This window comes from Sphingobium sp. TomTYG75, assembly GCF_054771635.1.
The window spans coordinates 230,686-346,028 of sequence record NZ_BSRE01000002.1; the positions used below are offsets into that span (position 1 = coordinate 230,686).

Annotated in this window: 102 protein-coding genes, 1 pseudogene and 1 riboswitch (2 of these 104 only partly in view); of the genes and pseudogenes, 55 read left to right on the plus strand and 48 right to left on the minus strand. The window is 62.5% G+C overall.

Annotation, left to right across the window (positions count from 1 at the left end):
- Both ACYU81_RS14785 and ACYU81_RS14790 read left to right on the plus strand, forming a co-directional pair.
- Positions 1-564, plus strand: the 3' portion of a protein-coding gene (locus ACYU81_RS14785; protein ID WP_460988384.1) for a LysR family transcriptional regulator. 330 nt of this gene lie to the left of the window's left edge; 564 of the gene's 894 nt are visible here — the last part of the coding sequence; its start codon lies off the left edge, out of view; it ends in the stop codon at positions 562-564.
- Between the two features lie 100 nt (positions 565-664).
- Complete coding sequence (locus ACYU81_RS14790; protein WP_460988385.1) at positions 665-2,029, plus strand: amidohydrolase; 1,365 nt, start codon at positions 665-667, stop codon at positions 2,027-2,029.
- A gap of 121 nt (positions 2,030-2,150) precedes the next feature.
- Here ACYU81_RS14790 and ACYU81_RS14795 read toward each other — a convergent pair whose 3' ends face one another.
- Both ACYU81_RS14795 and ACYU81_RS14800 read right to left on the minus strand, forming a co-directional pair.
- Positions 2,151-4,091, minus strand: coding sequence for a TonB-dependent receptor (locus ACYU81_RS14795; protein WP_460989111.1), 1,941 nt, complete (start codon positions 4,089-4,091; stop codon positions 2,151-2,153).
- Between the two features lie 63 nt (positions 4,092-4,154).
- Positions 4,155-4,616: pseudogene (locus ACYU81_RS14800) on the minus strand (TonB-dependent receptor plug domain-containing protein); the annotation flags it as partial.
- A gap of 489 nt (positions 4,617-5,105) precedes the next feature.
- Between ACYU81_RS14800 and ACYU81_RS14805 the strand changes: the two are divergent.
- The 5 genes from ACYU81_RS14805 to ACYU81_RS14825 all read left to right on the plus strand — a co-directional run bounded on the left by ACYU81_RS14805 (position 5,106) and on the right by ACYU81_RS14825 (position 13,170).
- On the plus strand, positions 5,106-5,795 hold the full coding sequence (locus ACYU81_RS14805) for a TetR/AcrR family transcriptional regulator (protein ID WP_460988386.1): 690 nt from the start codon (positions 5,106-5,108) through the stop codon (positions 5,793-5,795).
- A 328-nt stretch (positions 5,796-6,123) separates the two neighbouring features.
- Positions 6,124-9,666, plus strand: coding sequence for a carboxylic acid reductase (car, locus tag ACYU81_RS14810; RefSeq protein WP_460988387.1), 3,543 nt, complete (start codon positions 6,124-6,126; stop codon positions 9,664-9,666).
- 17 nt (positions 9,667-9,683) lie between these two features.
- Complete coding sequence (locus ACYU81_RS14815; protein ID WP_460988388.1) at positions 9,684-10,742, plus strand: NAD(P)-dependent alcohol dehydrogenase; 1,059 nt, start codon at positions 9,684-9,686, stop codon at positions 10,740-10,742.
- An 88-nt stretch (positions 10,743-10,830) separates the two neighbouring features.
- A complete protein-coding gene (locus tag ACYU81_RS14820; protein WP_449469110.1) occupies positions 10,831-12,048 on the plus strand; it encodes an MFS transporter in 1,218 nt (405 codons plus the stop codon).
- A gap of 132 nt (positions 12,049-12,180) precedes the next feature.
- Positions 12,181-13,170: an NAD(P)H-dependent flavin oxidoreductase gene (locus ACYU81_RS14825; RefSeq protein ID WP_460988389.1), complete on the plus strand. Its 990-nt coding sequence runs from the start codon at positions 12,181-12,183 to the stop codon at positions 13,168-13,170.
- A 76-nt stretch (positions 13,171-13,246) separates the two neighbouring features.
- Here the strand turns inward: ACYU81_RS14825 and ACYU81_RS14830 are convergent, their stop codons facing one another.
- From ACYU81_RS14830 to ACYU81_RS14840, 3 genes are read right to left on the minus strand one after another with little or no spacing between them, the layout of a single operon-like run.
- On the minus strand, positions 13,247-13,765 hold the full coding sequence (locus ACYU81_RS14830) for a VOC family protein (protein WP_460988391.1): 519 nt from the start codon (positions 13,763-13,765) through the stop codon (positions 13,247-13,249).
- Positions 13,743-14,810, minus strand: a complete 1,068-nt coding sequence (locus ACYU81_RS14835) for a hypothetical protein (RefSeq protein ID WP_460988392.1) — start codon at positions 14,808-14,810, stop codon at positions 13,743-13,745. The genes ACYU81_RS14830 and ACYU81_RS14835 overlap by 23 nt, the downstream gene beginning before the upstream one ends.
- A 56-nt stretch (positions 14,811-14,866) precedes the next feature.
- Positions 14,867-16,849, minus strand: coding sequence for a flavin-containing monooxygenase (locus tag ACYU81_RS14840; RefSeq protein WP_460988393.1), 1,983 nt, complete (start codon positions 16,847-16,849; stop codon positions 14,867-14,869).
- A 121-nt stretch (positions 16,850-16,970) separates the two neighbouring features.
- On the opposite strand from ACYU81_RS14840, the gene ACYU81_RS14845 reads away from it, so the two are divergent.
- From ACYU81_RS14845 to ACYU81_RS14855, 3 genes are all read left to right on the plus strand, one after another.
- Positions 16,971-17,609, plus strand: coding sequence for a TetR/AcrR family transcriptional regulator (locus ACYU81_RS14845; RefSeq protein WP_460988394.1), 639 nt, complete (start codon positions 16,971-16,973; stop codon positions 17,607-17,609).
- An 84-nt stretch (positions 17,610-17,693) separates the two neighbouring features.
- Positions 17,694-18,716, plus strand: a complete 1,023-nt coding sequence (locus ACYU81_RS14850) for a methyltransferase (RefSeq protein WP_460988396.1) — start codon at positions 17,694-17,696, stop codon at positions 18,714-18,716.
- A gap of 5 nt (positions 18,717-18,721) precedes the next feature.
- Positions 18,722-19,939: a dicarboxylate/amino acid:cation symporter gene (locus ACYU81_RS14855; protein ID WP_460989112.1), complete on the plus strand. Its 1,218-nt coding sequence runs from the start codon at positions 18,722-18,724 to the stop codon at positions 19,937-19,939.
- Between the two features lie 3 nt (positions 19,940-19,942).
- Here the strand turns inward: ACYU81_RS14855 and ACYU81_RS14860 are convergent, their stop codons facing one another.
- The 8 genes from ACYU81_RS14860 to ACYU81_RS14895 form a co-directional block, all read right to left on the minus strand.
- The gene (locus tag ACYU81_RS14860) at positions 19,943-20,413 is read right to left on the minus strand and encodes an Lrp/AsnC family transcriptional regulator (RefSeq protein ID WP_196227476.1); all 471 of its coding nucleotides are present in this window, start codon (positions 20,411-20,413) and stop codon (positions 19,943-19,945) included.
- A gap of 245 nt (positions 20,414-20,658) precedes the next feature.
- On the minus strand, positions 20,659-21,477 hold the full coding sequence (locus ACYU81_RS14865) for a sugar phosphate isomerase/epimerase family protein (protein WP_460988397.1): 819 nt from the start codon (positions 21,475-21,477) through the stop codon (positions 20,659-20,661).
- Between the two features lie 55 nt (positions 21,478-21,532).
- A complete protein-coding gene (gene dmpG / locus ACYU81_RS14870; RefSeq protein ID WP_460988398.1) occupies positions 21,533-22,591 on the minus strand; it encodes a 4-hydroxy-2-oxovalerate aldolase in 1,059 nt (352 codons plus the stop codon).
- Positions 22,588-23,535: an acetaldehyde dehydrogenase (acetylating) gene (locus ACYU81_RS14875; RefSeq protein ID WP_449468766.1), complete on the minus strand. Its 948-nt coding sequence runs from the start codon at positions 23,533-23,535 to the stop codon at positions 22,588-22,590. Before ACYU81_RS14875 ends, dmpG begins: the two co-directional genes overlap by 4 nt.
- Before the next feature lie 49 nt (positions 23,536-23,584).
- A complete protein-coding gene (locus ACYU81_RS14880) occupies positions 23,585-24,289 on the minus strand; it encodes a fumarylacetoacetate hydrolase family protein (protein ID WP_460989113.1) in 705 nt (234 codons plus the stop codon).
- Positions 24,290-24,363: 74 nt separating this feature from the next.
- On the minus strand, positions 24,364-24,879 hold the full coding sequence (locus tag ACYU81_RS14885) for a flavin reductase family protein (protein ID WP_449468763.1): 516 nt from the start codon (positions 24,877-24,879) through the stop codon (positions 24,364-24,366).
- Positions 24,872-25,708 carry an alpha/beta fold hydrolase gene (locus ACYU81_RS14890; protein WP_460988400.1) on the minus strand — a complete coding sequence of 279 codons (837 nt, stop codon included), beginning with the start codon at positions 25,706-25,708 and terminating at the stop codon, positions 24,872-24,874. The genes ACYU81_RS14885 and ACYU81_RS14890 overlap by 8 nt, the downstream gene beginning before the upstream one ends.
- Before the next feature lie 60 nt (positions 25,709-25,768).
- Positions 25,769-26,989, minus strand: a complete 1,221-nt coding sequence (locus tag ACYU81_RS14895) for an acyl-CoA dehydrogenase family protein (RefSeq protein WP_460988401.1) — start codon at positions 26,987-26,989, stop codon at positions 25,769-25,771.
- A gap of 288 nt (positions 26,990-27,277) precedes the next feature.
- Between ACYU81_RS14895 and ACYU81_RS14900 the strand changes: the two genes are divergently transcribed.
- Genes ACYU81_RS14900 through ACYU81_RS14985 form a run of 18 tightly spaced genes read left to right on the plus strand, consistent with a single transcriptional unit; the run spans position 27,278 to position 43,276 of the window.
- Complete coding sequence (locus ACYU81_RS14900; RefSeq protein WP_460988402.1) at positions 27,278-28,204, plus strand: VOC family protein; 927 nt, start codon at positions 27,278-27,280, stop codon at positions 28,202-28,204.
- 9 nt (positions 28,205-28,213) lie between these two features.
- On the plus strand, positions 28,214-29,113 hold the full coding sequence (locus ACYU81_RS14905) for a CoA transferase subunit A (protein ID WP_460988403.1): 900 nt from the start codon (positions 28,214-28,216) through the stop codon (positions 29,111-29,113).
- 11 nt (positions 29,114-29,124) lie between these two features.
- On the plus strand, positions 29,125-29,922 hold the full coding sequence (locus ACYU81_RS14910; RefSeq protein ID WP_460988404.1) for a CoA-transferase subunit beta: 798 nt from the start codon (positions 29,125-29,127) through the stop codon (positions 29,920-29,922).
- A gap of 2 nt (positions 29,923-29,924) precedes the next feature.
- Positions 29,925-30,827, plus strand: coding sequence for an enoyl-CoA hydratase (locus ACYU81_RS14915; RefSeq protein WP_449468751.1), 903 nt, complete (start codon positions 29,925-29,927; stop codon positions 30,825-30,827).
- Positions 30,824-31,915: an NAD(P)H-dependent flavin oxidoreductase gene (locus ACYU81_RS14920; RefSeq protein WP_460988405.1), complete on the plus strand. Its 1,092-nt coding sequence runs from the start codon at positions 30,824-30,826 to the stop codon at positions 31,913-31,915. The genes ACYU81_RS14915 and ACYU81_RS14920 overlap by 4 nt, the downstream gene beginning before the upstream one ends.
- 16 nt (positions 31,916-31,931) lie before the next feature.
- Complete coding sequence (locus tag ACYU81_RS14925) at positions 31,932-32,681, plus strand: enoyl-CoA hydratase family protein (protein WP_460988406.1); 750 nt, start codon at positions 31,932-31,934, stop codon at positions 32,679-32,681.
- Positions 32,681-33,835, plus strand: coding sequence for an acyl-CoA dehydrogenase (locus ACYU81_RS14930; protein ID WP_460988407.1), 1,155 nt, complete (start codon positions 32,681-32,683; stop codon positions 33,833-33,835). Before ACYU81_RS14925 ends, ACYU81_RS14930 begins: the two co-directional genes overlap by 1 nt.
- Positions 33,836-33,846: 11 nt before the next feature.
- Positions 33,847-34,896: an acyl-CoA dehydrogenase family protein gene (locus tag ACYU81_RS14935; protein WP_460988408.1), complete on the plus strand. Its 1,050-nt coding sequence runs from the start codon at positions 33,847-33,849 to the stop codon at positions 34,894-34,896.
- Entirely contained in the window at positions 34,889-36,040 is a 1,152-nt protein-coding gene (locus ACYU81_RS14940) for an acetyl-CoA C-acetyltransferase (RefSeq protein WP_460988409.1), read from the plus strand. Before ACYU81_RS14935 ends, ACYU81_RS14940 begins: the two co-directional genes overlap by 8 nt.
- 14 nt (positions 36,041-36,054) lie before the next feature.
- Positions 36,055-36,705 (plus strand): LbetaH domain-containing protein, encoded by a 651-nt coding sequence (locus ACYU81_RS14945; protein ID WP_460988410.1) that lies wholly within the window; start codon positions 36,055-36,057, stop codon positions 36,703-36,705.
- The gene (locus tag ACYU81_RS14950) at positions 36,702-37,148 is read left to right on the plus strand and encodes a nuclear transport factor 2 family protein (RefSeq protein ID WP_460988411.1); all 447 of its coding nucleotides are present in this window, start codon (positions 36,702-36,704) and stop codon (positions 37,146-37,148) included. Before ACYU81_RS14945 ends, ACYU81_RS14950 begins: the two co-directional genes overlap by 4 nt.
- Positions 37,149-37,161: 13 nt before the next feature.
- Positions 37,162-38,067 (plus strand): SDR family oxidoreductase, encoded by a 906-nt coding sequence (locus tag ACYU81_RS14955; protein WP_460988412.1) that lies wholly within the window; start codon positions 37,162-37,164, stop codon positions 38,065-38,067.
- A complete protein-coding gene (locus tag ACYU81_RS14960; protein WP_460988413.1) occupies positions 38,067-39,143 on the plus strand; it encodes an acyl-CoA dehydrogenase family protein in 1,077 nt (358 codons plus the stop codon). Before ACYU81_RS14955 ends, ACYU81_RS14960 begins: the two co-directional genes overlap by 1 nt.
- The gene (locus ACYU81_RS14965; protein ID WP_460988414.1) at positions 39,140-39,931 is read left to right on the plus strand and encodes an SDR family oxidoreductase; all 792 of its coding nucleotides are present in this window, start codon (positions 39,140-39,142) and stop codon (positions 39,929-39,931) included. Before ACYU81_RS14960 ends, ACYU81_RS14965 begins: the two co-directional genes overlap by 4 nt.
- A 1-nt stretch (position 39,932) precedes the next feature.
- Positions 39,933-40,394: a MaoC family dehydratase gene (locus ACYU81_RS14970; protein ID WP_460988415.1), complete on the plus strand. Its 462-nt coding sequence runs from the start codon at positions 39,933-39,935 to the stop codon at positions 40,392-40,394.
- A 5-nt stretch (positions 40,395-40,399) separates the two neighbouring features.
- Positions 40,400-40,840, plus strand: a complete 441-nt coding sequence (locus ACYU81_RS14975; protein ID WP_460988416.1) for a nuclear transport factor 2 family protein — start codon at positions 40,400-40,402, stop codon at positions 40,838-40,840.
- A gap of 57 nt (positions 40,841-40,897) precedes the next feature.
- The gene (locus ACYU81_RS14980) at positions 40,898-42,100 is read left to right on the plus strand and encodes an acetyl-CoA C-acyltransferase (protein ID WP_460988417.1); all 1,203 of its coding nucleotides are present in this window, start codon (positions 40,898-40,900) and stop codon (positions 42,098-42,100) included.
- 3 nt (positions 42,101-42,103) lie between these two features.
- Positions 42,104-43,276, plus strand: a complete 1,173-nt coding sequence (locus ACYU81_RS14985) for an acyl-CoA dehydrogenase family protein (RefSeq protein ID WP_460988418.1) — start codon at positions 42,104-42,106, stop codon at positions 43,274-43,276.
- A 42-nt stretch (positions 43,277-43,318) separates the two neighbouring features.
- Here ACYU81_RS14985 and ACYU81_RS14990 read toward each other — a convergent pair whose 3' ends face one another.
- From ACYU81_RS14990 to cofH, 4 genes are all read right to left on the minus strand, one after another.
- The gene (locus tag ACYU81_RS14990) at positions 43,319-44,560 is read right to left on the minus strand and encodes a CaiB/BaiF CoA transferase family protein (protein WP_460988419.1); all 1,242 of its coding nucleotides are present in this window, start codon (positions 44,558-44,560) and stop codon (positions 43,319-43,321) included.
- A 153-nt stretch (positions 44,561-44,713) separates the two neighbouring features.
- Complete coding sequence (locus ACYU81_RS14995) at positions 44,714-45,826, minus strand: helix-turn-helix transcriptional regulator (RefSeq protein WP_460988420.1); 1,113 nt, start codon at positions 45,824-45,826, stop codon at positions 44,714-44,716.
- A gap of 51 nt (positions 45,827-45,877) precedes the next feature.
- The gene (locus ACYU81_RS15000) at positions 45,878-46,750 is read right to left on the minus strand and encodes an HpcH/HpaI aldolase/citrate lyase family protein (protein WP_460988421.1); all 873 of its coding nucleotides are present in this window, start codon (positions 46,748-46,750) and stop codon (positions 45,878-45,880) included.
- Positions 46,750-49,059 carry a 5-amino-6-(D-ribitylamino)uracil--L-tyrosine 4-hydroxyphenyl transferase CofH gene (cofH, locus tag ACYU81_RS15005; protein ID WP_460988422.1) on the minus strand — a complete coding sequence of 770 codons (2,310 nt, stop codon included), beginning with the start codon at positions 49,057-49,059 and terminating at the stop codon, positions 46,750-46,752. Before cofH ends, ACYU81_RS15000 begins: the two co-directional genes overlap by 1 nt.
- Positions 49,060-49,302: 243 nt before the next feature.
- Here cofH and lptB point away from each other — a divergent pair, with 243 nt between their 5' ends.
- A complete protein-coding gene (lptB, locus tag ACYU81_RS15010; protein WP_460988423.1) occupies positions 49,303-50,088 on the plus strand; it encodes an LPS export ABC transporter ATP-binding protein in 786 nt (261 codons plus the stop codon).
- A gap of 51 nt (positions 50,089-50,139) precedes the next feature.
- A complete protein-coding gene (rpoN, locus tag ACYU81_RS15015) occupies positions 50,140-51,648 on the plus strand; it encodes an RNA polymerase factor sigma-54 (protein ID WP_460988424.1) in 1,509 nt (502 codons plus the stop codon).
- Positions 51,649-51,878: 230 nt separating this feature from the next.
- Here the strand turns inward: rpoN and ACYU81_RS15020 are convergent, their stop codons facing one another.
- Entirely contained in the window at positions 51,879-52,277 is a 399-nt protein-coding gene (locus ACYU81_RS15020) for a DUF1489 family protein (protein WP_196227427.1), read from the minus strand.
- Between the two features lie 40 nt (positions 52,278-52,317).
- A complete protein-coding gene (gene mgtE, locus ACYU81_RS15025) occupies positions 52,318-53,751 on the minus strand; it encodes a magnesium transporter (RefSeq protein ID WP_449469815.1) in 1,434 nt (477 codons plus the stop codon).
- A 157-nt stretch (positions 53,752-53,908) separates the two neighbouring features.
- On the opposite strand from mgtE, the gene ACYU81_RS15030 reads away from it, so the two are divergent.
- A complete protein-coding gene (locus tag ACYU81_RS15030) occupies positions 53,909-54,361 on the plus strand; it encodes a peptidylprolyl isomerase (protein ID WP_449469813.1) in 453 nt (150 codons plus the stop codon).
- Positions 54,362-54,406: 45 nt separating this feature from the next.
- On the opposite strand, the gene ACYU81_RS15035 is transcribed toward ACYU81_RS15030, so the two are convergent.
- The 3 genes from ACYU81_RS15035 to ppc form a co-directional block, all read right to left on the minus strand.
- Positions 54,407-55,063, minus strand: a complete 657-nt coding sequence (locus tag ACYU81_RS15035) for a hypothetical protein (RefSeq protein WP_460988425.1) — start codon at positions 55,061-55,063, stop codon at positions 54,407-54,409.
- A complete protein-coding gene (locus ACYU81_RS15040; RefSeq protein WP_449469811.1) occupies positions 55,063-55,641 on the minus strand; it encodes a hypothetical protein in 579 nt (192 codons plus the stop codon). The genes ACYU81_RS15035 and ACYU81_RS15040 overlap by 1 nt, the downstream gene beginning before the upstream one ends.
- Positions 55,642-55,890: 249 nt before the next feature.
- Complete coding sequence (ppc, locus tag ACYU81_RS15045; RefSeq protein WP_460988426.1) at positions 55,891-58,587, minus strand: phosphoenolpyruvate carboxylase; 2,697 nt, start codon at positions 58,585-58,587, stop codon at positions 55,891-55,893.
- A 225-nt stretch (positions 58,588-58,812) separates the two neighbouring features.
- Here ppc and ACYU81_RS15050 point away from each other — a divergent pair, with 225 nt between their 5' ends.
- Together ACYU81_RS15050 and ACYU81_RS15055 are read left to right on the plus strand one after the other, a co-directional pair.
- Positions 58,813-60,267: a helicase HerA domain-containing protein gene (locus ACYU81_RS15050; RefSeq protein ID WP_460989114.1), complete on the plus strand. Its 1,455-nt coding sequence runs from the start codon at positions 58,813-58,815 to the stop codon at positions 60,265-60,267.
- Entirely contained in the window at positions 60,264-60,725 is a 462-nt protein-coding gene (locus ACYU81_RS15055) for a low molecular weight protein-tyrosine-phosphatase (protein ID WP_460988427.1), read from the plus strand. Before ACYU81_RS15050 ends, ACYU81_RS15055 begins: the two co-directional genes overlap by 4 nt.
- 197 nt (positions 60,726-60,922) lie before the next feature.
- On the opposite strand, the gene ACYU81_RS15060 is transcribed toward ACYU81_RS15055, so the two are convergent.
- Positions 60,923-63,016 (minus strand): malate synthase G, encoded by a 2,094-nt coding sequence (locus tag ACYU81_RS15060; RefSeq protein WP_460988428.1) that lies wholly within the window; start codon positions 63,014-63,016, stop codon positions 60,923-60,925.
- Positions 63,017-63,124: 108 nt separating this feature from the next.
- Here ACYU81_RS15060 and ACYU81_RS15065 point away from each other — a divergent pair, with 108 nt between their 5' ends.
- From ACYU81_RS15065 to ACYU81_RS15080, 4 genes are all read left to right on the plus strand, one after another.
- Positions 63,125-64,018: a LysR family transcriptional regulator gene (locus tag ACYU81_RS15065; protein WP_460988429.1), complete on the plus strand. Its 894-nt coding sequence runs from the start codon at positions 63,125-63,127 to the stop codon at positions 64,016-64,018.
- Positions 64,019-64,202: 184 nt separating this feature from the next.
- A complete protein-coding gene (locus ACYU81_RS15070) occupies positions 64,203-64,382 on the plus strand; it encodes a hypothetical protein (protein ID WP_449469801.1) in 180 nt (59 codons plus the stop codon).
- A gap of 337 nt (positions 64,383-64,719) precedes the next feature.
- Positions 64,720-64,966, plus strand: a riboswitch (cobalamin riboswitch).
- 180 nt (positions 64,967-65,146) lie between these two features.
- Entirely contained in the window at positions 65,147-67,165 is a 2,019-nt protein-coding gene (locus tag ACYU81_RS15075; RefSeq protein ID WP_460988430.1) for a TonB-dependent receptor, read from the plus strand.
- A 230-nt stretch (positions 67,166-67,395) separates the two neighbouring features.
- The gene (locus ACYU81_RS15080) at positions 67,396-67,638 is read left to right on the plus strand and encodes a hypothetical protein (RefSeq protein ID WP_460988431.1); all 243 of its coding nucleotides are present in this window, start codon (positions 67,396-67,398) and stop codon (positions 67,636-67,638) included.
- 38 nt (positions 67,639-67,676) lie between these two features.
- Here the strand turns inward: ACYU81_RS15080 and ACYU81_RS15085 are convergent, their stop codons facing one another.
- The gene (locus ACYU81_RS15085; RefSeq protein WP_460988432.1) at positions 67,677-68,129 is read right to left on the minus strand and encodes a MaoC family dehydratase; all 453 of its coding nucleotides are present in this window, start codon (positions 68,127-68,129) and stop codon (positions 67,677-67,679) included.
- Between the two features lie 317 nt (positions 68,130-68,446).
- Between ACYU81_RS15085 and ACYU81_RS15090 the strand changes: the two genes are divergently transcribed.
- From ACYU81_RS15090 to ACYU81_RS15100, 3 genes are all read left to right on the plus strand, one after another.
- Positions 68,447-69,196: a helix-turn-helix domain-containing protein gene (locus ACYU81_RS15090; RefSeq protein WP_449469795.1), complete on the plus strand. Its 750-nt coding sequence runs from the start codon at positions 68,447-68,449 to the stop codon at positions 69,194-69,196.
- Between the two features lie 294 nt (positions 69,197-69,490).
- Positions 69,491-71,959: a TonB-dependent receptor gene (locus ACYU81_RS15095; protein ID WP_460988433.1), complete on the plus strand. Its 2,469-nt coding sequence runs from the start codon at positions 69,491-69,493 to the stop codon at positions 71,957-71,959.
- A 26-nt stretch (positions 71,960-71,985) separates the two neighbouring features.
- Positions 71,986-72,876, plus strand: coding sequence for a hypothetical protein (locus tag ACYU81_RS15100; protein ID WP_460988434.1), 891 nt, complete (start codon positions 71,986-71,988; stop codon positions 72,874-72,876).
- Between the two features lie 43 nt (positions 72,877-72,919).
- Here the strand turns inward: ACYU81_RS15100 and ACYU81_RS15105 are convergent, their stop codons facing one another.
- From ACYU81_RS15105 to bktB, 4 genes are all read right to left on the minus strand, one after another.
- Complete coding sequence (locus ACYU81_RS15105) at positions 72,920-73,450, minus strand: VOC family protein (protein WP_460988435.1); 531 nt, start codon at positions 73,448-73,450, stop codon at positions 72,920-72,922.
- Between the two features lie 55 nt (positions 73,451-73,505).
- Positions 73,506-75,257, minus strand: coding sequence for an N-acyl-D-amino-acid deacylase family protein (locus tag ACYU81_RS15110; protein ID WP_460988436.1), 1,752 nt, complete (start codon positions 75,255-75,257; stop codon positions 73,506-73,508).
- Between the two features lie 272 nt (positions 75,258-75,529).
- The gene (locus tag ACYU81_RS15115) at positions 75,530-75,841 is read right to left on the minus strand and encodes a hypothetical protein (RefSeq protein ID WP_460988437.1); all 312 of its coding nucleotides are present in this window, start codon (positions 75,839-75,841) and stop codon (positions 75,530-75,532) included.
- A 199-nt stretch (positions 75,842-76,040) separates the two neighbouring features.
- The gene (gene bktB, locus ACYU81_RS15120) at positions 76,041-77,222 is read right to left on the minus strand and encodes a beta-ketothiolase BktB (RefSeq protein ID WP_460988438.1); all 1,182 of its coding nucleotides are present in this window, start codon (positions 77,220-77,222) and stop codon (positions 76,041-76,043) included.
- A gap of 199 nt (positions 77,223-77,421) precedes the next feature.
- Between bktB and ACYU81_RS15125 the strand changes: the two genes are divergently transcribed.
- Positions 77,422-78,102 carry a TetR/AcrR family transcriptional regulator gene (locus tag ACYU81_RS15125; RefSeq protein ID WP_460988439.1) on the plus strand — a complete coding sequence of 227 codons (681 nt, stop codon included), beginning with the start codon at positions 77,422-77,424 and terminating at the stop codon, positions 78,100-78,102.
- A 116-nt stretch (positions 78,103-78,218) separates the two neighbouring features.
- On the plus strand, positions 78,219-78,926 hold the full coding sequence (locus tag ACYU81_RS15130; protein ID WP_460988440.1) for a TetR/AcrR family transcriptional regulator: 708 nt from the start codon (positions 78,219-78,221) through the stop codon (positions 78,924-78,926).
- Positions 78,927-78,976: 50 nt separating this feature from the next.
- Here ACYU81_RS15130 and ACYU81_RS15135 read toward each other — a convergent pair whose 3' ends face one another.
- The gene (locus ACYU81_RS15135; RefSeq protein WP_460988441.1) at positions 78,977-80,227 is read right to left on the minus strand and encodes a TetR/AcrR family transcriptional regulator; all 1,251 of its coding nucleotides are present in this window, start codon (positions 80,225-80,227) and stop codon (positions 78,977-78,979) included.
- 122 nt (positions 80,228-80,349) lie between these two features.
- On the opposite strand from ACYU81_RS15135, the gene ACYU81_RS15140 reads away from it, so the two are divergent.
- From ACYU81_RS15140 to ACYU81_RS15155, 4 genes are read left to right on the plus strand one after another with little or no spacing between them, the layout of a single operon-like run.
- On the plus strand, positions 80,350-81,210 hold the full coding sequence (locus ACYU81_RS15140) for a TauD/TfdA dioxygenase family protein (RefSeq protein ID WP_460988442.1): 861 nt from the start codon (positions 80,350-80,352) through the stop codon (positions 81,208-81,210).
- A 14-nt stretch (positions 81,211-81,224) separates the two neighbouring features.
- The gene (locus ACYU81_RS15145) at positions 81,225-82,079 is read left to right on the plus strand and encodes a hypothetical protein (protein ID WP_460988443.1); all 855 of its coding nucleotides are present in this window, start codon (positions 81,225-81,227) and stop codon (positions 82,077-82,079) included.
- Positions 82,076-83,830, plus strand: coding sequence for an N-acyl-D-amino-acid deacylase family protein (locus ACYU81_RS15150; RefSeq protein ID WP_460988444.1), 1,755 nt, complete (start codon positions 82,076-82,078; stop codon positions 83,828-83,830). The genes ACYU81_RS15145 and ACYU81_RS15150 overlap by 4 nt, the downstream gene beginning before the upstream one ends.
- Positions 83,831-83,861: 31 nt before the next feature.
- A complete protein-coding gene (locus ACYU81_RS15155) occupies positions 83,862-85,247 on the plus strand; it encodes an FAD-binding oxidoreductase (protein WP_460988445.1) in 1,386 nt (461 codons plus the stop codon).
- A gap of 29 nt (positions 85,248-85,276) precedes the next feature.
- Here the strand turns inward: ACYU81_RS15155 and ACYU81_RS15160 are convergent, their stop codons facing one another.
- Positions 85,277-86,599, minus strand: coding sequence for an MFS transporter (locus tag ACYU81_RS15160; RefSeq protein ID WP_460988446.1), 1,323 nt, complete (start codon positions 86,597-86,599; stop codon positions 85,277-85,279).
- Positions 86,600-86,813: 214 nt separating this feature from the next.
- On the opposite strand from ACYU81_RS15160, the gene ACYU81_RS15165 reads away from it, so the two are divergent.
- Positions 86,814-87,095 carry a hypothetical protein gene (locus ACYU81_RS15165; RefSeq protein ID WP_460988447.1) on the plus strand — a complete coding sequence of 94 codons (282 nt, stop codon included), beginning with the start codon at positions 86,814-86,816 and terminating at the stop codon, positions 87,093-87,095.
- A gap of 80 nt (positions 87,096-87,175) precedes the next feature.
- On the opposite strand, the gene ACYU81_RS15170 is transcribed toward ACYU81_RS15165, so the two are convergent.
- Genes ACYU81_RS15170 through ACYU81_RS15205 form a run of 8 tightly spaced genes read right to left on the minus strand, consistent with a single transcriptional unit; the run spans position 87,176 to position 94,589 of the window.
- Positions 87,176-87,970, minus strand: a complete 795-nt coding sequence (locus ACYU81_RS15170; protein ID WP_460988448.1) for an SDR family NAD(P)-dependent oxidoreductase — start codon at positions 87,968-87,970, stop codon at positions 87,176-87,178.
- 11 nt (positions 87,971-87,981) lie between these two features.
- Positions 87,982-89,217, minus strand: a complete 1,236-nt coding sequence (locus tag ACYU81_RS15175) for a serine hydrolase domain-containing protein (RefSeq protein ID WP_460988449.1) — start codon at positions 89,215-89,217, stop codon at positions 87,982-87,984.
- A 40-nt stretch (positions 89,218-89,257) separates the two neighbouring features.
- Positions 89,258-90,019 (minus strand): 3-hydroxyacyl-CoA dehydrogenase, encoded by a 762-nt coding sequence (locus ACYU81_RS15180; protein ID WP_460988450.1) that lies wholly within the window; start codon positions 90,017-90,019, stop codon positions 89,258-89,260.
- 17 nt (positions 90,020-90,036) lie between these two features.
- Complete coding sequence (locus tag ACYU81_RS15185; protein WP_460988452.1) at positions 90,037-90,456, minus strand: nuclear transport factor 2 family protein; 420 nt, start codon at positions 90,454-90,456, stop codon at positions 90,037-90,039.
- 19 nt (positions 90,457-90,475) lie between these two features.
- The gene (locus tag ACYU81_RS15190) at positions 90,476-91,360 is read right to left on the minus strand and encodes a crotonase/enoyl-CoA hydratase family protein (protein WP_460988453.1); all 885 of its coding nucleotides are present in this window, start codon (positions 91,358-91,360) and stop codon (positions 90,476-90,478) included.
- 2 nt (positions 91,361-91,362) lie between these two features.
- The gene (locus ACYU81_RS15195; RefSeq protein ID WP_460988454.1) at positions 91,363-92,337 is read right to left on the minus strand and encodes an NAD(P)H-dependent flavin oxidoreductase; all 975 of its coding nucleotides are present in this window, start codon (positions 92,335-92,337) and stop codon (positions 91,363-91,365) included.
- An 18-nt stretch (positions 92,338-92,355) separates the two neighbouring features.
- Complete coding sequence (locus ACYU81_RS15200; RefSeq protein ID WP_460988455.1) at positions 92,356-93,414, minus strand: phosphotransferase; 1,059 nt, start codon at positions 93,412-93,414, stop codon at positions 92,356-92,358.
- Positions 93,411-94,589 (minus strand): acyl-CoA dehydrogenase family protein, encoded by a 1,179-nt coding sequence (locus tag ACYU81_RS15205; protein WP_460988456.1) that lies wholly within the window; start codon positions 94,587-94,589, stop codon positions 93,411-93,413. The genes ACYU81_RS15200 and ACYU81_RS15205 overlap by 4 nt, the downstream gene beginning before the upstream one ends.
- A 136-nt stretch (positions 94,590-94,725) precedes the next feature.
- Here ACYU81_RS15205 and ACYU81_RS15210 point away from each other — a divergent pair, with 136 nt between their 5' ends.
- The 5 genes from ACYU81_RS15210 to ACYU81_RS15230 all read left to right on the plus strand — a co-directional run bounded on the left by ACYU81_RS15210 (position 94,726) and on the right by ACYU81_RS15230 (position 100,153).
- Entirely contained in the window at positions 94,726-96,321 is a 1,596-nt protein-coding gene (locus ACYU81_RS15210) for a class I adenylate-forming enzyme family protein (RefSeq protein WP_460988457.1), read from the plus strand.
- Between the two features lie 135 nt (positions 96,322-96,456).
- Positions 96,457-97,503 (plus strand): hypothetical protein, encoded by a 1,047-nt coding sequence (locus ACYU81_RS15215; protein ID WP_460988459.1) that lies wholly within the window; start codon positions 96,457-96,459, stop codon positions 97,501-97,503.
- A complete protein-coding gene (locus ACYU81_RS15220) occupies positions 97,503-98,246 on the plus strand; it encodes a glucose 1-dehydrogenase (protein ID WP_460988460.1) in 744 nt (247 codons plus the stop codon). The genes ACYU81_RS15215 and ACYU81_RS15220 overlap by 1 nt, the downstream gene beginning before the upstream one ends.
- Before the next feature lie 84 nt (positions 98,247-98,330).
- Positions 98,331-99,236: an NAD-dependent epimerase/dehydratase family protein gene (locus tag ACYU81_RS15225; RefSeq protein WP_460988461.1), complete on the plus strand. Its 906-nt coding sequence runs from the start codon at positions 98,331-98,333 to the stop codon at positions 99,234-99,236.
- A gap of 122 nt (positions 99,237-99,358) precedes the next feature.
- Positions 99,359-100,153, plus strand: coding sequence for a hypothetical protein (locus ACYU81_RS15230; protein ID WP_460988462.1), 795 nt, complete (start codon positions 99,359-99,361; stop codon positions 100,151-100,153).
- A gap of 177 nt (positions 100,154-100,330) precedes the next feature.
- Here ACYU81_RS15230 and ACYU81_RS15235 read toward each other — a convergent pair whose 3' ends face one another.
- Positions 100,331-101,170, minus strand: coding sequence for a helix-turn-helix domain-containing protein (locus ACYU81_RS15235; RefSeq protein ID WP_460988463.1), 840 nt, complete (start codon positions 101,168-101,170; stop codon positions 100,331-100,333).
- Positions 101,171-101,359: 189 nt separating this feature from the next.
- On the opposite strand from ACYU81_RS15235, the gene ACYU81_RS15240 reads away from it, so the two are divergent.
- Positions 101,360-102,265 (plus strand): alpha/beta fold hydrolase, encoded by a 906-nt coding sequence (locus ACYU81_RS15240; RefSeq protein WP_460988464.1) that lies wholly within the window; start codon positions 101,360-101,362, stop codon positions 102,263-102,265.
- Between the two features lie 4 nt (positions 102,266-102,269).
- Here ACYU81_RS15240 and ACYU81_RS15245 read toward each other — a convergent pair whose 3' ends face one another.
- The 9 genes from ACYU81_RS15245 to ACYU81_RS15285 form a co-directional block, all read right to left on the minus strand.
- The gene (locus ACYU81_RS15245; RefSeq protein WP_449469747.1) at positions 102,270-103,076 is read right to left on the minus strand and encodes an SDR family NAD(P)-dependent oxidoreductase; all 807 of its coding nucleotides are present in this window, start codon (positions 103,074-103,076) and stop codon (positions 102,270-102,272) included.
- Positions 103,077-103,107: 31 nt separating this feature from the next.
- Positions 103,108-104,589 carry a class I adenylate-forming enzyme family protein gene (locus tag ACYU81_RS15250; protein ID WP_460988465.1) on the minus strand — a complete coding sequence of 494 codons (1,482 nt, stop codon included), beginning with the start codon at positions 104,587-104,589 and terminating at the stop codon, positions 103,108-103,110.
- 12 nt (positions 104,590-104,601) lie between these two features.
- Positions 104,602-105,792 carry an amidohydrolase family protein gene (locus ACYU81_RS15255; RefSeq protein ID WP_460988466.1) on the minus strand — a complete coding sequence of 397 codons (1,191 nt, stop codon included), beginning with the start codon at positions 105,790-105,792 and terminating at the stop codon, positions 104,602-104,604.
- Between the two features lie 88 nt (positions 105,793-105,880).
- Complete coding sequence (locus ACYU81_RS15260; protein WP_460988467.1) at positions 105,881-106,756, minus strand: alpha/beta hydrolase; 876 nt, start codon at positions 106,754-106,756, stop codon at positions 105,881-105,883.
- Complete coding sequence (locus ACYU81_RS15265) at positions 106,753-107,844, minus strand: Zn-dependent alcohol dehydrogenase (RefSeq protein WP_460988468.1); 1,092 nt, start codon at positions 107,842-107,844, stop codon at positions 106,753-106,755. Before ACYU81_RS15265 ends, ACYU81_RS15260 begins: the two co-directional genes overlap by 4 nt.
- Before the next feature lie 2 nt (positions 107,845-107,846).
- Positions 107,847-108,743, minus strand: coding sequence for an IclR family transcriptional regulator (locus ACYU81_RS15270; protein WP_460988469.1), 897 nt, complete (start codon positions 108,741-108,743; stop codon positions 107,847-107,849).
- 10 nt (positions 108,744-108,753) lie between these two features.
- Positions 108,754-110,640 carry a flavin-containing monooxygenase gene (locus ACYU81_RS15275; protein ID WP_460988470.1) on the minus strand — a complete coding sequence of 629 codons (1,887 nt, stop codon included), beginning with the start codon at positions 110,638-110,640 and terminating at the stop codon, positions 108,754-108,756.
- A gap of 135 nt (positions 110,641-110,775) precedes the next feature.
- The gene (locus tag ACYU81_RS15280; protein ID WP_460988471.1) at positions 110,776-111,567 is read right to left on the minus strand and encodes an enoyl-CoA hydratase-related protein; all 792 of its coding nucleotides are present in this window, start codon (positions 111,565-111,567) and stop codon (positions 110,776-110,778) included.
- A complete protein-coding gene (locus tag ACYU81_RS15285; RefSeq protein ID WP_460988472.1) occupies positions 111,564-112,379 on the minus strand; it encodes an enoyl-CoA hydratase in 816 nt (271 codons plus the stop codon). The genes ACYU81_RS15280 and ACYU81_RS15285 overlap by 4 nt, the downstream gene beginning before the upstream one ends.
- A 154-nt stretch (positions 112,380-112,533) precedes the next feature.
- Here ACYU81_RS15285 and ACYU81_RS15290 point away from each other — a divergent pair, with 154 nt between their 5' ends.
- Together ACYU81_RS15290 and ACYU81_RS15295 are read left to right on the plus strand one after the other, a co-directional pair.
- Complete coding sequence (locus ACYU81_RS15290; protein ID WP_460988473.1) at positions 112,534-114,621, plus strand: acyl-CoA dehydrogenase family protein; 2,088 nt, start codon at positions 112,534-112,536, stop codon at positions 114,619-114,621.
- 122 nt (positions 114,622-114,743) lie between these two features.
- Positions 114,744-115,343 carry the beginning of a spinster family MFS transporter gene (locus ACYU81_RS15295; protein ID WP_460988474.1) on the plus strand. 783 nt of this gene lie beyond the right edge of the window, so 600 of the gene's 1,383 nt are visible here — the first part of the coding sequence; it begins with the start codon at positions 114,744-114,746; its stop codon lies beyond the right edge, outside the window.

The window sequence follows — 115,343 nt, forward strand, 5'->3', positions numbered from 1 at the left end:
GCTAGCTTTCGCGAGCGCCAACCGTCTGTGGAACTGACTTTGCTAGAATTGAGACCTGCACATATTTTTGATGCGGTGCGCAGCGGAACACTCGATCTCGGCATCGTCCACCATTATGGCAGTTTGGATCTCGCGGGTCTGCAATACGCTGCGTTGAGAAGCTATCCGACGATGCTGGCGGTTGGAGGACAAGGCCCTATACTGCCCGAGACAATCGACCAGCTGATGGCGCTTGAATGGATCACCGGCGACTTGGCCGACTATCATCACGGATATATCCCCGTCCTCGCCGACCGGCTGGGCTGTAATGTTCCAAAGCGGATTTCCCGTTGCACGTCTATTGCAGTTTACTTCAAGCTTGCAGAGCAACAGGCGCTCATCAGTCATTGGGCCGATATCAAGAATGCGCATCTTGATCACAGGTTCGAGAGTGGCGCGCTGACTAAGGTTGATCTCGGCATTGACCTGCCTGAAATGCATATTGCGCTTATTCAAAGGGACGAAGAGCTGCTGACACCCAGCGGCGCGCTGTTGGCTAAGGCCATCCGCGCGTCCCTGCAATAGCGCTATCACTCCAGGTTATAGGGATGAACAGACGATAAGGGCGCGGTTCGGCGGGCACGGCTATGTTGCTCTGCATCCATAATCAGAACCGGAGGAAGCTATGAAGCGCATCGCCGCTCTCACCACCTTGACACTGCTGCTCTCGTCGGCGGGAGCCCTTGCGGAGACGACCGCCATCCCCAGGGTCCCAGACCCCAACGGCGGTGGAGACAACAAAGCAGTGATTGACCGGATGCTGGAAGGCGCAATGCCCCGGTTGGAAGCGCTTTATCGCGATATCCACCAGCATCCTGAACTTGGCTTCCAAGAGCGCAGAACGGCGAAGTTGCTAGCCAAGAAAATGCGCGCGCTCGGCTTCGACGTGACAGAGAATGTAGGCAAGACAGGCGTAGTCGCCATTTACCGGAATGGACCCGGGCCGGTGACACTGGTGCGAACTGAAATGGACGCATTGCCAATGGAGGAAAAGACGGGACTTACTTTCTCCAGCCGCGCAAAGGCTGAGCTTGATGGCAAGCAGAGCTTCGTAGCGCACAGCTGCGGCCACGATGTACACATGGCGTGGTGGGTCGGCACAGCGCAGGCGCTGGTTTCGATAAAGCATCGATGGCGCGGCACATTGCTCTTCATCGCCCAGCCCGCCGAAGAACCATTGGGTGGCGCCAAGGCAATGTTGGATGACGGCCTCTTCTCCCGCTTCCCCAAGCCGGATTATGCGCTAGCGGCGCATGTTGGCGGCGGCTTGCCGCTTGGCGCAGTCGTGATGAAGGATGGAGTCATCCTATCTGCGTCCGACGCGTTGGAAATCACCTTCAACGGTCGTGGCGCGCACGGATCGGCGCCCAGTTCGTCCATCGACCCGATCGTCATGGGCGCGCATTTCGTCAGCGACGTACAGACAATTATCAGCCGACAGAAGGAAGCGGCGACGTTTGGCGTCCTCACGGTCGGCGCTTTTCACGCAGGCAGCGTCGGCAACATCATCCCGGACACAGCGACGCTCCGACTTAGCCTGCGCTCCTTCACGCCGGAGGTGCGCGCCCTCCTGCTTAGCGGCGTGGATAGGACCGCGCGTGCGGTGTCGCTCATGGCAGGCGCACCGGCACCAACGATCACCCAGCTGAACGGAACGGCATCAACGCTCAATGATGCCAGCCTCATGGGCAAGATCGCACCCATTTTGAAGGCTGCATTCGGCTCTGGCGTGATCTCGATCCCCGCCAGTGCCCCTGGCTTTTCCGGTAGCGAGGATTTTTCCGAATTCGCTGCAAGGGGCATCCCCTCCGCCTATCTCATGGTCGGAGGCGACCGGCCCGAAACACTTGCCGATTATAAGGCGCGCGGGATGGCGCCGCCCACCAACCATTCGCCACTCTATGCACCGGCAGCATCGGCAGCGATCCGCAATGGCGCAACGGCGCTAATCCTATCGGTGCTGGCCCTGAACGCGGATACAAATCGCTGAACCGCTCCGCTGGCGGTTTCTGCTCGCATGGTTTCTGACCGGTATCTGCGGATCAAATGGAGAAACGAATGTTCGGCTCGAAGCGCCATCGGCCCCATTGGCCGATGGCGCTTCGCCTTACTCAACTACCGAAATGATATCGGACCGATACGCCGTACATTCGGGGCTCCCCATATATGTAGGAGTTGAAGCCATTCTGATAGGATACGCCCTGGCTACTGATGATATACTTTACGTTGGTAAGGTTGGTTGCGAACGCGCCGAGGTCAAAGTTCGATCCTGCGACATTCTGCCACTGCAAGTTCATGCTGAGCAAGCCATAACCATCTCCCGGGCCGCACTGGACTGACCCAGCATAGGTGCCCGAATTCAGGCGGGGGCAGTTTCCGCCGATATAGGCGAACGGTTCGTCGACCGGCGCCTTGGAAGGCGACGTGTATTGGGCGTCGATATAGGAATAAGTAGCGGAAATGCTGACCTTCCCGATGGACTCATCCAGCGGCAGATCCACCCTACCGGTAATGCTGAACTGGTTCTTCGGCGTGAACTGGAAAGGTATACCAGTCAGGACGCACTGCCCCGTCGCGCCATTGAACGGAACGCCCACGCCGCAGTCGAAGCCGGGCGGCAGGCCGAAGGCGGGAATGCCGTCAGGAAACAGCGATGGCGTTGCATATTTGTCATATTTCGCAGCGATGTGCGAATAGGTCCCGGATAGCGTGAGCCAGCTTGCGGGCCGCAACTCGCCTTCGAACTCCACACCCTGGATATGCGCTTTCCCAGCATTGCTGGTCTGCGCGCCAAAGACCTGTTGCCCATTATAGAAATAGGCGGTTCCGCCTGTCCTCTGCAGATCCTTATAATCCGTGTAGTAATAATTGATATTCGTGCGGATCGGAATGCTGCCGATGTGCCAATCGGCTTTTATGCCTGCTTCATAAGCCGTTACGAATTCGGGCTGGAACGAACGTAGTTCAGGCGCGGGCGTTGCAGTGCCGACGCCGCCTGTCTTGTATCCACGACTGACCTTTGCGTACAACAACACATTCTTGTCGACATTGTAGTCGAAGCCCGCCGTCCAGTTTGGCGCCTTGAATTTGGCGCTCGATGACGTAACCGGAGCGTCAGGGAGGCCGAAGTTTGAGAAGGCCGTCAGCTTGTCCCATGTATAGCGATAGCCGACTGTCAACCGTAGTCCATCAAGACTGTCAGAGAAACTGCCGAACGATAACGTTCCCTGCGCATAAAGCGCTTTGCTGTCTGAACTTTGACCTCTTCTTGTCGGATTAGACGCGCTGACAAGCTGCGGGCCTGTCGGCTTAACATTCTGGTAGTAAGCGCCTACCGTGAAGTTGAGCGCGTCTTCACCCAAATTGCCTTGAATCTGAGGTTCGATCGAATATTGGCGTGCGTCAGTGTAATAGTTATATTTCGAAAATCCACCGGGACTAATCTCATCCCCCCCGATCAAAGTTCCGCCTTGTGCGGATGGCGGCCTGTGATCGTCGGGATAGCCGTCACCATCAAAAGGCGCGCTGTTCTTCAGATGCTGATAATTGGCGATGTTGCGGAAGGTCAAAGCATCCGTGAGTTCTGCCGAAAAGATATCTGTCACGGAGAAATAGCGCGTGCGTTCGCTAAAGAGCAGTGGGCTAAGGGCTACCGAACGGATTCCGCGATCAATCTGTTGCTGCAGATATGTGCTGAACGGCAGCCCCGTTTGAGGATCGACACCGGCGGGAACGGCGTTGAGCACCGTCCCGGTGCCATGTTCCTGAACGCGAGCGAAGGTCGCAAGAAGATAATTCTCAATCCCGTCCGCCGGGCGCCAAGTCAGTCCTGCGCGGAATGAATAACGGTTGCGATTGTCCAAGTCTGTGTCAGTGGTTATCTCGTGCGTAAAGCCGTCCCGCTTTTGATAAATGCCGGCGACACGCAGCAAGAGTTTGTCTTCAACAATTGGCACGTTGAGAGCACCGCGCAATTCGATCGAATCGTAATTGCCATATTGGATCTGGCCATAGCCTTCGAGCCGATCGGTTGGACGCTGCGGCTCGAACAAGACGGCGCCGCCTGTCGTGTTGCGGCCGAACAGCGTGCCTTGCGGCCCGCGCAGTACCTGCAGGCTGGCGAGGTCATAATAATTGAGGCCGCCACCATTCTGCGCATTATTACGCTGATCGGCGATGATCGGAACCTCGGCCGAATAAAGCACCACGCCTGGGGCTGCATTGAAAGTCGCGCCTTGGCCACGGATGGTCACGTTCTCGCTATTGCGCTGCTGGCCAGAGCCGCCGACAACGAGCGACGGTACTTGTCCGAGCAAGTCCTGCGTGTTTGAAATATTTCGCTGCGTGAGCGAGCCAGCATCAAAGGCAGTGGCAGAGATCGGGACATTTTGAAGCCGTTCGGCCCGCCTGCGTGCCGTCACGATGATTTCCGACAGACCGGAGGCCGCAGGACCGCTTGCCGCTGCCGTGGGCTCACCCGGTCCCGTCGACGTCTGAGCAAAGGCCGTTCCAGCGCAGCCTGCGAGAGCTACACTCCCCATCAAGGTGCGAACGAGAAATAGATGTCGCGCAATCATGAAATCTCCCCTTTTTGCCTGGTCATACTTTTCGAATATTTTTCTATCATCGACTGGACATGATAGTTATAAAGATAATCGTATATCCATCGATGTAAAAATTCATGCCATTAACCAGAATGGTTATGACTTGAATAACGTCAGAATTATCAATCACGAATCGATTTACGAACTTATCAGCTCTTATCTTAAACTTAGTAAGATCACTCCGACTCGGAGATCTGATCATCAGCGGATGGAGTCTTTCCTTTCTAACTCTCCGTGATATCTGCGCCTTTCCTATACCTCCCCGCTGAGCAACGTGTGCCCGCGCCAAATACTTGGTGGATGACAAGATTTTGTCAATGGGGAAAATCAGATGTCCCGGACGATCGTCAGGGAGAAGTGCGATTTGCGCGTCTCACCGCGAGCCCACTGGGTCTCCCTGATCTTTTACCCCATTTCCGTTTCGTCGGTTGATCGCCGCCCAGCCAGAGATATAAGCGGCCCATGAACGATGACCGTATTGGAACCAAGCGCCGGAAACCTGGCGTCTATTCGCGCGGAGCCGAAACGGTGAACGCCATCCTTAAGGCGGCGCTGCATGTATTGGTCGAGGAAGGCGCCAGCGCCTTTACGCTCCAACGCATCGCTACCGAATGCGGTTTGAAGGTCGGTCACGTCAATCATCACTTTCCGCGCAAGGAGCTGTTGGTCGAGGTCCTGCTCGACGAAATTCTTGTTGCGGGGGAAGCCCAGGTCAACGGGGCGATGGAACAGCCCAGTCTTTCCGCGGAGGACGGGCTAGCGCGGTTGATCGCCCATATTCTTGATGACGTCAGCACGAAGCAGACCGCGCATCTGTTTACCGAGCTTTGGGCCATGGCCAACCATAACAAATTGGTGGCGGATAGGCTGGGAGCACTGCATCGCCATGTCCATCGGATGATCACCTCTTTCGTGGAGCGGTTGAACCCCGCGTTGAGCCATGAGGATGCGGCAGTGGTAGCCATATTCATATATGGCGCGACGGATGGAATGACGATGTTTTCGGGCTTTGGGCGGCCATGGGCATCCGACATGCCCGGCGTCAAGAATATCGCAGTCAAGGGCTTGGTAGAGCTAGCAAAAACGATCACTCCGCGAGACATATCGAAACTCCCCAAGACAGGCGCTAAATCCCCGGCCAAGCAGGGCTGACGCGCAGGGCGCCAAACGGAAATGGGATGATCAGAAACACGGCCTTTTCAGGCCTGCCTCTGCGTGCGCGTGAGAAATGCGCACTGCTCAAAAAACGGTCATTGACAAAACTTGGTGATTGCCAAATATTCAGACCATGCTTCTGACGACGGAATTGCCCGGCGGCAGGAGTCGTAGTTTCACGACGCAAGGCGAAAGTCGGCACCGCAGCCAAACTGCGCACCGGCTGCAATTTCGATCGTCCTCATCGTTGGATGGATGAACTGAAGAAAGATGTTCCGGGCAATAGAATGATATTGTTCTGAATAAGATAATTTCGAGAGGTGATATGGGTATTCAGGACAAGCTGGATCGCTCGCAATACACGGTGTCGATGGATGATTATGCCGAAGGCATTGCAACACGGCTGAAGTTATTGATCGAAACCGATCCGCAAGTCGCGGCAGCGATACCGGACCCTGCAATCAACACTGCAAAGCGTCGCAGCGGTCTCGGTTTCGCCCAGATCGTGGCAATTTGCATGGAGGGCTATGCTGACCGACCTGCGTTGGCCGAGCGCGCGGTGGAACTGAAGGTCGATCCCGCGACCGGGCGCACCACGCGGGAAATCCAGAAGCATTTCGAAACGACAAGCTACGCCACGTTATGGGACCGGGCGCGTCGACTTGCCGCCTTCTGGCACAATAATCCTGATGAGTCGCTGGGAGCCGATGAGTTTCTCTGCCTTCTTGCCTTTGGCAGCGTGGACTTTGCGACGGTCGATCTTGCCGCGATCCACAATGGGGCAGTGGCGGTTCCCCTTCAGGCCAATGGCGCGTTCCAGCAATCGCTGTCCATCTTCAACGAGGTGGCGCCCAGTTGGCTGGCGGTCAGCCTGGAATATATCGAAACGGCCGCCGAACTGGTCATCCAGGGCCATCGTCCGCGCGGTGTGCTGCTGTTCGATTATCATCCGGAGGTTGATGACGAGCGCGAGCGGTTCGAGGCCGCCCGGGCAAAGCTCGCCGATGCGGGTCTGTCGCATTTGCTGGTCACGCTGGAAACGGCTCTGGCGGAGGGCAGCGCGATGCCGCCCGCGCCACTGTTCGATAAGGCGGACGGAGAGCGGCTCTCCACCATCTACTACACATCGGGAAGCACCGGCCTGCCCAAGGGCGCGATGCTGCCTGAGCGGATGATCAAGCAGCTGTGGCTCGTCGATTCGCCCATGCCGATGATCAACCTCATCTACATGCCGATGAACCACACGTCAGGGCGGAGCATCGTCTTCTCGCTCCTGGGGCTGGGCGGCATTGGCTATTTCACGGGCAAGAAGGACCTGTCCGAACTGTTCGACGACATGCGCATCTGTCGACCGAGCTACATGATGCTGGTCCCGCGCGTGTGCGAAATGATTTACCAGCAATATCAGGTCGCGCTCGACCGGCGCTCCGTACCCGGCGCGGACCTGGACACGGTCAAGGCCGAGTTGCTGCGCGAAACCCGCGATATTCTCCTCGGCGGGCGGCTGCTCGTCGCTTCATTCGCCTCGGCCCCGCTCGCCCCTGAACTATCGCAGTTCATGGAAGAATGTCTGGGCTACAAGCTCGGCAATAATTATGGCGCCACCGAAGTCGCCGCAGTGCTGACCGACAACCGGGTCGTTCGTCCGCCAGTGATCGACTATAAGCTGGATGACGTGCCTGAGCTTGGCTATTTCAAGACCGATAAGCCTTATCCGCGCGGTGAGTTGCGGATCAAGACGTCGAGCATCATGCTTGGTTATTACAAGCGACCTGATGTGACCGCCGAAGTTTTCGACGAAGACGGATATTACAAGACCGGCGACATCATGCAGGAAATTGCCCCTGACCATCTGGTCTACATCGATCGCCGCAACAATGTTCTGAAGCTCGCGCAGGGCGAGTTCGTCGCCATTGCCCGGTTGGAGGCGATCTTCACCAACGGCGATCCGCTCATTCGGCAAGTCTATCTATACGGCAGCAGCGAGCGCGCATTTCTGGTGGGCGTCTTTGTGCCCAATGAAGCGACGCTCCAGCAGATGGGGATTGCCGATGACCCGGCTGCGATCAAGGACGCGTTGCGCGAAGCGATCCAGAACATCGCACGCGCCGAACAGTTGCAACCTTATGAAGTGCCGCGCGACTTCATCGTCGAGCATGAGCCCTTCAGCGCAGAGAATGGCCTGCTGGCGGGCATCGGCAAATATCAGCGGCCCAAGTTCAAGGAACGCTATACCGGCGCGCTTGAAGCCGTTTACGACAGGATCGCGGCAAGCCAGCAGGATGAGCTTGAGGCGCTGCGCCGTGAAGGCAAGGAGCTTCCCGTGCTCGAAGCCGTCGCCCGCGCCGTCAAGGCGACGCTCGGATTGGAGGATGTCGATCTTTCCAAGCGGATGAGCTTCTCCGATCTGGGTGGAGACTCGCTCTCGGCCGTGTCCTGCTCGCTGCTGCTTGAAGATATTTACGGCATCGATGTGCCGGTATCGGTCATCAACAGCCCTGCCGGAAGCATGCAGGACCTCGCCCAGTTCATCGAACGGGGTCGGAGTGGCGAGGCGAAGGGAACGACCTTTGCTTCGGTGCACGGCGCCGGTGCGAAGGAGATCCGCGCGAGCGACCTGACGCTGGATCGCTTCATCGATGGCAGTGTCCTCGACGCGGCGCGCAACGCCTCGCCTCCTTCGACGGAAGTGCGGACGGTTTTCCTCACCGGAGCGAACGGCTTTTTGGGGCGGTTCCTAAGCCTGGAATGGCTGGAGCGCATGGCCGACGTAGGCGGCAAGCTGATCTGCGTCGCGCGTGGTCGCGACGCAGCAGCGGCACGGCAGCGCATCGCGCAGGTCTTCAGCAGCGACCCGCAACTTAAGAGCCGCTTCGAGGCACTCGCCGACGCGCATCTGGAGGTTCTGGCAGGCGATCTTGGCGAACCGCAGCTTGGCCTTGCCGATGCCGATTGGAAGCGGTTGGCCCAGGATGTGGATCTGATCGTCCATCCAGGCGCACTGGTGAACCACGTCCTGCCCTATCATCAGCTGTTCGGCCCCAATGTCGCAGGCACGGCGGAGGTCATCCGCTTGGGCATCACGCATAGGCTAAAGCCCATCAACAATGTCTCGACCGTGGCGGCGGCCCATACGCCGGACGGCGTGATGATCGACGAAGACGCCGACGTACGCACGACTTCCTCCGTCCGGCCGCTGTCGAGCGAGGGCTATGCCGATGGCTATGCCAACAGCAAATGGGCGGCTGAGGTTCTGTTGCGGGATGCGCATGATCGCTTCGGCCTGCCGGTTGCGACCTTCCGCTCAGACATGATCCTGGCGCACAGCCGTTATGAAGGGCAACTCAACGTCCCCGACATGTTCACCCGCTTGCTGCTCAGCATCGTGGTTACGGGGCTGGCGCCGCGGTCTTTCTACAGCGGCACGGCCAAGCCACATTATCCCGGGCTGCCGGTGGACTTCACGGCAGAGGCCATCGCCGTCCTGGGGGCCAAGGCGACGAGCGGCTATCGCACCTACCATGTCATCAATTCCCATGATGACGGCATTTCGCTGGACAGCTTCGTCGATTGGATAGACGCCGCCGGATATCCGGTCCAACGGATCGAGGATTACGCCGACTGGCTCGAACGTTTCGGCACCGCCATGCGTGCGCTGCCCGAGGATCGGCGGCAACATTCGTCGCTGCCGCTGCTGCACCAGCTACAATATCAGATGCCGGGAGAATTCGGGACCAGCGTTCCTTCCGCCCGCTTCCGCGCGGATGTGATCCGGCATGAAGTGGGCGCTGCCAAGGATGTCCCGCATCTGTCGCGCGAACTGATCGGCAAATATCTGGCTGACCTCTCCGGTCTCGGCCTCATCTAAGGACAATAGACACAGTCATGACCAAATTGACCAAAGGCTATGCCGCGCTGGCCTCCGATACCGATCTGGAGCCCTTCTCCTTCGCCCGCCGGGATCTTCGTGCCGACGACGTGGCGATCGATATCCTCTATTGCGGCGTGTGCCATTCTGACCTGCATCACGTCCGCAATCACGGAGGGTATGTCACCTATCCGACTGTTCCTGGCCACGAGATCGTTGGCCGGGTGGCGGCTGTCGGGAGCAGCGTCAGCAAATTCCAGCCCGGCGACATGGTTGGGGTGGGCTGCTATGTGGACTCCTGCCAGAAGTGCAAGCCATGCAACGCGGGCGAAGAACCCTATTGCGTGGAATATGCCACGCCCACCTATGGGTTCGCGGATCGGCATGACGGCATGCCATCGCAAGGCGGCTATTCCGAAAATATCGTCGTGTCGGAAAAATTCACGGTACGCATCCCCGACGGCCTGGACCCGAAGGCGGCCGCGCCACTGCTGTGCGCAGGCATCACCACTTATTCGCCGTTGCGTCACTGGAAGGTCGGCGCGGAGCACAAGGTGGCGGTGGTCGGCCTTGGCGGCTTGGGTCATATGGGGCTGAAGTTCGCCAAGGCGATGGGCGCCGAAGTGACGCTCTTCACCCGCAGCCCGGGCAAGGAGGAAGAAGCGCGCCGCCTAGGCGCGGACCATGTCGTGCTGTCAACTGACGAGGCGCAGATGGCGGCGGCGGCCAACAGCTTTGACTTCATCCTCGACACTGTTCCCAACGCGCATGACGTGAATCCCTATGTCGCGACACTTGCGTGGAACGGGACACTCATCCTGCTGGGACTGCTCGGCCCGATCGATCCGCCGTTGCACAATGTGTCGCTGATGATGGGCCGCAAGTCGGTCGCCAGCTCCAATGTCGGCGGGATCGCCGAGACGCAGGAGATGCTCGATTTCTGCGCAGAGCATGGCATCGCGAGCGACATCGAACTGATCAACATTCAGGACATCAATGCCGCCTATGAGCGCATGGAAAAGGGCGACGTGCGTTACCGATTCGTCATCGATAACGCATCGTTACGGGAAAAATGAGGCAGCTATTGTGAGCAAAGGTAGCCGCTCGTCACAGTTGACGTGACGGCTACGCTCGCCTTCTCCACTTTTTTGGGATCGCCATAATATGAGCAGCCTTGCGCAACGGCGCGCCGCCGCTGACCCGAACAGGCGGACAGCGCGCATGATGCTCGTCCGGGCATTTCTCGCGCAGAACACAGCCACAGGGTGCGCGTTTGGCGGCTTTGCGGTCAGCATATTGGCGATTCAGGCCCGTTTCGACACGACGCGGAGCATGGCGGCGATGGTCCTTGCCCTCACGGTGCTGGCGATGAGCGGGCTGGGTCTGATCGTCGCGGGAATGATTTCCCGGATCGGCCTGCGCAACACCATGATGACCGGTGCTGTGCTTTCGATAACGGGCTATCTTCTGCTTGCCTTGGTGCAATCGATTGAGGCTACACTTATCGTATGCACGCTCGCGATCGGCCCTGGCGCTTCTCTGCTCGGAGGCTTGCCGCCTAGTATATTGGCCGGGAATTGGCATCCACAGGCGCGAGGAAGGGCGGTCGGGATTGCGTATATTCCGCTATTCGTCACTGTCATTCCCCTGCTCGGCCTTGCAGTCATACAAAGATTTGGTCTGCCGGCATTCTTCGTGACCCTAGCGGTACTGCACATTTTGCTCCTGCCCGTACTGCTGGGCATTTCGGAGCCACCGCAGAGCGATTGCCCCGAAAGCGCCACAGTGGCTGCGGGCTCACGACCTTCCATCCTCTCGCATCCGCTGTTCTGGGGGGTGTTGATCGGCGAGGGTGTCCTTCAGGCGAGTACCATCACCGGGTCTGCCCATATCGTTGCCATCGCAACCGAATATGGGGTCGCGGCCCGCTGGGGAGCGCTGCTCCTGTCTATCAAGGGCTTTGCAAGCATATTCGGGTCCATCCTGGCAGGACTGGCTTGTGATAAATTTGGCCCCGCCCGCACATTGAGTGCTGCCGGTGCAGGATTGACCGTCAGTTGGATCCTAATTTCAGCAAGTGGCTGGTTTCCAGCATTGGCGCTGGCGATGATAATCATGGGCATATCGGGAGCGGCCATTTTCCCGCTGGTTGCGGTTCTCGTCGCCCAGATATTCGGGGTAGCGGCATTTCCGCGTACTATAGGATTTCTGGGCGCATTCACCCTGCCCTTCACATTCGGCGCTCCGGCCGCAGGATGGCTTCGCGATACGACGAACAACTATCATGTGGCTATGTTGCTGCTCATGGCTCTATCTTTCGGCGCGGCTATCAACTTTGCTTGGATGAGCCGGACACAGGGCGGTAGAGCCTTGGCGTCGTGAAGATTCTCATCCTTGCTCTTACCTTCGAAAATTAAGCAGAAGCGCTGGGCTGTCTGCCGCATACAAGTGCTGGCGGTTGGGACGCAGGATAAAGGCGAGGCGGAAGCGGCCTGATCAAAGGGGAATGGTGGAATGAAGACCCGGATTACCGAGCTTACTGGCACGCGCTATCCCATCATCCAGGGTGGCATGCAGTGGGTGGGCCGCGCCGAGTTGGCTTCGGCGGTGTCCAATGCCGGTGGCCTCGGCATACTGACGGCGCTGACCCAGCCGACGCCCGAGGCGCTGGCCGCCGAGATCGAGCGGTGCCGCACGATGACGGACAAGCCGTTCGGCGTGAACCTGACCATATTGCCGACCGCGCAGCCGGTTCCCTACGAAGCCTATGCCGAAGTCATTGCTGGATCAGGCGTTGGCGTGGTCGAGACCGCCGGGCGCAGTCCCGCCGAGTTCATCGCTCGGTTCAAGCAGGCGGGCGTCAAGATCGTCCACAAATGCACTGCCGTCCGCCATGCGCTGTCGGCCCAGCGTGCAGGCGTCGATGCCGTGTCGATCGACGGGTTCGAAGCGGCGGGTCATCCGGGCGAGGATGATATTCCGGGCATGGTGCTGATCCCCGCTGCGGCGCGGGCGCTGGACATCCCGATCCTGGCGGCGGGCGGCATGGCGACCGGGCGCAGCATGGCGGCGGCTCTGGCCCTGGGCGCGGAGGGTGTGACCATGGGCACCCGTTTCATGCTGACCAAGGAAGCGCCGATCCATGAGGCGATCAAGCAGGCGGTGGTGCAGGGGACGGAGCGCGACACGACGCTGATCTTCCGCCAGCTGCGCAACACGGCCCGCGTGTTCCGCAATGCCGTCGCGGAGGAGGTGAACGTCAAGGAACGAGAGCCCGGCGCGACCTTCGAGGATATTCGGCCGCTGGTCGCCGGTGCGCGTGGTCGCGCTGCGCTGGAGAGTGGCGAAGTGGATGGCGGGCTGGTCTGGGCCGGGCTTGGCATCGGTTTGATGGACGACATTCCGACATGCGCCGAACTGATCGAGCGCATCGTGGGCGAATGCCGCGAGGCGCTGGGCCGCGCCGTGGCGCTGACCGGGGAGGCAGATCCGCCTATGGGATAAGGCGCTGCGACTGCTCAGACCGGCACATGGCTCGCGAAAAGCGCCATCGCTCCTCGCGAGCCTGTTTCCTGCAAAATCAACCGCCGTTCTGGCTCAGCTGAAGCATGTGACCCTCCGGATCGGCAACAAAGGCGACCTGCATGCCGCCCATGCCGGGAACTTCCCGCGCTGGTTCCAGAACACGTCCACCGGCTTTTTCCACTCGGGCGATCAGGTCGGCGATATCCTTCGTTGCCAGGCCCAGAATTAACTCGTTTGCGGCAGGCGTCTGGGTGTCGTGGAACTGAGCAAGAATGAACAGCGGCCCACCCTCGTAGGTCGGCATAAACACGACTTCGCTGACTTTCCGCCCATTGATTTCCGCTTCAACGCGGTTCATCTCGACCAGACCGATGGCCGAGGAATAGAAGGACACCGCCTTGTCCAGGTCCTTGACCTGGAGTTTGGTGAACATGAAATCGGTGTTGCCGTTCTTGCCAGAGGGTATAGCCACGTTTTGTCTCCTATTCTGACATTCTCGCACAGCGATTGACTGGTCGCCGAACTGCGTGAAGCGGTGGATGAAGCCGCCCTTAGGCAGCTTGATCCATTGCATCGGGCGGGATGTTCGTAGGACCACCAATATCATAGACCGTGGCCAGCAGTCCGACGAACGCATTGTCGTTCATGGGGTCGGTCGGCACTTCGAACTGGACACCACGCTTCTTCATGTCCTCGATCAGCATGTTGATCGCCTGCTCATGGGTGATGTCGTCTCGGTGATCGTAGGTCAGCTTGAAATCGTCCATGTCCTTGAACAGGCGGGCGCCCCAATGAACCAGGAAGCGCATTTCCTCTTCCGGCACCTTCTGGGTGACCTTGCCAAAAGTTTCGATCTGCCAGCCGGTCGGATCCTGCGCATCAGGGCCAAAGGTCGAACTGATGTCGAGCCCTTGCGGCCTGCGCATGGCGACCGGACCCGCAGCCTGTCCATGGTGGAACGTCATCTCGTTTTCGACGACCACCGCACGGCCCCACATGGGGGCGTTGATCTGCATGGCCTCACCGCTCGGCCCATCAGGCCAGCAGTTGAAGCCGCCGCCGATCTTACCTTTATAATACCAGGCGATCACCTGGCCCTTCTTCGAGCGCCAGCGATTGAACAGGCAGGACTTCGCCATGGTCAGCAGCAGCCAGAGCGGCGTGTTTTCCATCGTCAAACCACGGAAGACAGTGCCATCCAGATGGGGTGGCCCGCCAAGGGGGGTTGGTCCCTGGATATTGAAGAGGAAGGTCTCCGGCTCGGCATATTGGCAGTCGTAATAATTACGCACCAGCTCGAGAAAGCGGGAGTTGTAATAGCAATCCTCGATCTCCGGGTAGAAGCAGGTTCCCCCCCGCGCCAAATATCCTCGAAATCCGGGATAGATGCCAATCATGTCCCAGGTCAGCTTGACCCCTTCCGGCAATTTCTTGCCTGCGCCTGAAGTCGTGGCGATAACCTCCTCTGGCGTTTTGAAGTTTTCTGCCAGCATCAACGGCCAAGGACCATTGTTACGAGCAACGCTCAACAAACGCGCATGCTGATCGTCCGTATACGCCTTATCGATCAACTGCGGAGGTGCGACCGGGCGGAATTGCTCAGCGAGATCACGAAGCATCATCTAGTCTCCTAATGGTATTCGGTTTTCATCCGTTTCCTGTTTACGGAAGCGGATCAAATGGTCAGCATTTCCATTTCGCGCGGTGCGGGCTTGGCGGCATCATCGGCGCGCGTGACGTTGAAGTCTTCTTCGCGGGGCGAGCGCAGGACATGCCAGATGCGCGAGTTGTGGCGCGGGATGGCGAGGATGACCTTCTTCTGCCCGTCGGCGCCCTTGTCGCGATAATAGCCATGGGCGCTGCCGCACTGGACCCAGGCGGTCTTGGCCAGGTTCGCATCGACATCGTCGATGAACGCCTGCGTCGCCTCTGGCGACACATCGAAGGATGACAGATGATCGTCCACCATCCATTGCAGCAGTTCGATGATATAATGGACCTGCTGCTCGCTCACCACCGCATGGTTGGCGACCAGATAGCTGTAGGGCGCGCCCATGAAGACGAAGTTGGGGAAGCCGGTGATCAGCATGCCTTCATAGGAGAAGGGATGCGGGTCGAACGCGTCCGTCAAAGTTTCGCCGCCGACGCCGCGAATGTCGAACTGCCGCCCGAAATGCAGATTATAGCCGGTCGACAGCAGCAGCACATCGCATTCGATCCGCGTGCCATCGGCCAGGATCACCGCGTCCTGCTCGGCCTCGGCCAATTCGCCGCGCACGATCGACACATTGGGCTTTTTGAGCGTGTCGTAAAAGCCGCAATCCAGGATCGGCCGCTTGGCGAACACCGGGAAGTTGGGTGTCAGCAATTCCACCATCTCCGGATCGTCCGGGAAATGACTCTTCAGATAGCCTTCGCACATCATGCGCATGCCGTCGTTGATCGGGCCAAAACCGCCCGTCTTCGCGGCATAGTCCTCATCCTTCATGATCATGCCGTGCATGTCGCGCATCTGGCTGTGCAGGCTTTGCAGCCGCTTCCACTGCGCGACGAAGGGCACATATTCCATCGCCCAGCGCTCGAGTTCCGCCACCGGCGCATGGGCCTGCGGATTGGGGATGATATGTTCCGGCTGGCGCTGCACGATCACCAGCTCGCCGACCTTGTCGGCAATGGCCGTCGCCACCTGTACGCCCGAACAGCCCGTGCCGACCAGGACGACCTTCTTGCCCGTCAGATCGACCGAATGGTCCCAGGCGGCCGAATGAATGACCGGCCCCTTGAAGCTGTCGAGATGCTTCACCTTGGGATAATTGGGATTGTTGTTGGGTCCCACCGCCATGATGAGGACGTTGCACTCATGGCTTTCCGGCTTGCCGTTCCGGATCGCCTTCACCGTCCAGATCTTGCGCTTCTCGTCCCATTCCGCACCCTCGACCCAGGTGCCGAACCGGATCCGGTCGCGAAGGCCATATTTGTCGGTGACGCGATCCAAATAGGACAGGAATTCCTGGCCGCGCGGGTAGAATTGCGTCCAGGAAGCATTGGGCTCGAAGGAGAAGGAATAGATGCGGCTCGGCGTATCGACCGCCGCGCCCGGATAGGTGTTGGTCAGCCAGTTGCCGCCAACCGTGTCCATCGCCTCCAGCACGGTGAAGTCAAATCCCGCCTGCTGCAATTTGATGGCCGCGTTGATGCCCATCATGCCCGCGCCCACAACCAGCACCTTGAAATCGGCGGGCGGGACATCGGCCGCCTTGCGAATGCGCGTGTCGGTGGTGAACCCGGCATGCTGGAACGCGACATCCACCGACATTTCGGGAAGGTCCTGACCCAGCAGCAAACGGCTCATCCGCTTGAACATCGGCCGGTCCAGTTGCGGCATGACCGGAGGCTTCCCGGCCTTTACCGCCACGCGCAGGCGATCGCGGATCTCGGCGACCACGGCCGGATCGATGGCAGGCCGTTCTTCATGCGCATGGATATCGACGAACGTCTCGACCAGCTCTTCCTGGCGGCCGTCGATCGCATCCCAATAGTGGTTCAGCAGCGTCCGATTGCCGGTCATCTGGATCAACGCCATCAGCGCCATGGTGGGGTCCAGCGCATCGATCGCGGCATCGACCCTGGCATTCATGTCCAGCACCCGTTCGTGCATCCCGTTTCTCCTCATATGCGCCCGCTTTCGGACTCGATGAGAATATATTACACATTAGTGTGTAATTGGTCAATGACAACTCTGCTTGCCATTGCTCTTCCGCTGCGCGACGAGGCAAAAGATGAATGAAACGAGCACCAAGAGGCGAGCGGGCCGCCCGACGGCGGAGGCGGCCGAACAGAAGCGCATGAACCTGATTCTCATCGCGGTGGAGGAATTTGCCCGCGCAGGCTTTCACGCAGCATCCTTGCGCGACATCGCGGAAAAGGCGCAGGTTTCTAGCCGCACCCTCTACAATCATTTCCCCGACAAACTGGCGCTTTTTGCCGCCTGCCTCGAATATTCGGGCGCACAGCTTCAGCCGGACGTCCCCGAGCTACAGGGTGATCTGCACACGCGCCTTGTCACCTACGCGACGGAAATGCAGCGCCAGCTTTCCTCGACGCGCAGCATGCGGATTTCCCGGCTTATCTACCGGGAAGGCGGAGAGTTCGACGAACTGCGAAAGATCGCTCGTCACCAGTTTGAACGGTATCAGGTCAGTCCGGTTGCGGCGATGTTGAAGAAAGAAGGCGCCTCCGCCGCGGAAAGCCGCAGCTTCGCCATGCAATTCGTCGCCATGGCCTTTGGCGAATGGCAACGCCGCTTATTGTTCGGCGAGCCTCCGCTTACGCTCAGCGAAATGGCCGCGCATGCACGGTTGGTCACGGGACTGTTCCTGAACGGCATCCGTTCAAACCTGGGCAAAATGGACAGCTGACTTTCCCACCCCTTCAGAGAAATGCGATAACGGGACCCGACACGCCACTCTCCGCGTTTTGCCATCATGATGGGAGAAGCGGGCATGGAGCACATAGAGTTGGGGGCACCGGTGGCGGTCAAGCCATCGGAAGAAGATAGCACCGACGGGAACATCGTGGCTGGCGACGGCCGGGCAGCCGTTCTGCTTGATCTGCTACACGTCCTGAAGAACCGTGGATATAGTTTCATCACCCCCACGCCCGCCACGCATGCACGGGTTGTCGAACGAGCGTCGCGTCGGCCCGCCCATGACCTACGGGATATTTTCGGCTGGTCGCTACCGTTCGATCCGAAGCTGCTGGACCCGGAACTTGCTCGCATCCTGACAAAGGCCAACGCACTGGAAAGATATGAAGACGGCCTGAAAAGCCGCTTCCGCGTGTCATCGCTTGGGAACGACCTATTCCTTCACTCCGCTTATCCAACCGATTGTCAGGAAGCGGTATTCTTCGGGCCTGACAGCTATCGTTTCGCGCGATTGATCGGCGATGAATTGTCTCGATGCCCGCAAAAGAAGGGCGCGCGGCTTGTCGATATCGGCACGGGCGCTGGGGTAGGCGGGATTGTAGCGGGTCATCTTTGCCCTGCTGTCGATATTTTGATGACCGACATCAATCCCCTCGCGCTTTATCTCGCCCGCATCAACGCGCAGGCCGCCGGTATCACGGCCCGCTTCCTCCAGACCGGGGACCTGTCCGCGACACATGGGACGTTCGACCTCCTGCTCGCGAACCCTCCTTATATCATGGACGCCGCAGGCCGCGCCTATCGTGACGGCGGGGGCATGCACGGTGCTGAAGTATCGCTGATGATGGCACAGCAAGCCCTTTCCCGGCTGACAGCTGACGGGCGCTTCATTCTTTATACGGGTAGCGCGATCGTCGGTGGCCGCGACAAGCTGAAGGACCGATTGGCTGATCTTGCGGCGGCGCGGAACTGCGCACTACGCTACACCGAAATCGACCCGGATGTGTTTGGCGAAGAACTGGAAAATCAGGCCTATTCCGATGTCGACCGCATCGCGCTCATAGCCGCGATCATCGAACGAAAGGACAGCGCAGCTTGATCGCGGTGAAGGGTCGGCCGTTGCACCTTCTTGCCGGTCTTCTCATCGGCCTGATTGCAGGCATCGCTACCAGCGGACGGACACAGGAGTGGGTCGGTAAAATCCTGCTGCCGATCGGCAGTCTGTGGCTCGACGCCCTAACCATGACGGTGGTCCCGTTGATCTTCGGCCTGCTCGTCACCGGCATCGCCTCCGCCTCCCGCAATGCCGCTGCTGGCAGCATCACGACCCGCGCGCTCATCCTCTTCGCCCTGATGCTGGCCGCAGCCTCTGTAACAGCGGCAGTATTGGCAGAAGGGCTGTTGCGGCTATGGCCCGTCACCCAAGGATTGGTGGAGGCCGGAGGCACCTCCCCTCCCCCTCTTTCACACAGCGAATGGTTTCGCGGAATCATTCCTGCAAATCCTCTGAAGGCCGCCGCCGAAACTGCCATGGTGCCGCTCGTCACATTCGCGATATTCTTCGGCTTCGCCATCTCCCGCATCAGCACGGACCTGGCCGATCCACTGCTTGGACTGCTGCGCGGACTGGTCGAAACCATGCTGATCATCGTGGGTTGGGTGCTGGCGGTTGCACCTGTCGGCGTAGCCGCCTTGGCATTCGGCGCGGGCGCCAAGCTGGGCGTCGGCGTGGTCGGCGCCTTTGCCCAATATGTGGCGGTTGTCATAGCCTGCTGCCTTGCCGCCACGCTGCTCGCCTATATCTGGGCAGCTTTTGCAGGCGGTCGCTCCCCATTGCGCTTCGGGCGATCGGCCTTGGCCGCTCAGGCGGTAGCACTGGGCACCCAATCATCACTCGCGACCTTGCCGGTAATGGTGGATGCGGCCCGCGAGCTGGATGTTCCCGAAGAAACAACTGCCATCGTGCTGCCGATGGCGGTTTCGCTATTCCGCGCGGCCAGTGTCGCCGCAAACGTCGCGGTCACCATCTATCTCGGGCATATGCACGGCATCTTTCCTGGGGCCGCGACCCTTGCGCTGATCGCGTTGGTCGCCGTTCCCATCAGCCTCGGCGCGGTAGGTCTTCCGGCCCAAATATCCTTTTTCGCGACGATCGCCCCTGTCTGCATCGCTGCGGGCATTCCCGTCACAGCACTGCCGTTGCTTCTCGCGATCGAGGCTATCCCGGACCTGTTTCGCACGGTGGGCAATGTAACCAACGATCTCGCCGCCGCCTGCGCCATCAGGCCAAAGCCGTCACTATCCGCAGAGCAGATCCCGTGAAAGTCAGGTCGGCCCCAGGGGCACCACATTGAATTCATATTTCACGATATCCACCGCGATACCGGAATCGATATGGGCAACACCCTCGATGCCGGAAATATGATCGTAGAGGAATTGCTGAACCTCGGAAAAATCGTGCAGCGCCACCATCAGTTCCAGGTCATATCCGCCGTTCATCGCGTTGACGCTAAGCACCTCGGGGAATTTCGCCAGATCGCGGCCCACATCCTGAATGCCGCGCCCCTGCACCCTGACGCCCACGGCCAGGATGACATTATATCCCCTGGCGGCGAAGTCGGTCACGGCGACCACGCGCATGGCGCGCGCATCTTCCATCTTCTGCAACCGTGCCGAAACGGTCGCGGCGGTCACCGATAGCTGCTGCGCAATATCCTGATTGGTCGCTCGCCCATTGGTCCGCAGGATTTCGATGATATTATTGTCCAGCGCGTCCAATGAGGGCGGCGCTGTCATCCGCCCATTCCTTATCTGCATGCCGCCATGACTCCCGTCGATCCACGGAGGTATAGCGTGTGGAAATGGAGAGTGCCACATGAGGCGTGTGAAGCCGACGGCATACGCCTTAACGCGTTTCGCGAGGACGCAATGCTATCATGTAAACCTCGCCGAATATTACGACGGAGATCATCGCTCAGCGACCCGATGCGTAAGAAACGCGCAATTTAGCTATGTAAAAAAATCTGCGGCGCCACCCTAGGTTACCGTCGCCGTTTCAGAACGCTCCGTGCCGCATCCACCGCCATTTGCGCCCGCTGGTGGGCGTTGCTGCCTTTATCGATGGCGTTTTGCTGGGGTATTTCGACGCTGATTGGTGTTGTGGGATTGAGGGCGTGGACGAACGCTGGGATGTTGAACGCGCCTTGTCCGGGGAGTTGGCGCTGGATGCCGGCTTCGCGTTCGATCTGGTCGGGATCGATGGTTGGTGGGCCGTCGGCTATCTGGGCGATGGCGATGGCGGGATGGGCAAGGAGGGGGAAGCTGGTGTCTGGTTCGGGTCCACGCATGATGTGGAGGAGGTCGGCTGTGACCTTGATGTCGGAGCGGCCGGAGCGGGCTATTTCCTCAAGGGCGGCGCTTAAGGTTTGGACCTGGGAGGGGGGATAAAATTCGATTGCGAGGGCGATGTCGAACGGGGCGGCGAGCTCGGCCAGTTCGACGAGTTTCTCGGTACGGCGGATGGGATCGCGGTCGTAGCACAGGACATTGGCGAGGGGCGCGCCAAGCGCTGCGCCGGTTTCGAGCGCAGGGATAAAGTCAGCAGGGTTGGTGCGCCCCGCCATGGTGAAGGGGTAGACAAGGTCGACCGTGACCCCGGTGGCGGCGAGCGCGGCGCGGGTCTGGCGCAGCGCCTGGGGGTCGCGCACCAGGTCATAGGCGGGCATGGCGGGCAGCACCTCCATCGAGTGGAGGAACGGGCAAATGCCCTCGCAACCCACCTCTGCGGCGATTTCGGCAAGCTGCCAGGGGGTAGTGTCGGTGACGGTGATATGGTCGAGCGACAGGCGCTTGTCGGCCATATCCTCTCCTCCTGTTATGTGTGAACCGGGCGCGGGGGCCGCGCCCGGCGGCGTGTCAGGCGGCGGCTTCGCGTTCCTTGACCATGTCGAGGGCGACGTCGACGATCATGTCTTCCTGCCCGCCGACCATCTTGCGACGGCCGAGTTCAACGAGGATGGTGCGGGTGTCGAGGCCGTAGGTTTCGGCGGCCTTTTCGGCATGACGCAGGAACGAGGAGTAGACCCCGGCATAGCCAAGCGCGAGGGTTTCGCGGTCGACCCGAACCGGCCGGTCCTGCAGCGGGCGGACGAGGTCCTCAGCCGCGTCCATCAGCGCCATGACGTTACAGCCATGGTTCCAGCCCTTGCGCTCGGCAGCGGCGATGAACACTTCCAATGGCGCATTGCCAGCGCCCGCGCCCATGCCGGTCAAGGAGGCGTCGATCCGCACCGCGCCGCACTGGGCCGCGACGATCGAGTTGGCGACGCCGAGGCTGAGATTGTGATGCGCATGGATGCCGCGCTGGGTTTCGGGCTTCAAGACCCGGTCATAGGCTTCGAACCGGGCCTTGACCCCGTCCATGTCGAGCGCGCCGCCGCTGTCGGTCACATAGACGCACTGCGCGCCATAGCTTTCCATGAGGGCCGCCTGGCTCGCCAGCTTCTCCGGCTCGATCATGTGGCTCATCATCAGGAACCCCGAGACGTCCATGCCAAGATCGCGGGCGATGCCGATATGCTGTTTCGAGACGTCGGCCTCGGTGCAATGGGTCGCGACCCGCACCGAGCGCACGCCGATGTCATAGGCGCGGCGCAGTTCCTCGACCGTGCCGACGCCCGGCAGGATCAGCGTGGTGAGCACGGATTTGGTCAGCACCGAGGCGACCGCCTCGAGCCATTCCCAATCGGTATGCGCGCCGAAACCATAGTTGAAGCTCGCGCCATTGAGGCCGTCGCCATGGGCGACCTCGATCGCGTCGACCCCTGCGTCATCCAGCGCCTTGGCGATCGATTTCACATGGTCGATGCCGTACATGTGGCGGATGGCGTGCATGCCATCGCGTAGCGTCACGTCCTGGATATAGAGCTTGTCGCCCGCCTCGACGTTGAACGGAGATGTGATCTGGGCGCTCATGCGGCCACCTTCTTTCCTTGCGCGATGCGCTGCGCGAGCAGCTCGCCGGTCGCCTTGGCGGCGGCGGTCATGATGTCGAGATTGCCCGAATAGCTCGGCAGATAATCGCCAGCGCCTTCGACCTCGAGCAGGATCATGGTCTTGACCCCGGTGAACTCGCCGCGACCGGGGATGGTGAGTTTGTTGTTGTCGCCAAAGCGCTCGAACTGCACGTCCTGCTTGAGGCGATAGCCCGGCACATAGGCCTGCACCTTCTTGACCATCGCCTCGACCGAGGCGCGGATCGTCTCTTCATCCGCGCCTTCGGACAAAGTGAACACGGTGTCGCGCATGATCATCGGCGGTTCGGCGGGATTGAGGATGATGATCGCCTTGCCCTGCGCCGCGCCGCCGACCTTTTCGATGGCGCCTGCGGTGGTGCGGGTGAACTCGTCGATATTGGCGCGGGTGCCGGGTCCTGCCGAGCGCGAGGAGACCGACGCGACGATCTCGGCATAATGGACGGTCGCGACCTGGGAGACGGCGGCAACCATCGGGATCGTCGCCTGCCCGCCGCAGGTCACCATGTTGACGTTGCCAGCATCGAGATTGGCTTCGCCGTTGACCGTGGGGATGGTGTAGGGGCCGATCGCGGCGGGGGTGAGGTCGACCACCTGCTTGCCGTCCTTGCGCAGCGCTTCGTCATGGACCTTGTGGGCATAGGCACTGGTTGCGTCGAACACGATGCCGATCTCGGGATAGACATCCATCTTCATGAGGCCTTCGAGGCCCTCATGGGTGGTGGCGACGCCGCGCTCGCGCGCCATGGCGAGGCCTTCGGACGCCTCGTCGATGCCGACCACGGCCACCAGTTCCATATTCTGCGGATATTTGATCATCTTGATCATGAGGTCGGTGCCGATATTGCCCGACCCGATGATCGCCGCCTTGACCTTGCCCGTCATTACTTACTCCTCACGGCATCGCCCGCAAGCGATGCGCCACTTTTCATATTCAGATAAAGCGCGCGGTGCAGTTGCCAACCCCGTGGAGCTGCATCTCGAACACGTCTCCTGCCTTGGCCGGTTCGAGCGGCACCAGGCTGCCCGACAATATCACATCCCCGGCGTCGAGCGTTACCCCATAGGCGCCCAGCGTGTTGGCGAGCCAGGCGACCGCCTGTGCGGGCGAACCCTGCACCGCATGGCCATAGCCTTCCGACAGGGGCTGCCCATTCTTGGTGACGGTGACGTGGAGATTGGGGAGGTCATGGGCGCGGGGATCGACGCGCGCGTCCCCCAGCACATAGACGCCGCAGGAGGCATTGTCGGCGACGGTGTCGACGATGCCGATCTTCCAGTCCTGGATGCGGCTGTCGACGATCTCGAAACAGGGAACGATGCTCTCCGTCGCGGCGATCACATCTTCCGCCGTGACGCCCGGCCCCTTGAGGCTGTCTTTCAGGATGAAGCCGATCTCCGCCTCGGCGCGCGGCGCGATGAGGCCGTTTGCCGCGACATCGATATCGCCCTCGATATACATGCGGTCGGTCAGGAAACCGAAATCGGGCTGGTGCACGCCCAGCATGTCCTGCACGGCCTTGGAGGTGACGCCGATCTTCTTGCCGATGACGCGCTCGCCATCACCCTTGCGGCGTTCGAGCGCACCTAAGGAGATAGCATAGGCGTCATCGATGCCAAGCTGCGGGTAACGCGCCATCAGCGGCGGCACGGTGCGCCCCTCGCGCAGCGCCTGGTAGAGCTCGTCCGCCAATGTTTCGTTCAGCGTCTCGCTCACAGATAGGCTCCGTCCTGGAAGATGAGGGGATCGACCGCGTCGGACAGGCGCACCGCCTTGACCCGGGCGATGACGATGCTGTGGGTGCCAAAGGGGGTCATGCTCTCGATCGTGCAGGAGAGGTTGGCCTGCGCTTCATCGAGGATGGGAAGGCCATGGGCATCGGGGGTCCAGCTGCCAACGCCAAAGCGCGCCTCGCGCGCCACCGCGCCACCGAATGCTGCCGACACTTCGCGCTGGTGGCGCGAGAGGAGGTTGATGCTGACCGGGCAGCCGGGCGAGAGATGGGCGTGGATGCCCGCTGTCTGGTTAACGCAGACGAGGACGGCGGGCGGATCCATGGTGAGTGAGGTGATCGAGGTCGCGGCCATGCCGACCGGCGTCTTGCCCTCGCCCAGCGCGGTGACGATCGCCACGCCCGAGGGCAGGCGGCGCATCGCGCCCTTAAGGCCAGCGGTGACATCGACGGGCTCTGGAACAGGCACGGATTGCGCAGGAGCAGCGTCAGCCATTCTTCAGGAAGTCCAGCGAGTAGCGGTTGAACTCTGCCGCCCGCTCGACCTGCACCCAATGGCCGGTCTGCGAGAAGGTGAGGCAGCGCACGTCGGGGCAGGCGTCGAGGAAGAGACGGGCGTGGCTTTCGGGACAGAATTCGTCATTGAGGCCCCAGAGGACGAAGATGGGCTGCTTGACCTCGCCCAGGCGCGGCCCAAGGTCGGGGGTCTTGACGCGGGCGAGCACATCCTTGGGCTGGGTGCGCGCGACGGCAAAACGTTCCTCGACCAGCGCGTCGGTGACGTGATGGAGCGAGGAAGGATGCATGAGGTTGCCGATCAGGCGGCGCTGTTCCTCGATGTTGAATTCAGGGCTGCCAAAGCCCGAGCGCATCTTGGCGATGCCGGGCATGGTGAAATAGCTCATCTGTTCCGCCACGCAGCCCGGCGCCATCAGGACGAGCTTGCCGATGGTGAATTCAGGGTGGTCGAGCGCGATCTGGAGGGCGATGCCGCCGCCCAGCGAATTGCCGATGAGGTGGCCGCTGGTGACCCCATGCTGCGCGAGGGCATCGAGCAGGGTCTGGGTAAACAGCTCGAGGGGATAGTCGGTCTCGGGCTTGGAGGAGGCGCCATAGCCGATGAGGTCGGGCAGGATGACGCGGTAACCGGCATCGGCAAAATCTTGCGCATTGTTGCGGAAGTTGGACGCGCCCGATGCGCCGGGACCGCTGCCATGGATGAAGATGACGGTGGGGGCGTTTGCCTGCGCCCCTGCGATTTCCGCGATCGAAATCTCATATCCGCCCGCAACGCTATAGGTCTTGCGGATCAATTCACTGCCCATGGATATCCTCTTTTGTCCTGGCCCGATGCTGTCCAGATGTCAGATGGTCAGATGCTCGCTTCAGATGAAGGTGAAGGCGGGCGGTTCGCCATTGATCGTGCCGATGACATCGCTGGTGCGGTTGGCCGGGTCATTGGCGACATGGGCGCGCGCGGCGTGGAGGTCGAGCCAGGGCTGGAGGATCGGGCTGGACATATAGACCGCCCGGCCGCCCAGCAGCTTGACCATGCCGTCGGCCAGTTCGGCCATGCGGCGCACGACGCTGGCGGACTGATAGGCAAAGAGCGCGCGCTTTTCCATCGGCACGGGCTCATTGCGGCCCGCATAGTCCATCAGCTCATTGAAGGTCGTGCGGTGGGTGAGTTCCATCTCGTTGGTCTCGGCGATCGCGCGGGCGATGGCGGCGTGGAGATTGGGGTCAGCCTTGGACGCCTTGCCGGTGTTGGTCGAGACGCGGTTGCCCATGATCTCCATCGCAGCGCCAGTGGCGGCGCGGATGCCGCCGAAGGCGGCGCTGGAGACCGAGCGGATGAAGAGCTGCGCCCAGGGGATGCGGTAGAGCGGGGCGGTGTTGGTTTCCTGGCCCGGATTGGTCCCGGCAAAGCCGTCGCTGGCCTTGTGGGTGCGGTGTTCGGGCACGAACACGCGCTCGACGACGATGTCGAAGCTGCCGGTACCCTGAAGGCCGAACGTGTCCCAGGTGCCTTCGATCACCTGATAGTCGGAGCGCGGCAGCAGGAAGGTGCGCATGTCGGGCGGGCCGCCATCGGTGTCGAAATTGATCGCGCCAAGCAGCACCCAACCGCAATGGGAGGAGCCTGAGGAGAAGCCCCAGCGGCCCGACAGGTAGAAGCCCCCTTCGACCTTTTCCACCTTGCCGACCGGCTGATAGGTGGAGGAGACGAGCATGTCGGGATCATCGCCCCACACTTCCTTCTGCGCCTCGTCATGGAAGAGGGCGAGTTCATAGGGGTGGCAGCCCAGCACGCCGTAGATCCAGCCTGTCGACATGCAGCCTTCGGCAAGCGCCTTCTGGATTTCGAAGAAGACATTGGGGTGCATCTCATAGCCGCCGTAACGCTTGGGCTGGAGCACGCGGAAGAAGCCGGCCGCCTTCATCTCGGCGACGGTTTCGGGGGGCACGTCATGGGCGATGGTGCAGGCGCGCGCGCGCTGGCGCAGCGTCGGGATCATGGCCCTGGCTTTGGCGATCAGACTTTCGGGTGAAGGTATCCCGGCATTCGCCTCGTCAATGGGTCGGCTTGCTACTGCCCCGGTCATGATCTTCTCCATTGTAGGCGACTCTACTTCAGATTTGCTATATGCGTAGATTATGTAAACTGCTATTACGCAAACTGTCAAGGCAAACAGGGCTTGCGCATTTGGGCCGTTGCTTATAGGCGGATTGGGAACGAATTGCCATAAGCTCGTGAGCGCGCTTAACTGCGCCTCCCCCTGCAAGTGCGAAACAGGCGGCAGCGCTTGCCATATGCGTATGGGGAAGGTCATTTTGCAACGCTCTGCGGCAGAGCATGGCTGGCAGACAGGAAAGAAGGCGAGGCGCTTGAAATGGCAGTGATATCGCTAGGCTATGTGGTGATCGAGGCGCGGGAGCTCGGGCCGTGGCAGGATTTTGCCTGCAATATCGCAGGGCTGATGGCGGCCCCTTCGCCGGACGAAGACGTCGCGCTGTTTCGCATGGACGACCGGCCCTGGCGCCTGCGGGTGCAGAAAGGCGCGGCCGACCGCTTCGTGGCGCCGGGCTGGGAATGCGCGAATCGTGACGCTTTCGAATCGGTGCTGGCCCGCCTCGAGGCGGCGGGCCGTCCGGTGGAACGGGCGGGGGTCATGGAAGCGCGTGGCCGTCAGGTCTATGAACTGGCCCGCTCGTCCGACCCGGCGGGTAACCCGATGGAGCTCTTCTACGGCCGCTTCGTCGACTATGCCCCCTTCGTCTCGCCCGCGGGCGTCAGCCGCTTCGTGACCGACAGCCCCCATGGCGCGGACGGCGACATGGGGATGGGCCATGTCGTGCTCACTGCCCCCAATTTCGACGAGACCCACACCTTCTACAAAGAGGTCATGGGCTTTGGCGACACCGACCTTGGCCGCTTCTACCTGATGGGTGGGGGCGAGGATGATCCGGGCGTGGGCTTTGCCTTCCTGCACTGCAACCCGCGCCACCACAGCCTGGCGCTTGGCCAGCTGCCCGAAAGCCCCAATGGCGCTGTCCACATGATGCTCGAGGTCGGCTCCCTCGAGGATGTCGGCCGCGCCTATGACCGGGTTTTGAAGAGCAAGGGCAAGGTGCCGCTCTCGGCAACGCTGGGTCGTCATGTCAACGACAAGATGACCAGCTTCTACATGCAGACGCCCGGCGGCTTCGACATCGAATATGGCTGGAACGGCCTGGTAATAGACCCGCAAACATGGGTCCCCACCACCAGCCTTTCTGTAAGCGACTGGGGCCATAAATGGGCTCATGAGCAGGACTGACGCAAAAGGATGACTGACATTATGCTCGACAAGCGCATGAGCGTCGACGACATCGTCGACCAGATTTCCGACGGGATGACCATCGGCATCGGCGGGTGGGCCACGCGCCGCAAGCCCATGGCGCTGATCCGCGCCATCGCCCGCTCGAACCTGAAAGACCTGACCGTCATGGCGGGCTATGGCGGCATGGACATCGGCCTGCTCGCCGCCACCGGCAAGATCAGGAAGCTGGTATTCGCCTTTGCCAGCCTCGACCATTATCCGCTCGAACCCCATTTCCGCAACGCCCGCCAGGCGGGCGCCTTCGAGGTGCTCGAGCTTGACGAGGGCATGTATCATTGGGGTCTGCGCGCAGGCGCGATGAAGCTGCCCTTCCTGCCGACGCGCGTGGGCATCGGCACCGACATCATCACGCAGGACGGCTTCGACTTCAAATTCGTGAAGAGCCCCTATGCCGATGGCGAGGAATTCGTCGCCATGCCAGCGCTGGTGCCCGACATCGCCCTGATCCATGCCCATCGTTCCGACGAGCGCGGCAATATCCTCACCCTATCGGTCGATCCGATCTTCGATGAACTGCTCGTGCGCGCAGCCAAGAAAAGCTACGCGACGGTCGAGAAGATCGTGCAGACGGCTGAGCTCGATATGAAGAAGAACAGCCGCTACAACCTCGTCGAGCGCGCGATGATCACCGGCGTTGCCGAGGCACCCTTGGGCGCGCATCCCTCGAGCGCTGACCCCGACTATCAGCTCGATCTCAAGCACATCAAGACCTATGTCGAAAGCGCCGCCTCGCCCGAAGCCTGGGCCGAGTATAAGGCGAAATATATCGACGTGTCGGAAGCCGATTATCAGGCAGCGATCGGCGGCGCGGACACCGTCAAGCAGCTCCCCGTCCCCATTTACTAAGCGAGAGACCCATGACCCAGAACAGCTATTCGCTCGCTGAACTCGTCATCGCCGCCTGCGCCGAAGTCTGGCGCGAGGATGGCGAAGTGATGGCGACCGGCATCGGCCCCCTCCCCCGCATCGGCGCTGGCCTTGCCAAACTGAGCTTCGCGCCCGCGATCCAGACCACCGATGGCGAGGCCTGGTACACCAGCGAGCCGGTCGGCCCGGGCAAGCGCACCGCCGAGCCGGAATTTGAAGGCATCGCCAATTATGACCGCGTCTTCTCGGCGCTCTGGAGCGGCCGCCGCCATGCGCTGGTTGGCCCGGTGCAGATCGACCGTTATGGCCAGGCGAACATCTCGGTGATCGGCGACCATAAGAAGCCCAAGGCAGCGATGCTCGGCGCGCGCGGCTTCCCCGGCAACTCGATCAGCCATCCCAACAGCTTCTTCTTTGCCAACCACAACAAGCGTGCGTTCGTGGAAGGCGAGGTCGATTTCGTGTGCATGGCGGGCTACAACCCCGCGCGCTACCGCAATGGCGCTGCGCCCCAGGGCCTGGACTTGCGCCGCATCATCACCAACCTTTGCGTGATGGATTTCGGCGGGCCGGATCACCAGATCCGCGTGATCTCGCTGCATCCGGGTGTGACGTTCGAGGAAGTGCAGGACAATACCGGCTTCCCGCTGGCAAAAATCGATGGCGAAATCCCCACCACGCCCGCGCCAACGGCCGAGCAGCTGGAGCTGATCGCCAGGATCGACCCCAATAATGTCCGCGCGACCGTGTTCAAGGACAATCCGGCCGGAGACAGAAGGGCAGCCTGACGATGAACGAGACCGACCGCCTGGTCGAACCGCAGCAGGTCGACATTGTTTACGAAACGGATGAGCCGGTCACCTATGAGGTGATCGACCATGTCGCGTGGATCATGATGAACCGTCCGGGCTTCAACAACGCCCAGAACGGCCAGATGACCTATGCCCTTGATGACGCGTTCGTACGCGCCGTGAACGATGACGATGTGCGCGCGATCGTGCTGGGCGGCAACGGCAAGCATTTCTCCGCTGGCCATGACATCGGCACGCCGGGCCGCGACGTGCACCAGCATTTCGAGAACCGGCTGCTGGTGCCCGGCCATGTCAACAAGCCCGCGGCCGAACTGCTCTACACCCGCGAGAAGGAGCAATATGTCGGCATGTGCCGGCGCTGGCGCGATGCGCCCAAGCCCACCATCGCCATGGTGCAGGGGGCCTGCGTCGCGGGCGGCCTCATGCTCGCCTGGGTGTGCGACCTCATCGTCGCGACCGACGACGCCTTCTTCCAGGACCCGGTCAACCGCATGGGCATCCCGGGCGTCGAATATTTCGCCCATGCCTATGAGCTGCCCCCGCGCGTCGCCAAGGAGTTCCTGCTCTTGGGCGAGCGGATGAGCGCGCAGAGGGCCGAAAGCTTCGGCATGGTCAACAAGATCGTCTCCCGCGAGGCGCTGCGCGAGACGGTGGCAGGCATGGCGGCCAAGCTCGTCGCCCAGCCTCGCCTTGGCAACTGGCTCACCAAGCAGGCGATCAACCATGTCGAGGAGCTGATGGGCAAGCGCAACGCGATGGACGCGCAATATCATATGCACCATTTCGCCCATGCCCAGAACGACCTCGTCCAGGGCAGTTCGATCGCGGGCCTCGATGCCAAGAAGATGGCCGAGGCCAATAAGAAACAGGCGAGCGAATGATGGGCGATCCGCTGCACACGATCCTGACGGAGCGGCTTGGCTGCCGCTGGCCGATCATCCAGACCGCGATGGGCTGGGTGGCGGAACCCAGCCTCGTCATCGGGTCGAGCAATGCGGGCGCCTTCGGCTTCCTCGGCGCCGCCGTCATGACGCCGGACGAAGCGCGCGAGAAGCTGCTCGCCGTCCGCAAGGGCACCGACCGGCCCTTCGGCGTCAACTTCCACAGCTTTCAGCCCGGCGCTGACGCAATCGTCGAGCTGATTCTCGCCAACAAGGATCAGGTGCGCGCCGTCTCCTTCGGCCGCGGTCCCAATGCCAAAATGATCGGCCGCTTCAAGGATGCAGGCATCCTCTGCGTCCCCACCGTCGGCGCGGTCAAGCATGCGCAGAAGATGGTCGAGCTCGGCGTCGACATGGTCAATGTCCAGGGCGGCGAAGGCGGCGGGCATACAGGCTCCGTGCCGACCACCGTGCTGCTCCCCCAGGTGCTGGACGCGGTCAAGGTGCCGGTGATCGCGAGCGGCGGCTTTGCCGACGGGCGCGGGCTGGCGGCGGCGCTCGCCTATGGCGCGGTCGGCATCGCCATGGGCACGCGTTTCCTCCTCACCAAGGAAAGCCCGGTCCCCGACAGCGCCAAGGCGGCTTATCTGAAAGCCACGACCGACGGCATCATCGTCACCACCAAGCTTGACGGCATTCCGCAGCGGATGGTCCGCACCCGCCTCATGGACAAGATCGAAAAGTCCGGTTCCTTGGGCATGTGGCTGCGCGCGATCGAGGCCGGCATGGCGATGAAGAAGCAGACCGGCGCGAGTTGGATCGACTTCATCAAATCAGCGCGCGGCATGACGGCGCATGGCGCGATGCCGCTCAAACAGGCGATGATGGCCGCGACCATGCCGATGCTGATCCAGAAGGCGGTGGTCGAGGGCGACATCGAACATGGCGTGATGGCGACCGGCGTCGTGGGCGGGCGGATCGGCGAGATCCCGACCTGCCAACAGCTGGTCGACCGTATCGTCGAAGAGGCGCATGAGCGGCTCGCCGCGCTCGCCGCCATGGGCCGCGAGACGGCCAGCGCCGCCTGAGGAAGAGGGACAAGACATGCCGATTACGCTGACCGTCAAGGGCGCCATCGCCGAAATCCTGTTCGACCATCCGCCGGTCAACGCCTTCGACACCAAGGGTTGGGAATCGATCCCGGCGATGGTTTACGAAGCAGCGGCAAACGAGGATGTGAAATGCATCCTGATCCGCGCGGAGGGCCGGGGCTTTTGCGGCGGCGTCGACATCAAGGAGATGGCGGCGCATCCTGAGCGCATCGCCAAATTGAACAAGGATAATTACCTCACCTTCAAGGCGATCCGTGAGTGCGCGATCCCGGTGGTGGGCGCGCTGCATGGCTTCGTCATCGGCGGCGGCGTCAATATCGCGGGCGCCTGCGACGCGCTGATCGCGGCGGAAGGGGCCTATTTCTCGCTGCCCGAGATCGATCGCGGCGCGATGGGGGGAGCCGCCTTCATGAGCCGCATGCTGCCGGTCCAGATGGTGCGCGCCAATTTCTTCACCGGCGGGCGCATCCCGGTTGAGGATGCCTATCGCCACGGCTCGGTACACAAGGTCGTGCCCTTGGAGAAGCTCAAGGACGAGGCCTACGCTTTCTGCGAAATCATCGCGTCCAAGAGCCGCGCGGCCCTGGTCATCGCCAAGCAGGCGCTCAATCTCATCGAGCCCACCGACCCCTCGGCCCATTACCGGATCGAGCAGGGCTTCACGCTCGAAATGTACATGCATGAAGACAGCCAGAAGGCGCGCGACGCCTTCGTCGACAACAAGGGCGCGGCGAAATTCTGATGGACCTGACTTATACCCCTGAGCAGCAGGCGTTCCGCGCCGAAGTCCGCGCCTGGCTCGACGCCCATGTGCCCGGCGAGCCGCTGGAACATTTCGACGCCACGCGCGAGGGTTTCGAGGCGCACCGGGAATGGGAAAAGACCTTGAAGTCCGGCGACTGGGGCATGGTGACCTGGCCACGCGAATATGGCGGGCGCGGCCTCGACCTCATCCAGTGGCTGATTTTCGAGGAAGAATATTATCGCGCAGGCGCGCCCGGCCGCGTCAACCAGAATGGCATTTTCCTGCTTGGGCCCACGCTCATCGAATTCGGCACCCATGAGCAGAAGCAGCGCTTCCTCCCCAAAATGGCGTCGGGCGAGGAAATCTGGGCGCAGGCCTGGTCCGAACCGATGGCAGGCTCGGACCTTGCTGGCGTGCGCGCCACCGCCGTCCGCGAGGGCGACGACTATATCCTCAATGGCCACAAGATCTGGTCGAGCCGCGCGGTGTTCGCCGACTGGGCGTTCGGCCTGTTCCGCGAGCCGGGCAGCGAGCGGCATAAGGGGATGAGCCTCATCTTCTTCCCGCTCGATGCACCCGGCGTGACAGTGAACGCCATCAAGAAGATCAACGGCCATGTCGGCTTTGCCGAGATTTTCCTGGAAAATGTCCGCGTCCCCGCCTTCAATCGCCTCGGCGACGAGGGCCAAGGCTGGCATATCTGCATGGCGACCGCCGGTTTCGAGCGCGGCCTCATGCTGCGCTCGCCCGCCCGCTACCAGGTGGCGGCCAAGAAGCTCGCAGAACTGTGGACCGCGAACAAGGAAACGGCCGACCCCGCGCTCGAAGCCGATGTCGTACGCGCGCACATGAATGCCGACGCCTATGCGCTCAACATCTACCAGACCGCCTCGCGGCTGATGGCAGGCGCGAAGATCGGGCCGGAAGCCTCGACCAACAAGATCTTCTGGTCCGAACTCGACATTCACCTGACGCAAACCGCGCTCAACATCCTGGGGCCGCAGGCGGAATTGACGCACGAAGCGCCGGACGCGAACCCCGTCGACTGGATCGACGACTATATCTTCGCGCTCGCAGGCCCGATCTATGCCGGGTCGAACGAGATCCAGCGCAACATCATCGCCGAGCGCATGCTCGGCCTGCCGCGCTAAGGGGATTTAAGATGGATTTCACCCTCAGCGACGAACAGCTGATGTTCGCCGAGACCGCGCGCACCCTGTTCGCCGACAGCTGCACGCCCGATCATTGGCGCAAGATGATGGAAGCGGGCGAGGCGATCAATCCCGCCCGCTGGGCCTCGATCGTCGAGACCGGCCTCACCCTCATCCTGCTCCCCGAAAGTGCGGGCGGCATCGATCTGGCCGAGACCGACTTTGCCCTGATCGCACAAGAGGCGGGTTATGTCGCCCTGCCCGAGCCGCTGGTCGAGAGCGCAGGCGTCGCCGCGCCGATGCTCGCCGCGCTCGCGCCCGATCATGCGCTGCTGAGCGACCCGATGGCCACCATCGCGATCGCGCATCCGGCCAACCCCTATGTGGCGAACGCCGACAGCGCCGCGGCGATCCTGCTGCATGCCGATGGCGAGGCGTATCTCGCCACGCCCGACCAGGTGACGCTCACCGCGCAGCCGAGCATCGATCCCTTCCGCCGCCTGTTCTCGGTCGCGTGGGACAAGGCCAACGCCACGCCGCTCGGCAAAGCCGCCTTCGACCTCGCCTTCGACCGCGCCGCCCTCTTCAACGCTGCCTTTGGCCTGGGCCTTGCCCAGCGCTCGGTCGACCTCGCCGTCGACTATGCCAAGGAACGCCAGCAGTTCGGAAAGCCGATCGGCAGCTATCAGGCGGTCAAGCATCATCTGGCATCCGCCCAGGTGGCGATCGAGTTCGCCAAGCCCGTGGTGGCCGCCGCCGCCGCCGAAATCAGCGCGCGCGACACGCAAGCCCGCGCCCGCGTCAGCCATGCCAAGCTCGTGGCCCTGGAAGCCGCCGACAAGGCCGCGCGCGCCTCGATCCAGGTGCATGGCGCGATGGGCTATAGCTGGGAGGTGGACGTCCACCTCTTCTTGAAGCGCGCCCTTGCCCTGACGCAAAGCTGGGGCACCCCCGCTCATCACCGCGCGCGCATCGCCACGCGCATCTTCACCCAGCCCATGGGGCCGGACCAGACCTTTGCCAGAGACGCTGGACAAAAGCAGGAAAAAGAGAATGCCTGAAGCCTATATCGTCGATGCCGTCCGCACCCCCATCGGCCGCAAGAAGGGCAGCCTCGCCGCCGTCCATCCCGCCGACCTTGGCGCGCACCCGATCCGCGAACTGGTCAAGCGCACCGGCATCGACCCGTCAGGCGTCGATGACGTGGTGTGGGGCTGCACCGAGACGATCGGCGGCCAAGCAGGCGATATCGGCCGCACCGCATGGCTGGTCGCAGGCCTGCCGGAGGAAATCCCCGGCGTCACCGTCGACCGCCAATGCGGCTCCTCCCAGCAGGCCGTCCACTTCGCCGCGCAAGGCGTCATGAGCGGCACCCAGGACCTGGTGGTCGCGGGCGGCAGCCAGGCGATGAACCAGATCCCGATCATGGCGGCGATGATCGCAGGCGCGCAATATGGCTTCGACAGCCCCTTCCACGGGTCGAAGGGCTGGGTCGAACGCTATGGCATGGAAGAGGTCAACCAGATCAAGTCGGCCGAGATGATCGCCGACAAATGGGGCATCAGCCGCGAAGCGATGGAAGCCTTCGCCCTCGCCAGCCATCAGCGCGCGCAGGCCGCCTGGGACAATGGCTGGTTCGATCATGAAGTCGCACCGCTCGAGGGCCTCACCCGCGACGAAACCATCCGCCCCACCACCTCGCTTGAGGGCCTCGCGTCCTTGAAGCCCGTCAATGAAGGCGGCATCGTCACCGCAGGGGTCGCCAGCCAGAATTGCGACGCGGCCGCCGCCCTCCTCATCGCCAGCGAGCAGGCGGTCAAGGACCATGGCCTCAAGCCCCGCGCGCGCATCCATCATCTCTCGGTCCGCGCCGCCAACCCGGTGTGGATGCTGACCGGCCCGATCCCCGCCACCCAATATGCGCTCAAGAAGGCGGGCATGTCGATCAGCGACATCGATCTGTTCGAATGCAACGAGGCCTTTGCCAGCGTCACCATGGCCTGGATGAAGGAACTCGCTATCCCGCACGACAAGGTCAATGTGCAGGGCGGCGCGATCGCGCTCGGCCATCCGATCGGGGCTACCGGCGCGCGGCTGATGACCACGCTGCTGGGCGCCCTTGAACGCACCGGCGGCCGCTATGGCCTCCAGACCATGTGCGAAGGCGGCGGCCAGGCCAACGTCACCATCATCGAGCGGCTCTAAGGGACCCAGCCCCGATGCCCGCCTACGCCTATCAGGGGATTGTTCCCGTTGTCGATCCGACCAGCTACGTCCATCCGCTGGCGTCGCTGATTGGCGACGTGATCGTCGGGCCGGGCTGCTTCATCGCGCCCGGCGCGAGCCTGAGGGGCGATTTCGGGCGGATCGTGGTGGAGGGCGACAGCTCGATCCAGGACAATGTGTCGGTGCATGCCAACCAGTTGCGCGACACGGTCATCCGCCGGGGAGCGACCATCGCCCATGGGTCGATCATCCATGGCTGCGAGATTGGCGAGAATGCGCTGATCGGCATGAACGCGGTGATCCTCGACAACGCCGTCATAGGTGACGAAAATCTCGTCGCCGCCCTTGCCCTTGTGAAGTCCGACACGGTGACCCCGCCACGCAGCCCGGTCGTCGGCAATCCGGCCAAGGTGGTCAAGACCTTCGAGCCGCATCAGGTCACCTGGCGCAACAATGGCGAGGGGGAGTATCAGAAGCTCGCCCGCGCCGCGCTCACTGACCTCATCGAGGCAGAGCCGCTCAGCCAAGCCAGCGCCGAGCGGCAGGCGCAGCGCATTGCCTCCGACGCCATCGCCGTGCGCCTTTCGGGCAGCACCGCGCAGCATCGCGAGCAGCGGGCGGCGCAGCGGAAAGGCACATCATGAGCAGCGCCACCGCCATCACCAACCTCCTCTACCTTTATGCCGAACTGATGGACGCGGGCGACCTCGAAGGCGTCGCCGCCCTGTTCGAGCGCGCCCGGATCAAGGCCGGCGGCGGCGAAATGGTCGAAGGCGCAGCGCCGATGCTGGCGCTGTGGCAAGCCCATATACGCATCCATGACGATGGCACGCCGCGCACCAAGCATGTCATCACCAATCCCATCGTCGAGATCGACGAGGCGGCAGGCACGGCAAGCTGCCGCTCTTACTATACCGTATTCCAGGCGACCCCGGACCTGCCGCTCCAGGCGATCTGCGCGGGCCGCTATCATGACGCCTTCGTCCGCACGGACGGGGCATGGCATTTTTCCGGGCGGGATTATTCCCTGCTCGATCTCGTTGGGGACTTGAGCCAGCATCTGCTGATCCCCGTCGCAGCGCAATGAAGGAGTAAGGCAAGTGGGTATCTGCGAAGGACGTGTTGCGATCGTGACCGGGGCGGGCAATGGGCTGGGCAAGGCCTATGCGCTGGGTCTCGCGGCGCAAGGCTGCAAGGTCGTGGTCAACGACCTTGGCGTTGGCACCCATGGCGAGGCGGGCGAGACCAAGGGCGCGGCCGAGCAGGTGGTCGATGAGATCAAGGCGATGGGCGGGCAGGCCGTCGCCAACACCGACGATGTCGCTGAATGGGATGCGGGCAAGCGCATGGTCGAGCAAGCCCTCGACAGCTTCGGCGCGCTTCATGCCGTGGTCAATAATGCCGGGTTCGTGCGCGACCGCATGTTCTTCACTTGCAGCCCGGAAGAATGGGATGCGGTGATCCGCGTCCATCTGCGCGGCCATTTCTGCACCTCGCGCCACGCCGCTGAATATTGGCGCGCGCAAAGCAAGGCCGGCAACCCGGTCGATGCGCGCATCATCAACACGACCTCTGGCGCGGGCTTGCAGGGCTCGGTCGGCCAGTCGGCCTATTCGACCGCCAAGGGCGGCATCGCCACGCTCACCCTCGTGCAGGCCGCCGAGCTTGGCCGCCTGGGCATCACCGCCAATGCGCTCGCGCCCAATGCCCGCACCCGCATGACCAATACCGGCGCGTTCGACATGGAGGCGAAAGAAGGCGAGTTCGACCTGTTCGCCCCGGAAAACATGGCGCCGCTGGTCGCCTATCTGGTGTCGGAACAGTCGAAGGGCGTGACGGGCCAGGTGTTTGAATTGAAGGGCGGACAGGTCTTCCTCTCGCAAGGCTGGACCGACAGCCCCGCCTTCGACAAGGGTGCGCGGATTGACGCCAGCGAGATGGACGCGATCGTGCGGGGGCTTCTCCAAACCCGCGAGCCTGCAAAGCCCGTTTACGGAGCCGCCTGATGGACTTCGCGCTCAGCGACGACCAGCGCGCGATCCAGGAAGCGGCGCGTGACTTCCTGACCGACGCCGCCAACCCGGATGTCATCCGCGCCGCCGTCGAAGGGACGAGCGGCTTTGACGAGAGCCTGTGGTCGAGCCTTGGCGAGATGGGCTTTACCGGGCTGATGATCCCGGAAAGCCTGGGTGGCCTGGGCCTGGGCGCGGTCGAAATGGCGCTGGTCCTCGAAGAAACCGGCCGGGTCCTCGCGCCCGTGCCCTTCTTCGAGACCGCCGTGCTCGCCGTGCAAGCCATCCTGGCGGCAGGCAGCGAGGAACAGAAGGCAGCGCTGCTCCCCCGCCTCGCGTCGGGCACGCGCGCCAGTTTCGCCGGGACCGCAAGCCGCCCGACCCTCACCAACGGCAAGCTGACGGGCACCGCGCAGTTCGTGACCTTCGGCCATGTGGCAGAGCTGATCGTGGTGGCCACCGCTGACGAGAGCCTCATCGTCCTCGAAGCCGACACCCCCGGCCTCGTCATCGAGGCGCTGCCCGCGCTCGACCGCACCCGCCGCTTTGCGACGCTGACCTTCGATTGCGCCGTGACGCCGGAGATGATCCTGGGCGCCCCCGGCAGCGCCAAGGCCGCGATCGCGCGCACCCTCACCATCGGCGCTGGCCTGCTCACCGCCGAACAGACCGGCGGCATGCAGTACAGCCTCGACGCCACGGTCGACTATGCCAAGCAGCGCGTCCAGTTCGGCCGCCTCATCGGCTCCTTCCAAGCCTATAAACATATGCTCGCCGACATGATGCTGCTGGTCGAAGCCTCGCGCTCGGCCGCCTATTATGCCGCCGCCGCGATCGATGAAAATGGCGAGGAACTGGCCGAGGCGGCCCATGCCGCGCGCGCCTATGTCTCCGACGCCTATTGCTCGGTCGCAGGCGATGCCATCCAGCTTCATGGCGGCATCGGCTTCACCTGGGAACATCACGCCCATCTCTATTTCAAGCGCGCCCGCGCCTGCGCCAGCTGGCTCGGAACCCCCGACCAGCATCGCGAAGCCCTCGCCCAGATCATCATGAAGGACGCCGCATGACCCCGACTTCTCCTGTGCCCCCCTATCCGACCCCGCTCGGCATGCTCAAGGGCAAGACCGTGGTCGTCACCGCCGCGGCCGGCACCGGCATCGGCTTTGCCGCCGCCAAGCGCGCCGCCGAAGAAGGGGCAAAGCTCCTCATCAGCGACTTCCACGAACGCCGCCTCAATGAAGCGGCCGACCGCATCGCTGACGAAGCCAAGGTCGAGCGTCCCGCCACCTTCGTGTGCGACGTCACCAGCGAGGAGGCCGTGCAGGCCCTGCGCGACGCATCGCTCGCAGCATTGGGCAAGGTCGATGTCCTCATCAACAATGCAGGGCTGGGCGGCGAGGCCGACATCGTCGATATGACCGACGAGCAGTGGGCGCGCGTGTTCGACGTCACCTTGACCTCGCTGTTCCGCATGACCCGCGCCTTCCTGCCGTCAATGTATGCCAACAAGTCGGGCGTCATGGTCAACAACGCCTCGGTGCTGGGCTGGCGCGCGCAAAAGGGCCAGGCCCATTACGCCGCCGCGAAAGCCGGGGTCATGGCCTTCACCCGCTGCGCCGCGATCGAGGCGGCCGAACATGGCGTGCGCATCAATGCGGTCTCGCCATCCCTTGCCATGCACCCCTTCCTCGCCAAGGTGACCACCCAGGAAGCTTTGGACAAGCTGGTCGAGAAGGAAGCGTTCAAGCGCCCCGCCGAGGTCTGGGAAATCGCCAATGTGATGATGTTCCTCGCCTCTGACCTCTCCTCCTACATGACCGGCGAGATCGTCGCGGTCTCCAGCCAGCGGGCGTAAGATGGCGACCATCTTCGAGAATCCCCGCGACCTCCTGGGCAAGGAAGGCACCAAGCTCGACACCGCCGACTGGCTCACCATCGACCAGGCGCGGATCGACGCCTTTGCCGACTGCACCGGCGACCATCAGTGGATCCATGTCGATCCGGTGCGCGCCAAGGACGGTCCGTTCGGCGCGACCATCGCGCATGGTTACTTGACCCTCTCCCTCGTCAACCTGTTCATGCCGCAGATCGTCGAGGTCCGGCGCTTCTCCGCTGGCGTCAATGTCGGCATGGACAAGACCCGCTTCCTCAGCCCCGTCATCGTCGGATCGCGCATCCGGGGCACAGGCGAGATCGTCTCGGTCGAAGAGGTCAAGGGCGGCGCCATCCAGGCCGTGATCCGCGTCACCGTCGAGATCGAAGGACAAGACAAGCCCGCCTGCGTGGTCGATACCATCAACCGCTATTTTCCGGAATAACGGCCTTGGCCCGCGCCATCCTCGCCCTCACATTGAGCCTTCTCGCCGCTACCCCAGCTGGAGCCAAAACCATGCCCGATCCCGTCAAGATGGAAGCCGCCGTCCACGCCTATGTCGCCGCGTTCGAAGCGGGCAGCGCCGACCAGGTCGCTGCGCTGTATGCGCAGGATGCAACCGTTGAAGACCCGATCGGCTCGCCCATCCACAAGGGCCGCGAGGCGATTCGCGCCTTTTACGCTGAATCGATGAAGACCGGCGCGAAATTGAAGCTCGAAGGCCCGGTGCGCGTGGCAGGCGATTATGCCGTCTTCCCCTTCTCGGTGAACCTCAACTATGATGGCGGCCACAAGCGCATCGACGTCATCGACACCTTCCGCTTCAACGACGCCAATGAAGTGATTGAAATGCGCGCCTTCTGGGGCCCCACCAACATGCACGGCTTCTAAGCCGCCCACCTTCTCCCGGCGGGCGCGAAACATAGAAATAGACAAGGACATTTACCCATGCGTGAAGCAGCCATCATCTCGACCGCCCGCACTGGCGTTGGCAAAGCCTATCGCGGCGCGTTCAACGACACCGAAGCGCCGTTCATGTCCTCCCATGTGGTCGACGCCGCCATCGCCCGCGCTGGCATCGATCCCGCCCGCGTCGATGACGTGTATCTGGGCGTCGCCAACCAGTGGAACACGCAAAGCTACAATGTCGGGCGTCTGACCGTCCATGGCTCGGTCCTCCCCGACACGACGGCGGGCTTCTCGATGGACCGCAAATGCTCGTCCGGCCTCAACGCCCTGGCGTTCGCCGCGCGCGGCATCATCGCCAACGAGATTGACTGCGCCGTCTCGGGCGGCGTGGAAAATGTCTCGCTCACCATCGACAAGCATTATCCCGCCTTCCGCAACCGCTCCGAGTTCATCAAGGCGCGCGATCCCAACGCCTATATGGTGATGATCGAGACCGCCGAGATCGTCGCCGAGCGTTACGGCATCTCCCGCGAGGATCAGGACCGCTTTGCCGCCCAGTCGCAGCAGCGCGCCGCCGCCGCCCAGGCAGCGGGCAAGTTCGATGACGAGATCGTGCCGATCACGGTCACCAAGGCCCTGTTCGACAAGGAAGGCAATGAGACCGGCAAGGAAGAGCTGACCCTGACCAAGGACGAGGGCATCCGCGCGGGCACCACCTACGAAAAGCTTTCTGAATTGAAGCCCGTGTTCAAGAACGGCTCGGTCATCAAGGAAGGCAAGCATGTGACCGCGGGCAATGCCAGCCAGCTGTCCGACGGCGCCTCGGCCCAGGTCGTCATGGACCTGGCCACCGCGCAGAAGGAGGGCCTGCCCATCCTCGGCATCTATCGGGGTTTTCAGGTCGCAGGCTGCGGCGCGGATGAAATGGGCATTGGTCCTGTGTTCGCCATCCCCAAGCTGCTCCAGCGCGCCGGTCTCACGATCGACGACATTGGCCTGTGGGAACTCAACGAAGCGTTCGCCAACCAGGCGATCTACTGCCAGCGCACCTTGGGCATCGATCCGGACAAGCTCAACGTCAATGGCGGCGGCATCGCCATCGGCCACCCCTTCGCCATGACCGGATCGCGCCTCGCGGGCCATGCCCTCATCGAAGGCAAGCGCCGCGGCGTCAAATATGTGGTCGTCTCCATGTGCGTCGCGGGCGGCATGGGCGCGGCCGGTCTGTTCGAGGTCGCCTGATCCATGCAGCTCGCCTTCGCCCCTGAACTCAAGGCCTTCCGCGAGGAGGCCGCGAGCTGGCTCAATGAACAGCTCGCCGGTCCCTTCAAGGCCATTTGTGGCCAGACCAACCAGGTCGACAATGTCGAGGAACGCCGCGCCTGGGAAGCCGCCCTGGGCGAAGCGCGCTGGAGCGTCATTGGCTGGCCTGAGCAATGGGGCGGGCGGGGTGCCTCGATCGCCCAGCAGATCATCTTCGCCGAGGAATATGCCCGCGCAAAAGGTCCGCCGCGCGCCGGGCACCTCGGGGTCGAGCTGCTCGGGCCAACGCTGATCGCGATGGGCACTGAGGAGCAAAAGGCCCGGTTCCTCCCCGATATCGCATCGGGCAAGGCGATCTGGTGCCAGGGCTATTCTGAACCCGGCGCGGGATCGGACCTTGCCAACGTCAAGACCAAAGCCCGCCTCGAAGGTGACAAGTACATCATCGACGGGCAGAAGATCTGGACCTCGATGGGCACCATCGCCGACTGGTGCTTCGTGGTCGCGCGTACGGAGCCCGGGAGCGTGGGCAACAAGGGCCTCTCGTTCCTCATGGTCCCGATGGACCAGCCTGGGGTCGATACCCGCCCGATCCGCCAGATGACCGGCGAGGCCGAGTTTGCAGAAGTGTTCTTCGATGGCGCGGAAGCCCTCGCGATCGACCGCATTGGCGAAGAAGGCGAAGGCTGGAAGGTCGCCATGGCGCTCCTTGGCTTTGAACGCGGCGTATCCACCCTCGCCCAGCAGATGCAGTTCAAAAACGAACTCGACGACATCATCGCCATCGCCAAGGCCAACGGCAAGGCAACCGACCCCCTCACCCGCCAGAAGATCGCCACCGCCCATGCCGGGCTCAAGATCATGCGCTACAACGCCCTGCGCATGCTATCGGGCGGCGAAGCCAATCCCGAACTCACAGGCGCCGCCTATACCTACAAGCTCTACTGGTCCCGCTGGCACGTCGCCCTGGGCGACCTCGCCATGGCGGTCATGGGACAAGAGGGCGAAATAGGCATCAACGACGAACGCATGGGCTCGCTCACAACCATGCACCTCATGTCTCGGTCCGATACCATCTACGCCGGAACAGACCAGATACAACGCAACATCATCGCCGAACGCGGATTAGCTATGCCAAGAGAACCTAGAGGATGAGGAATATCCGGCGGCCCCATAGGAGCCGCCGGAGCCACCCGATCAGATGATCTTCGATTCTTGCAGTTCGGCGATGCGCGCTTCGTCATAGCCTAGTTCGCCCAACACCTCGGCACTATGTTCACCAAGAAGCGGCGGCGCCCGGCGGATCGTCGCTGGCGTTTCGGACATATTGGCCAGCGGACTGGCGATCAGGTCGACCGTACCGGCCTCCGCCCAGGGATGCGGCGTCGTCACCCGAAGGCCGCGATGCTGGACCTGCGGATCTTCCCAAACCTCGGGCAGCTCATTGTAGCGCGCGGCGGGGATGCTCACCTCATCAAACTTCGCCTGAAGCTCTTCAGAGGTGAAGCCACGGCTCCATTCATTGATGATGTCCATCAACTCCAGACGGTTCAACTTGCCGCGCTTGAAATTCTCATCGAAGCGGGGGTCCTGATATAGTTCAGGCTGTCCCATCAGCACCGTCAAACGCCGCCAATGCTCGTCACCGCCAGCGGTGAGATACAGCATGCCATCCTTGGTATGGATGAGATCAGCGGGGCCGCCGCCATTGCCGCCATTGCCAAGGCGCGGCGGGACCACGCCACTCAGCAGATAATCCTGCATGATATGGCTGACCATCGCGACCGAACTATCCAGAAGGGCGATATCGACATGCTGACCCTCACCAGTCTGGTTACGATGCTGGAGTGCCGCCAGTATGGAAATGGCGACATTATGGCCGGTGATGAAATCAACGAGGCTCGGTCCCGCCTTGAGCGGCCCGGCTCCCGGCTGCCCCTCCGGAATGCCGGTGACGGCCATCATCCCGCCCGTCGCCTGGAACAAACCATCATAGCCCGGCCGCGCAGCCATCGGTCCCGTTTGGCCAAAGCCCGTGACCGAACAATAGATAAGGCGCGGATTGATCGCCTTCAGGCTCTCATAATCCAGCCCGAACCGCTTCAGATCGCCCACCTTGTAATTTTCGATCAGGACGTCCGCAGTCTCTACCAGCTTGCGCAGGATTTCCTGCCCCTCAGGCTTGCTATGGTTCAGCGTGATCGATCGTTTATTGCGGTTAGCCGCCGTGAAAAAGCCCGCTTGGCGGACATTCATTCCATCTTTGCCCTTCACCTCGGCAAGACCATATACCCGGCCATCATCTCCAACGCCCGGACGTTCCACCTTGATCACGTCGGCGCCCAGGTCGCCCAATATCTGCGCGCCCACGGGGCCTGCGAGCACGCGAGTCATGTCAATGACGCGGATGCCTTCGAGGGCTGCCTTCTTATCGCTCATAGTCGCCTGCCCCTCCAAATTGATATGCGTAGCGTTGGGCGGCCCTTTATCCACTTTTCCGTCAAAGCGCCAGACGACAGGCCGCGAAACTTGCAGCCGAACGATGAAAAATCTGCAGTTTCAAAACAGCGGACATGGCCAGATCGCACGCCATCATGCAAAGGGCGCCAGCCCCGTGAGGATCAGCCGCACCAGATCCGCTTGCCCCTTCGCCCCCGTCTTTTCATATATCCGCTTCGAATAATTACGCGCCGTCTCCGTGGTCAGATTAAGCTGCTCACCCGCTCCAACGATGCTCTCGCCCAAACTCAGCGCGTGAGCGAGTGCCGCCTCGCTGCCCGACAAGCCGTGCAGCGCCGCCAAAGTCCCCGCCGCCGCCTGCGCAGGCTCGCGACGGGCGGTACGCACTATGCCGATCACAGCGGGCAAGGCGCACGGTTCGCTCAGCGCCAGGTCCGACTTGCGCAGCAGCAGATCGATATCCCTGCTATCGTCGATCCGTATCACCCGCGTCGCGCCCGGCGGTGCTGACGCCATTTCCGCGCACGCCCGGTTGAGCGCATGGGTAGCGTCGGGCAGCAACTGCAATCGCCGCTCCGGGCTTGGCCCCGGCTTCATCGTAAAGGCCAACAGCGCCTCGGCCGCAGGATCAGCAGCCATCACCCGACCGCCCCAATCGAACGCCAGTTGCGCGACGCCCAACCGGGAAAGCGCGCCCTGCGCCATGGCAACCTGCAATCGCGCCTCGATCAACGCCACCAGCGTCCGCAGCGCAGCGGCGAAATGCGGCACGATGCTCGACAGCACGGCAACGGCAGAGGCGGAAAAATCCTCCCGCTCTCTCACCAGCAGGAAATGTGCATCAGCTACCCCGCCCGCCGCCACACGCATCCATCGGCCATAGCGGATGTTCATTTCGTTCAACGCCTCGCGCTGCCGCACCAATTCATCCGCGTCATCGTAATTCAGCATCTCGTCCAGCGCATAGACGCGCCCCGGACGCAGCGATCCATAAGGATGCAGGCGCAACGCATCCAGCCGCCGGAAGTCCAAAGGCGGCTCCTGCGATGCGCGCGGCGCGGCGATGTGGATGACAGTCGGCTCCTGCTCAGGCATGGCATTGGCCAGCGAGATGATCAGGAAAGCCCGCCGCGCATAAGTGCGCCCCACCAGATTTCGGATGAAGGCGCCAAACGGCGGGCTTTCATGAATCCCGTCCACCAGAGGCAGGAACAGCTCATTCTGATCGGCCCAGAGAGAACCCATTCCCACCCTCTCCCATATGGGAGAGGGACCGTCAAGCGGGGCAGATCAGGGTCAACAGCGTGCCAGCAGCGCCTGCGCTTTCTTAAGGTGAGGGCGGTCGATCATCTTACCATCCAGCGTCAGGACCCCCGCGCCGGGATTGGCCGCAAAGGCATCAACTACCGCCTGCGCCCGCGCAATCTCCTCTTCCGACGGCGTAAAGGCGGCATTGATCACGGACACCTGGTCAGGGTGCACGGCCATCATGCCCAGAAAACCGTCGCGCGCGCCGCGCTGCGCATAGGCCGCGAGACCATCCAGATCCCGAATCGCCGGATATACCGTCTCGATCGGCGGCACATCGGCGGCGCAGGCTGCAAATAGCGTGAGCGCACGCGCTATCTCATAGGGTGACGTATAGCTGCCATCGGCATGCCGTGCCGAAAGGGCGCCGATCGCGGCGGGCAAATCCTCCGCCCCCCATGTCAGGCCCGCCAACCGCTCCGACACATCACCATATTCACCCAACCGAAAGATCGCCTTGGGGGTTTCCGTGGCGATAGGCAGGATCAGCGCCCGATCATCGCCTCGTTGGCGCAATCGCTGGTCCAAATCCCTGATCGACACCGCGCCCTCCGCCTTGGGCAACATGATCCCGGCCGGGCGGCCCTCAATCACCGCGTCGAGGTCCGCATCGGTCAGTCCGCCATCGAGCGGATTCACCCGGACGAAAAGCATGACTTCGCTGTCCGCAGCCTCCTTCAGGAACGCCGCCACCTCTTCCCGCGCCCCCGCCTTAGCACCAATGGCAACGGAATCTTCAAGATCGAGGATCAGCGCGTCCGCGCCGCTTGCCAACGCCTTGCGCATCCGCTCGGGCCGATCGCCAGGTACGAACAGCAATGATCGCAAACGCCGCGACCGGCGGGTTCCAGTTTCATCCATCAGGCGGCCACCTCTTGCTTGACCATGCCATAGAGCGTCGTGCGCTGCCGGGCGAAACGGCCCGCCGCCTCGGCCGTGCGGTGCATACGCTCCACATCGAAAAATTGGCCGTGCGCGCCACCTGCCGCGCGCGTGATCGACTCGTCCATCAACACGCCCCCTAGATCATTGACCCCCGCGCCGAGTGCAGCAATCACGCCCTCCTCGCCCAGCTTCACCCAACTCGCCTGAATGTTCGGGATGGCGCCATGCAACGCGATCCGCGCCACCGCCTGCATCAGCATCGCTTCACGGAAGCTCGGGCCGGATCGCGCCTTGCCCTTTCGCCACATCGGCGCTTCCATATGGACGAAGGGCAGCGGCACCAACTCGGTAAAGCCGCCCGTCTCCGCCTGAAGATCGCGCACCACCCGCAAATGCCGCGCCCAGTGGCGATAATCGTCGACATGGCCAAACATGATGGTCGCGGTGCTTTTCAGGCCGACCCGATGCGCGGCGCGCATGACGGCGACCCACTCATCCGCCGACAGCTTGTCGGGACAGATGATCGCCCGCACTTCCTCATGCAGTATTTCGGCGGCCGTGCCGGGCAGGGTCGACAGCCCCGCCTCCTTCAACATCGACAGATAGGGTTCCAGCCCCATGCCCAGCGTCGATGCGCCATGCGTAATCTCCAGCGGGGAAAAGGCATGGACATGGATGCCCGGCGCCGCATCCCGCACCGCCTTCGCAATCGACAGATAGGTGTGGCCGTCATAATCCGGATGGATGCCGCCCTGCAGGCACACTTCGGTCGCGCCCCGCGCCTGCGCCTCGGCCGCGCGACGCCCCACTTCGTCCAGATCGAGCCGGTAGGCAGGCCCCCGCAGCGCCTTCGCCGTCCCCTTGGAAAAGGCGCAGAAGCCGCATTTATAGGTGCAAATATTCGTATAATTGATGTTGCGGTTGATGACATAAGTGACCGCATCACCCACCGCCTCGCGCCGCAATGCATCGGCGGCATCCATCACTCGCCGCACATCCGGGCCGGTAGCCTTGAACAGCGCGACGATCTCGCTCTCGTCCAGCCCCTGCCCCGCCGTCGCCTTGTCCAATATCGCATCGATCCGCTTGGCCGACAGCGTCTCCCCTGCGAGTGGCAGCAGCGGCGGCGCCTCACCCGCTCCCGCGCGCCACCGCTCGACGATAGGCAGGCCCCGCGCATCCACCGCCCGACGGACCTTCAGCGCGATGTCCGGCTCCAGCCAGCGCTCCGGCTCCTTGGCATAGACCGGCCCCACCGCCAGCCTTTCGGTCAGCACACGCCCCGCCGCCGTCGTCGCCGCGCTCAGCGCCATCAGATGCGGCCAGGGCGCTTCCGGGTTCACATGGTCGGGCGTTACCGGCGACACCCCGCCCCAGTCATTGACCCCCGCGCGCATCAACGCCGCAAGGCCATCGGGCTGGAGATTGGGCGGCGCCTGGATGGTCATATCCGGCCCCAAAATCAACCGCGCGGCGGCGACCGTCCACAGATGTTCTTCCAACGGCGGTTCGGCATGATCGGCCATCCGCGTATCCGGCTTAGCCCGGAAGTTCTGGATGATAACTTCCTGAATATGCCCGTGCCGCGCATGAGCGTCGCGGATCGCCAGCAACGCCTCGATCCGCTCCATCCGCGTCTCGCCGATGCCGATCAGCAGCCCGGTGGTAAAGGGCACCCGCGCGCGTCCCGCCGCCTCGATCGCCTCCAGCCGCACCGCCGGAACCTTATCGGGCGAACCATGATGTGGCCCGCCCTTTTCGCACAGCCGCGCCGCCGTGCTTTCCAGCATCAGCCCCATCGATGCCGCGACCGGCCGCAGCATCGCCAGATCAGCGTCACTCATGATGCCGGGGTTCAGATGCGGCAACAGGCTGGTCTCCGCCAGCACCGCAGCAGCAGCCTCACGCAGATAGCTCAGCGTCGTGTCATGACCCAGCGCCGCCAGCCCATTCCGCGCCACCGTATAGCGATCCTCCGGCCGGTCCCCCAGCGTGAACAGCGCCTCCCGGCATCCCGCCGCCTCGCCCGCGCGCGCAATCTCCAGCACCTGTTCGATCGACAGATAGGGCGCCCCCGCATGGCGCGGCGCCTTGGCAAAGGTGCAATAATGGCAGACATCGCGGCACAGGTGAGTCAGCGGGATGAAAACCTTGCGCGAATAGGTGACGGTCGCCCCGAATGCGGCCAAGGTCATTGCCTCAGCCTGTTCGATCAACGACTCCACCGGCTGCCGGATCAGCGCATGCGCCCATCCCTCGGCCGCTCCGGCCTCTTCTATCCTCATTCCTCGCCTCTTATTATCCGCGTCGATTGCACAGCAGCGTTTAGCTTGACCCTGCAACCGGGTGGCACAGCTTTTACCGCCCTGACCCTTGCGGCCCACCAAATCAAGCTTTCGACGCCCTGGATGCCGAAATCACCGATTTTCCCCTTGCCCCGAGCGCCATCCCATGCACAAAGCTTGCCAATTGCCTCGGCCGCGCGAGTATTTTACTTGACGCTAACCATGTCGCAGCAAGGGTGAGTAATGGACGACGTCGTGATTCAGGATAGACAAAGCGCCAGCAGGCGCATGTCCGCGCAGGAAGTGAGCGACGGACTGTCCGTCGTCTCCATCGCCAAAAGCTATGACAAGCGCGCCGTCCTGACCGATGTTTCGCTGACGGTCGGGAAGGGTGAGGTTGTCGGCCTGCTCGGCCCCAATGGCGCGGGCAAAACGACCTGCTTCTATTCCGTCATGGGTCTTGTGCGCCCCGATCATGGCCGCATCATCCTTGACGGTGAGGACATTACCGGCCTGCCCATGTACCGCCGCGCGATCCTGGGCCTTGGCTATCTGCCGCAGGAAACATCCATCTTCCGTGGCCTCACCGTCGCCCAGAATATCAGCGCCGTGCTGGAACTGGCGGAGCCCGACAAGTCCGCCCGCGACGCCCGCCTTGCGCAATTGCTCGACGAATTCGGTCTCACCCGGCTCGCCAACTCGTCCGCCATGGCGCTGTCCGGCGGTGAACGCCGCCGCTGCGAAATCGCGCGCGCCCTCGCTGCCAACCCGTCCATCGTCCTGCTCGACGAGCCTTTCGCGGGCATCGACCCCCTGTCCATCGCCGACATTCGCGACCTAGTAAAGCAGCTCAAGACGCGGGGAATCGGCGTCCTCATCACCGACCATAATGTGCGCGAGACGCTGGAAATCGTCGATCGCGCCTGCATCATCTATGGCGGGCAAGTGCTCTTCACAGGCAGCCCGACTGAACTCGTCGCCAATGCCGAAGTCCGCCGCCTCTATCTGGGCGAGAATTTTTCGCTCTGAGATGACTGGCCCCCGCCCTTCCCTTCAGCATGACGGCAAGGGCTCCGGCTGATGGCGCTCGGGCCTCGTCTCGACCTGCGGCAAAGCCAGTCACTGGTAATGACGCCGCAGCTTCAGCAGGCGATCAAACTGCTGGCCCTCTCCAATCTCGAAATCGACGCCTTCGTCGCCGCCGAGCTGGAAAAGAATCCGTTGCTGGAGACGGGCGGCCCCATCGACAACACTCCCGCCGCCGATGGCATAGACGCGCAGATCGACCTCCCGTCGCTCGCTCCCGAAACCGGGGGGATCGACTCTCTGATCGGCCAGGGCCGCGCCGAATCCGACGCACCGCTCGACGTCGATTATGGCGCGGAAACCTTCATCGACGATGGCCCTTCCGACCGCACCGTCAGCGCCGTGGGATCAGGCGGCCACGACATGCTTCAGGGCGGCGGCGAAGCGATCGACTTCGACAGCTTCGCCAATCCGGAAATCGGCCTTCAGGAACATCTGATGGACCAGGCGCGCAGCGCGCTGGGCGGCATGGATCTGCTCATCGCCACCCAATTGATCGGCCAGATTGACGAAGCGGGCTATCTGGAAGCCAACCTCCTCGAAATCGCCCACGCGTTGGGCGTCCCGCTCGCGCAGGCCGAACAGGTCCTCGGCGTCATCCACAGCTTCGATCCCACGGGCGTCGGCGCCCGCTCGCTCTCCGAATGCCTGACACTTCAGGCGAAGGAAGCGGATCGATACGACCCCTGCATGGCGAAACTGCTCGCCAATCTCGACCTGCTCGCCCGTGGCGCCATCCCCCAACTGCGCCGCATTTGCGCCGTGGATGAGGAGGATATGGCCGACATGATCCGCGAATTGCGCGGCTATGATCCAAAGCCCGGCCTGCGCTATTCCACCGATCGCGCCGCGCCGGTAACTCCGGACATCTTCGTCAATCCGGCGCGCGATGGCTGGTCGATCGAAATCAACAGCGCAACCCTCCCCCGCCTGCTCATCAACCGCAGCTATTATGTCGAACTCGCGTCCGGCCCGCAAAACCGCGCCTCAAAGGCGTGGCTCGCCGACTGCCTCGCCAGCGCGAACTGGCTGGTAAAGGCGCTCGACCAGCGGCAAAAGACGATCATCAAGGTCGCGACCGAAATCGTCCGCTGCCAGGAGGACTTCTTCCGCAAGGGCGTCGCGCACCTAAAGCCCCTGACGCTCAAGATGGTGGCCGAAGCAATCGGCATGCACGAATCCACCGTCAGCCGCGTGACATCGAACAAATATCTATCCTGCCCGCGCGGCGTCTATGAACTCAAATATTTCTTCACCAGCGGCGTCGCGGCGGCCGGTGGCGACGGCGCGGTGTCGGCCGAAGCGGTAAAGAGCCACATCAAGGCGCTGATCGCTGCCGAAGCGCCCGACGCGATCCTGTCAGACGACACGCTGGTCGACCTGCTCCGCGCCAAAGGCATGGACCTCGCCCGCCGCACGGTCGCGAAATATCGGGAAGCGTTGGGGATTGGGTCTTCGGTGCAGAGACGCCGCCATAAGGCGCTTCAAGGCAAAGCGGCCTAATAGCCCCTTTCGCCCTCAAACCCGTCGAACAACCTGAGTGCCCAACGGCACCACCCCTCCGCCGTTCGCCCTGAGCCTGTCGAAGGGCTCTACTTCTTCATAGCCCTGAAAGAAGAAGAAAACGGCTTCGACATTTGAAAGAGGCAAGCGCTCTTTCAAACAGCCCGAACCGGAGGGGGAGGAATCTCTGGCAGTCTGAACGGAAACGAAGGTTGCTAACCAAAACCCCCTCAAACCAACCCCAACCGCGCCAACTCCCCCAGCATCGCGGGCGGCATAGCGTCCAGATCATCTACCTCGCCCGACCCCAGATCAGGCGGCGCATCCTTCCCCTCCAGATAGCGCCACCCCTGATGCGCCCGCTTCGGCGCACCCCGCACCGCGATCAACCGGGGTTCCAGCCTGATCCAGAACCGCCCCTGCCCCGTTTCCTGAAATCCAATCAGCGGACTGCGCCCCACCAGCCTGTGCTGATGTATCCAGTAAAGCGACCCGCCCTCCATCTCCGCCACCCGCTTAGGCAAATAGCGCGTCGTCAGCCGCGCCTCTTCGCCATGACTTTCCAGCCAGGCACGCAGCGTCGCAGGGCTTTCGCTGCCAAAGGCGATCTTGGTGAGATGAAGCGGCATCAGTAGAAGATGGGCGCTGAACGCGAACGGTCAACCCCCGTCACAAACCCCAGATCGTCGCCAGCCCAAGGAAGGAAAAGAAGCCCATCACATCGGTCATCGTCGTCACGAACACCGCCGAAGACACCGCTGGATCGATATCGAACCGATCGAGCGTCACGGGCACCAATATGCCCGCCAACCCCGCGACCAGATTATTGATCAGCATCGCCATTGCAATGACAAGGCCAAGGTCATGATTGCCGTAGATCAGCCCCACCGCGACGCCGATCAATATCCCCAGCGCCGTGCCATTGGCGCTCGCAATGCGGAATTCGCGCGCGATCTGCCGTATCGTATTCGAACTGGTCAGCTGGTTTGTCGCCAACGCGCGCACGGCCACCGCCATGGTCTGCGTCCCCGCATTGCCGCCCATGCCGGACACGATCGGCATCAGCACCGCCAGCACCACATATTTCGAGATGGTGGCCTGAAACAGCCCAACCACCGAAGCCGCCAGCACCGCCGTGCCCAAATTCACCACCAGCCAGGAAAGTCGCGTCCGCACCGTTTCCAGGATCGGCTGGTTGATGTCGCCCTCGCCCGCACCCGACAGGCGCAGGATATCCTCGCCCGCTTCCTCGGAAATAATGTGGACGATGTCATCGACCGTGATCATGCCGACCAGTCGCCCGCTCGCATCCACAACAGCGGCGGAAATCAGCGCATATTTCTGGAAGCGCAGCGCCACTTCTTCCTGATCCATATCGACCGGGATCAGCGTCTGCTCACGCTTCATAACGTCCGCCATCGCGATGGAACGCGGGCAGGTGAGTATCCAGCTCAGCTGGCAGGTGCCGATCGGCTTATGCGCCTCGTCCACCACAAAGATTTCCCAGAAATCGGTGGTGAGGTCGCGATTGTCGCGCAGATAGTCGATCACCTGCCCGACCGTCATATGCTCGGGCACCGCGACCAAGTCGCGCTGCATCAGGCGGCCGGCGGATTCTTCCGGATAGGACAGCGCGTTTTCGATCGCGGCGCGATCTTCGGGCTCCATCGCATCGAGGACAGCCTGCTGATCGGCCTCCTCCATGTCCTCGATGATCGCGACCGCGTCGTCGGTGTCCAGTTCGGCGGCGAATTCAGCCACCTGCTTGGGCTCCAGCGCATCGAGCAGGTCGTCGCGGACATAGTCGTTAAGCTCGGACAGCACCTCCGCGCCGACCAGATCGCCCAGCGCCGCAGCTACTTCCCCGCGCCGGTCGGACGGGGTAAGTTCCAGAAGGTCGGCAATGTCGGCGGGGTGCAGCGGCGACACCAGTTCGCGCGCGCGATCGCGGTCCTCATCCTCCACCGCGTCCAGCACGGCGGAAACAAAAGCGGGCTTTAGCCGATCATCCTCGTCATGACGGGATTCGGGCTGTTCAACGATCTTGTCGTCAACAGGCAGTTCGTCCGGCCGGGGTTCGGCCATATCGGCTCGCTCGCTCATCGCGTCCCCTACTGTCCGGTTCCTGTAACATTCGGCTGCTTTTGCTCATGAATGAATTAAAAGCAATGCCCCAAAGATTGATTGAGGCGCTTCCATCCCCGCCCCAACGCTCTATATGGACCAACATTTCCCCACTCCCCCTCAAGAGGAGATTTCCATGGCCGACGAAACGCTCACCCTTACCCTCGACAGCGGCGGCGACGTCGTGATCAAGCTGCGTCCCGATCTGGCGCCCGGTCACGTCGAACGCATCTCTCAGCTCGCGAAGGAAGGCTTTTACGACGGCGTCGTCTTCCACCGCGTCATCCCCGGCTTCATGGCGCAGGGCGGCGATCCGACCGGCACCGGCATGGGCGGATCGAAGCTCCCGGACATCAAGGCTGAATTCAGCCGCGAACCGCATGTCCGTGGCGTCTGCTCCATGGCCCGTTCGTCGAACCCGAACAGCGCGAACAGCCAGTTCTTCATCTGCTTCGACGACGCGACTTTCCTCGACGGCCAGTACACCGTTTGGGGCGAAGTCACCTCCGGCATGGAACATGTCGACGCCCTGCCCAAGGGCGAACCGCCCCGCACGCCGGGCAAGATCCTGAAAGCTGCCGTTTCCTGATATAAGGCGCAAGGGCGAGCGGAGCTATCTCCGCTCGCCCCGATATCATCGCGCCGCTGAAGCGTTGTTCCCGACCTCAGCCTCACCCTCAACCGGCGCAACATAAGCCCCGATCGTCTCGATATGCCACCGCCGGTCAGACTCGCTCGACCCCGGCACGTCATTGACGCGGCGCAGCGTCACCTGACGCAGCATGTACCAGGGCTTCCCATTGGCCGCGAGTCGCCCGTAAACCTGCACCGGCACCGTCACATAAAGCGACCCCGCCGCGCCCTCCATATCGCTGGGCGCGCCGACATGCGCATGGATTTCGCTGAAATTACGGAATCGCCGGGCAAAGGCATCGTCATCCTCCGCACCAACCGCGCCCTTCTGGTTCCAAAGGTCCTGCCCGTCGTCGAAGCGACGTTCCTCCAGCAAGCCATAATAGCCCTGCACCACCTGCGCAGCGCCCTGCGGCCCCTTGGGATCGATCGACCCTTCCTCGATTGGCGCGGCGTCCGGCGGCAATCCACCCGGCGTGCCCGGTTCAGGCGGCCTTAGCGGTTCCAGCGCCGCCTGCGCCTCGGCGCGGAAGCTGTTTTCCACCTGCGTCGCATTGGCGCCATTGGCGAGATTGTCGATCGCGCTTTCCTCCCGCCCGTCACAGGCGGCGAGCGAGAGGCATGCGATAAGCGTTACAGCGCCCCACCCAGCCCGCATCAGCGACGCAACGTCCCGCGCCAGTGATTCCCATCGGAACTGCCATTGCCGGAGTTGGAACCCGAACCTGAGCCTGTTCCTGACCCGGATCGGCCGCCGCCCCAGCTCCCGCGCGGACTACCCGCGCGCGGCTGGCTCTGAACTGGCGGAGGAGCAGCCGTGGCATCATTCCGGTCCCGCCCGCGCCAGCGCCCATCTCTCGCGGGGCGTCCATCGCGATAGAGTCGGCCATCTTCCGGCCGCGCCAAACTGCCGCGCCAATGATCGCCTTGCTGCCCGCGTCGGCCTTCCCAATAACGGCGCTGATCATCATTCCAGCGATGGCGGCGTCCGCCCCGGTCAAACACATAATAGCCGCTGCCGGGATAATAATAATCCCCGTACCAGCCATAGCCGGGACCGTAATAGCCCGAACCATAATAGCCGGGGCCATAATAATCGTCGTAATAGCCACCGCCGTAATAGCCTGATCCCACGCTCACGCCGCCATAATAGCCGTCATCATAGGCGCAGCCGCCCAGTGCCACCGCACCGGCAAGGCTAATCGCAGCCAGAAACTTCTGTCCGGACCACGTCATTGCCTTTCTCCTTTTCTCCAATACAGACAGGATAACGTCCGCAGGTTGAATTGGTTGTGAATGAAAGCCAGACTCTGCTCGTCGCGTGTCGGCATTCATGTTCATCCGACCTTCATCTCATTGGATAGATTAGCATTTCGGACATCGGGCACGTATCGACGCGCCCTTCATTATCGGCTCGCGCCTCCCTTCAGGGGGAGGTCAGGGGTTCGGGGCGGCATGGACTGCAGCCGCCCCGAATTCCCCCGATCACCCACTGTTGCGCAGCGCCGTGGCGATCGCGTTGATCGACAGCTCGATCCCTTCCTTAATGCGCGGATCATCCTCCCCGCTGCGATGGCGCTTCATCAACTCCACCTGCAACAGGTTCAGCGGCTCGATATAGGGCAGCCGCAACCGGATCGATTCATCAAGCTTCGGATTCTTTTCCAGCAACCGCGATTGCCCGCTCGCCGCCAGCAGGCCGTCATGCGTCAGCTGCCATCCCTCGCGAATTCGCTCGAATATCGCGCCGCCCGCCGCCTGATCCTCGACGAGCGGCAGATAATGAGCCGCAATCCCCAAATCCGACTTCGCCAGCACCATCTCCAGATTGGCGAGCGCCGATTGCAGGAAGGACCAGCTCTGCGCCATGTCCGCCAACAGCGCCTGGTCCTTGAACGCCGCAAACGCCTGCCCCATCCCATACCAGCCCGGCAGCATCACCCGCGCCTGTGCCCAGCTGAACACCCAGGGTATCGCGCGCAAATCCTCGATCCGCGTGCTCTTCGTCCGGCTGGCGGGCCGCGAGCCGATCTTCAGGCCCGAAATCTCCTGGATCGGCGTCAGCTGGCGGAAGAATTCCTTGAACCCCTCCGTCCCGTAAACAAGGTCGCGATAAGCAGCAAAGGCCGTCTTCGACAGCTCATCCATAGCCCCCGCAAATCGCGCCGCATCCCGATCGGAAATTCCCTCCGGCTCCAGACTGGCGAGCAAAGTCGCGCTCGTCATCGCCTCCAAATTGGTCATCGCCACATCGCGCGTGCCGAACTTCGCCGCGATCACCTCGCCCTGTTCAGTGATCCGGATGCGCCCCTGCACCGTGCCGCGCGGCTGCGCCTGTATCGCCGCGAAGGATGATCCGCCGCCACGCCCCACCGCGCCACCCCGACCGTGGAACAGCTGCATCCCCGTCCAGCCATCCTCGAACACCGGGGCCAGCGCCTTGCTCGCCTGATAAAGCGACCAGGTGGAGGTGATATAGCCGCCATCCTTGTTGCTGTCGGAATAGCCGATCATCACTTCCTGATGACCCCGCTCGCGCACGACGCCCGCAATCTCGGGCAGCCCAAAATAGGCCGCCATGATATCCGGAGCCGCCTCAAGGTCGGCAATCGTCTCGAACAACGGCACCGCCATGATCGCCGCCATTGCCGGGCCGCCGTCCTTCCCCGCGCGCCACAACCCCGCTTCCTTCAGCAGCAGGTTCACTTCCAAAAGGTCCGAAACGCTCTCCGCCTTGGAAATGATGTAGTGGCTGATGCAGGCAGGCCCGTAAGTCCTGTGCGCATCCGCCGCCGCCTGCACGATCGCCAGTTCGGACGCCGTCTCTTCGGAATATTCCGAAAAGCGCGACCCCAGCGGCCGGTTGCTGGCCAACTCCTCGCGCAGCAAGGCAACCCGAGCATCCTCGTCCAACGCGGCATAATCTTCCGCCACGCCCCCAACCTTCAGCAACTCGGCAACGACGCGTTGATGCACATCGCTATTCTGCCGCATGTCGAGCGTCGCGAGGTGAAAACCAAACGTTTCCACCGCCCGGATCAACCGCCCCAGCGCCCCGCCGGTCGCCAAAGCGCCGTCGCCCTCACTCGCCAGCCCCTGCGCCACGGTCACCAGATCGCGCCGCAAATCGCCCGGCAGCGCATAGGCCTCGCCCGTCAGCCGCGAAGGACGCGGCGGCTCCTTCCCCACCAATGCCCGATAGGTCGCCGCCAGCCGCGCATAAATACCCGACAGCGCCCGGCGATAAGGCTCATCCCCCCGGCTCGGCGAGCTGTCCCCGCTCGCTTCCGCCAGATCCAGCACCGCCTGCGGCACCTGCGCGAGTTCCGTCGATAACGACAACTCCGCCCCCAGCGCATGCACCGCGTCCAGATAATAGGCCAGCGCCGCCTCACACCCGCGCCCCAATGCCGACCGCAACTGCGGCGCCTGCACGAACGGATTGCCGTCCCGGTCCCCGCCAATCCAGTTCCCCACCCGCAGGAAGCTGGGCGGTCGGCCTCCCAGCACCCGCTCCCACCGCGCATACAACGCAGGCAGCACCGGCAGGAAAACGTCGCGGAAATAGGTCAGGACATTGTCGATCTCATCCTGCACGAACAGCTTCTGCCGCCGCAAAGGGCGCGTCTGCCACAGCAGAGCGATTTGCCGCGCGATCGCCTCGTCCAGATTTTCGCCATCCTCCGTCTCGCCATGCCCCGCATCCTTCAGCAGCATCAGGTCGGCGATACGGTTCTTATGATCAATCATGCTCTTGCGCCGCACCTCGGTCGGGTGAGCGGTGAGCACCGGCACGATCAGCGCATGGTCGAGCAGCGCCATCACGGCATCCCGCCCAATCCCATGCGATTCCAGCCGCTCGATGGCCGATTTCACATCAGCATCCGGATCAGCCGCCACCCCCTGCCGGTCCTCGGCCAGATTGGCGAGCATCGAAAACAACATGAACCCGCGCACGAACGACAACGTGTCGTCCAGGCTCAGCGCCTCCAGCCCGGTATCCACCACATCGGCGCCATGAATGCCCCGCGCCCGGTCCACAGAGGCAGAGCGAATATATTCCGTCTGCCGATAAAGCCGCTCACCGCCATAAGCCCGGATCACATCGCCGAGCAAACGGCCAAGATAACGAATGTCCGGATTTTGCGTGACCGGAGGAACGGGGGATGAAAGAGTCGCCATGATATCGATGCTGCGCCGCAACAACCTATGGGTCAAGGGAATCTGCGCTGTCGGGCCTCCTCCCCTCCTCCCGCGCACTTACCTCTCACCCGTTCGGGCTGAGCTTGTCGAAGCCCTACACTTCTCAAGAAGTAAAGCCCTTCGACAAGCTCAGGGCGAACGGAGGAGTGAGACATGCCCACACCACCCTTGCGCGAATCCCACCGCATGGGCCAAAGGACAGATGTGACCGCCACCATCAGCATAGGAACCGACGGCAACGGCAACCCCGTTCCGATCGACGTAGAGGAATTGCTCGCCACCCGCCTGCTCGTCCAGGGCAATTCGGGTTCCGGCAAGTCGCACCTCCTCCGCCGCCTGCTCGAAGAAAGCGCCTCCCTCGTCCAGCAGGTCGTCATCGACCCCGAAGGCGACTTCGTCACGCTCGCCGATGAATATGGCCACGTCGTCATCGACGCTGGCGATTATAACGAACGCGAGATCGTCAAGATGGCCGCGCGCATCCGCGAACATCGCGCCTCGGTCATCCTCAGCCTCGAAAGCCTGGAACTGGAAGCGCAGATGAAATGCGCCGCGACCTTCCTCTCCACCCTGTTCGACGCCCCCCGCGACCATTGGTATCCCGCCCTCGTGGTGGTGGACGAAGCGCAGATGTTCGCCCCCGTCGCCGCCGGTGACGTCTCCGACGAAGCCCGCCGCCTTTCGCTTGCCGCCATGACTAACCTCATGTGCCGTGGCCGAAAGCGCGGCCTCGCTGGCGTCATCGCCACCCAGCGCCTTGCCAAGCTCGCCAAGAATGTCGCGGCCGAAGCGTCCAACTTCCTCATGGGCCGCACGTTCCTCGACATCGACATGGCCCGCGCCGCCGACCTGCTTGGCATGGAGCGCCGCCAGGCCGAACAGATACGCGACCTCGAACGCGGCCGCTTCCTCGCGCTCGGCCCCGCCATCTGCCGCCGCCCCGTTGCGGTGAAAATCGGGACGGTCAAAACGAGCACCCGCGGCGGCACCCACAAGCTGATGCCGCCCCCCACCGCCGCGACCGAAAATATGCAGGAACTGCTCTTCGCCAGCGCGGGCGAGGACGACGCGCTTCCCCCTCCTCCGCCCCGCGCCGAACCGCCGCCGCTCCCCGCCGAAGAATTGATGCGCGCCCTCGCCGCCGCGCCCCTCGCCAAGCCCGCCGCGCCCGAGCTCGACTTCGGCCAGAACGAACCCGTCGTCATCGCCGTCCTCGAAGAAATCGTCGCAGACCTTGGCGACGCGCAGCCAAGCGTCGCCAGCCTCTATCAGGATTTCGGCGTCCGCTGCCGGATGAAGGGCCTGCGCGCACCCCCGCTTGATCTTGCCGCCTTCCGCAAACGTTTCGCCATGGCGCAGGCAGGCATGTTCGACGCCGCCGACCCGCGCTGGGACGACGCGATGAAGGCCGCCCAGCCGCTGCCCGAAGACATGCTCGCCCCCTTCCTCCTCATCGCCCGCGCCGCGATGCAGGGCCTGCCTTGCCCGGACGACACAGCCCTCGCCCGCGCCTATGGCACCAGTTCGCCGGGCCGCGTCCGCCGCCTCATCGACTATATGGAAAAGATCGGCGTCATCGTCGCCCGCACCGACTTTGGCGGTCGCCGCTCGATCGGCGTGCCCCAGCTCGGCCTCTCAACAGCAGCGGCCGAAGGATGAGCGTCTCCGTCCTCTTCGTCTGCCTCGGCAATATCTGCCGCTCACCGCTGGCCGAAGCCGCCCTACGCGCCGAAGCCGAAAAGGCTGGCCTACCCATCAAGGTCGATTCAGCAGGAACCGGCGACTGGCACGTAGACTGTCCGCCCGACAGCCGCGCCCAGGCGGTAGCCCTACGCAACGGCATCGACATATCCACCTATCGCGGCCGTCAGGTCTCGGTCCAAGACTTCCACAGCTTCGACCACATCTTCGCCCTCGACGCGGAAAACCTCAAAAACCTCCGCCGCATCCGCCCGTCAAATGGCACCGCCGACCTCCGCCTCCTCATGGACCTGATCCCCGGCCGCGAAGGCAGCAGCGTCACCGACCCCTATTTCGGCGAGGACGAAGGCTTCGATGAGACATGGGAGGATGTCACAAGGGCAGCCCGCGCCCTGATCAAACACCTCCAAGGCTAATTTTTCACGCGGAGACGCGGAGGCAAACCGGCCCGCGCGGCGCATCCGTCAAAAACGTCGCATCCAACGCGAAGCCAGTAAGACGCACCTGCTCCCGTCACACGCACCCTCTCCGCGTCTCCGCGTGAAATAATCTTCGCGCAGAGGCGCAGAGCAACACCCTCTGCGCCTCCGAAAACCAAAACCCGAACGGCCGTTCAAGCAGGCATCTTCACCCGCGCCCGATAGGCATGCAACAACGGCTCGGTATAACCGTTAGGCTGCACCACGCCCTCGAACACCAGCGCCCGCGCCGCCTGAAACGCCAGACTGCTTTCCTCCCGCCCGCTCATCGGTTGGTACAGCGGATCGCCCGCATTCTGCGCATCGACCTTCGCCGCCATCCGCCGCAGCGCCGCGTCAACCTCGTCAGCCGAACACACCCCATGCAACAGCCAGTTCGCGATATGCTGCGAAGAAATCCGCAACGTCGCCCGGTCCTCCATCAGCCCAACATCATGAATGTCCGGCACCTTCGAACAGCCAACGCCCTGGTCCACCCAGCGCACGACATAGCCCAATATCCCCTGCGCATTATTGTCCAGCTCATCGCGAACATCCTGCGCCGACCAGTTCACCCCCGCCGCCAGTGGCAACGTCAGCAACGCGTCCAGCCCGGCAACCACTTCAGCCTTCCGCTCCTCCTGCCGCGCAAAAACATCGACCGCATGATAATGCGTCGCGTGCAAAGTCGCGGCAGTCGGCGAAGGCACCCAGGCCGTATTCGCCCCCGTCATCGGGTGCCCGACCTTCTGCTCGAGCATGTCCGCCATCCGATCGGGAGCCGCCCACATGCCCTTGCCGATCTGCGCCCTGCCCGACAGCCCGCAGGCAAGCCCGATCTGCACATTGCGATCTTCATAAGCCTTGATCCACGCCGCGCTCTTCATCTCGCCCTTGCGGATCATCGGCCCCGCGCGCATCGACGTATGGATTTCGTCCCCCGTGCGATCCAGAAAGCCGGTATTGATGAACACGATCCGGTCCCGCACCGCATGGATACAGGCGGCAAGGTTGGCGGAAGTCCGCCGCTCCTCATCCATCACGCCAACCTTCAGCTGATGCCGCTCCAGCCCCAACAAATCTTCGATCGCGTCAAACAGCTCATTGGTGAAGGCAACCTCTTCCGGCCCGTGCATCTTGGGCTTCACGATATAGATGCTACCCGACCGGCTGTTGACGAAACGCCCGTTCCGCCGAATGTCGTGCAGGGCGATCAGGCTGGTGACGATCCCATCCAATATCCCTTCCGGCGCCTCGTTCCCATTGGACAGCCGCACCGCAGGCGTCGTCATCAAATGCCCGACATTGCGCACGAACAGCAAAGACCGTCCCGGCAGCGTGAACGCACTTCCATCAGGCGCGACATAGGAACGGTCCCCATTCAACCGCCGCGTCATCATCGCGCCATTCTTCTCGAAGCTGTCCTCCAGATCGCCCTTCATCAGGCCGAGCCAGTTGGCATAGGCCGCGACCTTGTCCGCAGCATCCACCGCCGCAACGGAATCCTCCAGATCGCAAATGGTCGACAGCGCCGATTCCAGCACAACGTCCGCCAGATGCGCCGGGTCATCCCGCCCGATCGGATGGCTTGCGTCGATCACCAGCTCAATATGCAGCCCATTGTTGCGAAGCAGGATGTTATTCCCTGCCCGCCCGGCAAGTTGCGCGGTGTCGCGCAAGACCGGCGTGCCACCCGCCCAATCCGCCCAGCTTCCCTCCGCCAGAGGAACCGCCCGATCCAGGAACGCCTTGGCCCACGCAATCACCTGTGCGCCGCGCGCCGGATCATAGCCCTTGCCCGCCGCCGCGCCGGGGATCGCATCGGTCCCGTACAGCGCATCATAAAGGCTGCCCCAACGTGCATTGGCCGCGTTCAGCAGGAACCGCGCATTGAGTATAGGCACCACCAACTGCGGCCCCGCCAAGGTCGCCAGCTCTGCATCCACCCGATCCGACCCGATGGAAAAAGGCGCGGGCTCCGGCACCAGATAGCCGATCTCGGTCAGGAAAGCCCGATAAGCGTCCCCGTCGACCGCCCGCGCCTCATGCCACGCATCGATCTGCGCCTGAATCGCGTCGCGCTTGTCCAGCAGAGCCGCGTTACGCGGCGCGAACCGATCGAAAATCGCAGCCACGCCCTGCCAAAATGCCTTCGCCGCGATCCCCGTCCCGGGCAGGACTTCTCCATCGATAAAGCGCGCCAGCTCGGCGGCAACCATCAGGCCCGATTTCTCGATCATGCCGTCCATGGGCAACTCTCCATCCAAAACTGTGACGAAAGCCTATAGACCCCTCTCCATCCTCGCACTAGACAACAAGAACTCAAAGCATCTGTTCCTCACAGGAAAAGATCATCGATGGATCCCGATTATCTTCTCTTCGCCCGCGCGGTGGATGCAGGCAGCCTTTCGGCGGCGGGCCGCATATTGAACATCTCGCCTGCCATGATGTCCAAACGCCTCTCCCGGCTGGAGGCGCGCCTCGGCGTCCGCCTCATCCACCGCACCACCCGCCGCCTTGCCCTCACGGAGGAAGGCGCCAGCCTGCACCGCGACCTTGTCGCCATTCTCGACGCCATCCAACAGGCGGAGCAACGCGTCACCAGTCGGCACCGGAGCGCGTCCGGGCCGCTGCGCATTTCGGCGCCCACCTCCTTCGGCCGCCTGCATGTGGCGCCCCATGTCGGCCGCTTTCTGGATCTGCATCCGCGCGTTGATCTCGAACTCAACCTGTCCGACGCCTATGAAGACCTGCTTGCCGAGCGCATCGACGTGGCAATCCGCATCACCAGCGACATTCCTCCCCATCTGGAGGGACATCATCTCGCCACCAACCGCCGCATCCTCTGCGCCAGCCCCGCCTATCTCGCCGTGCATGGCATTCCGGACAAGATCGCCGACCTCCCCCGCCACCGCCTGCTCGCGGCCGATGGACAATTGCCATGGCGGCTGGTGAATGGCCGTGCGCGCAAGCTGATCGATGGCCAAAGCCATGTCCGCACCAACAGCAGCGAAATCGTGCGCGAACTCGCCCTCACCGGCGTCGGGATTGCCTTGCGCTCGCTCTGGGACGTGGGCGACCTGATCGCGGAAGGCAGCCTCCTCCGCGTCCTCGATAGCTGGGAAGGCCCCGCTGACCTTGCCGTTCACGCCGTCCACCCCCGCGCCGCAGGCCGTCCCGCCGCCGTAGACGCCTTCATTGGCTTCCTGCGCGACATCTTCCGCGATGCATCGTGGAACCGGGGCGGTTGATAGCATGAAGCCCCTTAGCGCCATCCGCTCAACTGCTTGAGAAGCGCAGAAATCCCCTCCTGAAATCATTTGCAAGCCGACTGTCAAAAAACAGAAGCTTTCCGGCGTTAACCTGCGTAATGGCAGCGGGAAACAGGCCGATGTTATCGTTCGAGCCATAAGAAATTGAGAGAGGATAAGGGCCATGCGCCCCAATGACGCATCACATTTTTCCGCCTGCGCCGCCCAGGAAGCGCGGCAAGCCAGGGAAGCCCGCCTTCGCGGCGCAGACCAGGCCACCATCGCCCTCCACAATGAACGCGCCGTCCGCTACCAAGCCATGGCCCTACGCCTCCAGCGCGAGCGCGGCGCGACGCTGAACTGATCCATCAACGCCAAGCGGCTACGCCAGCGTCCCACCACGTACCGTCATGCCAGCGAAAGCTGGCATCTCAGGCGACCACGCGCCTCCTAGCAAGGGGATCCCAGCTTCCGCTGGGATGACAAACGGAAAAATGAGGGACACGCCCATTCCCTCTCCCCTTCAGGGGAGAGGGTGCCGAGCATAGCGAAGGCGGGAGAGGGGAACGCAAAGCACGACCGCCGCTCCCCTCTCCCCAACCCTCTCCCCTGAAGGGGAGAGGGGGTAAGTTACCTCACCCAACCACCCCCCCTTGCCCTACCCCCACAGCTCCGCTATCGCTCCCGTCACCCGGGCAACCCCCGGGCATGATCGCGCCGGTGCCTCGAAAGAGGCTTAAAAGGGAACATGGTAAAGGAGGCACCCGCCTCCCCAAGCCAAGGCTGTCCCTGCAACTGTAAGCGGCGAGCGCGATGCACATCGCCCCACCTCATAGGCGGGATGGGGCAAGTCACTGGGCCGGACGCTAAATCCTGCGAGGCCCGGGAAGGCCGTGCATCAAGCGATGACCCGCGAGCCAGGAGACCTGCCAGCGTCTGGTCGCTCTTGCCTTGGTCCAGGGGATGGCCGCGGCACGGTAGTTTCCGTCTGAGCGACGAACGAGCGGCGAGAGGCCGCTTCGGTGACGCTGGCGGTCGCCTTGGGGGCGTCCGGCCGTCGGCGCGCGCCGGTCGCCGTCTGGCGGCAGGTCTCTCGCCGAGTGTCGCCAGACGCCCGGAGTGCATCAAGTGAAACTACCCAATCAACTCCACCGCGCTGCCTGCGCGCTGACCGCCACGCTCCTCCCATTCCCCGCCTTCGCTGCCGATGCGAATGACGCGGGCGAGGATGCGAACACCATCGTCGTCTTCGGCCGGGGAGAGGACAAGATCGGCACCGCTCATGCGGCAAGCGAGGGCAGCGTCGGCGGCGCGGACCTTCTCGTCCGCCCGCTGCTGCGCGTCGCCGAACTGCTCGAAGCCGTGCCGGGCATGGTCGCGGCCCAACATTCGGGCAGCGGCAAGGCCAATCAGTATTTCCTGCGCGGCTTCAATCTCGATCATGGGTCCGACTTCACCACCTATATTGACGGGGTTCAGATGAACTTCCGCACACACGGTCACGGCCAGGGCTATCTCGACCTGAACGGCCTCATCCCCGAAATCATCGCGAGGGAGGATTTTCGAAAAGGCCCCTATCGCGCCGATGGTGGCGACTTCGCACTCGCGGGCGCGGCCAATATGACCACGATCGACGGCTATGACCGCCCATGGATCGCGGCGGAGGGCGGCTCCTTCGGTTGGCGCAGGTTGGCGGCAGGCGGCACGGTAAAGGCGGGCGCAGGCAATCTCACCCTCGTCGCCCAGGCCAAGGCTTATGACGGCCCGTGGCAGGAGGCCGAACATCTGCGCCACTATGCAGGCTTCGCCAAATATACGCTCCCCGCCGGGGCCGGTAAGATCGACGCCACGCTCCACGCCTATCGCGCGACATGGCGCCCGACCGAGCAGATACCCGAACGGATCATCGGCACGCCGCTCTGCCCCGATGTCTTCTGTTCGCCCGATCCTTCCGCGCGCGGGGAAACGACGCGCATCATCGGCAACATCGCTACCATCCAGCCGACATGGCGCACCAATCTCTATGCGCAATTCTATGACTGGACGATGTTCTCCAACCCCACCTACACCGATCCCGACGGCACCAGCGCGCAGATCGAGCAGTTCGATCGACGCTGGGTACTGGGCTTCACCGGCGAAAAGCGTTGGGACATCGCCCCGGCACTGCAACTGAAGCTCGGCACGGAAAATCGCTATGACGCGATCGGCAATGTCGGCGTCAATCGCACGTCGAACCGCGCTTTCCTCTCCTCGCTCGGCCGCTATCGCGTAAAGCAGGGGTCAGCCGCCCTTTATGGCGAAGCCACCGTCACGCCGCTGCCGGGCTTGCGCATCACTGGCGGCCTGCGCGGCGACTATTATCATTATGACGTCCGCGCCCGCGACGCCGTCGCCGCCGCGCTAGGCGAAGGCAGCGGATCGGACACGCTCGTCTCTCCCAAGGCGTCGGCGGCCTGGGCAATCACGCCGCATGTCGAACTTTATGCCAATTGGGGCCGGGGCTTTCATTCCAACGATGCGCGCGGCGCGGTCAATGTCGACACGCCTGTCCCGATGCTCGTGCGCGGCACGGGCAAGGAATTGGGCGGCCGCCTGCAACTACCCGGCTTCACCTTCACCGCGACCTATTGGTGGCTCAATGTCGGGAGCGAGTTGCGCTTCGTCGGCGACTCCAACGCGGTCGAACCCAGCGGAGCCAGCCGCCGCCACGGCTATGAGCTTGTCGCTTTCTGGCGCCCGCTCCCCTGGCTCGCCTTCGACGGCAATTACACCGCCAGCCACAGCCGCTATACCAATGGCGACCATATTCCCAACGCCTTCAAAAACGCCGCGTCCGCCGGGGCTGCCATCGTGCTCGATCCATGGGAAGCCAGCATCCGCGTCCGTCACCTTGGCCCCTCGCCGCTGATCGATGACAATAGCGTGCGCGATTCCGGTAGCACGGTCGTCAACGCGCGCGCCGCCTGGAAGGGGAAGCGGGTGCAAGTCTATGCCGAACTGCTCAACATCCTTGGCAGCGGGGACAAGGACATCGCTTATTATTACGAGTCCTACCTTCCCGCCGCAGATGCGGAGCCTGTCGAAGGGAGGCTAAGCCGCGTGGTCGAACCGCGAACGGTGAGAGGCGGCGTCAAGTTCAGCTTCTGATGCTGGGGAAGGCCGCGTCTAGAAAGAGCCTGCGGCCTTCCCAATCAATGGCTTACATAATGAACGGCGATGTTCATAAAGTAAAAGTGGATAGGGCAACGGTCAAACTACAATAGAATACATGTTAAATACCCGTGGAAATTTTGAGACGTAGTTGACGTCTTTTCGCCTCTATGCAATTTTCCCCTCGGCAATCTGGACAAAGAATCAGTAGCCTGGAGAGGATGCCAATGAAACACGCACCATTAAGGGGCGCCGTTTTTCACGCGATATTGCGTGACTGCCTGGAAGCACAGCGCGCCCCCAAGGAAACAGAAATACAACTGATCGCCTGCAAGATATGGCAGGACAGTTTCGCCGCGATCACGCACAAGAACTGGCACGACCTCGTACCCGGCAGCGAGGAGTATGAATACACCATCAACGCCGCGCGCATGGCCTTCGGCCTGCACGCGACCAACACCGCCGCCTGAATGGATAGCCCAATCCACCTACGCCGACGATTGCCGTTTCAAAGCTGGAACTGGGTGATCCATTCGCAGATGAGGGCGGGCTTGCTCTCGCCTTCTATCTCGACCGTCGCCTCGGTGGTCAGCTGAATCTGCCCCGGCCGCTTTTCGACGATCTCCAGCGGCTTGAACTTTCCGCGCACACGTTTGCCGGATCGAACGGGCGCCAGGAAACGCAGCTTGTTGCTGCCATAATTGATCTCCGTGGCGCCGTCGGGAACGATGTCGCCTCGCGCGTCGGCGCACAGATGCGGCAGGAGTGAAAGCGTCAGGAAACCATGAGCGATCGTCCCGCCGAAGGGTGACTGCTTCGCGCGCTCCGGATCGACATGGATATATTGATGATCCTTGGTCGCTTCGGCGAACTGGTCAATCATCTCCTGACTGACCAGGAACCAGTCCGACACGTCTTCCTCGTCCGCCCGCGCCTGAAGATAATCGAGAAACTGGCTCATTCCATTCACCCCCCATGCTGCTCCAAGAGCAAAACTATGCACAAGCATGCGCGAATGCGATAGGAAAATACTCCAGTGGTGATGAGGATCAGTTGGACCTTGTCAGCGGCGTCGAGTTACTTACCCTTCCCAAAAGAATAAGCTGGAGAGGCCATGACTGGAGAAGACAAGAAGCTTCGGCTGCACGAAAGCCGTGCAGCCGAAGAGTCGAGGGATGGATATCGATCGCGGAACCATCCACGATCAAACATCGCGGAATATGATCTAGCGCCGTGGTCGGCCCACATCATCCTTGCAGCGTGGGAAGGGATCATCTGATGAGCCCCTCTCATCCGTCCAACGACCCTTTCGGAATGGAACATGAGCTGCTGCTGGCGGCGCTCCGACGGCGGCTACGAGCAGCGGGCCTGACCCAGGCCGACGTCTCGAAAAAGCTTGGCGTGGGCACCGCCACCGTCAAACGATGGCTGCATGGCCGTGGGCTGGGCCTGCGCACCTTGTCGCAACTGTGCGCACTCGCCGACACCACGCTCACCGAAATCGCCGAAGAGGCCGCCGTGCGCGATCGGTCATCCGACAAGCTGACGCTGGCGCAGGAAAAGGCGCTGACCACAAGCCCCGAACTATCCACCATTTTCTTCATCATCGTCACGGGTTGGCCGGTGTCCGAAGCCGAGGAAGGCTTTGGCATACCGCCCGAACATATCGCGCAACATGTCGAACGGCTGGAAAGGTTGGCGCTGATCGATCGCCTGCCGGGAGGACGTCTACGTGCGCGGCTGGACCCGGCCCATGTGTGGCAACGCGAGCCCATGCGCAGGCATTTCGAACAGCATATGAAGCATCTGTTCTTCAATCTGAACTATGGCGACCCAGATACGATCTTCGGCGTGGAAACGGTCAAGCTGTCGCCCGTGGGCGTCGCGCGTGTCGCGGAAAGGATCGAGCGTTTCAGAGCTGAGCTGCGGGAAATCGCGCAGGCGGATCGTCGCACCTCGGCCCTGCCGGGGGAATGGCACGCTGTTCTTGCAGTGGCATGTCCGGTGGCGCCGCTGAAACCTCGCTGATTGTGGATGACCCTTGACGAAGGGATCATTTCAAGACACGCTGCATGCAAACAAGATAGCTCGGCCGAAGAGCTGATCGGTGGCCGAAGCTGTCAGGAGAGGATGCAGAAAGGGCTCGCGGCCATGCGCCGCAGATCAGGCTGCATCATGAACAATATAATGGCGGAACACCGCCAAACGTCCGCTTTCGGATGCGCGCACGCGTGTTCGGTCCCGGATGGTGGACCGAGCTTCTAAACGGAGCACGGCCCGTATCGAGGGATGGCATCGCCCGACGAAAGGAAGGGGATTGCCATGCGTTCATCTATTGCCGTTGCGTTAGCGGGCATATCATCGTTCGCCACGACAGCGGCTCTGGCGCAGACTGCCGACCCGGCCACGCAGGCTGCGGTTCAGGGGCAGCTGGCCGACATCATAGTGACGGCGCAGCGGCGCGAGGAAAGCCTGCAAAAGGTGCCCGTCGCCGTGACCGCCATCGGCGCGGACCAGCTTGACCAGTTGCGCGTCACCAATGTGCGCAACCTCGCTGGCCTGGCGCCCAGCCTTCAGATCAATACGCAGGGCCTGCAATCCAATCCCACAATCATCATTCGCGGCGTGGCTTCCGGCACGTCCAACAATGCGGTCGATCCAAAGGTCGGCATCTATCTGGACGGCGTCTATATCGGCCGCACGGTCGGCTCGATCTTCGACCTGTCCGACATCCAGCGTGTAGAAGTGCTGCGCGGCCCGCAGGGAACGCTGTTCGGCCGCAACGCGACAAGCGGCGCGATCAGCCTTGTGACGGCTGCTCCAACGGGCGAGTTCGGCGTTCGCGGTACGGTATCCTATGGCAATTACGACGCGTTCCGGACGAAAGTATCCGTCGACCTGCCCGCCTTCGGCCCCTTGTCGGTCAAGCTGTCCTACCTTCATGACGAGATTGAGGGTGATTATCGCAACCTCCTGGGCGGCCGCACCATAGATCTGCGTCAGCGCGACCCGTCATTCGGCGTGCAACGCATCGCCGACCGGCTAGGCGAACGCAATGTCGATGGTGTCGGCGTCGCGGCAAGACTGGATCTGGGCGACCTGACCGCCGACTATCGCTTTGACTATACCGATGCGCGTTCGACCGGCCGGGCGATACAGAGCTATGGCGTCATCCCGGATGCATCAGGCCAGTTGTTGGCGCCGATTATCGCCTTCCAGCCGCTATTCGGCGGCATCACCAATATTTCGACTGATCGCCTGACGTCAGTCGCCAATGCGACCAGTCCCGAACATGTAGTGACGCAAGGGCATAGCCTCACCTTCACCTATCCCGTGAGCGATGAGATTACGCTCAAGAGCATCACTGCCTATCGCAAGTTCCGGCAAGACCCGAACATCTATGACCTTGGCGCTACCGGAGGCCTGCGATTTACGACCCTCCAATTGCAGGCATTGCTGGCACAAAATATTCCGGCCGTGCTCGACCCCAACAATGCGCCTCAGCCCAACGATTCCTTCTTTTCCCTGCTGACGTCGCGATCGACCAGTCAGAAGCAGTTCACCCAGGAATTTCAGGTCCAGGTCACATCCGAAGCCTTCGACCTGACCGCGGGCCTGTTCTACTTTCATGAAAATACCCCGGCGACAGACATATTGGGAATCTTCCAACCCGTGGCGAACGGCGTCGTCGTGGATACATCCACCGTGGGCGTCATTCCCAACGTACCGGTTGGACCAGTTGCCGCCGACATCAATGGCGACGGCGTCATCGATGCGGCCGACTTCAACCCATCGCTCGACAGCATATTCGGCAGCGGACTGACGCGGACGCGCGCCATCAATGACAGCTACGCAGCCTATGGGCAGCTCACCTATCATCTGACCGATACGATCGATTTGACGGGCGGCATTCGCTACACGATCGACAAGCGGGAAAACCGGATCTTCGCAGTATCCGGCGGGCAGGGCGGCCAGTTGGGCGTCGGCGACTACAAGGTCGATTACAAAAAGGCCACCTGGGCGGCGATCATCACCTGGCGGCCGACCAACCAGGTGACGGCTTATGGCAAAGTGTCCACCGGCTATGTGGCTGGCGGCATATTGAGCGGCATCCCCTATAAACCCGAAACGCTGACAGCCTATGAGCTCGGCCTGAAGACGCAAAGCTGGGGCAACCGGCTGCGGACCAATATCGCCTTGTTCTACAGCGATTATAAGGACCTTCAGACCCAGAACTTCATCAATGGCCGCCAATTCTTTGACAATGCAGGAAAGGCGAGCATCAAGGGTTTTGAACTTGAGGCGGATCTGGTGCCGGTACGCGGGCTAACATTGAGCGGCAATCTGAGCTATACTGACCTTGATTATAAGAGCTTCATCCTGAACGGGGTCGAAGTTGCCGACATTGCCCGCACCACCTTTGCCTCCAAATGGCAGGGCCGCGCCTCGGTCCAATATGACAGCCCTGACATGAACATGGGCGGCCATATCTCGGCACGGGTGGACGGTCGTTATCGCAGCCGCGCGCCGCTGGTCTCGACGCCCTTCTTCGACCTTGCGGGCAATAGCGCGGACCTGAACCGATATGCCTACACCAAGGCATATTGGCTGGTTGATGGCAGGATCGGCTGGGTGGACATGCCCTTGGGCGGGACAAAGGCGTCTCTGTCGCTGTTCGGCCAAAACCTGTTCAACGAACATTATAATCCGTTCGGATCGCCCGTGCTGCAACTGATAGCCAGCTACGAACGCGGGCGGACCTATGGTGTCGAACTTGGGGTGAGTTTCTAAAAGACAGAATGAAGAGGAGAGACATGATGGAAAACGAGATTGCGGCGCGCGTAAGCAGCGCGGATTTTGAATATTATAATGGATCGGGGCCGGGCTTCACGACCGAAAGCTCCGTCTTGATCAGTTCTTCGCCCTATCTCAACCACCCGCAACTGCGCGCGCTGATCGCTCAGGAGATGCTGCGGCGGAACGGCGCTGAACTGCCTAACACGGCCTATATTCCCGATGTCGTGAAGATATTGATGGAACTGGAAAACTGGCCCCGTATCTTCCAGCTGTTCGAGGAAGAAAAGGCGCGGCTTCCTGAATTCAAGACATGGCTGGACGGCAAAAAAGTCTCGCTGTTCAAGAATGAGGAATTGGCCGGTGCTGAACCCGGCACGCTACGTGCCGTGATCTACGATTTCGTGGTCAATAGCGGCTATAATATGGACCATTTCTTCCAGGGGATGGAGATAGAGACCGATTTCGACTTCTACATGAAGGAGCGGACCCATACCCATGACATCGAACATATGATCACGGGTTTTGAAACCAATCATGCCGGTGAAATAGCGCTGCTGGCAGCGAACATGCGCGCGCTTTATAAATATTTCACGCCCGAACTCGCATCCTTCTTCAACCGCGTCAGTTCCTATCTGCGCGCCAAGACGATGATGAAGAGCGGGCTTTTCTATCCTGAATCCGTGAAGATAGAGCTGGACGCCGAAGACATTGGCGCAGCACAAGGGCGTAACTGGAAGCATCCCCTCTTCCTCATACCTTATCGCGATTATCTCGACTGGCAGGTGACAGATATTCGCGAGGAATTTGGCATCACTAATCCGCCAAAGCCCGGTGAATGGGCATGGACCACCGCAATCAGCGAAGACCCGCGGCCAAGCCATCAGGGCATGCCCTCCATGGCGGCGGAGTGAAATCAGGACTGGCGCTGCCCCTCTGATGAGGGGCAGCCGCCTACTATTTTGCTGCGAAGTCGATCACCGTTACAGGATCGCTGCCGTCCCAGTCGCGGGCCGCCACGATCCCCGCTTCGCACATGCCGCGCATATCGGGGCCGCAGATAAACTCGAACAATTGGCCAGGCTCGCCGGGGACACGCAAATAGGCGACGCGCGTGGCAGGGTTATGCGCCGTGAAAAGCACTTCCATGCCTCCCGCCACCGCCATTTCAACGGCAGCGTCCAGATCATCGACTATGCGAGCGATGTGGTGAAGGCCCAGCAAGCGCGACCCATCATCAGCTCGATAGGGTGACGGGGCGTCGTTCGTGGCCTCGATCAACTCAATTTGCACGCCATCCTGATAGGATAATCCGACGTGCATGGTGACGCGCGTCGGTTCGCCACGATATTGGCCATCCAGCGCGACATTGCGGAATACGGTCCATGGACCCACGCCCGAATGACTGATCCAGCGATTTATGCTGGCATCGAGATCGTCCACCAATATTCCGATCTGGTCGATCGCACCGAATTTAGCCAAATCCATATTCCTATTTGCAAAGACAGGGCACGAACGGCTGCGCCGCCCGCGCCCTTTTTCTTTATTCGGCGGCTTCCAACGAAGCCAGCGCGTCATTCGCCGCGGCGGTGGGCACCAGATATTCGCCCGGACGAGCGCCGGTATAACCACTGCCGTCAAAGGTCTTGACCCCATTCACCAGCGTAAGCCGCATGGGCGCAGCCGGACGAGTGAAGCGCCATGTCGTGCCGCCGTCGCCATCGGGCACGTCGAACCGCTTCTCCATATTGCGATATTCGACCTCGCTCAGGTTGAAGACGGCAATGTCGGCGCGCCGCCCGACCTTGATCTCGCCCGTATCATGGAGGCCGAAGAAATTGGCGAGCTTGCCCGTTTTTAGATGGATCGCCTGCTCCACCGTCAGCAAGCCTTCCCGCACATATTTGGTGAAGAGCAGGATATTCTCACCACCACCGCACAGCATCTGAAGATGCGCGCCCGCGTCGGAGATGTTGCCGACCGTCTGCGGGTCCAGCATCAGCTGGATGGTCAGGTCCTCATCCTTCGGGAAGGGCGCCATATGCACAGTGGATTTGGTGCCATTCTCAAGAATCCACTGCGCCATTGCGTCCGAGCGGTGCAGGCCACGCGACTCCGCAAATTCCTTCAACGTACCGCCCACGGGGCCGGTGCCATTTTCGCTATCCAGCAGATACAGGTCCTGCGGATTATTCATCGGCGAATGGGGCCATGCCTTGGTGTCCCAGCTCTCCCGCGCCCGCGCCCGCCAGTCGGGATCGGCAAGCAAACGTGCCTTTTCCTCATGCGTTTCGGCAAGGACGACTTCATGCCAGACATAGTCATTGGACTGGGCGAAGATCAGCGACTTGACGAGGCTCAACGTACTGGTCGGCGAGACATGCGCATAGCCGGGCCAGACATCGATCCCTTCTTCCTTCAGCTTCGCAAGGGTGTCCTGCAATCGGGGCAGAATATCCTTCTGGAATTCCAGGGTCGGAATGCCACCCGCCACCTGCATACGGATCGCCCGGCCTTTCGCCAGCCGCCCAAGCCGCTCCAGGCTTTCCGGTCCGGTCTTGCGCATGAAGGTATCGATGATGACCTGATAAGTCGTGCCGGGGTAACGCTCCATAACCGTAAAAAGCGCTTCGAACTCCGCATCGTCGGCGAGCAATGTCGGGATGGCGCGGTCGTCGCCATCATGGTCGTGCAGATTGTCCGACAACCCAAGAGCGCCAGCGGCCAGCGCATCCTCCAGCAATTCGGCCATGCGCGCAATCTCTTCAGCCGTTGCCGCGCGATCCCATGCTTCAACGCCCATCGCAGCGAGACGCAGGGCAATATGACCAACGAACGCAGAGTAATTGGCAGGCAGGCTGATGTTGCGCGCCATCGACGCCTTATATTCCGACCACTTCTCCCAGTCCCAGGGGACATTCTGGAGGAAGGGCTTCAATGGAATATCCTCGAAGAAGGAGAAAATCTTGATCATCTCCAGCTGCGCGGCCTTCTCCTTCGAAAGCGGCGCGGCGCTAAAGCCGCAATTGCCCAGAATTACCGTGGTCGCTCCGTTGCCGGGCAAGGGGTCCAGATCCGGTTGCCACCACATCGTCGCGTCATAATGGGTATGGCTTTCGATGAAGCCCGGCGTCACATAGCACCCACTGGCATCCACCACTTCCTCACCGGCGACGGCGGTCAGACCCGCGCCGATCTCGGTGATCCTGCCGCCTGCCACGCGCACGTCAGCAGCATAGCCGGGCGCGCCTGTGCCATCGACCACCGTGCCGCCACGGATCAACATGTCCGTCATCTCTCTCTCCTCTTGAGGCTTGTTTTCCCTCGAGCCGAAGCCATTGCATCTCTGTCGCCCGTTCACCGGCGATCGTGCTGGATGCAGGCTATCGCGACCCGGCCGACCACCGCAAGTTCACTGCCGGACAAGTGGGTGACAGGATCATCGAGTGATCCCGATCGGGATTGATGGGTGATCCCATCGGTCGGGACCAGGATGCATCGGTCAACTGGAGGCCATCAAGGCCCGGCGGCGCAAAGCGCCCTGATCAGGACGATATCGCTTCCCTATCAAGCCGCCGATTGAAGCCCTCCCTCGACTCCCTGATCCGCAATGCCCGTAGCGGTAGAGAGCCGTTCAGGCTCCATCATAAGTGCGACAAAATGCCACCACGCAGGAATAGCGGGACGTAGCGCCAACAACTGCCCCTGGCGACGCACCGCGACCCAACGGCCATCTTCGCGTTCAAATTTCCACTGGGGATCGCAATTGAGCGGAACCTGTTCGAATTCAGGCGCACCGTTCTGCCGAGGACCGATCGCCCGGAGCTGACTGGGAACTTCGCGGCATGCGCCTCCGGGAAACTCGACGAGAACGGACATGATCTACTCCATGCCAGCGGGTGGTCAAACCGCCGCCTCGTCCAAACGCACGACAAGGGATTGAGTTCTCGAAATAAGGAGAGGACATGACGCATCATGTTCGGGATAGGGCCGTCGGGAGCAGCAGAGCCACTCTCCTACAGGCATCGACAATCACGCCGAACCCCGAATGTCGGGGGTTCGGCGTGACATTCAATCGTCAGTCGACTTTCTCGATCACCAGCGCGATGCCCTGACCGCCGCCGATGCACATGGTGATAAGGGCATAGCGGCCGCCGATCCGCTTCAGTTCATAAGCCGCCTTGATCGTCAGGATCGCGCCGGTCGCGCCGACAGGATGACCAAGGGCGATGCCCGACCCGTTCGGGTTCAGTTTTTCCCCATCGAACTGCAACGCGTTGGCTACCGAAAGAGCCTGCGCCGCGAAGGCTTCGTTGGCTTCGATCACGTCCATCTGATCCAGCGTCAGCCCGGCCCGCTTCAGGGCAACCGGCACCGCCTTGATCGGGCCTTCTCCCATATATTCCGGCTCCACGCCCGCATGGCCCCAGGCAAGTATCTTCGCTAGCGGCTTCAGCCCGCGCCGTTCCACTTCGCTTGCCGTCGCCAGGACAACGGCGGCCGCGCCATCATTGATGCCGGACGCGTTGCCTGCGGTAACCGTGCCATCCTTTTTGAACGCAGGACGCATGGCGGCCAGCGTCTCGGCGCTGGTGTCGGCGCGGGGATGTTCGTCCGTGTCGAAGATGGTCACGCCTTTGCGAGTCTTGACCTCGACCGGCACGATCTGCTCCTTGAACCGGCCTTCCGCGATAGCCCGCACCGCGCGCTGATGCCCTTCGGCCGCCAGCGCATCCTGCTGTTCGCGCGTGATGCCATGCCGTTCGGCGCAGTTTTCCGCCGTCACGCCCATATGGTATCCGCCGATCGCATCCTGAAGGCCGCAGACCAGCGCGTCCTCTACCGGATTGTCGCCCATCTTCCGGCCCCAGCGCGTGCCATGATCATGATAAGGCACATTGGACATCGATTCAGCGCCACCCGCGACGGTGATCGACGCTTCACCCAGCTTCATCATCTGCGCGGCCGATACGATCGCCTGTACGCCCGATCCGCAAAGCCTGTTCAGTGTCAGCGCCGGAACCTCAAACGGAACCCCTGCCTGCAAGGCGATGGCGCGCGACAGCATGCCATCGCGGGCACTGGTGGGCATCACCTGACCGATCACGACATGCTCAACGTCGGAAGCCGACACACCGGCACGGGACAGCGCTTCCTTCACGACGATGCTGCCGAGCTGCGAAGGCATGAAGGGCTTCAGCGAGCCGCCGAAATCGCCAATCGCCGTCCTGACGCCGCTGACAATATAAATATCTTCCATCTCTGATCCTCTGAGCAATGGGATGCGCCGTTCCGCACTTGCAGGCGCTCATGCGCCCCCACACGCAACTGTCAAGGACAATGCGCACCCTGCCACATGGGTGGCGGCGGCGCCTGACCATATAGGAATGGCTATGCTTGCCGACCAGATCAGCCACGACATATGGCCAAATCCCGGTCGGCCCGTTACGAACAAACCCATGACCAGCACCGCCCAGCGCGCCATCAGCGAACATGTCGTCCAACGCACCAGCAAGGGACAGCGCACCGTCGACCGCTTGCTCGACACGGCGGAACTGCTGTTCGCGCAGAAGGGCTATGAAGCGACAGCGTTACGGGACATCGCCGCGGCGGCGAACATTCAGCAGCCCGGCCTGTACAAGCATTTCGAAAGCAAGGACGCCCTGTACCGGCAAGTTCTGCAACGGGCGCTCCAACCCTTGGCGGACGAGATGGAAGCGACCATCAGCCGGTCGCCGCGAGAAGCCTCCTTTCGCACGCTGTCCGACAAGCTGATCGATGTGCTGGCACAGCATCCCAATGTGTCCATGCTGCTTATCCGGTCGATCCTGTCGCCCCCATCGGATCGGGACGAGATCGGCATGGCCTGGGTGGAACGGCTGATGGATTATGGACGGCGGATCACACGCGCGGCCGAGGTCGAGCCTCCGGCCGAGGATCTGATCCTCCAGATCGTTGCCATCTTCAACATGATGTTCGGCTATTTCTGGGCCGCCCCTCTTTCTCGAGGATTGGCGGGCATTGACCCGCTGTCTCCAGAGATGATCGAGCGGCAAAAAGCGCTGCTGAGCCGATTTATCGCGACGATCGAACAGGACCAGCCTGACGGGAAAGTCACGGCAGGCGCCTCACCGGAATAGCGGTCAACGTGCATCTGCCTTGTTTCCGATCCGTAACGCCTTAAACTGCCTTCTCACATTTTTCGCGAGGCGGGACGCCGATCGCCCAGCCTGGTCCCGGAGTAATAGTACAAACGATGTCCGCCACCCGTCTTTCCAGCGTCGGTCGCCGCGCTTCCATCATTGCAGCGGCCAGGGCGGTTTTCGCGCGCCACGGGTTGGAAGGCGCGCGGACGCAGCAGATCGCCCGCGCCGCAGGTGTATCGGAAGCCCTGCTGTTCCGCCATTTTCCTACCAAGACGCACATCTATCGGGCCGTATTGCGCGAGGTGATCGCAGACCAGAATAGGGTCTTCCGATCATTCGGTGACGCCGAAGCCAGCACAGAGGGCTTGCTCGAAATTTTGCGGCGCACCTTCAGATATGCGACCGCCGGGATGTACGCCCTCAATGCAGAAGGCTTGCGCATGGTCTTGGGCAGCCTTGCCGGCGACGGAGGCTACGCTCGCCTCGTCTATCGCCGAGCCTTGCGCTTGACACTGCCCAATCTGGAAAAGGCGTTGCAGGCGGCACGGGCCGACGGGGGAATACCCGGAGAGGCGCTTTCGACAACGAATGTCGGCGCTTTCATAGAACATATCAGCACGATGATGCTGGTGGCGCGCTGCCATGAAAAGACTGCGATACCCTATGAGGAAGATCGCGTGTTGCGCGACGCGATCCTCTTCTGCGCACGCGGGCTTGGCGTAGCGGAACCACGCATCCAGCGATTCCTGGAGCAGATGAAATCATGCGAGCCCGAAACCGCGGCATTCATCCGATCGGGAACGCCTGTCACGCCGTAGGATGTGAATTGGGAACCTTCTTCACCAGCTTCGACGGATTCGAGATAGGCTCAAAGCACTGCCATGAACCCCCGCAGGAACATCGACGCCGCACGTTCCGCATAATGCCGCCGTTCCAGCTTTGAGATGGAATGCCCGCCCGCCAGCAGACGATTGCCACGCATCGCAAGCACCAATAGTTGGCGCGCGTGCCAGTCCGCACTCTCCTTGATGCCCAGGCTTTCCAGCCAGGGGATCAGACCCGTCACCCACGGCCTTCGCAGGATAAGGTAGACGTCCCGCGCCAATGCAGCGTCCCGGCGAGACTGACTGATGACGACGCGGTGCAACCGGATTGAACGACTGGAAGCCAGGTTATCCAAGGCCGCTTCAACATATCGGCTTAATGCCGCCGGATCGGCTTCGCCCGAAGGCAACGCTGGCGGCCTGGCCACGCGCGCGCAGTCTTCGGCCATTATGCGCATTGCAGCTGAAAACAACCCGGCCTTGCTGGCGAAATGCCGGTAGAGCGTACCCCGCCCCACCCGTGCCTCTTCCCCGATGAGGTTCAGGTTGGCGCCTTCAAAGCCCTCATCCAGAAAATGACGTCCTGCCACGTCAAGCAAGGTCCGGATATGGGGGAGCGGCTCCTCACGCAGTGGCCGCTCGGCGTCGAATAACGGCTCGGGCGAAGGCAAGCCATCCGACTCTCCCGCCCGGATACCCTGAATGAAAAGCGCCACCGATTGTTGCACTATCCGCTCGCGATGTTCTGGCGAAGCGGGAGGAAAGCCCATGAGGACAACGGGGCCTTCCACCGCAAGCGATCCGAAATCCAGCGCCAGTTCCAGCGGCACGGGGCGGTCAACGCCCTTGTCTCTCGCATAATCCTCCAGCGCGAGCCGCACCGGCTCCAGCCGCATGCCCTGCCCATTCTGCAACGACGACGCCAGGTCGGGCATCTTGTGCGCGACGCCAGCCGCAACCCAAAGCGCGCCGAACATTCCCTGATCTAGCGCCGAATCAAGAATCGCCCGCGCAAGTCCCGCCAGTTCCGATCCGCCACTCACGGCACTTTCATGCACCGCCGCCGCGCGAGCATCGAACTCCGCGCCCTGCGCATCCAGCGCTGCGCGAAACAAGGCTTCCTTATCGGGGAAGTAGCGGTAGATCGTTTCCTTGCTGACGCCTGCGGTGCGGGCGATCGAATCGATGCTCACCGCGTCAAAACCGCGCTCGACAAACTGCGCGCACGCCGACGACAGCAAATGCCGGACGCGCGGCGACGCCAGTTGGCTCCCGGCCTCCGCTACCACTTTCATTCAGCATCCCCGCACATTGGAACCCGCTATAACAGGCTCAGGCACCGATGCACCCATGCTTCTTGACGAGAACCGAACGGTTCGATACCGTTCGGTCATATAGAAAGATGGAGAGCGATAAAATGGCATTGCCATGGACGGAGCGGCCGCTCGAACCGTTCGGCGTCGAAATCGGCCTTCGGCTGCAATGGCCGCTGCCCGACGGGTTCGAACGACGGCTGACCGAGCTATTTGATCGCCACAAGCTCATCCTGTTCCGCAATCAGAAGCTCAGCGAGGCCGATCAGGTCCGGCTGCTCGAAAATTTCGGCCGCGTCCTGGGATCGCACGGTGAATATCGCGAAATCTCCAGCGATGGCGCCCTCGGATCGGGGCCGCTCACCTGGCACAGCGATCTGGCTTTCACCGAAGAACCCTTCAAGATCATCTCGCTGCATGCCGTTGCCGTGAATGACGGACAAAGCTGGACCGACTTCGCCAACGGCGCGGCTGCGGCCGCCGCCCTGCCGCCCCAACTGAAAGCCGCCGTCGCAGGCCGGGAGGCAGTCACGGTGATCGCGCCGATCCAGACGCACCGGACGGTCGGCTACGACAGTTCGACCGACCTGCCGCATCAGATACGCCCGGTCATCATCCCCCATCCCCGAACCGGCGAGCCCATCCTCTATATCAGCGACATGCAGACCGCCCGCATCACCGGCATGGACCAGCCGGAAAGCGACGCCACGCTCAACGCCCTGTTCGCCCAACTCTATCGCGAAGATCGCATCTATCGCCACCACTGGAACAATGGCGACCTCGTCATCTGGGACAATATCGCCCTCCAGCATGCCCGCTGCAACCTCACCGGCATGACGCCCCGCCGGCTCCAGCGCATCGTCGTCGCGGACAAGAGCTTCTTCGACCTGCTGCCGCAATTCAAGGTGGGGGATGAGCGGATCAGCGCCTGGGGTTCAGGCAACAAGCAATTGGTACTTGATTGAAGGAATGACAAAAGATGGTCGACATTCCCTATCTCGCGCGCGGCCTGATGCCCGTCGAAACGGACAGCAGCATACTCATCTCCTCGTCCAAATATCTGAACAATCCGCGCCTGCGCGAATGGCTGGCGATGATCCTGTTGCGGCGCAACGGTCCCGACGTGCCCCCGCCTGCGGAAATGTACGAGTTCCTCCCGATCCTGGATTCACTCCGCGACTTCGACGCGATCGAGGACATGTTCACGCAGGAGAGGAAGGTAAATCCCGAACTGGACGCCTGGTTCAGCGAAGGCTTCATCTCCACCTACAAGATCGAAGATTTCCAACAATATGAACACGGCTCCTTGGGCGGCATCTTCTACCAGCAGATGACCGCCGGAGATTATGAGATCCAGATCACGCCCTGGAAGGAACCGGAAACGCAGCTCCAATATTATAATCTGCGTTCGGGCCAGACGCATGACTTCGAACATATCCTCTGCGGCGGCGGCTTCAATTTCATGGGTGAGCTGGTGCCCTATTGGTATCGCCTGACCAACGTGCCAAAGCATATGCGCAACCCGCATCTGGCGGCGGAGGTCAACATGATCCAGATTTTCGGATCGCTCCGCTACACCGTGCGCACGGTGCTGCATTATCCCGAAGTGTGGCCGACCGCCGTCAACGCCATCCAGCGCGGCATGAAAGTGGGCCAGCAAAGCGACGCCCTCTTCATGAAGAAGCTCGAAACCGTATTCCACCTGCCGCTGGCCGAAGCGCGGGAAGCGCTAGGCGTGCGCGGCGTCGAAGAGGTCGATACGTCACAAGAAGGCGCCTTCTGGGCATCGGACGGCAAGACCAGCCTCGAACCCATCGCGAGGGCCGCCGAATGAGCGCATGCGACCTGCTGATCCGTGGCGGCACCATCGTCGACGGCAGCGGCGGCGAGTCCTTCATTGGCGATGTCGCCATCCATGATGGAAAAATCGTCAGCGTCGGCGCTTTCACCCGAGAAGCCCGCGAAGTCATCGATGCAACGGGCCTCACCGTCACGCCCGGCTTCGTCGATATCCATACCCATTATGATGGTCAGGCCATCTGGTCGGAGGAACTCTCCCCCTCCTCCTCCCATGGCGTGACCACGGTCGTGATCGGCAATTGCGGCGTGGGCTTTGCGCCTTGCCGCCCTGCTGATCACGACCGTTTGATCCGCCTGATGGAGGGCGTCGAAGACATCCCCGGCGTCGTCATGGCCGAAGGGCTCAGCTGGGATTGGGAAAGCTTCCCAGATTATCTGAACGCCCTCGAAAGCCGCCCCCGCGACATCGACATTGCCGCCCTTCTCCCGCATAGCCCCTTGCGCGTCTTCGTGATGGGCGAACGCGGCGCGCAGCGCGAGGCCGCGACCCCTGCCGACCTGCAAAAGATGCAGGCCCTCACCCGCGAAGCCTTGGACGCGGGCGCGATCGGCTTTGCAACCTCGCGCCTCCTCATCCATCGCACAAAGGCCGGAGAGAATATCCCCAGCTATCAGGCCGATATCGAGGAACTCAAAGCCATTACGGGCGCCATGCGGGACGCCGACACCGGCGTCTTGCAGATGGTGCTGGACGCCCCCTTCTCCAGCTGGACTGACGAACTTGCCCACCTTCTCACCGTCGCAAAGGCAGCGAACCGTCCAGCCACCTTCACGCTTGGCACCTCCAACACAGGTGAGCCCGTCTGGCAGGACGCGCTACGCATCTGCGAGGAAGCCAATGCGCAGGGCCTGAAGATCAGCCCGCAAATACTCCCCCGCCCCGTCGGCATGATCTGCGGCTTTGAACTGTCCAGCCATCCCTTCTCGCTCTGCCCAAGCTATGAGGCGATCGCCGCTCTCCCGCTCGACCAGCAACTCGCGCATCTGCGCGACCCGGAATTTCGCGCAAAGCTCATCGCGGAACAACCGCATGAGGGCCATCCCCTGGCGATGATGACCCGCAACTGGAACTGGATCTTCCCCCTGTCCGACCCGCCCAACTATGAACCTCCGGCGGAAAGCAGCGTCGGCGCTCAAGCGCGCAGCCTGAACCTCACAGCGGAAGAGGTCGCCTACGACCTCATGATGAACGGCGGCGATGGCAGGGGGATGCTCTACAACACCCTCGGCAACTTCTATAATGGCAGCCTCGACACGGTGCATGACCTGATCACGCATCCGGACACGGTCATGGGGTTGGGTGATGGCGGCGCTCATTATGCGGCAATCTGCGACGCGAGCTATCCCACCTTCCTGCTGACCTACTGGACCCGCGATCGCGCAGGGCCAAAGCTCAGCATCCCTCAGGCCGTCCGCGCCCTCACCTCACGCCCGGCCGAGACCATGGGCCTGCGCGACCGGGGCAGGATCGCTCCCGGCTACAAGGCGGACATCAACATCATCGATCTTGAGGCCCTGCGTCTCCACGCTCCTCATATACGCTACGACCTGCCCGGAGGCGGCAGGCGGTTGGACCAGAAAGCGACCGGCTTCGTTGCCACCATCGTCTCGGGCGAAGTGATCCGCCGCACCGACAACGCGACCGGCGCGCGGCCGGGGCGGCTCGTCAGGGGCGCTCAAACCGCACCAGCTAACACGGTGGAGGAATATGCCGGAGCGTTGTAACGTGGGTCACTGACCCACGGGAGAGATGCAAATGGCAACAGCGGTACATGTCCCGCAAGCTGACTGGTCCGCCCTGCGCGCCATGTTCGGCGATCGGTTCAGCGATAGCGCTGCCATCCGCGATCATCATGGCCGGGCGGAGACCTTCTACCCGGCCATGCCCCCGGACGCGGTTGTCTTCCCCCTCAGCACGGAGGAAGTCGCCGCAGCGGTCATCTTCTGCAAGGAACGGGGCATCGCCGTCACGCCTTACGGCACCGGCACATCGCTGGAAGGCAATTTTCTGGCGGCAAGAGGCGGTCTTTGCATCGACCTCTCCCGCATGAATCAGGTGTTGCGCGTCAGTACAGAAGACCTGGACTGCACCGTGCAAGCGGGCGTCACCCGAAAACAGCTAAACAGCGAGTTGCGCGACACGGGCCTGTTCTTCCCCGTCGATCCGGGCGCGGACGCGTCCATCGGCGGCATGGCTTCGACACGCGCCTCCGGCACCAACGCGGTTCGCTACGGCACGATGCGGCAGAATGTGCTGGGACTGAAGGTGGTGCTTGCCGATGGCCGGATCATCCACACCGGCGGGCGGGCGCGTAAATCCGCGGCCGGGTACGACCTCACCGGGCTGTTCGTCGGGTCCGAAGGCACGCTCGGCATCATCACCGAAGTCACCTTGCGCCTCTATGGCCAGCCAGAAGCCGTATCCGCCGCCGTTTGCGAATTTGAAACAGTGCGCGGCGCGGTGAACGCAGTCATCCAGACGATCCAGATCGGCCTTCCCGTCGCCCGTATCGAATTGCTCGATCCGCTACAGATCCGCGCGATAAATGCCTACAGTCGGACCAACTATCGCGAATGCCCGACGCTGTTCCTCGAATTTCACGGCACGCCTGCGGGCGTTGCGGAACAGGCGGAAAACTTCGGACAGATCGCCACCGACAATGGCGGCGGACAGTTCACCTGGGCGACGAAGACGGAGGACCGAACCGCCCTCTGGGAAGCACGCCACAAGGTCCATTATGCCAATCTCGCGCTGCGGCCAGGGTGCAAGGCGATCGCAACTGATGTCTGCGTCCCGATTTCGCGGCTTTGCGACTGTATAGAGGAAACGCGCAGCGCCATTGAGGCAAGTGGCCTTACCGCACCGATCGTGGGTCATGTCGGCGACGGAAACTTCCATGTCATCCTCATCTTCGATCCGAACTCGGCCGAGGAAACGCAAAAGGCGAAGGCATTATCCGAACGGATCGTAGGCATCGCTCTCGCCATGGAGGGCAGCTGCACTGGCGAGCATGGCATCGGCATTGGCAAGAAAGCCCATCTCGTTACGGAGCATGGCGCCGCTGTCGAGGTCATGCGCCAGATCAAACGGGCTCTTGACCCGGCTGGCATCATGAACCCTGAAAAGGTTATCGACCTTTGACGCAGCCCTCGTTCATCGGAATCTGAGGATCACGCGGAAGGCAGGCGGCTTTCAGCGTCCAGCCTTCCACCTCTGCTCCCACGGTTCCAGCTGATCACAAGGATCGACAGCAAATGTCCAACGGCGGGACCGATCGCGAAAAACAGATGCACGCCCGCGACCCCTTCCGATCCTGAAGACCTTGGATCAAATCCGAGCAAGCCCACGACGGACAAGGCGATGCCCACGGCCACCGCATAGGCCGCGTTGGTCGTCACATTGAACACGGATGAAAACAGCCCGGCCCGCTCCACGCCGCTACCCTCGCGATGACGGTCTGCCACATCATAGATCATCGACCGCAACATCAGGTTGCCCGATCCCTGCGTCAGCCCCTGTCCCACGATCAGCAGGATGAACAGCCACATGCGATCCGGCGTCAGGAACAGTACCATCAGGTTGATCGCAACCTGCACGCCCTCGGCCATGATCAGCGTTCTCAGCCTCCCGAACCGGTAACTGATCCGCGCCCATAGCGGCGCTGCGACCATGCCGAATGCATATTGCAGCATCAGCAGCATGGCAGGTGAAGCGATGCCCATGTAACGCGTCACGAAGAACAGGAACACGGCAGTGCGAAAGCCCTGCCCCAGCGCGACGAAGAAATCCGACGCCACGATCCGCCAGAGCGCTGCATCGGTCAGCACCGCCTTCATCCCCTGCCGCCAGTTCGCGCCTGTGGGCGCGCGTTCCGGCAGCGGCGGCTCGCGAAAGAGAAAGGCGATCAGCACCATGCCACCAGCGAGGACAGCGGCGACCAGTGCCCCCATCGATCCAACCCGAACCTCAGGATTGCCCCGGCCCAGCGCGTCCAGCACGGCAGGCAATACCAGCACCAGAAAAATGCCGATGGACGACCCTGTCTGGATATAGGCTTGGATACGCGCTCGCTCGACCGGCGATGAGGCCATCTCCCCGCCCCAGGCGTAAAGCGGCGTGGAGGTCGCAGTCCACCCCAGGCACAGCAGCAACAGCCACCCGCCAAGATAGAGCGGCGTGGCTCCGGCAGGCGGGGAAAAGACCGCGAGCAGGGACAGAAGGAACAGCACACCGCCGCCCAAAATCCAGGGTTTCCGCCTTCCAATGCGTGTGCGTGTGTGGTCCGAAGCCCATCCGATCACCGGATCGGCCGCCGCGCTCCACAGGCGACTGATCATGAAGACCAGCCCGACGGTCGCCAGGTCCATGCCGATCACCGTCGCGTAAAAGGCAGGCAAATAGGTCTGGAGCGGAATATTGAACCCGCCGGTCGCGATGCTCGTCACGGAAAATGCCGCGAGGCGCGGCCCCGACTCACGCGTCTGCCCGGTCATGCGAACCGCCATTCGTGAAGGTGGAAGAGCACACCAATCATCCCGGCTGAAACCTCCCCATTCCATTCATCAGGCGCTGTCAGCCGCCGATCCCATCCCATATCCGCCAAATTCCGAACCCGAAACGCAAATTGCATTTTTTGCAACACAGGGTGTCTTATTATTCGTTTTACAGCGTGCTATCGGCCCCTTGTCTATCCACAAGGGGATTATCATGAAGCTTTCTTTTGCCTTCGCGGCGGCTCTGTCGCTCTCGCTTTCCGCTGCGGCGATCGCCGCTGACGCGCCCGCGATCAAGACCAATGCACTTGTGAAGACGGTCGACGGCCGCAAGGTCGGCTTTATCGACCGCATCCTGAAGAACAACGCTGGCGAAACGACCGGCGTCCAGATCATCTACAGCGGCCGTTTCGTGGTTATTCCCGTGACCACGCTCAGCACGGCGGAAAAGGGTCTGGTCACCAGCCTGACCGCCAAGGAAGTGAACCGCCTCTAAGGCGTGCCGGGGCGCTGCATGGGGTCGGCTGGCTGACCTGACCGCAGCGCCCTCTTCCCTAGCGCGGTGCGATGGCAATCCTATTGCCGTTGCGAGTTGATGTTGCCGCCGTCCACGACGATCTCCGCGCCCGTCATGTAACTCGCTTCATCCGACATCAGGAAACGGATGACGCGTCCCAGTTCTTCCGGCGCGCCATAGCGGCCCAGCATGATCCGCCGCTCGAAATGCCCCGGCAAATGCGCCTTGGTCTCCGCAATGATCGGCGTATCGATCATGCCGGGGCTCACCGCGTTGATGCGGACCCCATCAGCAGCCAGTTCATCCGCCATCGAATGGACCAGCGATATCACCGCACCCTTCGCCGCGCTGTAGATCGGGATCATCCCGTTGCCCAGCGTCGCGTTGATGGATGACAATGCGACAATGGCGCTCCCCGGCGAAGCGCGCAGATCTTCGCGGAAAGCCTGGGTCATCAGGACGATCGACCGGACATGCAGCGCCAGTCCCGCATCCCAGTTTTCCGGAGTCACTCCGTCGATGCCCGTGGCTTCGGCCGTGCCCGCGCAGTGCACGATGCCACCGATCGCGCCGATCGCCGCCCGTGTCGCGATGGCGGCGGGGGTTACGGCCTGCGGGTTGCGCAGATCGACGCTGAAACCCGCCGCGCGCACGCCATAGCAGCTCTCGATGATGCTCGCCGATCCGGCCGCACCTTCCGCATTGATGTCCCACAGGGCGACCGGCCGACCGACGGCAGCCAGCGCATGCGCCGCCGCCAGTCCGATACCGGAAGCTCCGCCCGTGATCACGACGCCAGTGCCGGGCGATCCCAGCCGGGGCGTGAAGTCGGCGTCATTGTCCAATATCGGCATGGCAGCGTTCCTTATTGCTTCTCCAGATCGCGATAGGCCGCCGCGACAATCTCTGGCCGCATGCTGCCGTTCAACCAGGTCGGCCAATATTGGGTGAGATAGAGGAGGAAGAACTTGCGCTCCGGGTCCATCCAGCATGCCGTCCCCGCAGCACCCGGCCAACCGAACACACCCGCTGGCACCGAACCCGGCCAGTCAAAGAAGCTGTTGGTCTGCTCACTCGCCTTCAGCGATACGGACATGCCTGCGCCCATGCCGACGTTCGACAGCGTATAACCGATCGGCACGTCCACATGCGTCACCGCGTCGGGCAGCAGGTTCGATCGTGCGATCCGCACCGTCTCCGGCTTCAGAATGCGTACGCCGTCCAGCTCCCCCTCGTTGAGCAGCATGGCGGCAAAACGCGAATAATCATGCGCCGTCGACACCATGCCGCCGCCACCGGACGGATAATAAGGCCGCGCATAGAGGCTGTCCGCCGCATCATCGGCCAATGCCCATGCGCCATCCTCCTGCTGCTGCGGAAGATCGGCAAAGCGGGCGGCCTGATCCGCCGTGATGGAAAAACCCGTGTCCACCATGCCCAGCGGATCGAACAGGCGCGTCTTCAGGAAGGTTTCGAACGGCATGCCCGACGCGACTTCGATCACCAGCCCAAGCACGTCCAGCGCGACGCTGTAATCGAACCGTGTGCCGGGATCGGTCGCCAAGGGCAGGGCGGCAATACGCTCGCCCAATTCGGCAAGCGTTGCCGGCACCGGGAGATCGCCCGGACCCGGCACCCACTCCCGCGAACCCGGCGCCACGCCATGCTTCGTGTAGAGCTCGCCGAGCGTCATGCCGTCCATGCCAAAGCCCGCCGTATGGGTCAGCAGGTGGCGGACAGTGATCGGGCGAGCCGCAGGCCGCGTCACTTCCGGGTCATCACCCTCGATGACGCGCATCTCGGCGAAAGCGGGCAATATCTCACCGATCGGCTGGTCCAGCCCGATAACGCCATCCTCGATCAGCATCATCGCGCCGATGCCGGTGATCGGCTTCGACTGGGAAAAAACGCGGAAGATGGACCGCTCGTCCACGCCATCCTGGCGCGCATAGCCCAGCACGCCTTCTCCATGGTAGCGAACCGGACCATCCGCGGTTCCCCACGCAAGGATGCCGCCCGATATGACGCCCTGCTCGACAAATTCGCGCAGCTTAGCCTCGGTTTCCGGCAGGCTGATGACGTCCGGGCTAGTCTCGATCATGGCAGCAATCCTTCTTACGCACCCAATTGATGGCGAACGGTCAGCGCGGTCCCATGCGGATCGCGCCGTCCAGACGGATCACCTCTCCGTTCAGCATCGGATTTTCAATGATATTCTGAACCAGCTTCGCAAATTCTGCTGGTTTACCCAGCCGCGACGGGTGCGGCACCTGCTTGCCCAGCGAATCCTGCGTCGCCTGCGGCAGGCCTTGCAGCATCGGCGTCAGGAAAATGCCCGGCGCGATCGTCATCACCCGAATGCGATGTTGCGCCAGATCGCGCGCGATCGGCAACGTCATGCCCACGACACCGCCTTTGGACGCTGCGTAAGCAGCCTGGCCGATCTGCCCATCAAAGGCAGCGACGGACGCCGTGTTGACGATCACACCCGCTTCTTCGCCGTCCAACCCTGCGGCAACAAGCCGGGCGGCAAAGCGCGAAATGACGTTGAAGCTGCCGATCAGGTTGATCTCGACAGCCTTGCGGAACGCGTCCAGCGGATGGGGCGAACCATCCTTACCCACGACACGAAAGCCCGGCGCCACGCCGGCGCAGTTCACCAGCACACGCGGCGTCCCCAGCTTCGCTTCGGCCGCTGCCAGGCCCGCATCGACGGACTCGGCGCTGGTCACATCGACCTTATGGAAGCTGCCGCCCAACCGTTCGGCGAGCGACGCGCCAGCTTCCTCGTTCAAGTCGAAGATCGCCACGCGAGCGCCAAGCTCGGACAGCCTTTCCGCAGTCGCACTGCCCAGTCCCGAAGCGCCGCCGGTGACGACAGCGCACAAATTCTTAATGTCCACGACCGTTCCTCCGTGGCTTAGAAATCAAGGCTGAACGACTGGTCGAACTGAACGAAGCGGCGCGCGATCTTCCACCCGTCGCTTGTCTTCACCACCGTATCCCGCTGACGGCCAGTTACGACGATCTTGGCGCTCATCGGCGCATGCCCTGCGTTGGCGTTCATGAAGGCATATTCCGCATATACTGCGTCGTCCTTCTCGAACACGATCATGTTGAAGTTATAGTGGCGGTTCTTGCCTTCGGTCTGGTTGGCCGACTCCTTGGCATGTTCAACCTGAGCCTCGACGCCTTCATAGCGGATGGGCAGGCCCTCCATCTCCGTCACAACCTCGGGCGTGAAGAGGGAGGCAACGCCTTCCCAATCGCCAAAGTCGGAACAGCGGGTGAAACGCGCGACCAGTTCCTGAATCGCGATCTTGTCTTCCAGCGTGATCATCTCAATCCTCTCCGTTGAATTATTTTTCGCCATACCAAGGGAAGAAGGACGGCATCTGCGACGCCTTCCCCGTGAAGTCCGCTGGCCGTTTTTCATTGAAGGCGCGAACCCCTTCGCGGCCGTCCGCCTGACTGGTGTAGAATACCGCCAGCGATTCCGTCAGATGCGCCTGCCACGGATCGGGCTGCGCGCTGTTGCGGTTCAGCATCTGGCGGATCAGTGCGATCGAAACGGGCGAACGGTCCTTGACCAGTGATCGGGCAAAGGCCTTCGCCTCCTCAACCAGCGTCTCGGCCGGGAACACGCCGCGCACCAGTCCCTTGTCGTGCGCCTCGGCGGCATCGAAGATATCGGCCTTGTACGCCCACTCCATCGCCTGCTCCAAACCGACAATGCGCGGCAGGAAGAAGGACGAGCACGCCTCCATCGTGATGCCCAGCCGTCCAAAGACAAAGCCGAAGCGCGCCTTGTCCGATGCGAAGCGGAAATCCATCGGCAGCAGCATGGTCGAGCCGATACCCACCGCCGCGCCATTCACCGCGCCAACGATCGGCTTCAGGCAATCATACATCGCCATCGCCACGCGACCGCCCGTGTCCCGCACGCCCTTCAGGATCGCCGGATCGTCGCCGCGTTCGCGCAGATCTTCCATAGTCGGCGTCATGCTCTCGTCCAGGCCAAAGACATTGCCGCCGACGGACAGGTCCATGCCCGCACAGAAAGCGCGCCCCTCGCCCGTCACCACGATCACGCGCACCGCATCATCCTGGCTCGCCCGGCCATAGGCGTCGACCAGCTCTTCGCACATCTCGACCGTGAAGGCATTCAGCTTGTCCGGCCGGTTCAGCGTCAGCAGCAGGACGCCGTCATCCTCGACCTCATAGCGAATTGTATTGTAGCTCATGTTCATGCCTCCCCGGTCAGCGCCACGGCGCGGGCCAGCGCCTCGCGGCATTCGCCCACGATGCGCTCGATCAGTTCGGCGCATGTCGGAATATCGTCCATCAAACCGATGCCAAGCCCTGCCCAGACCAGCCCGCCATCCACTTCCCCGCTCTCCAGCGCCGCGCGCCCACGCGCACCGGCGACCAGCGGCCGAATATCCTCGAAGGTCGCGCCGGGCTCCCGTTCCTTGACGTTCACCTCCTCCGCGACGGCATTGCGGAACACGCGGGCCGTGTTGCGCAGCTGGCGGAAGATCAGCGTCGTGTCGCGCTCCGTCCCCTGCACCACCGCCTGCTTGATCGCCTCATGGATCGGCGCTTCCTTCGTCAGCATGAAACGGGTGCCCATGGTCACACCCTCCGCGCCCAGGGCCAGAGCCGCCGCCATGCTGCGCCCGGTCGCCATGCCGCCCGCCGCCAGGATCGGGATGTCCAGCGCCCGCGCCGCAGCGGGGATCAGCACCATGCCCGGAATATCATCCTCGCCCGGATGCCCCGCCGCTTCGAACCCGTCGATCGACACGGCATCGACGCCTGCACGCTGGGCCGACAGCGCATGGCGGACGGCGGTGCATTTGTGCACGATCTTGACGCCCGCCTGCTTGAAACGAGCGATGAACTCGGCGGGACTGCGCCCGGCTGTCTCGACCACGCCAACGCCCGATCCAGCAATGACTTCGGCATAGGCTTCGTAGGGAACCGGCTGCGCGGTCGGCAATATGGTCAGGTTCACGCCGAACGGCTTGTCCGTCATCGTGCGGCACCGCTCGATCTCGGCCGCCAGCGCCTCGGGCGTCGGCTGGGTCAGCGCCGTCAGGATGCCCAGACCGCCAGCATTGGACACCGCCGAAGCCAGCTCCGCGCGGCCCACCCACTGCATGCCACCCTGGATAATGGGATAGCGCGTGCCGGTAAGCTCGGTAATCCGGGTCTTCATTCCACCATTCCCCTTTGATCAGGCCGCTTCCGCCTCGCTCCATCCCAATTGGGCGAGCAGGGGATATTGCGCCGCCAGTTCTTCTGCATGCGCTGATGCGGCCGTTCCGCGTAGTGCCCTTGCCTTAATGCCATGATAGATGGCCGCAAGCCGGAAAAGAGCGAAAGCGCGGTAAAAGCCCATATGACCGATCCTGTCCCGCCCGGTCCTGCGGCAATAGGCGGCGATATACTCCTCCTCGGGCATCAGTTTCAGCGCGGCGAAATCGGCGCCCCGCAGGCCAGACAAGATGGCGGGTGGCAGCCGGTACATCATCAGGTGATTGACGAAATCCGCCAACGGATGGCCAAGCGTCGAAAGCTCCCAATCCAGCACCGCCGCAACGCGTGGCTCGGTCGGATGGAACACCATATTATCGGCCCGATAATCGCCATGGACGATCCGGCTTTCATCCCCAGCGGGAATATTCGCTGGCAGCCATTCGATCAACCGGTCCATATTGACGTCGCGGCCAGCCGCCTCGTCATTCAGATATTGGCGCGACCATCGTGCGATCTGCCGCTCGAAATAATTGCCCTTCTTCCCGAAATCATCAAGGCCCAGAGCCACGGGATCGAAATTGTGAAGCTGCGCCAAAGTCGCGTTCATCGCGTCGAAATAGGCGACCCGCTCTTCCGCCGCGACCGCCTCGAACCGCGAGTTCCAGAACACACGCCCTTCGACGCACTCCATGACATAGAACCAGCTGCCGATTACCGCATCGTCCGTGCAAAGCCCGTAGATGCGGGGCACCGGAAAACCTTCCTTGCCCAGCGCCGCGATCACCCGCGCCTCGCGATCCACGGCATGGGCGCCGGGCACCGTAACGCCGGGCGGCTTGCGGCGCATGACGAAAGAACGGCCCGGCACGTCCAGCCGGAAGGTCGGATTGGACTGCCCGCCCTTGAACTGCCGCACGGTCAGCGGCCCTTCCGCCTCGGGCACATGCTCCTTCAGCCACGCCCGCAACGCGCCCTCATCGAACCGATGCGCCTCGCGCACTTCGGACAGCCCGGCGTTCAGCTCCTCGGCATTCATGACTTCGCCAGCGCCTCGCGCTTGATCTTCTTGGCAAGCGACCATTTATGCACCTGCGTCGGCCCGTCATAAATGCGGAAGGCGCGGATTTCGCGGAATACCTGCTCCACGATCGTGTCATGGCTGACCCCAGTCCCGCCCATCACCTGGACGCACCGGTCAGCCACCCGAAACAGCGTCTCCGACACAGCCACCTTCGCCATGGAGCTTTCCGTGATCGCCTTGTCCCCGGCGTCCAGCACATCCGCACACCAATCGATCATCAACTCGCACTGCTTCAGGTCAATCAGATTGTCCGCCAGCATGAAGCCAACGCCCTCATGGTCGATCAGCGGCTTGCCGAACGCCTGCCGCTTGACCGCATAGTCCGTCGCAATCTCATTCGCGCGTGTCGCAGCGCCCAGCCAACGCATGCAATGGGTGAGCCGCGCCGGGGCCAGCCGAACCTGTGCGTAGGCAAACCCCTCATGCGGCGCGCCCAGCACGGCCTCGGGCGGCAGGCGCAAATTCTCGACCTTCACCACCGCATGACCGCCGGGCATCGAGCTATCGATCGTGCCGATCAGCCGTTCCTGCACCAGCGCGGGGTGCGGCAGCGGAACGAGGAACATCGTCGCAGCCGCTGTACCGTCATCCCGCTCCGTCTTCGCCATCAGGATGGCGAAGCTGGCTCCCGCGAATCCTGTAGCGAAAGCCTTGCGTCCATTGATCACCCATTCACCGCCCTCCAGCCGCGCGCGGGTCAGCATCATCGACGGGTCCGACCCAGTCCCGCCTTCCGTCGCCAGTTCGGTCATCAGGAAACAGGAGCGCCCATTCCCCGCAACCATCGGATCGAGGTAGCGGCTCTTCTGCTCTGCCGTAGCGACCTTGCCCAACAGGAACATATTGCCTTCGTCTGGCGCATTGGTGTTGCAGGCGAGCGGCCCCAGCGGCGACAATCCCGAAGCGCGCAGCACCCGCGCCGTCGCCCGGTGGCTAAGATGCGTTCCGTCCGCGCGGATATGCGGCGTCAGGACACCCGCTTCTCGTGCCTTGCCGCGCATTTCCTGCACCAGCGCATCCAGCGGACCATGATCGTCCCGACGGCCATCCGTTTCATAAGGAACGACCACGTCGCGGACGAAATTCTCGACCCTTCGAGCAATCGCCGCATCACCCTCATGATCTGCCATGGCTTGTCTCCGCGCCTCTCGTTTCTTGGCGCTTGCCAAGGGAAGAACCGCAATGCAAGGTGTAATTAGAAAGCCATATAAGAGCTTTCGTGCCCGTCATAGCAGGGCAGGTCGCACGGAGAGGACCGATAAAGAGATGAAGCATCTGCAACTCCGCAAGGAAGTGCATCACGGCAGGCTGGTCAATTGTCATCAGGATCGCCCCGCAGACATTTACGCCATGTTCCTGGACGCCGTCAGCCGGTCACCCGACGCGATCGCACTGGTCGACGGCAACGAGCGGTGGAGCTACGCCTTTCTCGCCGCCCGCGTAGCCGCCTGCGCCGCGCGTTTGACATCTCTCGGCCTCGCGACGGGCGACAGGCTCGCCATCCTGCTGTCCAACCGCGCCGATTATTCCACGCTGCTACTGGCGGCGGCAAGACTCGGCCTGATCGCCGTGCCCATGAATATCCGCCAGCGCGCGCCGGAAACCGCTTATGTGCTGGACGACAGCGGCGCCGCAGCCATCATCTATGACGACGCGCTGGAAGACCAGTTGCCCGGCCGCTCCGACCACCCCCAACTGCGCCACTGGCTCCGCTATTCCGACGAAGCTGCCCATTGGTCCAAAACCGCACCCGAAGCGCTGACCGACGCCCCCCACCGATCGGCTGTTAGCGAAGATGACCCCTTCTGCATCCTCTACACCTCTGGCACCACGGGCCGCCCCAAGGGCGCGGTTCTCACGCATCTCGGCATCGTCACCATCTGCATCGGCAGCCAGCAGCACCTGCAATTGAAGGATGGCGAGTCGATGGTCCTCGCGGTCCCTGCCTCGCACGTCACCGGGATCGGCCTCATCCTGATGCTCAGCATCCGGGTCGCGGGGAAGGTGGTGATGCAGCATGCGTTCAAGGCCCGCCCCTTCCTGGAACTCGCGCAGGCCGAACGTATGAGCTACGTCGTCATGGTCCCGGCCATGTACAAGCTATGCCTGATGGAGCCCGATTTCGCGGACTTCGACCTGTCGAGCTGGCGCATTGGCGCGTTTGGCGGAGCGCCCATGGCCGAATCCAGCATCGAAACACTTGCCGTACAGCTCCCGCAACTGACGCTGGTGAACATCTACGGATCGACCGAAACCTCGTCCCCGGCCGTCATGATGCCGCTTGGCGACTGTCCCGCTCATCCGGACAAGGTCGGCAAGGCCCTGCCTTATGCCGACATCATCATCATGGATGAGGAAGGCCGCGAACGCCCGCGCGGGGAGCAGGGCGAAATCTGGATCGCGGGCGCGATGACGATACCGCGCTACTGGAACAACCCCGAAGCAACGGAACGGGGCTTTACCGCCGGCTATTGGAAATCGGGTGACATCGGCACGATGGACGCGAACGGCTATATCCGCGTGCTCGACCGGATGAAGGACATGATCAATCGCGGCGGCTTCAAGATTTACTCGGTCGAGGTCGAAAACATGCTCATGTCGCATGAGGCCGTCACAGAGGCCGTCGTGATCGGCAGGCCCTGCCCTGTCCTGGGCGAACGGGTCGAAGCGTTCGTTGTCGCACCCGACCAGACAGACGGCGCGAGCCTGCGCGACTTCTGCGCACGGCATCTGTCCGACTACAAGGTTCCCGACCATGTCTACATCGTGGAGGGGCCGCTTCCCCGCAATGCCAACGGCAAGCTGCTGAAAACCGCGGTTCGCGAATGGCTGCCCCAAACGGCAGGGAGCGAACTCGCCTGAATTACAGTGCATGTTGTCATATCTTGCAGGCCGTGGCGGAATAAGTTAGGACTCACTTGGTTAGCGAGCCGCCTCAGCTTTCCCTGTCTACAAATTAAGGGGCGGTCGGCGATGCAGGTACTCAGGAGAGTTCACATGACCACCCAGTTCCGCCCAGTGGCCCCGCCCCAGATCATCGAAAGCGCCTATACCGACGACCAGCATCGCCGCATGCTGAACGTCGTGCGGGAAAACGGCCCCTGGTCGTTGATCCTGGCACAACATTTCAAGTCACCCGAAGAAGTCGTTGCGACGACCTCGGGCGGCCTTCCGGCTGGCTTTACCCCCACATGGGACATGTTCCTTTCGCCGGTATTCCGTGGCTATCTCGCGCAAGGATCGACGGTCCAGCATCCCGATATCGAAGACTGCTTCTTCAACAAGAAATTCCTCGATCTGGTTCGGGGATATTGGAAGGCCGAATACGCCCGGCCCGAAAATATGCTGTTCAACATTCAGGGGCCGTGTCCCGGCGCTGGGGCGCCCCATGTCGACGGCACCCGCTTTCGTGGCATCTCCATGCAGACATCGCCGGTATGGCTGATGAACATCATGGTGAAGTCCGGCCTGTTCGAACATTGGCGCGCGAAAAAGGCGCAGGTGATCACCTGGTATTATAAGGGCAAGGTCGGCGGCGGCTTCAACTACTGGCCCGATGGCCCGCAGGGCCAGCCCGCCCAGATCAAGGCGCCGATGTGGAGCCGCGCGGTCGTCGTTGAAAATGAAATGATGTACCACACGGCAGAAGCCAGCGGCCCCGCCGCCCTGCGCCGACCCGAAGGGCTCGCGATCAATTCGCTCATGAGCGCCGATCCCGAAGATCCCAATGGCTGGCAGATCACCACGGACGGCAAAGTCATCCAGAAGATACCGGAAGACGAGTTCCGCTTCCTCATCCACTGGGGCGCGGACATCTTCATGGACTATCGCGAACTCAAACAGTCGCTCGACCACACCGACGACATCAGCCATGATCAAGTATTCGACATGCTGATCACCGATCTTCGCGCACGCGGCGCCACTTTCGAAGTGCCCAGCGATCCGCTCACCGATCAACAGTTCATCCGCTTGCTGGTCCAGACCTATGATCCCGGCAAGCCGTCCATCTTCCCGCCGGAACCGGAAGAAGCACTGGCGGCCTGATGCCTCTCTCCTTCAGCCTGGCGGGCAGGACCGCGCTCATCACCGGGGCAAGCAGCGGGCTCGGCGCGCACTTCGCGCGCACGCTCGCTGCCGAGGGTGTTCAGCTGATCCTCGCCGCCCGGCGTGGCGACCAGTTGGAAAGCCTTGCCGCATCGCTCCCCCACGCGCGCGCCATCTCGCTCGACGTACAGGACACCGCCTCCGTCGATCGCTTGTGGGAAGAGGTCGGCGCCGTCGACATCTTGATCAACAATGCTGGCGTCGTAAGCGCTGGTCCAATGCTTGATCAGGATGCGTCGCAATGGGATCGCGTCATGGATACCAATGCGCGCGGTGCTTATCTGGTCGCGCGCGGGGCGGCGCACGCCATGATTGCGGCAGGTCGGCCGGGCAGCATCATCAACATCGCGTCCATCCTTGGCCTTCGGCAGGGCGCACAGCTTGGCCCCTATGCCATTTCAAAGGCCGCCTTGGTGCAGATGACCAAGGTCATGGCGCTGGAATGGGCGCGCTACGATATCCGCGTGAACGCCCTGTGCCCCGGCTACATCGTAACGCCCTTGAATGAGCATTTCTGGGGAACGGACGCGGGCAAGGCGATGATCAACCGGATACCGCAGCGCCGGATAGGAAGCCCGGTAAATCTGGACGGCGCCCTGCTCCTGCTAGCGTCCGATCTTGGCTCCTACATCACGGGCGCGGAACTGGTCGTAGACGGCGGGCACCTCGTCAGCTCGCTTTAACCGCCTCCGCCTCTCCGGAACCCATGGCTGGACTCTTGACGCCGGGTGGATCGCTGTTGCTTCCTTGCTCACGGAAGGAACCCGATGCGCATTCTCGTCCTCGGCGCGACCGGCTATCTCGGATCGCACATCGCCCGGCACCTTACGGCGTCCGGCCATCAGCTGAGCGGCCTCAGCCGCACAAGCGAAGGCGATCGCGCGCTTATCGATCATGGCATAACCCCTCTACGGGGTGATTTGTCGCATCTGGACGCCGTCATCGACATGCTGCGCCAGCACGACGCCACCATCTACGCCGCCCAACTGCTCCTTCAGCAGGAACATGACACCGTCAGGCGCTTGCTCAATGCAGCTGACGGACGCGGTCATCAGTTCATCTTCACCAGCGGCACCGGCCTTCTTTCGCAACGCACGGACGGGCTATGGAGCGAGGACAGTTTCGCCGAGGATGACCCGTTCGAACCCTCCAAATATATTGGCCTCCGGTTCGACACGGAAAATATCGTCCGCCGCGCCGGATCATCGGGCGGAGTGCGCGCCATGGTGATCAGGCCCCCGATGATCTGGGGGCATGGCGGCTGCGGCCATCTGCGCATGTTCTACAGCGACGCCGGACGCACAGGCGAAGTCGGTTATCTTGGGCAGGGCCTCAACCTCTATTCCAACGTCCATGTCGATGATCTGGCGGAAGTGTATCGCCTCGCGCTGGACCGGGGTTCACCCGGCACCCTTTATCACGCCGTCGCAGGCGAACTGAACAACCGCACTCTGGCACAGGCAGTCGCCCGCGACCTCGGCATTCAGGCGCGCAGCATCGATTTTTCCGAAGGCGTCCGCCGCTGGGGAAAATTCGGAACGCTGATCGGCATGGCGACATGCAGCCGCTCCCGCAGCCCCCGCACCCGCCGGGACCTCGGCTGGACACCCCGCCACCTCGATGTGCTGAGCGACATAGGCCATCCCGCCTATCGAGCGCTTGCCGGTCGATAGCTTCCGCCAACCCGGAAGAGGCGCAGCGCCGCTTTAACCGCGCCTCGTTGCGCGCTTCAGTAAAGCCACATTCCGGCGCGCGGCCCTTCCCGCCAGCAGCGCCATCATAGGAGAAGAGGCCCATGCAAAGCTGCGAAACCTTGTACGAACGGGCTGACATAGCCCGCGCCGACCGTCCCATACGCCTCGGCTCCCTGCTCTTCACCATGGTCGAGCCGCGCCCCGGCCATGAGGTAGCCTATAATCGCTGGTATGAGCGCGATCATTTCTACAGCGGCTGCATGATCGGCGCCTACACCGTCTCGGGCGCGCGCTATGTCGCTACCCGCGCGGAAAAGGCGAAGCGCTTCGGTTCAGGCACCATGGACCTGTCAAAGGGCTCCTATCTCGCGCTCTATTGGATTTTGGACGGGCATCATAAGGATTGGGACGCATGGGCCGTTCGTCAGGTCAACGACCTCCACGCCACCGGCCGCATGTTCAAGGAACGCGACCATATCCACACCAGCTTCTACAATTTCGACGCGGAATATAATGCGCCGGGCAGCAGCATGCCGATCGAACTGGCGCTCGATCGCCCCTATGGCGGGCTCATCGCCTTCATCGTCGATCTCAATCCGGGCAAGACCAGCGCGGACCTCTCCGCCCTGCTCCGCGCCCGCGACCTGCCGGGCGATGTGGCGCTGACCGGCTCGCCCCTGCCGCTCGATCCCACCAGCCCCAAGGATGTACCGGTTGAGGAGAACGACCGCGCCGTCTTCCTCAGCTTCTCGATCGAGGACCCCAAAGCCGTCTGGGACACCGCCTATGCACCGCTCGCCCAAGCCATCGAGGAAAGCGGCATCGGCCGCATCGCGATAGCCTCGCCCTTCATACCCACGATCCCGGGCACCGACAGCTACACCGACCAGCTTTGAAAACTAGGGCCGATCGACATTCAGGAGATGGCGAGCCGAAAATGGTGGTTTTCCGCGACCCGGAGCGCAGCGTACTCACAGTACGTGAGCACCGGAAGCGCGGAGAGCCGCCATTTGCAGGCCGCCAGAACTGAATGTCGATCGGCCCTAAGGGGCGGCACAGGAAAGGCCGTCCCCTTATTGGATGCTCGCCGCCCCGTTCCGGCGAATGCGATCATTATAGCGGTAGATGACCGACTGCATGCCCGACAGCATCTGCCGCACATCATTGTCGTTCACGAACAGCGGATCGCCCACCACGCCAATGGCGTAGGAAGCGACGCCGTGCGGCACCCGCAACGGCATGGCGATCGAGTCCACCGGAATGGTCGCGCTCCGGCGGCACATTGCAAACCCGCGCGCCCGCGTCGTTGAAATCCGATCCACCAGATGTTTCATCAGCGTCGGCCCCTTCGGACCCAGGCCCAGCCGCTGCGTCCGGGTCGCCAGCTGGATGATATCGACATTGGATTGCTGCGCCAGCATCGCCGCCGCAAAATTGGTGCCCGGCCGCCAGCTATTGTGCTGGAAACAGATCATCTCGGTCGAATAATAGGGCTCCGCATCCGGCTTCGCCGCCCAGCCGCCGGACATTTCAGCGACACTTTCCGACCAGCAGTCATTCTGCTGCGTGACGAAGACCGATCCGCCGGTCTCCCGCCGCATATCCTCCATCACTTCATTGATCCGGCCGCTTCCAAAAAAGCTCTGTTCGATCGCCGAAGCATTCGCGACCAGCTTGTAGGACGGCGCATAGAGCTTGGTCGCCTGATTATAGGTAAGATAGCCAGTGCTCGCGAGCGTGCGCAAGATTTCGTCAGCGCTTGAATTGGGGATGCCCAATGCTTCGCTGATCTCGATCGTGCGTGCAGGCTCGCCCGTCTTCATGAAATATTCCAGCACCTCCAGCGTCCGCAGGCACGACTTCACGCTGCCCCTGCCGCCAGACCTGCCTTCCGCCTGTGAGTTAGCGCTCATCCCGCCTCCTACGCACTTCTTGCCAGCGTCGGCGCTGCCGAACACCCGGATTTTGCTATTCCCCACCATATTCCTGGCGCACCATGGATTCAAGCGTGGGAAATCCGCTCCGCCGCGATCCATTACGCGAATATGGAAAGCCGCCATTGCCGGTCGCAGCACAGCTTCGCTCCTCTCTACACTGCAACCATGCACGACAGACAAAGTCGCCCCCACATCAGCACGAAGCCTGTAAAGCGCCGCTTTCGCAATGGCCGCATGCCGCTCAGCTATACCGAATGGACGCATGAAGGCGCGCCGCTCGCCATCCTCCTTCATGGCAGCCGGGACCATGGCCGCAGCTGGGACGCGCTGGCGAACGCACTGCTTCCCGATTACCATGTGATCGCCCCCGACCTTCGCGGCCATGGCGACAGCAGCTGGTCGCAGGACGGGCGCTACGACTTCGCCGCCTATCTGTCCGATCTCGCCGCGCTTGCCGCACAATTGGCGCTGGGTCCGCAGCGTCAGGCCATCCTGATCGGCCACTCCCTCGGCGCGCACATCGCCTTGCGCTTTGCCGCAACCTATCCCGAAACGATAAGACGCATCGTCGCGATCGAAGCCGTTGGCGCGCCTCCCGATATCGAAGCCTATCGCTTCAGCCAAAGCATCGAACAAACGACCCGCAACTGGCTTGAAGAGCGCCGCGCCGCTTCCCTCGCCGCCCCGCGCATCTTCGCATCCGTCGATGAAGCGATTAAGCGGATGTGCGAACGCCATGCCTTCCTTACGCCTGCGCAGGCACGACACATGACGCGCCATGGTCTGCGTCGGGCTGGCAAGGCTGGATGGCAGTGGAAGCATGATCCCTATCTCGCCGTATGGGCATTCCCCGACATCTCCATGGAGGATGTCCGGGCGCTGTGGCGCAACATCGCCTGCCCGACCCTCCTCCTTTACGGCGAACGCAGCTGGCCCTCCGGCCTGCCCGCCGACCTACTCGCCCATCTCCCTGACGTACGGGAAGTGCGCCTGCCCGGCAGCGGCCACTGGCCCCAGCATGACGCCTTCGACACATGCCTGTCAGCGATCATGCCCTTCCTGACCGACTGAACCGCTATTCGTTGCTCTTCTTGGTCGCCATCACCCTTGGATCGAAATGGTTGGCGGCCATCCACCCCCCATCCACAAAAAGGCTGTGACCCGTCACATATTCCGATAGTCCGGACGCCAGGAACAGCACAGCCCCAGCCACGTCCCGCGTCGTCCCCGGCCGTCCGATCGGCAGCACGCTCGCCTCCATCAACGCCCGCGATTCCGCCGTTTCAGGCAATCGTGGCGTAGTGATGCTCCCCGGAGCCACGGCATTGGCGCGAATGCCGTGTCGTCCCCATTCGGTCGCCATCGACTTCACTAGATGCATGAGCCCCGCCTTCGCCGCGCCATAAGGAGCATGCATCGGCGACCCAACCGCGCCATCGACCGACCCGATGCAGATCAGCGATCCGCCTACTCCACGCGCAATCATGGACTGGGCGACCGCGCGCGCCGTCACGAAGAAATAGCGCAGGTTCCGGGATTGATCATGATCCCATTCCTCCAGCGTCACGTCGAGCAGCGGCTTGAACAGCGCCTGCCCCACGATCGTCACCAATATGTCCAGCCCGCCCAGCGCCCCTTCCGCATCCGCCACGGCTTTCTTGACCGATGCCTCATCCAAAATATCAGCCTCGATCGCTATGCCCGCGCGCCCGATCGCCCGCACCTCGCTCGCGACCTGCTCGGCCCGCTCCATGACGCTGTCCAGCACCGCGACATCGCACCCCGCCTCCGCCAGCAGCAGCGCGCTCGCCTCGCCCATGCCACGGCCGCCACCGACGATCAGCGCCTTCTTTCCCTCAAGGCCCAGCAATGACACGCTCATCCTCCCCATCCTCTCTGTTGTGCGCGCCCGCTCATGCAGCGTCGGCCAGGAACATCTTCTTGATTTCGGTCAGGCTGACCTTCAGCGACGGTGTGCGCGGCAGCGCGTCCACGATCCGGATCTCCACCGGCACATGCGTCGGCGGCAATTCCGCCCGCACATGCGCCAGCAGCGCCTGTTCATCCACCGCCCCGGCGCTCCGGCTCAGTTCGACCGCAGCCACCGGCACCGCGCCTAGCCTCGCGTCGGGGATACCCACCACGGAGGCATCGACCACAGCCGGATGCTGGCGCAACACATCGACCACTCGCTCCGGCAATATCTTGAAGCCCCCGCGCACGATCGCGCCGTCATGCCGCCCGCGATGAAAGACATATCCGTCCTCATCAATCATCACCAGATCAGTGGTCCGCACCCAGTCAGGCCGCACAGACGGGCAATGCACTTCCAGCAATCCTTCCGCCCCGCGCGCCACTTCCGCGCCGCTTTCCGGATCGATGGCGCGTATCTCAACGCCCGGCATAGGAAGGCCCGTGCTGCCCCGCTTGCTGTCCCCGCGCTCCGCCCGCATCTGCGGCGTCCAGCGAACGATGGTGCCGCAAAATTCCGTCGCGCCCATGCCCCACAGGATCGGCAGATTATAGCGCTGCTCGAAGCGCTCCTGAAGATCGGGATCGAGATAGGCCGATCCCCCCGACACGCTCTTCACGCTCGCCATGTCCTCGACCGACACATTAGCGTCCATGATCATCGCGATCGCCGTGGGATTAAGGCCCAGCGTATCAGGCCGGTGACGGCGCAGTGCATCCACCAGCCCATCGACCGTGAACCGCTCCATCAGCACCAGCGGCGTATTATTGACCGCAGCGCCCGTCAGCAGGCACACGCCCCCCACACCGCCCAGCGGCCAGATGTTGATCTGCACCGGCGGCGCGCTCCCTGACTCCGCACCAGGCGCGCTCATCACCGCCCGCTCCAGCAGCTTCAGCGGCATAGGAATGCGCTTGGGCGTCCCCGTAGTCCCGCTCGACAGCACCTCGATCCCCCCATCGGGCAAGGCATCGTCGAACGAGGATCGCCTGCACTTCTCCAGTCCATCGACCAGCATGGGCGCGTCATCGATCCCGCCAAAGGCGATCCCCACGCAACCAGCCTGTCCCGCAGCCTCCCAAAAGTTCGGCCAGTCCTGCTCATCCGCCAATATCGCGGCGGCTCCCAAATTCTCGATATTGTCCGAAATCGCGGTCGCGGGCAGGAAGGGATAGACGAAACTCACCGACCGCCTGTGCGCCAACAGCCCCACCACCGCCGCCGCATGGGCCAGCCGGTTGCGGATGATGATGCCGACCTTCGCCGATGGCGGGCACCCGGCGGCGTCGAGCAGCGCAACGACGGCATCGCCATAGCGCGCCACCTCGCCCCAACTCACCCACCGGTCCTCAAACTCGATGCCGCGATCATCTTGATGGTCGCGCAAATTGGCGCGAAGCTGCTCGATAACATCCTGGCTCATTGGCGGTCGTCCTTAATTGCGCACGCCTTCCAACAGGCCCTTGAGGTTCGACGACATCACCATTTCCTTCTCCGCCATCGAATAGCTCGTCAATTCATGAAGGAAATCGAGTGGGTGTTCAGTCCCTTCCGGATGCGGATAGTCGCTCCCGAACAATATCCGGTTCACCTGCATATGTTCTCGCAGTTGCCCGAAATCATCCTCGACAAAGGGCGTCACGAAGATATTCCGATGAAATTGGTCAACGGGATCATTCATGAATTTCTGCGGCATCTGCCCATAAACATGCTTCAACTGCTCGATCAGCGGAATGACCCACTTCGCGCCATTCTCGACGCTCACGACCCGAACACCAGGGAAGCGATCGAACACGCCGCCGCAGATAATCGCCGCGATCGTGTCGGAAATCGCCCGCTCGATGATCCGCAGGCAGTTGACGAACGGATCAGATTCAAACGGCAGCCACTCGGTCCCACCCGTCCACATCTCGATCAGATGGTCATAGTCGGAATTGGAAGCATGGATCGACACGAAGATATTCGCCTCCTCGATCCGCGCCCAGAAGGGATCGAAATCCTTCAGCCCCATCGACCGCCCACCGCGATAACCAGGCACCGGAGAAGGGCGGATGCAGATCGTCCGCGCGCCCTGCTTGATCAGCCAGTCCGTCTCGGCCAGCGCCCGATCCATGTCGGCAAGCGACACCACCGGCACGCCGAACAGCCGGTTCTCCCGCGCAAAGCCCCACTCCTCGCTCGTCCACTGGTTGAGCGCGTGGAGTGCATCATGCAGAAACTCATGGTCATAGCTCATCCACTTTTCGATCACCGAAAAGAGCGTCGGAAACATGAGCGCCGCATGCACATTATGCCCGTCCAGCACCGCCAGCCGCTCCTTGCCCGTCCGCCAGGATTCCGGCGGAGCGATCGGCTTCCCCGTCATCTGCCGCATCGTCAGCCCTTCGGGATTGTCGGCCTTATAATATTTGACGTGCGTCCCGGGCGCCGCCACCCGCTCGAAGGTCGGATTGGGGATATAGTCGGAAATCTGCCCCTTGATCGCCAGCCGCTTGCGGCCATCCACTTCCACGAAACGGAAATCCTTGTGCCACTTCTTGGGCAAATGCCGGAACAGCGCATCCTCCGGCTCGTAGAAATGATTGTCCGCGTCATAAACGGGGAACGGAAGGCTGGGCGTCGTCATCGCAATGTCTTTCGGTCAGCTATGATAAGTTGGTACTTGTTGTCCTGCACCCGCCCGCGTCTGGCAATTAAGCGGGACGGCTTTCCGGCTACGCGGAATCCTCGGAGCCAGTAGATTTCAGCGCTGTCACAAAGCCCGCAATCGCCGCGACCGCATCCCGCGCTTCGCTGGTTTCAGGCGCCAGCAAAGGCCAGACATGGCCCATGCCCGGCGCGACATGCAACGTGACCCGCCGATCCCCCACCGCCAGCCGCTTGGCAAAGGCAACCGCCTCATCCAGCAACACTTCCGCGCCGCCCGTCAGCACCAATGTCGGCGGAAAGTCCGCCGGGTCAGCCTCCAGCGCCGAAACCAGCGGATCGCGCGGATCATGCCCCTGCAAATAAAGCCCCGCGCTATCCAACACGGCAGCCTTGGAAAACATAGGATCACGCACCGCATTACGATCAAGGCTCTCGCCCCGCGCCGTCAAATCCAGCATCGGCGACACCAGAACAGCACCCGCAGGCCGCTCACCAGCCCGCGCCGCCAATATGCACAGCGCCGCCGCCAACCCGCCACCGGCAGAATCGCCCGCAACCACCACCGATCGCCTGTCCTCCAACCCCCGATAAACCGCCACAACAGCATGCAGCGCCGCTGGAAACGGATGCTCAGGCGCAAGCGGATAAAAGGGCAGGATGATCCGCCGTCCCGCTGCATCCGCGATCCTTTGCGCATAATCCACATAGGCGAGCGGCGACCCCAGCCGATATCCCCCGCCATGCAGGTAGATCATTTCCCCCCGCGCATCACGTCCACGCGGCTCGATGACCAAACAACGCACGCCACCAATAACCGCCTCGCCGGCGCGTGCCGCAGCATCGGCTGGACCCGCCGCCCGCGCCCGCCGCTCGACCAGAGCCTCATCGGCGGCATAGCCCGCCCGCAACGGCGGCAACTCCCAGGACCCCAGCCCGGTCACAGCACAAACACCCCGCGCGCCAGCTTCCCTTCCTCCAGATCGTGGAACGCCCGTTCGAAGTCAGCAAGATCATAACGCTGCGTCACCAGCTCATCCAGCAGCAGCTTACCCTGCCGATATTGCGCAATATAGGATGGGATATCCTGATGCGGCCGCGAAGCCCCATAGCGCGCGCCCATCATCCCGCGATCGACAAAAGAGAGCGGCGTCAGCGAAACCTCCGCCATCGTGCCCATCGCGGTCGTCCCGACGATCACGCAATTGCCGCCCCAGCCAAGGCTCGCCATGGCATCGTTCAGCACCCGCGTACTGCCGACACACTCGAAAGCCCAATCGACACCACTGCCATGATCGGGATTGCCGCCCGACACGATGTCCTTGATCCGCTGCGGCACATCACCCTGCGATGCATCGATAAAGTCGGTCGCCCCGAACTCCCGCGCCTTCTCCTCACGTGTAGGCAGCAAATCGATCGCGATGATCCGGCTCGCCCCCGAAAGCCGCAGCCCCTGCAACACATTAAGCCCGATGCCGCCAATCCCGAACACCGCCGCCGTCTCGCCCGGCTTCACCCGCGCCCGGTTGACAACCGATCCCACCCCGGTCAGCACGCCGCAACCCACGACGCAGGCAATGTCGAGCGGCACGGTCGGATCGATCCTGACCGCCTGATTGGCCTTCACCACCGTCTTCTCGACAAAGGTCGACGTCGCCGCAAAGCTCGACACCGGCTCTCCATTGCGGCTGAACGGCTGGGCGCGATTGCCATAGGATTGGCGACAATGGGTCGGCCTGCCACTCTCGCACGGGCCACAGCGCCCGCAATTGGCCAGCGTATGCAGCGCCACATGGTCGCCCACCGCCAGTTCGGTGACGCCCGGCCCCAGCTTTTCGACGATGCCCGCGCCCTCATGGCCCAGCACCGCAGGCGCAGGCCAGTCGATCGTGCCGTTGATAACCGAAATGTCGGAATGGCAAATGCCGCTCGCCACGATGCGCACCAGCACTTCGCTTGGCCCCGGCTCGCGCACTTCGACATCCTCGACAAAACGGATCTTGCCCGGCCCTTCGTAGATCAGCGCCCGCATGTTCAGCCTCTCCCACCTTCAGTCATCCGCTTGTCCGGCTCGTCCGGCGTCGCGCTCGCCGCCCTGCAATGGCGCGCGACGGCTTCGCCCAGAGCGGCGATCCGGCTCAGCGGCAAAGGCCGGTCAAAACCGAACAGCGACAAAGTACACAGCACCGCGCCATCCGCACCAAATACGGGGGCAGAGATCATCATCACCGGATGCAGCCGGTCGGGCTGCGCCTCGATCATCAGATAATCCTCGCCCATCTGCCCGATCCGTTCGGCAACCCGCTTCTGCCAGTCTCCGGCCAGCGGTTCCTCCGCCATGCCCAGAACGGCGAGCCCAGTCGCCGCCTGCTCGGGGCTGCGTTGCGTCACGGCATAGCCGCGCTGCCGCACCATCGCGAGCGACTGCCGCAGCCGGTCAGCGTCGATCGCGCCCGCCGCCTTGGAGAGCCAGCCATCCACCTCCCGCTCGTTCGCCCAGGCAAGAAAGGGCGTACCAAGCGGCGGAATGAGCGGAGCCCGCTGACCGACCGCGAGACCCGGCATACGTCCCGGCCCCTCCGATGCAAGCGCGATCAGCTGGTCATCCAGCCGCGCGGTCAGCAGGCTGTCCAGGTCCAGTTCGGCGGACAGCAGCGCGATCTGGTTCCGCGCAGCCGCCACCACCGGATGGCATTGCAGAGCGGCATGCCCAATCGCGATCAACGCCGGGCCAAGCCTATAAACCCGCCCCCGTTGCGCCCTGACCAGATACCCATCCCGCGTCATCGCCCCCAACAAGGCGTGGCAGGATGCGGGATTGAGGTCTAGCTGCCGCACCAACTCCGTCAGCGAATAGCCGCGCAACGGCGCCGCCGCCATGAAGTTCAATATGTCGATGGCGCGTGACGCGGCCAAGGCCGGACGGGGCATCGCTATTCCCTCAGCTCAGTTCCAGATCGTCCCAATTCACCACCGTGCACATGCGGTGATAATCGGGGCTAAGCCACGGCGCGTTGACCTGAAGCCTGCGATGCTCGCGGTTCACATAATAATTCTTCTCGATACCCCCCTCGGGCGTCATCTGAAGCCAGCCCTGCGCCTCGGCATCCAGTTCACGATTATAGCGCTCGAAAGCCTCGGCCTTCACATCGACGCGCCACTTGTCTTCCTTTAGCATGCGCATGACGCATTGAGCCGCATAGCTCGCCCAGATCAGCCACCATTGCGGCAGGCCCGTGCCCCCCGTCAGCGGCTGCGAATTGGGGCCGTACAGCATGAACAGGTTCGGGAATTGCGGCACCATCATCGACAGATAGGCACGCGGCCCATCACCCGCGTCCCATGTCTCATGCAGGTCCTTGCCCTCCAACCCCTTGTACCGCGCGGGCCAGAGATATTTGAGCACATCGAACCCCGTCGCGGCGATGACCACGTCAAAGTCCCGCTCCGCCCCGTCCGCCATCACAAAGCCCGTCTTCGTAAACCGCGCCACCGAACCCGTCAGCAACTCCACATTGTCGCGGGTCAGCGCGCGATACCATCCATTGTCCACCACCGGGCGGCGCGACATCGGTGCATAGTCCGGGATCAGCTTCTCGATCAGATCCTCGCGACCACCGGTTTCCTGCCGGATATAATTGGTCAGGAAGGCGCGCATCTCGTCATTCGCCTTGCTGACCTTACCCCCCTGCGCCTGCCATTCGCGATCGACACGCTGCAACCGGTCGATGTCGAACAACGGCATCGTCGCGGTATAGCGCGACCAGTTCCAGTATCCGGGCATATTCTCGTTGAGCCAGGCCAGTTCCGGCTCGATCGGCGCGCCATATTTCTCGCGCGGGCTGATCCATTGCGGGGTGCGCTGCACGACGCTGACATGCCCCGCCTTTTGCGCGACAGCGCTCAGCAATTGCACGCCGGTTGATCCATTGCCGATGATGGCGACCCGCTTGCCCGTCAGGTCCAACCCCTCCGGCCAGGCGGACGGATGGATGATCTGCCCGCCGAAATCATGCACGCCCTCAATGTCGGGCAACTGCGCATTGGCAAATGTGCCGCAAGCGGTGATCACCACATTGGCGACGATCTCCTGACGCCCGCCCGGCGTTTCGACATCCAGCCGCCAGACGTTGCAGCCTTCGTCAAACACCGCACCCTTCACATCATGGCCAAAGCGGCTGTTCGCCATCACCCCATATTTGCGCGAGACATGTTGCAGATAAGTGCGAACATCCTCACCCCGGTTGAAATGCTCGCCCCAGGGATACAGCTTCTCAAAACTATATTCATAGGTGATGGACGGCGTATCGACCCGCACATCGGGATAGCGGTTGATCGTCCACGTACCCCCCGCCTCAGGCTGACGATCCAGCAACAGATAGGGCAGGCCGAGCAACTCACACTGCACGCCCGCCGCGATCCCCGCCGGGCCGCTGCCGATGATGACGATCCGGAAACCTTCTGGAATCTCCGGCTTCTCACCCTGCCATTCGACGGCGCAAGGAACAGCACGGAAAGCCGGAAGGTCACGCCGCGCTTCGAACTCGACATCGGTCATCTCGCCCGACAACATCGTCATCAGGCGGCGCAATTCGGCCTCAGGCGGCTCCGGCAAATCCACCGCACCGGCATTATCCGCCAGCCACTCGACCGCGCGCGCCTTCAGCAGCGATTTCTGCCCTTCGCTCATCTGCGCAGCGGCAGGCAGGGCGGCAATCTCCTCATCCCCGCTATTCTGGTAGAGCGCGATCCGCAGCGCGTTCAGGTCCGCCAGCTCAACCGCGCGCCGGATGCTGTCAGTGTCGATCGCCTTTGCCGCGGTGGCCATTCATCCTGTCCCATCTGCATGTCTGGCGCATGCGAGCGCGCCAATCTTGTTTTTTGCAATATCGAATCTTTGGCACGAGGTAAGTCGAACCCGCTCCAATTCCGCCATGCCGGAACAGGTGCCAATTGCGGCTCGTCAGTAACCGAGAAAATTGGGCGAACGCCCCTCCATGAAGGCCCGCGCTGCCTCACTCGCATCATGCGAAAACAAGCTGATCTGCGCATTGGCAGCCGCCTCCTGCGCCATGCTTTCCTCCAGCGCGATAACCCCCGCCGCATTCAGATTACGCTTCATCGCCGCAAAGGCCGCCGTCGGCCCACTCGCCAGCTTCGCCGCCACAGTCGCGCATTCGGCGTCAAGCGCCGCATCCTCAACCAGCCGATTGACCAGCCTGCTCGCCAGCGCCTCATCCCCCAGCATCGGCTCGTCCAGCAGGAACATCTCCCGCGCCCGCGTCGCGCCCAGCAGCCGAGTGAGCAGATAGCTACCCCCCGGATCGCCGCACCGCCCGGCGCTGGCAAAGGCCAGCTTGAACTTCACCGTCCGCGAAGCGATCCGCAGGTCGCACGCAGCCGCCATCACCAGCCCGCTCCCCGCCACCGGCCCACGCAAGCAAGCGACAGTCGGCTTGGGCATGCGATGAAGCAGCAGCGGAATTTCGCCATGAACGCTCATCCGCGCCGCCGCCTCATCAGCCCGCATCGGCTCGGCCCGCGCCTCTTTGCCCTCACCCGACAAATCATAACCCGCACAAAAACCGCGCCCCGCACCCGCCAGCACGACGCAGCGCACCGCCGGATCGATCGACCAGCCACGCAATGTCAGCGCGATCTCATCCAGCATAGCCTCCGTAACCGCGTTCAACCGATCGGGCCGGTCCAGCGTCAACGTGGCGACCCCGCCCTCGACTTGCGTCACTATGCTCATGAGTGCGACTTCACCTTGTCCATGCCCGCGACAATGAACTCGCCGGTCTGGCCATAGGCCGACGCATGGCCAAGCTGGTGAATGTCGAAACAGCTTTGCAGCGCAGTGCTCTGCCCCATAATGTCCAGCGTCTGGTTCACCGCGCGCTTCGCCATGGCCAGCGCATGCGGATGCATCTGCGCAATCTCACGAGCGAGCGCCAGCGCCTCTGCATCCAGCTCCGCGCGCGGCACGACCCGGTTCACCATGCCCCGCCGTTCCGCCTCATGCGCGTCGATCGGCTTGGCGGTGAACAGCATCTCCTTCGCCTTGCGCGGCCCCAGCTCCCATGTGTGGCCATGATATTCGACCCCGCCAATGCCCATCAGCACCACCGGATCGGAAAAGCGCGCATCATCGGCCGCGATGATCAGGTCACACGGCCATGCGAGCAATAGCCCACCCGCGATGCAGGCGCCCTGAACCGCCGCGATCGATGGCTTGGGAATATCGCGCCAACGCTTGGAATAGCCGAGATAATGCTTCGCCTCCCATTCATGGATGCCGAGCAGCCCACGCTCCGGGATCGTCTCGCGAATGCGGTTGAACGACCCGTCACGAATGGCCTCCGCGCTCACATCATGCCCGGCGGAAAAATGCTTGCCCTCCGCGCGCAGCAGGATGACCCGCACGGACTCATCCGCCGCCGCCTTTTCCCACGCCTCGTTCAACTGCTGCAAAAAGGGTTCATTCTGCGCGTTCGCCCGGTCGGCGCGATCCAGCGTGATCGTCGCGACCCGTTCCTCGACCGCGTAACGGATATATTCTACCATCTGCCTTACTCCTGGACCGCTGGTTGCGCGCGATCGACGCTTCGAGCATCCGCTACCAGCGCCCTTCCGCACTACCGGAAGCGCGCTGCCGCCAAATTGACATCCTACGCTTCAGGATGGCCAAGCAGGAAGGCGCGAACAAGATGGAATTGGCATGAATCTCGAACTCAGCGAACAGCAGGCCATGATGCAGGAAGCGGCCCTCCGCTTCTTCGATCGGCAAGAGGTAGTGCAGGCCGCGCGCGCATCGAAGGGCGCCGTCGACGCCAACCTCTGGAGCGAGGCGGCGCAGATGGGCTTCATCACCATGCGCGCGCCCGAAGATCGCGGGGGCCTTGGCATGGGCCTCATGGAAGCAGCGCTGATCTGCGAAGCGGCAGGCCGGGGCGCCGCACCTCTCCCGATCGCGGACGGCATCGCCGCCTGCGCCCTTCTGGGCCAGCTTGAAGGCGAAGCCGCCGCCGCGCTGCTCGAACAAGCAACGTCCACCCCCATCAGCCTCGACGCGCAGAACGGCTGCATCCAGCTAAGCTGGGAATCCGACGCCATCCAAGCCCTCCTGCCCACCGGCGAAAGGCGCGCCATCGCCAGCGGCAACGCGGCAAGGCAGTCCTTCGAAGCCGCGCTCACCGAACGAACCCTGCTCCACTCCGCCTGGCTGGTAGGCGCAGGCACCCGCGCCATCGAAATGGCCTCCGCCTACGCCACCGACCGCAAGCAGTTCGACCAGCCGATCGGCGCATTTCAGGGCGTGGCCTTCCCCCTCGCCGACTCCATCACCGACATGGAGGGCGGCCGCCTGCTGCTATGGCGCACGATCTGGGGCGTAGCGCAGCAACAGTCCGAAGCAGGGGCGCTCGCCGCCCTTACCAGTTGGTGGACCGCCACCACCGCCCGCGCTGCCGTGCGCCGGGCGTTACGCACCTTCGGCGGCTACGGCCTCTCCGACGAATATGACATCCACCTCTATTTCCTTGCGATCGACCGCGTCGCACTGGCGGAGGGCGACCCCGAAGACCGGCTGATCGATGCAGGCGATCGGCTCTGGGCGGGCGCAACAACCGCGCTACCCGATGCAGGCGATCCCGGCATCGAAATGGGCTTCACCCCGGCCGAAGAAGGCTTCGCGACGCAAGTACGCGCCTTCCTCGAAACCGCAGTCACCCCCGAACTGCGCGCCGCCGCCGCCACATCCACCGACGGCCACCTTCCAGACCTCCACCGCCAGCTTGCCGCCGCTGGCCTCGCTTATCCCGACTGGCCGCGCGAGTGGGGCGGGCAAGACCGCAGCCCCATGGAAGTCACCGCGCTCGGCCGCGTGTTCGAGGAATTCGGCCTCTCCCGCATCCCCATTGGCTGCACCAACATGGGCGCGCGCATGACGATGAAGTTCGGCTCGCCCGAACTAAAGGCCGAAGTCCTCCCGCGCCTCGCCGATGGATCGGCGCTCGCCTGCCTCGGCTTTACCGAGCCAGCATCAGGATCGGACATGTACGCCGCTCGCACCCGCGCCGTGCGCGATGGCGATGACTGGATCATCACCGGACAGAAGATGTTCACGACCGGCGCGCATATTTCCGATTATATATTGATGCTCGCCCGCACCGATCCGGACGCGCCCAAGCATAAGGGCATCACCCTCTTCTTCTTCCCCATGAACCTGCCGGGCGTCACGATCCAGCCGGTCGACACGCTCCCGGATGAGCGCACCAACATCACCTTCTACGACGATGTGCGCGTGCCCGACCGCTACCGCCTCGGCGATGTCAATGGCGGGCTGAAGGTCATGGCCGCCGCCATGGAAATCGAACATGGCGGCGAAGGCTATCATATCTATCATCACAGCCTGATGCGCGCCGCGCTCGACTGGGCCAGCAGCAGCGACGCGTCGGGCAAGCGCCCGATCGACAAGCCAGCCGTCCGCGCCCGCCTTGCCCGCGTGCGCGCCCATCTGGAAATCGCCGACCTTATGTGCCGCCGCGTCACCTGGGCAATCGAAGCGGGCCGTATGACCCGCGCCATCGGCCCGATGGCCAAGATGTTCACCACCGAAATCTACATGGCAGATGCCGCCGATCTCGCCGCCCTCGCCGCGCCCGGCACGCTCACCCACCAAACGCCCGCCTTGGCGAAGATCGAGGAATCCTACCGCCAGTCCATCGGCCAGACCATCTATGGCGGCACCAGCGAAGTGCATCGCACCATCATCGCCCAGCATCATCTCGGCCTGCCGCGCGCCTGACCTGCGGGCTTCCATATGCGCGGAAAGTTGCGCGCCCGCATTGATCCTGACCGTGATCCGATGATCTTGGCCCCCATGACTAAGCCGTTGCGCAAGACGGCGGCTCCATGGGAGACAAGCTGATGACGAACCCGGCACCGCTCACCATGTCGGACGCGCTCCCAACAGCCGACCCCGATGCGCTCGCAGCATCCGCGCCGCTCAAGGCTCAACGCCGCACAGCGATGCTCCTGATGCTCGCCTTCATCTACAGCCTCAACTATCTCGACCGCCAGATCGTCGTCATCTTGCAGGAACCGATAAAGGCCGACTTCCAGCTCGCCGACTGGGAACTCGGCCTGCTGACCGGCGGCGCCTTCGGGATTTTCTACACCTTGATGGGCATTCCCATCGCCCAGCTGATCGATCGGGGCGTCAATCGCGTACGGCTGATCGCGCTCTTCACCGCCAGCTGGAGCGTCATGACGGCCCTGTGCGGCCTCACCCGCAGCTTCGGAGCCTTCTTCACAGCACGCATGGGCGTCGGCCTTGCGGAGGCAGGCTTCGCCCCCGCCGCCCACTCCCTCATCTCAGACCTCTACCCGCCGCGCGAGCGACCCGCTGCAGCAGGCATCTTCGCCATAGGCGTGCCCGTCGGCATCATGGCAGGCCTTTCCATAGGCGGCATCGTCGCGCAGGCGACCGACTGGCGTACGGCCCTTCTGCTGGCGGGCGCCCCCGGC

Excerpts from the sequence above, each read along its gene's own strand:
- ACYU81_RS14790 (WP_460988385.1), top strand. The coding sequence starts at position 665 with ATGAAGCGCATCGCCGCTCTCACCACCTTGACACTGCTGCTCTCGTCG.
- ACYU81_RS14805 (WP_460988386.1), top strand. The coding sequence starts at position 5,106 with ATGAACGATGACCGTATTGGAACCAAGCGCCGGAAACCTGGCGTCTAT.
- car (WP_460988387.1), top strand. The coding sequence starts at position 6,124 with ATGGGTATTCAGGACAAGCTGGATCGCTCGCAATACACGGTGTCGATG.
- ACYU81_RS14815 (WP_460988388.1), top strand. The coding sequence starts at position 9,684 with ATGACCAAATTGACCAAAGGCTATGCCGCGCTGGCCTCCGATACCGAT.
- ACYU81_RS14820 (WP_449469110.1), top strand. The coding sequence starts at position 10,831 with ATGAGCAGCCTTGCGCAACGGCGCGCCGCCGCTGACCCGAACAGGCGG.
- ACYU81_RS14825 (WP_460988389.1), top strand. The coding sequence starts at position 12,181 with ATGAAGACCCGGATTACCGAGCTTACTGGCACGCGCTATCCCATCATC.
- ACYU81_RS14830 (WP_460988391.1), bottom strand. The coding sequence starts at position 13,765 with ATGCAATGGATCAAGCTGCCTAAGGGCGGCTTCATCCACCGCTTCACG.
- ACYU81_RS14835 (WP_460988392.1), bottom strand. The coding sequence starts at position 14,810 with ATGCTTCGTGATCTCGCTGAGCAATTCCGCCCGGTCGCACCTCCGCAG.
- ACYU81_RS14840 (WP_460988393.1), bottom strand. The coding sequence starts at position 16,849 with ATGCACGAACGGGTGCTGGACATGAATGCCAGGGTCGATGCCGCGATC.
- ACYU81_RS14845 (WP_460988394.1), top strand. The coding sequence starts at position 16,971 with ATGAATGAAACGAGCACCAAGAGGCGAGCGGGCCGCCCGACGGCGGAG.
- ACYU81_RS14850 (WP_460988396.1), top strand. The coding sequence starts at position 17,694 with ATGGAGCACATAGAGTTGGGGGCACCGGTGGCGGTCAAGCCATCGGAA.
- ACYU81_RS14860 (WP_196227476.1), bottom strand. The coding sequence starts at position 20,413 with ATGACAGCGCCGCCCTCATTGGACGCGCTGGACAATAATATCATCGAA.
- ACYU81_RS14865 (WP_460988397.1), bottom strand. The coding sequence starts at position 21,477 with ATGGCCGACAAGCGCCTGTCGCTCGACCATATCACCGTCACCGACACT.
- dmpG (WP_460988398.1), bottom strand. The coding sequence starts at position 22,591 with ATGAGCGCCCAGATCACATCTCCGTTCAACGTCGAGGCGGGCGACAAG.
- ACYU81_RS14875 (WP_449468766.1), bottom strand. The coding sequence starts at position 23,535 with ATGACGGGCAAGGTCAAGGCGGCGATCATCGGGTCGGGCAATATCGGC.
- ACYU81_RS14880 (WP_460989113.1), bottom strand. The coding sequence starts at position 24,289 with ATGGCGCGTTACCCGCAGCTTGGCATCGATGACGCCTATGCTATCTCC.
- ACYU81_RS14885 (WP_449468763.1), bottom strand. The coding sequence starts at position 24,879 with ATGGCTGACGCTGCTCCTGCGCAATCCGTGCCTGTTCCAGAGCCCGTC.
- ACYU81_RS14890 (WP_460988400.1), bottom strand. The coding sequence starts at position 25,708 with ATGGGCAGTGAATTGATCCGCAAGACCTATAGCGTTGCGGGCGGATAT.
- ACYU81_RS14895 (WP_460988401.1), bottom strand. The coding sequence starts at position 26,989 with ATGACCGGGGCAGTAGCAAGCCGACCCATTGACGAGGCGAATGCCGGG.
- ACYU81_RS14900 (WP_460988402.1), top strand. The coding sequence starts at position 27,278 with ATGGCAGTGATATCGCTAGGCTATGTGGTGATCGAGGCGCGGGAGCTC.
- ACYU81_RS14905 (WP_460988403.1), top strand. The coding sequence starts at position 28,214 with ATGACTGACATTATGCTCGACAAGCGCATGAGCGTCGACGACATCGTC.
- ACYU81_RS14910 (WP_460988404.1), top strand. The coding sequence starts at position 29,125 with ATGACCCAGAACAGCTATTCGCTCGCTGAACTCGTCATCGCCGCCTGC.
- ACYU81_RS14915 (WP_449468751.1), top strand. The coding sequence starts at position 29,925 with ATGAACGAGACCGACCGCCTGGTCGAACCGCAGCAGGTCGACATTGTT.
- ACYU81_RS14920 (WP_460988405.1), top strand. The coding sequence starts at position 30,824 with ATGATGGGCGATCCGCTGCACACGATCCTGACGGAGCGGCTTGGCTGC.
- ACYU81_RS14925 (WP_460988406.1), top strand. The coding sequence starts at position 31,932 with ATGCCGATTACGCTGACCGTCAAGGGCGCCATCGCCGAAATCCTGTTC.
- ACYU81_RS14930 (WP_460988407.1), top strand. The coding sequence starts at position 32,681 with ATGGACCTGACTTATACCCCTGAGCAGCAGGCGTTCCGCGCCGAAGTC.
- ACYU81_RS14935 (WP_460988408.1), top strand. The coding sequence starts at position 33,847 with ATGGATTTCACCCTCAGCGACGAACAGCTGATGTTCGCCGAGACCGCG.
- ACYU81_RS14940 (WP_460988409.1), top strand. The coding sequence starts at position 34,889 with ATGCCTGAAGCCTATATCGTCGATGCCGTCCGCACCCCCATCGGCCGC.
- ACYU81_RS14945 (WP_460988410.1), top strand. The coding sequence starts at position 36,055 with ATGCCCGCCTACGCCTATCAGGGGATTGTTCCCGTTGTCGATCCGACC.
- ACYU81_RS14950 (WP_460988411.1), top strand. The coding sequence starts at position 36,702 with ATGAGCAGCGCCACCGCCATCACCAACCTCCTCTACCTTTATGCCGAA.
- ACYU81_RS14960 (WP_460988413.1), top strand. The coding sequence starts at position 38,067 with ATGGACTTCGCGCTCAGCGACGACCAGCGCGCGATCCAGGAAGCGGCG.
- ACYU81_RS14965 (WP_460988414.1), top strand. The coding sequence starts at position 39,140 with ATGACCCCGACTTCTCCTGTGCCCCCCTATCCGACCCCGCTCGGCATG.
- ACYU81_RS14970 (WP_460988415.1), top strand. The coding sequence starts at position 39,933 with ATGGCGACCATCTTCGAGAATCCCCGCGACCTCCTGGGCAAGGAAGGC.
- ACYU81_RS14980 (WP_460988417.1), top strand. The coding sequence starts at position 40,898 with ATGCGTGAAGCAGCCATCATCTCGACCGCCCGCACTGGCGTTGGCAAA.
- ACYU81_RS14985 (WP_460988418.1), top strand. The coding sequence starts at position 42,104 with ATGCAGCTCGCCTTCGCCCCTGAACTCAAGGCCTTCCGCGAGGAGGCC.
- ACYU81_RS14990 (WP_460988419.1), bottom strand. The coding sequence starts at position 44,560 with ATGAGCGATAAGAAGGCAGCCCTCGAAGGCATCCGCGTCATTGACATG.
- ACYU81_RS14995 (WP_460988420.1), bottom strand. The coding sequence starts at position 45,826 with ATGGGTTCTCTCTGGGCCGATCAGAATGAGCTGTTCCTGCCTCTGGTG.
- ACYU81_RS15000 (WP_460988421.1), bottom strand. The coding sequence starts at position 46,750 with ATGGATGAAACTGGAACCCGCCGGTCGCGGCGTTTGCGATCATTGCTG.
- cofH (WP_460988422.1), bottom strand. The coding sequence starts at position 49,059 with ATGAGGATAGAAGAGGCCGGAGCGGCCGAGGGATGGGCGCATGCGCTG.
- lptB (WP_460988423.1), top strand. The coding sequence starts at position 49,303 with ATGGACGACGTCGTGATTCAGGATAGACAAAGCGCCAGCAGGCGCATG.
- rpoN (WP_460988424.1), top strand. The coding sequence starts at position 50,140 with ATGGCGCTCGGGCCTCGTCTCGACCTGCGGCAAAGCCAGTCACTGGTA.
- ACYU81_RS15020 (WP_196227427.1), bottom strand. The coding sequence starts at position 52,277 with ATGCCGCTTCATCTCACCAAGATCGCCTTTGGCAGCGAAAGCCCTGCG.
- mgtE (WP_449469815.1), bottom strand. The coding sequence starts at position 53,751 with ATGAGCGAGCGAGCCGATATGGCCGAACCCCGGCCGGACGAACTGCCT.
- ACYU81_RS15030 (WP_449469813.1), top strand. The coding sequence starts at position 53,909 with ATGGCCGACGAAACGCTCACCCTTACCCTCGACAGCGGCGGCGACGTC.
- ACYU81_RS15035 (WP_460988425.1), bottom strand. The coding sequence starts at position 55,063 with ATGCGGGCTGGGTGGGGCGCTGTAACGCTTATCGCATGCCTCTCGCTC.
- ACYU81_RS15040 (WP_449469811.1), bottom strand. The coding sequence starts at position 55,641 with ATGACGTGGTCCGGACAGAAGTTTCTGGCTGCGATTAGCCTTGCCGGT.
- ppc (WP_460988426.1), bottom strand. The coding sequence starts at position 58,587 with ATGGCGACTCTTTCATCCCCCGTTCCTCCGGTCACGCAAAATCCGGAC.
- ACYU81_RS15055 (WP_460988427.1), top strand. The coding sequence starts at position 60,264 with ATGAGCGTCTCCGTCCTCTTCGTCTGCCTCGGCAATATCTGCCGCTCA.
- ACYU81_RS15060 (WP_460988428.1), bottom strand. The coding sequence starts at position 63,016 with ATGGACGGCATGATCGAGAAATCGGGCCTGATGGTTGCCGCCGAGCTG.
- ACYU81_RS15065 (WP_460988429.1), top strand. The coding sequence starts at position 63,125 with ATGGATCCCGATTATCTTCTCTTCGCCCGCGCGGTGGATGCAGGCAGC.
- ACYU81_RS15070 (WP_449469801.1), top strand. The coding sequence starts at position 64,203 with ATGCGCCCCAATGACGCATCACATTTTTCCGCCTGCGCCGCCCAGGAA.
- ACYU81_RS15080 (WP_460988431.1), top strand. The coding sequence starts at position 67,396 with ATGAAACACGCACCATTAAGGGGCGCCGTTTTTCACGCGATATTGCGT.
- ACYU81_RS15085 (WP_460988432.1), bottom strand. The coding sequence starts at position 68,129 with ATGAGCCAGTTTCTCGATTATCTTCAGGCGCGGGCGGACGAGGAAGAC.
- ACYU81_RS15090 (WP_449469795.1), top strand. The coding sequence starts at position 68,447 with ATGAGCCCCTCTCATCCGTCCAACGACCCTTTCGGAATGGAACATGAG.
- ACYU81_RS15095 (WP_460988433.1), top strand. The coding sequence starts at position 69,491 with ATGCGTTCATCTATTGCCGTTGCGTTAGCGGGCATATCATCGTTCGCC.
- ACYU81_RS15100 (WP_460988434.1), top strand. The coding sequence starts at position 71,986 with ATGGAAAACGAGATTGCGGCGCGCGTAAGCAGCGCGGATTTTGAATAT.
- ACYU81_RS15105 (WP_460988435.1), bottom strand. The coding sequence starts at position 73,450 with ATGGATTTGGCTAAATTCGGTGCGATCGACCAGATCGGAATATTGGTG.
- ACYU81_RS15110 (WP_460988436.1), bottom strand. The coding sequence starts at position 75,257 with ATGACGGACATGTTGATCCGTGGCGGCACGGTGGTCGATGGCACAGGC.
- ACYU81_RS15115 (WP_460988437.1), bottom strand. The coding sequence starts at position 75,841 with ATGTCCGTTCTCGTCGAGTTTCCCGGAGGCGCATGCCGCGAAGTTCCC.
- bktB (WP_460988438.1), bottom strand. The coding sequence starts at position 77,222 with ATGGAAGATATTTATATTGTCAGCGGCGTCAGGACGGCGATTGGCGAT.
- ACYU81_RS15125 (WP_460988439.1), top strand. The coding sequence starts at position 77,422 with ATGACCAGCACCGCCCAGCGCGCCATCAGCGAACATGTCGTCCAACGC.
- ACYU81_RS15130 (WP_460988440.1), top strand. The coding sequence starts at position 78,219 with ATGTCCGCCACCCGTCTTTCCAGCGTCGGTCGCCGCGCTTCCATCATT.
- ACYU81_RS15135 (WP_460988441.1), bottom strand. The coding sequence starts at position 80,227 with ATGAAAGTGGTAGCGGAGGCCGGGAGCCAACTGGCGTCGCCGCGCGTC.
- ACYU81_RS15140 (WP_460988442.1), top strand. The coding sequence starts at position 80,350 with ATGGCATTGCCATGGACGGAGCGGCCGCTCGAACCGTTCGGCGTCGAA.
- ACYU81_RS15145 (WP_460988443.1), top strand. The coding sequence starts at position 81,225 with ATGGTCGACATTCCCTATCTCGCGCGCGGCCTGATGCCCGTCGAAACG.
- ACYU81_RS15150 (WP_460988444.1), top strand. The coding sequence starts at position 82,076 with ATGAGCGCATGCGACCTGCTGATCCGTGGCGGCACCATCGTCGACGGC.
- ACYU81_RS15155 (WP_460988445.1), top strand. The coding sequence starts at position 83,862 with ATGGCAACAGCGGTACATGTCCCGCAAGCTGACTGGTCCGCCCTGCGC.
- ACYU81_RS15160 (WP_460988446.1), bottom strand. The coding sequence starts at position 86,599 with ATGACCGGGCAGACGCGTGAGTCGGGGCCGCGCCTCGCGGCATTTTCC.
- ACYU81_RS15165 (WP_460988447.1), top strand. The coding sequence starts at position 86,814 with ATGAAGCTTTCTTTTGCCTTCGCGGCGGCTCTGTCGCTCTCGCTTTCC.
- ACYU81_RS15170 (WP_460988448.1), bottom strand. The coding sequence starts at position 87,970 with ATGCCGATATTGGACAATGACGCCGACTTCACGCCCCGGCTGGGATCG.
- ACYU81_RS15175 (WP_460988449.1), bottom strand. The coding sequence starts at position 89,217 with ATGATCGAGACTAGCCCGGACGTCATCAGCCTGCCGGAAACCGAGGCT.
- ACYU81_RS15185 (WP_460988452.1), bottom strand. The coding sequence starts at position 90,456 with ATGATCACGCTGGAAGACAAGATCGCGATTCAGGAACTGGTCGCGCGT.
- ACYU81_RS15190 (WP_460988453.1), bottom strand. The coding sequence starts at position 91,360 with ATGAGCTACAATACAATTCGCTATGAGGTCGAGGATGACGGCGTCCTG.
- ACYU81_RS15195 (WP_460988454.1), bottom strand. The coding sequence starts at position 92,337 with ATGAAGACCCGGATTACCGAGCTTACCGGCACGCGCTATCCCATTATC.
- ACYU81_RS15200 (WP_460988455.1), bottom strand. The coding sequence starts at position 93,414 with ATGAATGCCGAGGAGCTGAACGCCGGGCTGTCCGAAGTGCGCGAGGCG.
- ACYU81_RS15205 (WP_460988456.1), bottom strand. The coding sequence starts at position 94,589 with ATGGCAGATCATGAGGGTGATGCGGCGATTGCTCGAAGGGTCGAGAAT.
- ACYU81_RS15210 (WP_460988457.1), top strand. The coding sequence starts at position 94,726 with ATGAAGCATCTGCAACTCCGCAAGGAAGTGCATCACGGCAGGCTGGTC.
- ACYU81_RS15215 (WP_460988459.1), top strand. The coding sequence starts at position 96,457 with ATGACCACCCAGTTCCGCCCAGTGGCCCCGCCCCAGATCATCGAAAGC.
- ACYU81_RS15220 (WP_460988460.1), top strand. The coding sequence starts at position 97,503 with ATGCCTCTCTCCTTCAGCCTGGCGGGCAGGACCGCGCTCATCACCGGG.
- ACYU81_RS15225 (WP_460988461.1), top strand. The coding sequence starts at position 98,331 with ATGCGCATTCTCGTCCTCGGCGCGACCGGCTATCTCGGATCGCACATC.
- ACYU81_RS15230 (WP_460988462.1), top strand. The coding sequence starts at position 99,359 with ATGCAAAGCTGCGAAACCTTGTACGAACGGGCTGACATAGCCCGCGCC.
- ACYU81_RS15235 (WP_460988463.1), bottom strand. The coding sequence starts at position 101,170 with ATGAGCGCTAACTCACAGGCGGAAGGCAGGTCTGGCGGCAGGGGCAGC.
- ACYU81_RS15240 (WP_460988464.1), top strand. The coding sequence starts at position 101,360 with ATGCACGACAGACAAAGTCGCCCCCACATCAGCACGAAGCCTGTAAAG.
- ACYU81_RS15245 (WP_449469747.1), bottom strand. The coding sequence starts at position 103,076 with ATGAGCGTGTCATTGCTGGGCCTTGAGGGAAAGAAGGCGCTGATCGTC.
- ACYU81_RS15250 (WP_460988465.1), bottom strand. The coding sequence starts at position 104,589 with ATGAGCCAGGATGTTATCGAGCAGCTTCGCGCCAATTTGCGCGACCAT.
- ACYU81_RS15255 (WP_460988466.1), bottom strand. The coding sequence starts at position 105,792 with ATGACGACGCCCAGCCTTCCGTTCCCCGTTTATGACGCGGACAATCAT.
- ACYU81_RS15265 (WP_460988468.1), bottom strand. The coding sequence starts at position 107,844 with ATGCGGGCGCTGATCTACGAAGGGCCGGGCAAGATCCGTTTTGTCGAG.
- ACYU81_RS15270 (WP_460988469.1), bottom strand. The coding sequence starts at position 108,743 with ATGCCCCGTCCGGCCTTGGCCGCGTCACGCGCCATCGACATATTGAAC.
- ACYU81_RS15275 (WP_460988470.1), bottom strand. The coding sequence starts at position 110,640 with ATGGCCACCGCGGCAAAGGCGATCGACACTGACAGCATCCGGCGCGCG.
- ACYU81_RS15280 (WP_460988471.1), bottom strand. The coding sequence starts at position 111,567 with ATGAGCATAGTGACGCAAGTCGAGGGCGGGGTCGCCACGTTGACGCTG.
- ACYU81_RS15285 (WP_460988472.1), bottom strand. The coding sequence starts at position 112,379 with ATGGTAGAATATATCCGTTACGCGGTCGAGGAACGGGTCGCGACGATC.
- ACYU81_RS15290 (WP_460988473.1), top strand. The coding sequence starts at position 112,534 with ATGAATCTCGAACTCAGCGAACAGCAGGCCATGATGCAGGAAGCGGCC.